Annotated in this window: 107 protein-coding genes (2 of these 107 cut by a window edge); 44 read left to right on the top strand and 63 right to left on the bottom strand. The window is 43.0% G+C overall.

Features of this window, described 5'->3' with window-relative positions:
* From rplB to rpmE, 6 genes are all read right to left on the bottom strand, one after another.
* Positions 1-724: the 5' portion of a 50S ribosomal protein L2 gene (rplB, locus tag KJB35_RS11290; RefSeq protein ID WP_005383168.1), read on the bottom strand. Its footprint begins 101 nt before the window's first position; only the first 724 of its 825 coding nucleotides appear in the window; its start codon is at positions 722-724; its stop codon lies beyond the left edge, outside the window.
* Between the two features lie 15 nt (positions 725-739).
* Entirely contained in the window at positions 740-1,042 is a 303-nt protein-coding gene (rplW, locus tag KJB35_RS11285) for a 50S ribosomal protein L23 (RefSeq protein ID WP_004398471.1), read from the bottom strand.
* On the bottom strand, positions 1,039-1,641 hold the full coding sequence (gene rplD / locus KJB35_RS11280) for a 50S ribosomal protein L4 (RefSeq protein ID WP_005379556.1): 603 nt from the start codon (positions 1,639-1,641) through the stop codon (positions 1,039-1,041). The genes rplW and rplD overlap by 4 nt, the downstream gene beginning before the upstream one ends.
* Positions 1,642-1,658: 17 nt before the next feature.
* Positions 1,659-2,288, bottom strand: a complete 630-nt coding sequence (rplC, locus tag KJB35_RS11275; protein ID WP_005379555.1) for a 50S ribosomal protein L3 — start codon at positions 2,286-2,288, stop codon at positions 1,659-1,661.
* Between the two features lie 14 nt (positions 2,289-2,302).
* Complete coding sequence (gene rpsJ, locus KJB35_RS11270) at positions 2,303-2,614, bottom strand: 30S ribosomal protein S10 (RefSeq protein WP_004410492.1); 312 nt, start codon at positions 2,612-2,614, stop codon at positions 2,303-2,305.
* Between the two features lie 456 nt (positions 2,615-3,070).
* Positions 3,071-3,292 carry a 50S ribosomal protein L31 gene (gene rpmE, locus KJB35_RS11265; protein ID WP_005379546.1) on the bottom strand — a complete coding sequence of 74 codons (222 nt, stop codon included), beginning with the start codon at positions 3,290-3,292 and terminating at the stop codon, positions 3,071-3,073.
* 296 nt (positions 3,293-3,588) lie between these two features.
* Between rpmE and priA the strand changes: the two genes are divergently transcribed.
* The 7 genes from priA (at position 3,589) to rraA (ending at position 12,205) form a co-directional block, all read left to right on the top strand.
* Entirely contained in the window at positions 3,589-5,793 is a 2,205-nt protein-coding gene (gene priA, locus KJB35_RS11260) for a primosomal protein N' (protein WP_085569690.1), read from the top strand.
* A 303-nt stretch (positions 5,794-6,096) separates the two neighbouring features.
* The gene (gene cytR / locus KJB35_RS11255) at positions 6,097-7,125 is read left to right on the top strand and encodes a DNA-binding transcriptional regulator CytR (protein ID WP_254901949.1); all 1,029 of its coding nucleotides are present in this window, start codon (positions 6,097-6,099) and stop codon (positions 7,123-7,125) included.
* A 226-nt stretch (positions 7,126-7,351) separates the two neighbouring features.
* Positions 7,352-7,900: a cell division protein FtsN gene (gene ftsN / locus KJB35_RS11250; RefSeq protein ID WP_047101882.1), complete on the top strand. Its 549-nt coding sequence runs from the start codon at positions 7,352-7,354 to the stop codon at positions 7,898-7,900.
* 115 nt (positions 7,901-8,015) lie between these two features.
* Positions 8,016-8,567, top strand: coding sequence for an ATP-dependent protease subunit HslV (hslV, locus tag KJB35_RS11245; RefSeq protein WP_005383176.1), 552 nt, complete (start codon positions 8,016-8,018; stop codon positions 8,565-8,567).
* Positions 8,568-8,590: 23 nt separating this feature from the next.
* Positions 8,591-9,922 (top strand): HslU--HslV peptidase ATPase subunit, encoded by a 1,332-nt coding sequence (gene hslU, locus KJB35_RS11240; RefSeq protein ID WP_047101881.1) that lies wholly within the window; start codon positions 8,591-8,593, stop codon positions 9,920-9,922.
* A 782-nt stretch (positions 9,923-10,704) separates the two neighbouring features.
* The gene (locus tag KJB35_RS11235; protein WP_047101879.1) at positions 10,705-11,622 is read left to right on the top strand and encodes a 1,4-dihydroxy-2-naphthoate polyprenyltransferase; all 918 of its coding nucleotides are present in this window, start codon (positions 10,705-10,707) and stop codon (positions 11,620-11,622) included.
* 76 nt (positions 11,623-11,698) lie between these two features.
* The gene (rraA, locus tag KJB35_RS11230) at positions 11,699-12,205 is read left to right on the top strand and encodes a ribonuclease E activity regulator RraA (RefSeq protein ID WP_005379537.1); all 507 of its coding nucleotides are present in this window, start codon (positions 11,699-11,701) and stop codon (positions 12,203-12,205) included.
* A 135-nt stretch (positions 12,206-12,340) separates the two neighbouring features.
* Here the strand turns inward: rraA and zapB are convergent, their stop codons facing one another.
* On the bottom strand, positions 12,341-12,583 hold the full coding sequence (gene zapB / locus KJB35_RS11225; RefSeq protein ID WP_005379536.1) for a cell division protein ZapB: 243 nt from the start codon (positions 12,581-12,583) through the stop codon (positions 12,341-12,343).
* Positions 12,584-12,931: 348 nt separating this feature from the next.
* Here zapB and glpX point away from each other — a divergent pair, with 348 nt between their 5' ends.
* From glpX to KJB35_RS11210, 3 genes are all read left to right on the top strand, one after another.
* On the top strand, positions 12,932-13,939 hold the full coding sequence (gene glpX, locus KJB35_RS11220) for a class II fructose-bisphosphatase (RefSeq protein WP_025768348.1): 1,008 nt from the start codon (positions 12,932-12,934) through the stop codon (positions 13,937-13,939).
* 384 nt (positions 13,940-14,323) lie between these two features.
* The gene (locus KJB35_RS11215) at positions 14,324-14,944 is read left to right on the top strand and encodes a metalloregulator ArsR/SmtB family transcription factor (RefSeq protein WP_005379532.1); all 621 of its coding nucleotides are present in this window, start codon (positions 14,324-14,326) and stop codon (positions 14,942-14,944) included.
* 160 nt (positions 14,945-15,104) lie between these two features.
* The gene (locus KJB35_RS11210) at positions 15,105-15,455 is read left to right on the top strand and encodes a DUF3135 domain-containing protein (protein ID WP_047101873.1); all 351 of its coding nucleotides are present in this window, start codon (positions 15,105-15,107) and stop codon (positions 15,453-15,455) included.
* Here the strand turns inward: KJB35_RS11210 and KJB35_RS11205 are convergent.
* The 3 genes from KJB35_RS11205 to KJB35_RS11195 form a co-directional block, all read right to left on the bottom strand.
* Positions 15,449-15,715 (bottom strand): GIY-YIG nuclease family protein, encoded by a 267-nt coding sequence (locus KJB35_RS11205; RefSeq protein WP_373417398.1) that lies wholly within the window; start codon positions 15,713-15,715, stop codon positions 15,449-15,451. The two genes, KJB35_RS11210 and KJB35_RS11205, sit on opposite strands and share 7 nt — an antisense overlap.
* A 1,253-nt stretch (positions 15,716-16,968) precedes the next feature.
* The gene (locus KJB35_RS11200; protein ID WP_213907986.1) at positions 16,969-17,391 is read right to left on the bottom strand and encodes a DUF805 domain-containing protein; all 423 of its coding nucleotides are present in this window, start codon (positions 17,389-17,391) and stop codon (positions 16,969-16,971) included.
* A gap of 162 nt (positions 17,392-17,553) precedes the next feature.
* Complete coding sequence (locus KJB35_RS11195) at positions 17,554-17,901, bottom strand: 5-carboxymethyl-2-hydroxymuconate Delta-isomerase (RefSeq protein WP_017820736.1); 348 nt, start codon at positions 17,899-17,901, stop codon at positions 17,554-17,556.
* A 269-nt stretch (positions 17,902-18,170) separates the two neighbouring features.
* Between KJB35_RS11195 and tpiA the strand changes: the two genes are divergently transcribed.
* Positions 18,171-18,941: a triose-phosphate isomerase gene (gene tpiA, locus KJB35_RS11190; protein WP_005384863.1), complete on the top strand. Its 771-nt coding sequence runs from the start codon at positions 18,171-18,173 to the stop codon at positions 18,939-18,941.
* Between the two features lie 95 nt (positions 18,942-19,036).
* On the opposite strand, the gene KJB35_RS11185 is transcribed toward tpiA, so the two are convergent.
* The 12 genes from KJB35_RS11185 to wecB (KJB35_RS11130) form a co-directional block, all read right to left on the bottom strand.
* Entirely contained in the window at positions 19,037-20,203 is a 1,167-nt protein-coding gene (locus tag KJB35_RS11185) for a nucleotide sugar dehydrogenase (protein WP_054574233.1), read from the bottom strand.
* A 151-nt stretch (positions 20,204-20,354) separates the two neighbouring features.
* Positions 20,355-22,454 carry a YjbH domain-containing protein gene (locus KJB35_RS11180; protein ID WP_213886529.1) on the bottom strand — a complete coding sequence of 700 codons (2,100 nt, stop codon included), beginning with the start codon at positions 22,452-22,454 and terminating at the stop codon, positions 20,355-20,357.
* Between the two features lie 168 nt (positions 22,455-22,622).
* Positions 22,623-24,611 (bottom strand): nucleoside-diphosphate sugar epimerase/dehydratase, encoded by a 1,989-nt coding sequence (locus KJB35_RS11175; protein WP_130544807.1) that lies wholly within the window; start codon positions 24,609-24,611, stop codon positions 22,623-22,625.
* Between the two features lie 275 nt (positions 24,612-24,886).
* Positions 24,887-26,062 carry a DegT/DnrJ/EryC1/StrS aminotransferase family protein gene (locus tag KJB35_RS11170; RefSeq protein WP_213885608.1) on the bottom strand — a complete coding sequence of 392 codons (1,176 nt, stop codon included), beginning with the start codon at positions 26,060-26,062 and terminating at the stop codon, positions 24,887-24,889.
* Positions 26,063-26,095: 33 nt separating this feature from the next.
* Positions 26,096-26,725, bottom strand: coding sequence for an acetyltransferase (locus KJB35_RS11165; protein WP_213885609.1), 630 nt, complete (start codon positions 26,723-26,725; stop codon positions 26,096-26,098).
* Positions 26,718-27,329, bottom strand: a complete 612-nt coding sequence (locus tag KJB35_RS11160) for a sugar transferase (RefSeq protein WP_047103859.1) — start codon at positions 27,327-27,329, stop codon at positions 26,718-26,720. The genes KJB35_RS11165 and KJB35_RS11160 overlap by 8 nt, the downstream gene beginning before the upstream one ends.
* Positions 27,313-28,572, bottom strand: a complete 1,260-nt coding sequence (locus KJB35_RS11155) for a glycosyltransferase family 4 protein (protein WP_213907985.1) — start codon at positions 28,570-28,572, stop codon at positions 27,313-27,315. Before KJB35_RS11155 ends, KJB35_RS11160 begins: the two co-directional genes overlap by 17 nt.
* A 72-nt stretch (positions 28,573-28,644) precedes the next feature.
* The gene (locus KJB35_RS11150; protein ID WP_213907984.1) at positions 28,645-29,799 is read right to left on the bottom strand and encodes an O-antigen ligase; all 1,155 of its coding nucleotides are present in this window, start codon (positions 29,797-29,799) and stop codon (positions 28,645-28,647) included.
* Positions 29,771-30,970 carry a hypothetical protein gene (locus tag KJB35_RS11145; protein ID WP_213907983.1) on the bottom strand — a complete coding sequence of 400 codons (1,200 nt, stop codon included), beginning with the start codon at positions 30,968-30,970 and terminating at the stop codon, positions 29,771-29,773. Before KJB35_RS11145 ends, KJB35_RS11150 begins: the two co-directional genes overlap by 29 nt.
* A complete protein-coding gene (locus KJB35_RS11140; protein ID WP_213907982.1) occupies positions 30,957-32,141 on the bottom strand; it encodes a glycosyltransferase in 1,185 nt (394 codons plus the stop codon). Before KJB35_RS11140 ends, KJB35_RS11145 begins: the two co-directional genes overlap by 14 nt.
* Before the next feature lie 362 nt (positions 32,142-32,503).
* Positions 32,504-33,769, bottom strand: a complete 1,266-nt coding sequence (gene wecC / locus KJB35_RS11135; protein ID WP_213907981.1) for a UDP-N-acetyl-D-mannosamine dehydrogenase — start codon at positions 33,767-33,769, stop codon at positions 32,504-32,506.
* A 20-nt stretch (positions 33,770-33,789) separates the two neighbouring features.
* A complete protein-coding gene (gene wecB / locus KJB35_RS11130; RefSeq protein ID WP_213907980.1) occupies positions 33,790-34,914 on the bottom strand; it encodes a non-hydrolyzing UDP-N-acetylglucosamine 2-epimerase in 1,125 nt (374 codons plus the stop codon).
* A gap of 882 nt (positions 34,915-35,796) precedes the next feature.
* On the opposite strand from wecB (KJB35_RS11130), the gene KJB35_RS11125 reads away from it, so the two are divergent.
* Both KJB35_RS11125 and wecA read left to right on the top strand, forming a co-directional pair.
* Positions 35,797-37,122 (top strand): MBL fold metallo-hydrolase RNA specificity domain-containing protein, encoded by a 1,326-nt coding sequence (locus KJB35_RS11125; RefSeq protein WP_213907979.1) that lies wholly within the window; start codon positions 35,797-35,799, stop codon positions 37,120-37,122.
* A gap of 137 nt (positions 37,123-37,259) precedes the next feature.
* Positions 37,260-38,336, top strand: a complete 1,077-nt coding sequence (wecA, locus tag KJB35_RS11120) for a UDP-N-acetylglucosamine--undecaprenyl-phosphate N-acetylglucosaminephosphotransferase (RefSeq protein ID WP_213885617.1) — start codon at positions 37,260-37,262, stop codon at positions 38,334-38,336.
* Between the two features lie 78 nt (positions 38,337-38,414).
* On the opposite strand, the gene KJB35_RS11115 is transcribed toward wecA, so the two are convergent.
* From KJB35_RS11115 to KJB35_RS11025, 19 genes are all read right to left on the bottom strand, one after another.
* Positions 38,415-39,128 carry a WecB/TagA/CpsF family glycosyltransferase gene (locus KJB35_RS11115; RefSeq protein WP_054574220.1) on the bottom strand — a complete coding sequence of 238 codons (714 nt, stop codon included), beginning with the start codon at positions 39,126-39,128 and terminating at the stop codon, positions 38,415-38,417.
* Entirely contained in the window at positions 39,121-39,666 is a 546-nt protein-coding gene (locus KJB35_RS11110; RefSeq protein ID WP_054574219.1) for a DapH/DapD/GlmU-related protein, read from the bottom strand. The genes KJB35_RS11115 and KJB35_RS11110 overlap by 8 nt, the downstream gene beginning before the upstream one ends.
* 15 nt (positions 39,667-39,681) lie before the next feature.
* On the bottom strand, positions 39,682-40,944 hold the full coding sequence (locus tag KJB35_RS11105) for a hypothetical protein (RefSeq protein ID WP_085569704.1): 1,263 nt from the start codon (positions 40,942-40,944) through the stop codon (positions 39,682-39,684).
* Entirely contained in the window at positions 40,937-41,986 is a 1,050-nt protein-coding gene (locus tag KJB35_RS11100; RefSeq protein WP_238842876.1) for a hypothetical protein, read from the bottom strand. Before KJB35_RS11100 ends, KJB35_RS11105 begins: the two co-directional genes overlap by 8 nt.
* 282 nt (positions 41,987-42,268) lie before the next feature.
* Positions 42,269-43,345, bottom strand: a complete 1,077-nt coding sequence (gene alr / locus KJB35_RS11095; RefSeq protein WP_085569706.1) for an alanine racemase — start codon at positions 43,343-43,345, stop codon at positions 42,269-42,271.
* Between the two features lie 21 nt (positions 43,346-43,366).
* A complete protein-coding gene (locus KJB35_RS11090) occupies positions 43,367-44,725 on the bottom strand; it encodes a polysaccharide biosynthesis C-terminal domain-containing protein (RefSeq protein ID WP_213885618.1) in 1,359 nt (452 codons plus the stop codon).
* Positions 44,726-44,729: 4 nt separating this feature from the next.
* Complete coding sequence (locus KJB35_RS11085; RefSeq protein WP_085569708.1) at positions 44,730-46,403, bottom strand: asparagine synthase-related protein; 1,674 nt, start codon at positions 46,401-46,403, stop codon at positions 44,730-44,732.
* Between the two features lie 72 nt (positions 46,404-46,475).
* A complete protein-coding gene (locus KJB35_RS11080; RefSeq protein ID WP_085569709.1) occupies positions 46,476-47,177 on the bottom strand; it encodes a cytidylyltransferase domain-containing protein in 702 nt (233 codons plus the stop codon).
* Positions 47,177-48,238: a nucleotidyltransferase family protein gene (locus KJB35_RS11075; RefSeq protein WP_054574214.1), complete on the bottom strand. Its 1,062-nt coding sequence runs from the start codon at positions 48,236-48,238 to the stop codon at positions 47,177-47,179. Before KJB35_RS11075 ends, KJB35_RS11080 begins: the two co-directional genes overlap by 1 nt.
* Before the next feature lie 16 nt (positions 48,239-48,254).
* Positions 48,255-48,908: an acetyltransferase gene (locus tag KJB35_RS11070; protein WP_213885619.1), complete on the bottom strand. Its 654-nt coding sequence runs from the start codon at positions 48,906-48,908 to the stop codon at positions 48,255-48,257.
* The gene (gene neuB, locus KJB35_RS11065) at positions 48,901-49,974 is read right to left on the bottom strand and encodes an N-acetylneuraminate synthase (protein ID WP_054574212.1); all 1,074 of its coding nucleotides are present in this window, start codon (positions 49,972-49,974) and stop codon (positions 48,901-48,903) included. The genes KJB35_RS11070 and neuB overlap by 8 nt, the downstream gene beginning before the upstream one ends.
* 7 nt (positions 49,975-49,981) lie before the next feature.
* Positions 49,982-51,175 (bottom strand): UDP-N-acetylglucosamine 2-epimerase, encoded by a 1,194-nt coding sequence (gene neuC / locus KJB35_RS11060; protein ID WP_054574211.1) that lies wholly within the window; start codon positions 51,173-51,175, stop codon positions 49,982-49,984.
* A gap of 17 nt (positions 51,176-51,192) precedes the next feature.
* Positions 51,193-52,344, bottom strand: coding sequence for a LegC family aminotransferase (locus KJB35_RS11055; RefSeq protein ID WP_213907977.1), 1,152 nt, complete (start codon positions 52,342-52,344; stop codon positions 51,193-51,195).
* A gap of 12 nt (positions 52,345-52,356) precedes the next feature.
* The gene (locus KJB35_RS11050) at positions 52,357-53,547 is read right to left on the bottom strand and encodes a UDP-N-acetylglucosamine 4,6-dehydratase (RefSeq protein WP_085569712.1); all 1,191 of its coding nucleotides are present in this window, start codon (positions 53,545-53,547) and stop codon (positions 52,357-52,359) included.
* Complete coding sequence (wecC, locus tag KJB35_RS11045) at positions 53,547-54,812, bottom strand: UDP-N-acetyl-D-mannosamine dehydrogenase (RefSeq protein ID WP_054574208.1); 1,266 nt, start codon at positions 54,810-54,812, stop codon at positions 53,547-53,549. Before wecC (KJB35_RS11045) ends, KJB35_RS11050 begins: the two co-directional genes overlap by 1 nt.
* A 22-nt stretch (positions 54,813-54,834) precedes the next feature.
* Positions 54,835-55,959, bottom strand: coding sequence for a non-hydrolyzing UDP-N-acetylglucosamine 2-epimerase (gene wecB, locus KJB35_RS11040; RefSeq protein ID WP_054574207.1), 1,125 nt, complete (start codon positions 55,957-55,959; stop codon positions 54,835-54,837).
* An 89-nt stretch (positions 55,960-56,048) separates the two neighbouring features.
* The gene (locus KJB35_RS11035; RefSeq protein WP_054574206.1) at positions 56,049-57,038 is read right to left on the bottom strand and encodes a Wzz/FepE/Etk N-terminal domain-containing protein; all 990 of its coding nucleotides are present in this window, start codon (positions 57,036-57,038) and stop codon (positions 56,049-56,051) included.
* Between the two features lie 101 nt (positions 57,039-57,139).
* Positions 57,140-59,908: an SLBB domain-containing protein gene (locus KJB35_RS11030; protein WP_054574205.1), complete on the bottom strand. Its 2,769-nt coding sequence runs from the start codon at positions 59,906-59,908 to the stop codon at positions 57,140-57,142.
* Positions 59,909-59,973: 65 nt separating this feature from the next.
* Positions 59,974-60,492, bottom strand: coding sequence for an outer membrane beta-barrel protein (locus tag KJB35_RS11025; RefSeq protein ID WP_213907976.1), 519 nt, complete (start codon positions 60,490-60,492; stop codon positions 59,974-59,976).
* Positions 60,493-60,895: 403 nt separating this feature from the next.
* On the opposite strand from KJB35_RS11025, the gene KJB35_RS11020 reads away from it, so the two are divergent.
* The 9 genes from KJB35_RS11020 to KJB35_RS10980 all read left to right on the top strand — a co-directional run bounded on the left by KJB35_RS11020 (position 60,896) and on the right by KJB35_RS10980 (position 70,268).
* Entirely contained in the window at positions 60,896-61,117 is a 222-nt protein-coding gene (locus KJB35_RS11020) for a hypothetical protein (protein ID WP_054574203.1), read from the top strand.
* Positions 61,118-61,185: 68 nt separating this feature from the next.
* Entirely contained in the window at positions 61,186-61,866 is a 681-nt protein-coding gene (locus KJB35_RS11015) for a YjbF family lipoprotein (protein WP_054574202.1), read from the top strand.
* Complete coding sequence (locus tag KJB35_RS11010) at positions 61,863-62,618, top strand: capsule biosynthesis GfcC family protein (protein WP_054574201.1); 756 nt, start codon at positions 61,863-61,865, stop codon at positions 62,616-62,618. Before KJB35_RS11015 ends, KJB35_RS11010 begins: the two co-directional genes overlap by 4 nt.
* A complete protein-coding gene (locus KJB35_RS11005) occupies positions 62,618-64,813 on the top strand; it encodes a YjbH domain-containing protein (RefSeq protein ID WP_085569714.1) in 2,196 nt (731 codons plus the stop codon). The genes KJB35_RS11010 and KJB35_RS11005 overlap by 1 nt, the downstream gene beginning before the upstream one ends.
* 148 nt (positions 64,814-64,961) lie before the next feature.
* On the top strand, positions 64,962-65,903 hold the full coding sequence (gene rfaD, locus KJB35_RS11000) for an ADP-glyceromanno-heptose 6-epimerase (protein ID WP_054574199.1): 942 nt from the start codon (positions 64,962-64,964) through the stop codon (positions 65,901-65,903).
* A gap of 126 nt (positions 65,904-66,029) precedes the next feature.
* Positions 66,030-67,019, top strand: coding sequence for a lauroyl-Kdo(2)-lipid IV(A) myristoyltransferase (gene lpxM, locus KJB35_RS10995; protein ID WP_005384797.1), 990 nt, complete (start codon positions 66,030-66,032; stop codon positions 67,017-67,019).
* A complete protein-coding gene (gene waaF, locus KJB35_RS10990) occupies positions 67,016-68,074 on the top strand; it encodes a lipopolysaccharide heptosyltransferase II (protein WP_213907975.1) in 1,059 nt (352 codons plus the stop codon). Before lpxM ends, waaF begins: the two co-directional genes overlap by 4 nt.
* Positions 68,068-69,333 carry a lipid IV(A) 3-deoxy-D-manno-octulosonic acid transferase gene (gene waaA, locus KJB35_RS10985; protein WP_213907974.1) on the top strand — a complete coding sequence of 422 codons (1,266 nt, stop codon included), beginning with the start codon at positions 68,068-68,070 and terminating at the stop codon, positions 69,331-69,333. Before waaF ends, waaA begins: the two co-directional genes overlap by 7 nt.
* Positions 69,333-70,268, top strand: a complete 936-nt coding sequence (locus KJB35_RS10980) for a glycosyltransferase family 52 (RefSeq protein WP_053349735.1) — start codon at positions 69,333-69,335, stop codon at positions 70,266-70,268. The genes waaA and KJB35_RS10980 overlap by 1 nt, the downstream gene beginning before the upstream one ends.
* Positions 70,269-70,479: 211 nt before the next feature.
* On the opposite strand, the gene KJB35_RS10975 is transcribed toward KJB35_RS10980, so the two are convergent.
* From KJB35_RS10975 to KJB35_RS10945, 7 genes are all read right to left on the bottom strand, one after another.
* Entirely contained in the window at positions 70,480-71,598 is a 1,119-nt protein-coding gene (locus KJB35_RS10975; RefSeq protein ID WP_085569716.1) for a hypothetical protein, read from the bottom strand.
* 2 nt (positions 71,599-71,600) lie between these two features.
* Positions 71,601-72,743: a dTDP-4-amino-4,6-dideoxygalactose transaminase gene (gene rffA / locus KJB35_RS10970; protein ID WP_006742520.1), complete on the bottom strand. Its 1,143-nt coding sequence runs from the start codon at positions 72,741-72,743 to the stop codon at positions 71,601-71,603.
* Positions 72,744-72,767: 24 nt separating this feature from the next.
* Entirely contained in the window at positions 72,768-73,661 is an 894-nt protein-coding gene (locus tag KJB35_RS10965; protein ID WP_053349738.1) for a formyltransferase family protein, read from the bottom strand.
* Between the two features lie 41 nt (positions 73,662-73,702).
* Entirely contained in the window at positions 73,703-74,584 is an 882-nt protein-coding gene (rfbA, locus tag KJB35_RS10960) for a glucose-1-phosphate thymidylyltransferase RfbA (RefSeq protein WP_006742522.1), read from the bottom strand.
* The gene (gene rfbB, locus KJB35_RS10955; protein WP_064353534.1) at positions 74,584-75,648 is read right to left on the bottom strand and encodes a dTDP-glucose 4,6-dehydratase; all 1,065 of its coding nucleotides are present in this window, start codon (positions 75,646-75,648) and stop codon (positions 74,584-74,586) included. The genes rfbA and rfbB overlap by 1 nt, the downstream gene beginning before the upstream one ends.
* Positions 75,649-75,792: 144 nt before the next feature.
* On the bottom strand, positions 75,793-76,503 hold the full coding sequence (locus KJB35_RS10950; RefSeq protein WP_182038444.1) for a 3-deoxy-D-manno-octulosonic acid kinase: 711 nt from the start codon (positions 76,501-76,503) through the stop codon (positions 75,793-75,795).
* 11 nt (positions 76,504-76,514) lie between these two features.
* Positions 76,515-76,922 (bottom strand): diacylglycerol kinase, encoded by a 408-nt coding sequence (locus tag KJB35_RS10945; protein ID WP_005395798.1) that lies wholly within the window; start codon positions 76,920-76,922, stop codon positions 76,515-76,517.
* Positions 76,923-77,029: 107 nt separating this feature from the next.
* Between KJB35_RS10945 and KJB35_RS10940 the strand changes: the two genes are divergently transcribed.
* The 5 genes from KJB35_RS10940 to KJB35_RS10920 are packed head-to-tail and all read left to right on the top strand — an operon-like array spanning position 77,030 to position 81,107.
* Positions 77,030-78,085 (top strand): glycosyltransferase family 9 protein, encoded by a 1,056-nt coding sequence (locus KJB35_RS10940; protein WP_213907973.1) that lies wholly within the window; start codon positions 77,030-77,032, stop codon positions 78,083-78,085.
* 35 nt (positions 78,086-78,120) lie between these two features.
* The gene (locus KJB35_RS10935) at positions 78,121-78,888 is read left to right on the top strand and encodes a glycosyltransferase family 2 protein (protein ID WP_047103887.1); all 768 of its coding nucleotides are present in this window, start codon (positions 78,121-78,123) and stop codon (positions 78,886-78,888) included.
* Positions 78,885-79,688 (top strand): glycosyltransferase family 2 protein, encoded by an 804-nt coding sequence (locus KJB35_RS10930; RefSeq protein WP_213907972.1) that lies wholly within the window; start codon positions 78,885-78,887, stop codon positions 79,686-79,688. The genes KJB35_RS10935 and KJB35_RS10930 overlap by 4 nt, the downstream gene beginning before the upstream one ends.
* Entirely contained in the window at positions 79,681-80,166 is a 486-nt protein-coding gene (coaD, locus tag KJB35_RS10925) for a pantetheine-phosphate adenylyltransferase (RefSeq protein ID WP_017449082.1), read from the top strand. Before KJB35_RS10930 ends, coaD begins: the two co-directional genes overlap by 8 nt.
* A complete protein-coding gene (locus KJB35_RS10920) occupies positions 80,163-81,107 on the top strand; it encodes a glycosyl transferase family 90 (protein ID WP_017449081.1) in 945 nt (314 codons plus the stop codon). Before coaD ends, KJB35_RS10920 begins: the two co-directional genes overlap by 4 nt.
* Positions 81,108-81,131: 24 nt before the next feature.
* Here KJB35_RS10920 and KJB35_RS10915 read toward each other — a convergent pair whose 3' ends face one another.
* The 7 genes from KJB35_RS10915 to KJB35_RS10885 form a co-directional block, all read right to left on the bottom strand.
* Entirely contained in the window at positions 81,132-81,830 is a 699-nt protein-coding gene (locus KJB35_RS10915) for a glycosyltransferase family 25 protein (protein ID WP_025555577.1), read from the bottom strand.
* Positions 81,831-81,939: 109 nt separating this feature from the next.
* Positions 81,940-82,749 carry a bifunctional DNA-formamidopyrimidine glycosylase/DNA-(apurinic or apyrimidinic site) lyase gene (mutM, locus tag KJB35_RS10910; RefSeq protein WP_213907971.1) on the bottom strand — a complete coding sequence of 270 codons (810 nt, stop codon included), beginning with the start codon at positions 82,747-82,749 and terminating at the stop codon, positions 81,940-81,942.
* A gap of 102 nt (positions 82,750-82,851) precedes the next feature.
* Entirely contained in the window at positions 82,852-83,328 is a 477-nt protein-coding gene (locus KJB35_RS10905) for a hypothetical protein (protein ID WP_085569736.1), read from the bottom strand.
* 275 nt (positions 83,329-83,603) lie between these two features.
* Positions 83,604-83,774, bottom strand: a complete 171-nt coding sequence (rpmG, locus tag KJB35_RS10900; protein WP_004410866.1) for a 50S ribosomal protein L33 — start codon at positions 83,772-83,774, stop codon at positions 83,604-83,606.
* Between the two features lie 13 nt (positions 83,775-83,787).
* Positions 83,788-84,024, bottom strand: a complete 237-nt coding sequence (rpmB, locus tag KJB35_RS10895) for a 50S ribosomal protein L28 (RefSeq protein ID WP_005384783.1) — start codon at positions 84,022-84,024, stop codon at positions 83,788-83,790.
* 302 nt (positions 84,025-84,326) lie between these two features.
* The gene (gene radC / locus KJB35_RS10890; protein WP_017820707.1) at positions 84,327-85,001 is read right to left on the bottom strand and encodes a DNA repair protein RadC; all 675 of its coding nucleotides are present in this window, start codon (positions 84,999-85,001) and stop codon (positions 84,327-84,329) included.
* Positions 85,002-85,115: 114 nt separating this feature from the next.
* Positions 85,116-86,789: a methyl-accepting chemotaxis protein gene (locus KJB35_RS10885; protein ID WP_054574189.1), complete on the bottom strand. Its 1,674-nt coding sequence runs from the start codon at positions 86,787-86,789 to the stop codon at positions 85,116-85,118.
* Positions 86,790-86,982: 193 nt separating this feature from the next.
* On the opposite strand from KJB35_RS10885, the gene coaBC reads away from it, so the two are divergent.
* From coaBC to KJB35_RS10870, 3 genes are all read left to right on the top strand, one after another.
* Positions 86,983-88,182, top strand: a complete 1,200-nt coding sequence (coaBC, locus tag KJB35_RS10880) for a bifunctional phosphopantothenoylcysteine decarboxylase/phosphopantothenate--cysteine ligase CoaBC (RefSeq protein WP_054574188.1) — start codon at positions 86,983-86,985, stop codon at positions 88,180-88,182.
* 171 nt (positions 88,183-88,353) lie between these two features.
* Complete coding sequence (gene slmA / locus KJB35_RS10875; RefSeq protein WP_005379386.1) at positions 88,354-88,944, top strand: nucleoid occlusion factor SlmA; 591 nt, start codon at positions 88,354-88,356, stop codon at positions 88,942-88,944.
* 6 nt (positions 88,945-88,950) lie between these two features.
* A complete protein-coding gene (locus tag KJB35_RS10870; RefSeq protein WP_025768317.1) occupies positions 88,951-89,901 on the top strand; it encodes a Kdo(2)-lipid IV(A) acyltransferase in 951 nt (316 codons plus the stop codon).
* An 84-nt stretch (positions 89,902-89,985) separates the two neighbouring features.
* Here the strand turns inward: KJB35_RS10870 and pyrE are convergent, their stop codons facing one another.
* Complete coding sequence (gene pyrE / locus KJB35_RS10865; protein WP_104979943.1) at positions 89,986-90,627, bottom strand: orotate phosphoribosyltransferase; 642 nt, start codon at positions 90,625-90,627, stop codon at positions 89,986-89,988.
* 104 nt (positions 90,628-90,731) lie between these two features.
* Complete coding sequence (gene rph / locus KJB35_RS10860; protein WP_031780917.1) at positions 90,732-91,448, bottom strand: ribonuclease PH; 717 nt, start codon at positions 91,446-91,448, stop codon at positions 90,732-90,734.
* A gap of 184 nt (positions 91,449-91,632) precedes the next feature.
* Here rph and KJB35_RS10855 point away from each other — a divergent pair, with 184 nt between their 5' ends.
* Positions 91,633-92,499 (top strand): YicC/YloC family endoribonuclease, encoded by an 867-nt coding sequence (locus KJB35_RS10855; RefSeq protein ID WP_005379378.1) that lies wholly within the window; start codon positions 91,633-91,635, stop codon positions 92,497-92,499.
* Between the two features lie 55 nt (positions 92,500-92,554).
* Here the strand turns inward: KJB35_RS10855 and KJB35_RS10850 are convergent, their stop codons facing one another.
* From KJB35_RS10850 to KJB35_RS10825, 6 genes are all read right to left on the bottom strand, one after another.
* Positions 92,555-92,980, bottom strand: coding sequence for a phosphate-starvation-inducible protein PsiE (locus tag KJB35_RS10850; protein WP_025768316.1), 426 nt, complete (start codon positions 92,978-92,980; stop codon positions 92,555-92,557).
* A 168-nt stretch (positions 92,981-93,148) separates the two neighbouring features.
* Entirely contained in the window at positions 93,149-93,988 is an 840-nt protein-coding gene (locus tag KJB35_RS10845; protein ID WP_005379372.1) for an ABC transporter ATP-binding protein, read from the bottom strand.
* Positions 93,989-94,023: 35 nt separating this feature from the next.
* Positions 94,024-94,881, bottom strand: a complete 858-nt coding sequence (locus tag KJB35_RS10840; protein WP_080960121.1) for an ABC transporter ATP-binding protein — start codon at positions 94,879-94,881, stop codon at positions 94,024-94,026.
* Positions 94,882-94,890: 9 nt separating this feature from the next.
* Positions 94,891-96,717, bottom strand: a complete 1,827-nt coding sequence (locus KJB35_RS10835) for an extracellular solute-binding protein (protein WP_158157112.1) — start codon at positions 96,715-96,717, stop codon at positions 94,891-94,893.
* 37 nt (positions 96,718-96,754) lie between these two features.
* Complete coding sequence (locus tag KJB35_RS10830) at positions 96,755-97,798, bottom strand: ABC transporter permease (RefSeq protein ID WP_005379369.1); 1,044 nt, start codon at positions 97,796-97,798, stop codon at positions 96,755-96,757.
* A gap of 1 nt (position 97,799) precedes the next feature.
* Complete coding sequence (locus KJB35_RS10825) at positions 97,800-98,825, bottom strand: ABC transporter permease subunit (RefSeq protein WP_005384771.1); 1,026 nt, start codon at positions 98,823-98,825, stop codon at positions 97,800-97,802.
* Between the two features lie 820 nt (positions 98,826-99,645).
* Between KJB35_RS10825 and KJB35_RS10820 the strand changes: the two genes are divergently transcribed.
* The 13 genes from KJB35_RS10820 to KJB35_RS10760 all read left to right on the top strand — a co-directional run.
* Positions 99,646-102,246: a TonB-dependent siderophore receptor gene (locus KJB35_RS10820; protein WP_104975749.1), complete on the top strand. Its 2,601-nt coding sequence runs from the start codon at positions 99,646-99,648 to the stop codon at positions 102,244-102,246.
* Positions 102,247-102,311: 65 nt separating this feature from the next.
* Positions 102,312-103,076 carry a DUF3450 domain-containing protein gene (locus tag KJB35_RS10815; RefSeq protein WP_005379365.1) on the top strand — a complete coding sequence of 255 codons (765 nt, stop codon included), beginning with the start codon at positions 102,312-102,314 and terminating at the stop codon, positions 103,074-103,076.
* 3 nt (positions 103,077-103,079) lie between these two features.
* Entirely contained in the window at positions 103,080-104,441 is a 1,362-nt protein-coding gene (locus KJB35_RS10810) for a MotA/TolQ/ExbB proton channel family protein (RefSeq protein ID WP_005384750.1), read from the top strand.
* A 9-nt stretch (positions 104,442-104,450) separates the two neighbouring features.
* Complete coding sequence (locus tag KJB35_RS10805) at positions 104,451-104,978, top strand: MotA/TolQ/ExbB proton channel family protein (protein ID WP_005379363.1); 528 nt, start codon at positions 104,451-104,453, stop codon at positions 104,976-104,978.
* Positions 104,979-105,003: 25 nt separating this feature from the next.
* Positions 105,004-105,411, top strand: a complete 408-nt coding sequence (locus tag KJB35_RS10800; RefSeq protein ID WP_005379359.1) for a biopolymer transporter ExbD — start codon at positions 105,004-105,006, stop codon at positions 105,409-105,411.
* Between the two features lie 4 nt (positions 105,412-105,415).
* Positions 105,416-106,048: an energy transducer TonB gene (locus KJB35_RS10795; protein WP_005379353.1), complete on the top strand. Its 633-nt coding sequence runs from the start codon at positions 105,416-105,418 to the stop codon at positions 106,046-106,048.
* Between the two features lie 9 nt (positions 106,049-106,057).
* Positions 106,058-107,281: a lipopolysaccharide assembly protein LapB gene (locus tag KJB35_RS10790; protein ID WP_005379348.1), complete on the top strand. Its 1,224-nt coding sequence runs from the start codon at positions 106,058-106,060 to the stop codon at positions 107,279-107,281.
* 448 nt (positions 107,282-107,729) lie between these two features.
* A complete protein-coding gene (gene gmk / locus KJB35_RS10785) occupies positions 107,730-108,353 on the top strand; it encodes a guanylate kinase (RefSeq protein ID WP_005379347.1) in 624 nt (207 codons plus the stop codon).
* A gap of 181 nt (positions 108,354-108,534) precedes the next feature.
* Positions 108,535-108,807: a DNA-directed RNA polymerase subunit omega gene (rpoZ, locus tag KJB35_RS10780; RefSeq protein WP_005379346.1), complete on the top strand. Its 273-nt coding sequence runs from the start codon at positions 108,535-108,537 to the stop codon at positions 108,805-108,807.
* Positions 108,808-108,846: 39 nt separating this feature from the next.
* On the top strand, positions 108,847-110,967 hold the full coding sequence (spoT, locus tag KJB35_RS10775; RefSeq protein WP_005379340.1) for a bifunctional GTP diphosphokinase/guanosine-3',5'-bis pyrophosphate 3'-pyrophosphohydrolase: 2,121 nt from the start codon (positions 108,847-108,849) through the stop codon (positions 110,965-110,967).
* Between the two features lie 52 nt (positions 110,968-111,019).
* Positions 111,020-111,703, top strand: coding sequence for a tRNA (guanosine(18)-2'-O)-methyltransferase TrmH (gene trmH, locus KJB35_RS10770; RefSeq protein WP_005379339.1), 684 nt, complete (start codon positions 111,020-111,022; stop codon positions 111,701-111,703).
* Between the two features lie 253 nt (positions 111,704-111,956).
* Complete coding sequence (gene recG, locus KJB35_RS10765) at positions 111,957-114,038, top strand: ATP-dependent DNA helicase RecG (protein WP_169644338.1); 2,082 nt, start codon at positions 111,957-111,959, stop codon at positions 114,036-114,038.
* A gap of 227 nt (positions 114,039-114,265) precedes the next feature.
* Positions 114,266-115,343, top strand: partial view of a uracil-xanthine permease family protein gene (locus tag KJB35_RS10760; protein WP_005379335.1) — the 5' portion only. 311 nt of this gene lie beyond the right edge of the window; the window shows 1,078 of its 1,389 coding nt (coding positions 1-1,078); its start codon is at positions 114,266-114,268; the stop codon falls past the right edge of the window.

Below are 115,343 nucleotides of genomic sequence, written 5' to 3'. Positions count from 1 at the left end.
CACCAGAAGTACGGCCTTCACCACCACCATGTGGGTGGTCAATCGGGTTCATTACAACACCACGAACCGTTGGACGGATACCGCGATGACGTGATGCACCTGCTTTACCAAGTTCACGTAGCATGTGCTCAGAGTTACCAACTTCACCGATTGTTGCACGGCCTTCAGAAAGAACTTTGCGCATCTCGCCAGAACGTAGACGGATAGTTACGTACGCACCGTCGCGAGCAACGATTTGAGCGTAAGCACCAGCCGAACGAGCTAGCTGACCACCTTTACCAGGCTTAAGTTCAACGTTATGTACTGTTGAACCTACTGGGATATTACGCATTGGTAGAGTGTTACCAGCTTTGATTGGTGCATCAACACCAGACTGAATAACATCACCAGCTACAACACCTTTAGGTGCTAGGATGTAGCGACGCTCACCGTCTTTGTAAAGAACTAGAGCAATGTTTGCGCTACGGTTTGGATCGTATTCAAGACGCTCAACTGTCGCTGGAATACCATCTTTAGTACGTTTGAAGTCAACTACACGGTAGTGGTGCTTGTGACCACCGCCGATGTGACGTACTGTGATACGACCCTTGTTGTTACGACCACCGTTCTTAGAGTTTTTCTCTAGAAGAGGTGCGTATGGCTTGCCCTTGTGTAGGTCAGCGTTAACAACTTTAACAACGTGACGACGACCAGGGGAAGTCGGCTTACATTTAACAATAGCCATTTTTAACTACTCCTGTTATTCCGCGCCGCCAACGAAGTCAAGATCTTGACCTTCTTTCAAAGTAACGTACGCTTTCTTAACGTCGCTGCGGCGACCTTGGCGTAGACCTTGACGTTTGGTCTTACCCTTAGTGATAAGAGTATTTACAGACTTAACTTCAACTTCAAATAGCTTTTCTACAGCTGCTTTGATCTCTTTTTTAGTCGCATCTTTAGCTACTTTGAAAACGATAGTGTTCGCTTTCTCAGCTGCCATAGTTGCTTTTTCAGAGATGTGCGGTGCACGTAGAACTTTTAGGATACGCTCTTCAGTGATCATGCTAGCATTTCCTCTACTTGCTTAACTGCTTCTGCAGTCATTACAACTTTGTCAAACGCGATTAGAGATACTGGATCGATACCAGCAACATCACGTGCGTCAACTTTGTATAGGTTACGAGCAGCTAGGAATAGATTCTCATCTACTTCGCTAGTCACGATTAGAGCGTCAGTTAGCTCAAGCTCTTTAAGCTTAGCAACTAGCTCTTTAGTCTTTGGTGCTTCAACTGAGAAGTTATCAACAACGATTAGACGCTCTTGACGAACAAGCTCAGAAAGAATGCTCTTCATAGCACCACGGTACATTTTTTTGTTTACTTTTTGGCTGTGATCTTGTGGTTTCGCAGCAAAAGTAACACCACCTGTACGCCAGATTGGGCTACGGATTGTACCAGCACGCGCACGGCCAGTACCTTTTTGACGCCATGGCTTAGCGCCACCGCCAGAAACTTCTGAACGTGTTTTTTGAGCACGAGTACCTTGACGAGCACCTGCTGCGTACGCAACAACTACTTGGTGTACAAGAGCTTCGTTAAACTCACGTCCGAAAGTAGTTTCGGAAACAGTTAGTGCATCGGCACCTTTAACCATTAGTTCCATTACTTACTCCTGAGACGTTATGCTTTAACAGCTGGTTTAACGATCACGTTGCCGCCAGTTGCGCCTGGGACTGCACCTTTAATAAGAAGCAGGTTGCGCTCAGCGTCAACACGTACGATCTCTAGGTTTTGAGTCGTTACACGCTCAGCACCCATGTGACCTGCCATTTTCTTGCCTTTAAATACGCGACCTGGAGTCTGACATTGACCGATAGAACCAGGAGCACGGTGAGACAATGAGTTACCGTGAGTCATATCTTGAGTACGGAAGTTCCAACGCTTAACAGCGCCTTGGAAACCTTTACCCTTAGATGTACCAGTAACGTCTACTTTCTTAGTTTCGTTGAATAGTTCAACAGTTAGTTCTGAACCAACTTCGAACTCTTCGCCGTTTTCTAAACGGAATTCCCAAAGACCGCGACCAGCTTCAACGCCAGCTTTAGCAAAGTGACCTGCTTCAGCTTTGTTTACACGGTTAGCTTTCTTAGAACCAGCTGTAACCTGGATTGCTGCGTAGCCGTCAGTTTCAAGAGTTTTCACTTGAGAAACACGGTTAGCTTCAACCTCAACAACTGTTACTGGGATAGAAACGCCTTCTTCAGTAAATACGCGGGTCATGCCCACTTTACGACCGATTAGACCAATCATACTTCTAATCTCCCTTAACCTAGGCTAATTTGAACGTCAACGCCCGCAGCAAGGTCTAGACGCATTAGAGCATCAACAGTCTTGTCTGTTGGCTCAACGATGTCGATTAGACGCTTGTGAGTACGGATTTCGTACTGGTCACGTGCTTTCTTGTTAACGTGTGGAGAGATAAGAACTGTGAAACGCTCTTTACGAGTTGGCAGTGGGATTGGACCACGAACCTGTGCGCCAGTGCGCTTAGCTGTTTCAACGATTTCCGCTGTAGAAGCATCGATTAGTTTGTAATCGAAAGCTTTTAGGCGGATACGGATACGTTGGTTCTGCATGAGACAGAGCTCCAAATTTAATAAATTACACAAACAATATCGCCACTCAAACTCGTCGAGACGAGAGAATGCCGATTGATTTATGTGAAACCGTAGCATCCAAGATTAGGACGCATTGTCAGTTAATTTTCGATTAACTATCCCTATATGCCAAAGTCACCTTTGAGGATAGTTTTTCCGAAGAAAAGATAGCTAATTGTATTAACCGCGAACATAAGCTGAGTATACATTACCTCACAAATCCTTAGATTTGCTCGCTCCTCACTGCTCATTGGTTCACAACTGGCTTAACCAGTGCGCTGCATTATACAGATCACACTTTAGGTTGCAAGCGCTGAGTGAAAAATAATCGGGAATATTCCAAACCCCATACATTCCTCTTCGCTTGGTAGCCATTAAAACAAAAAGGACGCCGAAGCGTCCTTTTCTAAACTGTAATCGTAATAGCGGCTGCTATTATTTCTTACCGCTTGATAGTGCACCGAAACGCTTGTTGAAGCGATCAACACGGCCGCCTGTATCAACGATACGTTGCTTACCAGTGTAGAATGGGTGACACTTGTCACATACGTCTAGGTGGATAGACTCTTTACCTAGAGTAGAGTTGAACTCAAAAGAGTTGCCGCAAGAACAAGTCGCTTTTACTGCTTTGTATTCTGGGTGGATACCAGCTTTCATGGGATAACCTCAATAGTAGGCCGTGTCGCTATACGAATCTAAGCCGCACACCACACGCAATTAATAATAAAATGGGATACCGCATCAACTAATTGCCGAAGCCATATCTCAAGGCGCGATATAGTAAAGAATCACATTGCTCGGATCAACACATTTGGCAACTTTTTCGCCACTTTTTTAGCCAGACTAATCATAGAGGCACGATTCACGCTGAATCGCATTGCTTTACTCGAATTTCCATACCGATTTTAATAGACTCTCATTTCCTTTCCCTCTTTTTTAATAGCTAAAAATTTATGCGTCCAACCATTGCTAGAGTGGCATTACCCGTTCCGCTCGACAAACAATTTGATTACGCTATTCCGGGGCACCTGTTTCCGATCATTGGTGGACGCGTTTCCGTACCTTTTGGACGCCAAACGTTAGTTGGCATCGTCACCGCAATGGTTAATCACTCGGACTTTCCCAAAGATCAACTCAAGCCAATCAAAGCAGTTCTTGATTCTCAGCCGATATGGTCTGAAAAGCTTTATTCGTTGCTGACTTGGTGCAGCCAGTTCTACCAATACCCACTTGGAGATACGCTACACAATGCGATGCCAGCAGCTCTACGTAAAGGAAAGCCTGCAGATTTTGCGACGCTACAAGAGTGGCAAATTACCGAATCCGGTAAAGACAAGCTGATGCAAGGGCTTGATCGTCGAGCGGTCAAACAACAGAAGGTCTTGCAAATGTTGGTTAACGGCGCTTTGCCTCACCAGGAATTTGTCGACCAAGAGATAGCCTCAACAGTACTAAAGTCTTTAGAAGAGAAAGGCTGGATTGAACGTATCGAGAAGAAGCCTGTAATCACCCAGTGGGGACAGCACGTTGAATGCGACGTCGAAAAGCCAAAGCTCAACCACGAACAAGCGCTGGCTATTGCGAGTGTAAATAGCCAAACAGGTTTTGCCTCCTATTTATTAGAAGGCGTCACGGGCTCAGGTAAGACAGAAGTGTACCTCAACCTGATCAAGCCGGTCTTAGAGCAAGGGAAACAAGCCTTGGTTTTAGTACCAGAGATTGGCTTAACGCCCCAAACCATCAACCGCTTTAAACGCCGTTTTAATGTGCCAGTTGACGTCATCCACTCCGGGTTAAACGAGACGGAGCGTCTGAATGCGTGGCTTTCTGCACGCGACAAAGCGGCCGGAATCATTATCGGCACACGCTCAGCCCTACTCGCGCCTTTTGCTGATCTCGGGATTATCATTGTGGATGAAGAGCATGACTCCTCTTATAAGCAACAAGACAGCTTGCGTTACCACGCTCGTGATGTTGCTGTAATGCGCGCTCATAAAGAACAAGTTCCGGTTGTTCTGGGCTCAGCCACACCTGCACTGGAGACATTACACAATGCCTTGTCAGGCAAATATCACCATTTAACACTAACCCAACGAGCTGGCTCTGCCGTACCAACCACCAATAAAGTGTTAGATGTAAAAGGTCAGTATTTAGAAAGTGGCTTATCTGCCCAACTGATTGCCGAGATGCGCAAGCATTTAAAAGCGGGCAATCAAGTAATGTTGTTTCTTAACCGTCGAGGCTTTTCGCCCGCTTTGATGTGCCATGAATGCGGTTGGATTGCAGAATGTAAACGCTGTGATGCGTACTATACGTTCCACCATTACAGCAACGAAATACGCTGCCATCACTGCGGCTCACAACAACCGGTGATTCATCAATGTCAGGGGTGTGGTTCAACCCAATTGGTTACCGTCGGCGTAGGAACGGAACAACTCGAACAACAATTGGCTCAGTTATTTCCAGAATACAACGCCATTCGCATCGACAGAGACAGCACACGCCGCAAAGGTAGTTTGGAAGATGCCCTTGAATCGATTCGTAAAGGTGAACATCAAATTCTGATTGGCACCCAAATGCTGGCTAAGGGGCACCATTTTCCAAATGTAACGCTCGTTGCTCTTTTGGATGTTGATGGCTCTCTTTATAGTAGTGACTTCCGCGCTTCCGAGCGACTAGCGCAGTTGTTTATTCAAGTCGCAGGTCGTGCCGGCCGCGCAAGTAAACCTGGCGAGGTTATCCTACAAACCCACCATCCTGAGCACAGCTTGCTGCAGGCCCTACTTCAAAAAGACTATCGCCACTTTGCTATGACTGCTCTGGAAGAACGCAAACTGGCTCAGCTTCCGCCTTATAGTTTCTTGACTCTGTTTAAAGCAGAGGCGAACCAAAGTGAGGTAGTTGAAGACTTCCTGCGTCAGGTTCGCTTTACGTTAGAGTCACACCCTCTGTTCGATGATTCCTGCATGGTGTTAGGCCCAACTCCTTCACCTTTGGCCAAGCGGGCTGGTAAATACCGTTGGCAACTATTACTGCAAACTCAGCATCGTTCATTGATGCAAAAGTTATTAACCAGTGCCAAACCTGCTATTGAGTTGTTGCCAAATGCTAAGAAAGTGCGCTGGAATTTAGACATAGAACCACAAGATCTCAGCTAGCAAACGTTTAACTATGTAATGAATTACCATTTAATGTGACCAGTATCACACCAAGATTACAATTTTTGTTAAACAGACCGTAACTTTCACTTTAGAAATGAATAGACTATCCAAATTAGAAAAGTCTAAAGTGACTTGTTTGCACAGGCTTAGATTAAAACAATGACTATTCCCACAAATTGATATCGCGGTGAAGAATCCATTTTCCCACTCGTTAACACGAACTGAGCGAAGAGCAAACACAGCTCTAACTCGGTTTGATTACTCTGATTTCAAACCGGAATAACGTCATCTTGGCAAAAAATAAATGAGAGGTTAAAAACTATGGCGACAATGAAGGATGTTGCCCAGCTTGCGGGAGTGTCTACGGCTACGGTATCTCGAGCCTTAATGAATCCAGAGAAAGTCTCTTCTTCTACAAGAAAGAGAGTAGAAGATGCCGTACTTGAAGCGGGTTATTCTCCAAACTCATTAGCGCGTAACTTACGTAGAAACGAATCAAAAACCATTGTTACTATCGTTCCCGACATCTGTGATCCTTATTTTTCTGAAATTATTCGCGGTATTGAAGATGCAGCCATGGAACATGGCTATCTAGTCCTGTTGGGTGATAGCGGACAACAGAAGAAACGCGAAAGCTCTTTCGTTAACCTCGTATTTACTAAGCAGGCAGATGGAATGCTACTGCTTGGTACAGATCTACCATTCGATGTCAGTAAGCCAGAGCAAAAGAACTTACCTCCGATGGTAATGGCGTGTGAATTTGCGCCTGAACTCGAGCTTCCGACAGTACATATTGATAACCTGACCTCAGCATTTGAAGCGGTGAATTACCTGACCCAATTAGGTCATAAACGCATTGCTCAAATCTCTGGACCAGATACAGCAATATTGTGTCAATTCCGCCAGCAAGGCTACCAACAAGCCCTGCGCCGTGCCGGCATCAATAAAGATCCGCAATATAGTGTCATTACTGAGTTCTCTTTTGATGGCGGAGCAAAAGCCGTTCGTAAACTGCTCGAATTGCCAGAACCACCAACGGCTATTTTCTGTCACTGTGACACAATGGCCATCGGCGCAATTCAAGAAGCGAAAAAGCTTGGCTTACGAGTACCGCAAGATCTCTCTGTTGTGGGCTTTGATGACATTAACTTCGCTCAGTACTGCGATCCACCGTTGACCACCATCTCTCAACCTCGCTATGAGATTGGTCGACAAGCGATGCTAATGATGCTCGAGATGTTAAAAGGCCACGACGTGCATTCAGGCTCACGTCTGCTTGAAACTAATCTCGTCATTCGTGGAAGTGCAGCGCCACCACAGCGCCCTTAACCTAAAGATTAGGTATTCATCCCCAAAGCGGTGCTAAGGCGCCGCTTTTTTTATTTACCCCTCCTGCTTTTTGTGTATCCCTGAATAAATGTAAGTGAGAACGGAAACACACTCCTACACTCGGGCGTTGTCGCGCTTTAGCTATCAAGATTCTATCAATAGGGTGTTTTCTCAACTCGTTCTGGATTAACATATTTGCAAGAATCCTTGATGACCAGAAATAACCGTGGCAAATAGAGATTATGTAAGACGAGGGCGAGGCGCCCCAAAAAAGTCGACAAAAAAACAGCCGCCGAAAAGAAAAAAACCTTGGCGCAGTGGCCTGCTCGCTATCTTGCTCGTGGGCGGTTTTGGCTATGGTCTTTACCTTTTGAGTAGTGACCCAGAACCTAAACAACCAGTCGTGAAGCAGCCAACAACCACTGTCAGCAAACCAAAGCCGAAAAAAGACTTGCCGCCACCACCAGAAGAAAAATGGGAATATGTTGAGTCACTACCGAAACGTGAAGTTGAAGTTGTGGCCAAAGAAATTGAAGTTTCTAAAATTCCTTACATCATGCAGTGTGGCGCGTACAAAACCCAGGCACAAGCCGAAGAGCGTAAGCTTGCAATCGCGTTCCAAGGGATGTCGAGCAAGATTCGTAAGAAAGAAGGCAGTTCATGGTATCGCGTGGTGCTAGGTCCGTATAAGTTCAAACGTGATGCAGAACGTGACCGTCATAAACTGCAACGCGCGAAAATCGAGCCGTGTGCGATTTGGAAAGAAAATCTTTAAACTCAGGCCCTAGGAGCTAAGATCCTAGGGCCTTTCTTTTTGCCCCCTTGAATCCCCATTTCTCCTCCCCCATATACTGAATTAAATCCAAAGAGAAATAATCAAGAGGTCGACTGTGACTACCATTGTATCTGTACGTCGAAATAATAAAGTCGTCATCGCGGGTGATGGCCAAGTATCTCTAGGCAATACCGTAATGAAAGGTAATGCGCGCAAAGTTCGCCGCCTGTACAACAACCAAGTACTAGCGGGCTTTGCCGGCGGTACTGCGGATGCCTTCACCCTTTTTGAGCGCTTCGAAAGCAAACTGCAAATGCACCAAGGTCACCTAACCAAAGCGGCAGTTGAGCTAGCTAAAGACTGGCGTAGCGATCGTGCTTTGCGCAAGCTCGAAGCCTTACTTGCCGTTGCCGACGAAACCGCATCGTTAATCATTACCGGTAATGGTGATGTCGTACAGCCAGAACATGACCTGATTGCGATTGGCTCTGGTGGTGCTTACGCACAAGCTGCCGCAACCGCCCTACTAGAAAACACAGATCTAGATGCTCGTGAGATCGCGGAAAAAGCTCTCAATATCGCGGGTGATATTTGTGTCTTCACTAACCATCACCACACGGTAGAAGAGCTAGACTCAACAGTAGAGCCTGAAAAACCAACCGCGTAATCGTAACGAAGTAAGGAAAGAATATGTCTGAAATGACGCCTCGCGAAATCGTTCATGAATTGAACCGCCACATTATCGGTCAAGAAAAAGCCAAGCGTTCGGTTGCGATTGCACTTCGTAACCGCTGGCGCCGCATGCAGCTTGAAGAAAGCTTGCGTGCCGAAGTGACGCCAAAAAACATCTTGATGATTGGTCCTACTGGTGTTGGTAAGACTGAAATCGCACGACGCCTCGCAAAACTGGCAAATGCCCCTTTCATCAAAGTTGAAGCGACAAAATTCACCGAAGTGGGTTACGTTGGTAAAGAAGTTGAAACCATCATCCGTGACCTAACAGATGTCGCTGTGAAAATGACGCATCAACAAGCGATGGAGAAAGTGAAATTCCGCGCAGAAGAGCAAGCGGAAGAACGTATTCTTGATGCGCTACTGCCACCAGCACGTGATAGTTGGGGTCAAGCAGAGCAAACGGAAGAGTCTTCTCACACTCGCCAGATCTTCCGTAAGAAACTGCGTGAAGGCCAACTAGACGATAAAGAAATTGAAATCGACGTAGCCGCACCGCAGATGGGCGTAGAGATCATGGCGCCTCCTGGTATGGAAGAGATGACTAACCAGCTGCAAGGCATGTTCCAAAACCTGGCAGGCGACACTAAGAAAAAACGTAAGCTGAAAATCAAAGACGCAATGAAAGCGTTAGCGGAAGAAGAAGCGGCGAAACTGGTAAACCAAGAAGAGCTAAAAGAAGCAGCGATTTTCAACGTTGAAAACAACGGCATCGTATTTATCGATGAGATCGACAAGATCTGTAAACGCGGCGAGAGCTCAGGCCCAGACGTTTCACGCGAAGGTGTTCAGCGCGACCTACTTCCATTGATTGAAGGCAGCACGGTATCAACCAAGCACGGCATGGTAAAAACAGACCACATTCTGTTTGTTGCATCTGGTGCATTCCAAGTGGCAAAACCATCTGACTTGATCCCAGAATTGCAAGGCCGTCTACCAATTCGTGTTGAGCTAGAAGCACTAAGCAGCAACGACTTCAAACGCATTCTGACAGAACCAAAAGCCTCTCTAACAGAGCAGTACGTTGCATTGATGAAAACGGAAGATGTGGACATCGAATTCACAGAAGACGGCATCACGCAAATCGCGGAAGCGGCATGGACGGTCAACGAAAGCACAGAAAACATCGGTGCTCGTCGCTTACACACCGTTATGGAACGCTTAATGGATGAAATCTCTTACGACGCAGCGGAGCAATCTGGCGCTAAATTCGTTATTAATTCCGCTTATGTGAAAGAGCGCCTAGGCGACACGATTGAAGATGAAGATCTAAGCCGCTTTATTCTTTAACCGCAATCTATCCCACCAAAGCCCAGAACCTTGTTTCTGGGCTTTTTGTATAGAATGACGACCACTGTGACAACACCTAAATCAAAAGATCTCGTCATTCTAGCGAGCTCAAGCGAGGCTAAGAATCTGCTAACAGCAGACGCCTATTCTTTCTCTCTCACCTTAACCACTGCACAATCGGATGATGGATTCTGAATCACACTCGTTCCTCGCTGTTCAGAATGACGGTCACTTAGACGACATCTAAATCAAAAGGTCTGGTCATTCTAGCGAGACTAAGAACCTGGTAACAACAGACGCCTATTTTTCCTCTCTCACCTTAATCACCGCACAATCGGACGATAGATTCTGAATCACACTCGTTCCTCGCTGTTCAGAATGACGGTTACTGTGACAACACCTAAATCAAAAAGATCTCGTCATTCTAGCGAGCTTAAGCGAGACTAAGAATCTGCTAACAGCAAACGCCTATTCTTTCTCTCTCACCACAACACTTCACAATCGGATGATAGATTCTGAATCACACTCGTTCCTCGCTGTTCAGAATGACGGTGACTTAGACAACATCTAGATCAAAAGCTCTCGTCATTCTAGCGAGCTTAAGCGAGACTAAGAATCTGCTAACAGCAGACGCCTTTCTTTCCCACTCACCTTCACCACTGCACAACCGGATGATAGATTCTGAATCACCCTTTGACTTCTAGTTGAGTTGTTTTAGGTCAATAGCGTATCTGCCTCTTTGTGCTTATACTGGGCACATTGGTTACTAGCACGAAATTTCCATGAAACAATCTCTACAGATCTGGCTTGAAGCCGCTCGTCCAAAAACATTACCTCTGGCATTAGTCTCTATCTTAACAGGTAGTGTACTCGCCTACTCGGCGGGTCATTTCTCACTGACGATTGCCATCATGGCTTTCGTAACCGCGACATTGCTGCAAATTCTGTCCAACCTGGCAAACGACTATGGCGATGCCGTTCAAGGTACAGATAACGACAAACGCCTCGGCCCATTACGAGCGATGCAGTCAGGCGCGGTAAGTGCGAAACAGATGAAACAGGCGATTATCTTTAACATCGCTCTGACCGCCATTTCAGGCTTGGTGTTAGTTTTCTATTCACTAAGTTCACTGGAAAGTATTGTTACTTTTATCGGGCTGGGAATTCTGGCCATTCTCGCAGCCATTGCTTATACCATGGGTAGCAAACCATACGGTTACGTGGGGCTTGGCGATATTTCAGTTTTCTTGTTTTTTGGTTTACTCGGCGTATCCGGTACTTATTTCTTGCATACTGGTCACGTAGATACCACGCTATTCTTACCTGCTCTAGGCTGCGGTTTACTCGCCGTTGCAGTACTCAACATCAACAATATGCGTGATATCGAGAACGACCGAGAGTGTGGTAAACGCACAGTCGCAGTGCGATTGGGTCAACGCAACGCCAAGCAGTACCACTTTGTTTTACTTGGCGGTGCTATTCTTGCCTTTGCGGCTTACTTGTTAATTCAAGACAAACCCGTTTGGATTAGCTTGCCATTTTTACTTAGTATTTATTTCGTGGCCGATCATGGTAAAGCGGTTTGGCATACACAAAAGCCCGCTCAGATAGCACCAATGATGCCAGTCATCGTGAAATGCTCTTTAGTCACCAACGTTTTGTTTGCAACAATTGTGGTAGCTCAAACTCTAGTAAGTTAAAAAAGGATTGTCATTGCATTGACTTAATGCCTAGATATACTCAAAGACAACCAATTTCTGTTTAGAAAGGTACGCTATGGAATACAATACCTCAGCACTCTGTGATATCTACCTCGATCAGGTAGATGTGGTTGAACCAATGTTCAGTAACTTTGGCGGTCGCGCTTCATTTGCCGGGCAAATCACCACCATCAAGTGTTTTGAAGATAATTCGTTGATCCGCGAGACATTAGAGCAAGATGGACTTGGTCGCGTTTTGTTAATTGACGGTGGCGGTTCCCTACGTAAAGCCCTTATCGATGCAGAAATCGCAACCATTGCGGAAGAAAACGAGTGGGAAGGCATTGTCGTTTACGGTTGTGTTCGTGAAGTCGATGAACTTGAAGATATGAATTTAGGCATTCAAGCCCTCGCTTCTATTCCTGTTGGAGCGACCAGCCAGGGTATTGGTGAATTGGATGTACCAGTCAACTTTGGCGGCGTCAGCTTCTTACCTGAAGATTATATTTATGCTGATAGCACCGGAATTATCCTGTCGCCTGAACCATTGAATATTGATTTAGAGTTGGATGAAGAAGCATAACGAGTCTTAGGCGCCTAAGTTATAGGGTCTTCTCTTGGCTCTTAGCGCCTAGCCTTGTCTTAACATTTTCTACTTCCCTAAAACACAAACACCCGCTTAACGCGGGTGTTTTTAATTTGGAATGAAGAAGCCGAATTATTCCACTTCGTCCATTTTGCCAAGTAGTGCACGAATGCGCTCTTGCCATTGTGCGTGCTCTTGCTGTGCCTGTTGTGCTTTTTGCTCTAGCTCTTCACGTTGAGAGCGAAGCTCGTTCGCTTCTTCCGCAAGTTTAGCTTTATCTTCTTTCAGCTCTTCGACTTCCATCTGAAGAAGAGTGATTGTGTCAACTGCAGTTTGAATTTTAGATTCTAGTTGTTCTAGTACTTCAAAAGACATCTTGGCCTACCTATGTTATTCCGTTGGGACGATGTGCGAGATTGATGCACACCTAACCTATATAAGGTTCATTCTACTCAGCGTCGCGATGAGAAACACTCACTATATTCGATATTTTGCATCATTCGGTCAAAAAATCAGCGCAATCTCACTAAACGCTGACTTTTCTTGTCGCCGAAGCATTTTTGAGCAAGGATTTTGCGTCTCGCTACGCTGAAAATCGCCCTAAGTATTGATCAAATTCAAGTTAGATAAAGTAAAAGCCTCGCAAAAAGGCAAACGTTTACTCGACCTTGTGATAGAATCGCCGCGCAAATTCTTCTTCCCTCTTGCTTACTTGGAGACATCATGAAACGCGATTTAGCAATGGCATTTTCCCGTGTGACTGAAGGTGCAGCTCTGGCTGGTTACAAATGGCTTGGCCGTGGCGATAAAAACGCAGCCGATGGCGCTGCTGTTGAAGTTATGCGCACGCTACTGAACAAAACAGATATCAGTGGTGAAATTGTCATTGGTGAGGGTGAAATCGATGATGCGCCAATGCTGTACATTGGTGAGCAAGTGGGTATTGGTGGTGATGAAGTAGATATTGCAGTCGACCCGATTGAAGGAACGCGTATGACGGCAATGGGACAATCGAACGCACTAGCCGTACTTGCCGCAGGTGAGAAAGGCAGCTTTCTTAAAGCGCCAGATATGTACATGGAAAAACTGGTTGTTGGCCCTGGTGCAAAAGGCGTAATTGACTTAGAAAAGCCGTTAAAAGAAAACCTAGAGAACGTAGCAAAGGCCCTGAACAAGCCACTTGATACCCTAGTCGTTATTACCCTTGCGAAACCTCGCCACGATAACGTTATTGCAGAAATGCAAGCAATGGGCGTGCGTGTCTTTGCGGTGCCTGATGGTGACGTGGCTGCCTCTATTCTGACTTGTATGCCAGACAGTGAAGTGGACATGATGTACTGTATTGGCGGCGCGCCAGAAGGGGTTGTATCAGCAGCGGTAATTCGAGCGCTAGACGGTGACATGCACGGTCGTCTGCTTCCTCGTCACGAAGTAAAAGGCGATACTGAAGAAAACCGCATTTACGGCGCAGATGAACTAAAACGCTGCGATGAAATGGGCGTAAAAGCGAATGTTGTCCTCAAAATGGAAGACATGGCTCGTAGCGACAATGTGGTATTTTCAGCTACAGGCATCACTAAAGGTGACTTGCTGGAAGGTATCTCTCGTCAAGGCAATATGGCGACCACAGAAACGCTGCTCGTGCGCGGTAGATGCCGAACTATTCGCCGCATCAAATCGACTCACTACTTAGATCGTAAAGATCCAGAAGTGCGTGATATTATTCTTTAAGCATTTCTCGAGGCTCTCGCTCAGTCTGAGTTTGAGCCTTTCTTTCCGCACAACGGGCAATAGATTCTGAATCACACTCGTTCCTCGTTGTTCAGAATGACGGTGACTTTAATAAGCTCTAAATCGAAAGAACTCGTCATTCTAGCGAGCCCCAGCGAGACTAAGAATCTGGTAACAGCAAACTCCTATTCTGTCCTGCTCGCCTTAACCGCTGCTCAACCAAAAGATAGATTCTGAATCACCTTATTCCTCGCCGTTCAGAATGACGACATATATTGGCTCATATGAACATAGCCCCTACAAATCCACACTCAAATTAAGTCAACACTTTTCTTTACTAACCCTATCGCGCATAATATGTACTGACGTATAAATGGTGGGTATATGAAGACCGTAGATAGGATATTGCAAATCGTTAAGCGTGATGGCTCCGTCACTGCAAAACAACTCTCTTCTGAGCTAGGTATGACAACCATGGGGGCTCGTCAGCACCTACAAAGTTTAGAAGATGATGGCATTCTTTCTATCCATGACGTAAAAGTGAAAGTTGGTCGCCCTGCTCGTCATTGGTCTCTCACTCAAAAAGGTCATGAGCAATTTGCTGACCGTCACGGTGAGTTGACCATTCAGTTTATAGAAGCTGTCGAACATATCTTTGGCAAAGATGGACTGGAAAAAGTCACATCAGAAAGGGAAAAACTCACGTTACAAAGTTATCGTCAGCATCTTGAGCAATGCGACTCTCTGCAAAGCAAACTAGAAACACTTGTCACATTAAGAGAGCAAGAAGGCTATATGGCCGAGCTCGAGAAAGATGAGAACGGATTCATCTTGATCGAAAATCACTGTCCGATTTGTAAAGCCGCAACTCGCTGCCCAAGCTTGTGCCAGTCAGAATTAAGTGTCTTTCAGTCTTTACTTGGACGTGACACCAAAGTAGAACGTACCGAACACATCATTAGCGGCCAAAGACGCTGCGTTTACCGCATCCAACAACTACAGTAACCACCACAACCAAACATCGACATGCCGCACTTATTCAATCTCAAGCTTGAAAGCTTCTCTTATAAGTGAGACGGCTGAAGAATTCATCCTCTCTCCTCTTTCTAGTGGTATAGGCTTTTAGTAACTAAAGGCAATTTCCATAAGGATTTGGAGAGCATCGATGTCTAATCTACGTCATATCCCGTCCCAAACGCTTCCTCCATTCGATGAAATGGTTCGAATGGCAGAGCGAGACCCAGAAGCTTTTGAGCAATTTCGTCATGAGATGGCGAAAGAGATGATCGAAAGCGCATCAGAAAATATGAAAGAAAGATTGTGGGCTCAACAAAGCCACATTGATAGAGTCATCAGCACGTGTAAAAACCCTCATCACACCAATGTGGTATTGATGAACGAGTTGCAAAAACAGGTCGTAAAGTTCAAAGCAGCGCTAGAAGGGGAAGCGGCACCGACACAAAAAGCGGATGTGGTTAGCTTAAATGCGTTTAAAGATAGGGATGATTTTTACTGATACTCAGTAGATAGATCGAGAAAGTTAGGGTTCGTTTCTCTTACCAAGGCTAACTTCCACTCACGCTTCCACTGCTTGAGCTGCTTTTCTCGGTTTATAGCATTAGCCATATCGTCGAATAACTCAAAGTAAACGAGCTTATGAACGTTGTATTTCTTAGTAAATCCTTCCACTACTCCATTTTTATGTTGCCATATTCTTTGGGGCAGCTGACTGGTAACACCTATGTAGAGAACGGCGTTGTTATTTGACGTTAGGATATAAACGCAAGGTGTCTTATCGATGATTCATTCTCCTTCATTATTCGCTGTTACTTTTCCATTGTAATTCGCAAGCTCAGTCAGTTTATTTCGAACTCGGAGCGCTCTATGCGTAGATTCTGAATCACACTCGTTCCTCGTTGTTCAGAATGACGGTGACTTTAATAAGCTCTATGTCAAAAGCGTTCGTCATGCTAGCGAGCCTTAGCGAGACTAAGAATCGCGTAACAACAAGGCTCCTATTCTTTTGCTCTCACCTTAGCCACTGCTCAACCGGATGATAGATTCTGAACCACACTCGCACCTCTCTGTTCAGAATGACGATGGCTTTCACAACCTCTAAATCAAAAGAATTCGTCATTCTAACGAGTCTCGGCAAGGCTAAGAACCTGCCAACAGTAAACTCCTATTCTTTCCCGCTCAGCTTAACCACTGCTCAACCGGACGATAGATTCTGAATCACGCTCGTCCCTCGCAGTTCAGAATGACGATGGCTTTAACAGTTTCTCAATCAAAGAGTTCGTCATTCTAGCGAGCCTTAGCGAAACTAAGAATCTGGTAACAGCAAGCTCCTATTCTTTCCCGCTCAGCTTAACCACTGCTCAACCGGACGATAGATTCTGAATCACGCTCGTCCCTCGTAGTTCAGAATGACGGTGAGTTTGACAGCCTCTAAATCAAAAGAGTTCGTCATTCTAGCGAGCCTTAGCGAGACTAAGGATCTGGTAACAGCAAACTCCTACTCTTTCACACTCAGCTTAGCCACTGCTCAACCGGATGATAGATTCTGAATCACCTCGTTCCTCGCTGTTCAGAATGACGGTGGCTTTAACAGCCTCTACATCAAAAGAGTTCGTCATGCTAGCGAGCCTCAGCGAAACTAAGAATCTGGTATCAGCAAGCTCCTACTCTTTCACACTCAGCTTAACCACTGCTCAACCGGACGATAGATTCTGGATCACGCTCATTCCTCGCTGCTCAGAATGATGATGGCTTTAACAGTCTCTATATCAAAAGAGTTTGTCATTCTAGCTAGCCTTAACGAGACTAAGAATCTAGTAACAGCAAGCTCCTATTCTTTCCCGCTCACCTAAACCACCGTACAATCGGATGATAGATTCTGAATCACACTCGTTCCTCGCTGTTCAGAATGACAGTGGCTTTAACAGTCTCTAAATCAAAAGAGTTTGTCATTCTAGCGAGCCTTAGCGCGACTAAGAATCTACTTTCAGCACGCACGATACTTGAAGCAATTACTCCGGCTCAGGGCCATATTGGTTTGGTCCTGATGTTCCCTTTAAGAAACCACATTCAATTAGAATCCATAAACCACAAATCAGAGAAATGGAAGCAACGAACATCTGTGGGGTCGACGGCTCTTGCGCGGCAGGGCTGGTCATTGGCGTGGCAATTCGTCCGATAATCAACGGAATATTCAGAGCTAGCCAATAGATCGATTTGTTGCGGTCGTGCCAACGCTTGGTGGTGATCGCCAAATCAGGGATCAACAGAACCACCAAGAAAATAGGAAGAAGCACATAGGAGAGAGTAGGAAGCTGTTGGCTGATACCGGCACCAAAGCCTAGAATGGACACATAGTAAATAACGTTCCAAATCCAGTAGGTTTTACGGTTTATACGTCCTTGAAAAGAAAACAGTAACTCTTTAGTCGACATCAAATTTTACCCCAAAGTAGAAAGGTTATAGATTAGCCGAGTCGATATAGTTTGGAAAGGACACCGATAGCTTGGGTGCCCACAACGACCTTACAACAAGCAGAGCCGGGCTGAGAATTCGTAACAATAACCCCTCGCTATTCTCGGGCAATTCAGCGCAACCTAGTTCACTACCTTTTGGAAGCTATCTATATCCATATCTCGGATATTGACCGTTAAACTGTGCACGTGACTAGCTTGCTCTTGAAGTGTCGCCATCAAGGCTCGTGACAGTTCTCGCTTTTGTTCTTGGGAGCGACCAGATAACAAATCAAAGTTGATATGGATAAAGTCGAGGCTATCACCCTCCTCTCCTATTAACCAATTGTGGCACCGGAGCGTTCTAGATTTCACTGACGCGAGTTCAAAAAGGCCACTTTCTAACGCCGTTTTATGTAAATCCTCCAGCAACCCCTGAACATTGACGCGTTCTTCCACCGAGTTTGAATACTCTAAAACGAGATTTGGCATTTTGATTCCTTTCTACAACAATTAATTCCAGCGCGTAGTAATACCAATCTCAGCAGCAATTTCCGAGGAATGAACTATCATTCTGTCTACGCGATCACCAATCGGTTGCTTTTGACAAAAATAACAGGATCGATGCTTGGTCGAATCAACAAAGAAAGCCGGACAAGACATGACGCCAATCATGATCTGTTCACATTATTCTGTTATATTCCTACGTAGATTTTTTACATTAATTGACTATTTACATTAAAGATAAGGGAGATATTCCTATGCGTCGTCCTGTAGTGATGGGTAACTGGAAACTAAACGGCAGCAAAGCAATGGTAACTGAGCTGCTAACTGGTCTTAACGCTGAACTTGAAGGCGTTGAAGGTGTTGACGTAGCAGTCGCTCCACCAGCACTTTACATCGACCTAGCAGAGCGCGTAATCGCTGAAGGCGGTAACAAGATCATCCTGGGTGCTCAAAACACTGACCTAAACAACAGCGGTGCGTTCACTGGCGATATGTCTCCAGAAATGCTGAAAGATTTCGGTGCTACTCACATCATCATCGGTCACTCAGAGCGTCGTGAATACCACAACGAATCTGACGAGTTCATCGCTAAGAAATTCAATTTCCTAAAAGAAAACGGTCTAACACCTGTTTTCTGTATCGGTGAATCTGAAGCGCAAAACGAAGCTGGCGAAACTGAAGCAGTATGTGCACGTCAAATCAACGCAGTTATCGACACTTACGGTGTTGAAGCTCTAAACGGCGCAATCATCGCTTACGAACCAATCTGGGCTATCGGTACTGGTAAAGCAGCAACTGCTGAAGATGCACAACGCATCCACGCTTCTATCCGCGCACTAATCGCAGCGAAAGACGAAGCAGTTGCAGCACAAGTAATCATCCAATACGGTGGCTCTGTTAAACCAGAAAACGCTGAAGCTTACTTCTCACAACCAGACATCGACGGCGCTCTAGTTGGCGGTGCTTCTCTAGACGCGAAAAGCTTCGCAGCAATCGCTAAAGCAGCGGCTAAAGCAAAAGCTTAATCTCGTTTTTACTGAGAGTAAAAATAACAAAGGGATGCATCATGCATCCCTTTTTGTTTGTGTATTAGATTACACACGATCATCTTAACTAAAGTCTAATCACTACCAAATAGGTCTCGCGTGTACACCTTATCAGCCACATCAGTAAGTTCTTCAACCATACGGTTAGAGACAATCACATCGGCGCTTTGTTTAAACTCATTCAGGTCGTTGATTACACGTGAGTTAAAGAACTCGTCTTCCTGAAGTACTGGTTCATACACCACCACTTCAATACCCTTTGCCTTGATACGCTTCATAATACCTTGAATAGACGAAGCGCGGAAATTATCTGAGCCAGCTTTCATTATCAAACGGTATATCCCAACCACTTTAGGTTCTCGTTTGAGAATAGACTCAGCAATAAAGTCTTTACGAGTTCGATTGGCTTCCACTATGGCCCCAATAATACTGTTTGGGACATCTTGATAGTTTGCACGAAGTTGCTTGGTATCTTTTGGTAAACAATAACCACCATATCCAAATGAAGGATTGTTGTAGTGGTTACCAATACGGGGGTCCAAACCAACACCTTCGATAATTTGGCGAGAATCAAGATTATGCGTCTCAGCGTAAGAATCTAACTCATTGAAATAAGCTACGCGCATTGCAAGGTAAGTATTTGAGAACAACTTAACCGCTTCAGCTTCTGTAGAATCAGTAAACAAAACTGGGATGTCTTCTTTTACCGCCCCTTCAACTAGAAGATTGGCGAATGTCTCAGCACGTGAACTGCGCTCACCAACAATGATGCGAGATGGGTGGAGGTTATCGTAAAGTGCTTTGCCTTCGCGAAGAAACTCTGGCGAGAAAACAATATTTTCACAACCTAACTCTTGCTTAATGCGTGCAGTATAACCCACAGGCACTGTAGACTTAATTACCATTACAGCATTTGGATTAATCGCCATTACATCTTTTATCACCGCTTCGACGGAAGCCGTATTAAAGTAATTGGTTTGTGGGTCATAATCCGTTGGCGTTGCTATAACAACAAAATCAGCACCTTTATAGGCGAGCTCTTTGTCCGTGGTAGCAGTAAAGTCTAGTTCTCGATTAGACAGAAAATCTTCAATTTCTTTATCCACAATGGGTGAACACTTGTTGTTAAGCAACTCAACTTTTTTTTCTACAATATCAAGTGCAACAACTTGGTGGTTTTGGGCTAACAACATCGCATTAGAGAGCCCGACATACCCCGTACCGGCAACCGCTATTTTCATTCCAATACCCTAATCTTTAGTTCTTATATCAGAATATCAATAGTTTTAATTTTTGGATAGTGAAACAATATTGTGCAACCTAAGCTTCATACATTAGAAAATAAAAAAGCGGCACATTGGCCGCTTTTATACATTGTACTGTTCTATGGGTTTAGTCTAACTGAGTTGATAAGTAACGCAGGTAGGCGTTACGTAAGCGAATCTTATTCTCTTCAAAGTAATCGCTACCATAACGACCACGGTTGAAGTAACGACGTAGCATGCTGTTGTCCATGATAAGCTCATCACCTTGTCCATCACTTAAGAAATTGACGTCATTGCCTACTCGCGTCATCACATTAAAGTCATAAGCTTCGTTACCTCGAACCTGCAATAAGCTAGGAGACATATCACGCCAAGGTGTTAGTGGTAGCTTGACTGACACAGCGACAAACTGCTCTTCATCAGTATCTTTGTACTTAGTAACCTGATAAGTAGCAGAAACCTCAATATCCTCAAACCAATGCGATGTTGTTAGCTTAGCACCAACATCCCCCCGCCAAAACTCACCCGCTGTCGCGTTAAACTGCCAATCCCATTCGGGCATTGAAAAAGTATAGCGAGCTAGCGAAGTTTGACGATCGAGAGTTTCATAGCCATTTTCATCTTTCTCATCGACGTGCTGGAAGTAGCTCATTTCCAAACTCAAAGCGTGCGCACCAGACTGAGAAAACCATGTAGACTCACTTCTCGCGCCAATATAATCTGTTTTCGCCAGACCGACGGATACTTGGTTCGCAATATCGACATAAGGTAAACGGAAGAATTGGTGCAACATTGCGCGTTCGATATCATTTTCGTAAGCACTATCCTCAAAGTATCCCCATTTTTCATAATCGTCAGTTTCCGCTAACGGCAAAATATGGCGAACATCGACAGCCGCGCCAGACCAAAGGTAGGTATATAAGTTACTCGACATCGCAAAAGAGTAGTCATAAACACCAAACTCGGTCGCAACGGCATGACGAACCATTGGTGAAAAGACAAGTTGAGAGTCTAGTGCGCCGCTATTTACGCGCTCTGTTTTCCAGTTAACCAACTCAAGTTTTTCGGCTAAATCTCGTGTCGTGAACTTAATATCCTCGCACGCAGCAGAACCATTGATAAAACTCTGATAGCACGTTGAATTCGCTTGCACACTAACAACGGGCTTTTGGTTTGCGAGCATAAATAGCTCAATACGCTCTGAATCACCACCCACTTCTGATACCGCGTTTTGACCGAGGTGGCTAGAGATGATCCCCATAGCAACACCTAAACCATCTACTTGGTTATGGTTATAACGACGGTTTTCTAGCGCCACTACTGTTGTTTGATTCAGCAAACCGATTTGAATATTCACAAAGCCTTCATTACGAAGCGCGCTCACTAAAGCAGAGATAGAAGCCTCTTTAGCTTTATTCTGCTCCAAAGACAGCTTTTCCATTAACGTGAGATTATTGCGCGAGTAATCGCGAGAACGTGTATACCCAGTAACTAGAGGTACTGAAAGTGCCGCGTTCCAAATATTTTGTTCATCAGTATTGTGGCCAGAGTAGAGCTGATAACTGAGCGAGGCTGTCACATCATAAGGCAATGTGCCTTGTGGGGTAAAAAGCTTAACCGAAGAGTTAAACTCCACAGCATCGTATTCTCCGCTAACCTGCAAAAAGCTCAATGGTTGATATTCAATACCACCGAATGGGCCATCCATCACACCTAATTCGATATCAGAAAGCCCATAACCTGCAGAAACGCGAACCGGAGCAAAGTCGAACGAGTAATCTGCAACCGCATATTTCGTACTGAACTGATTGGCTGAGCCACCTAAGTCCTGAATACCTAGAGCAAAGTCGAGATTCTCCGATCCCCAAAAGTTAGGGACCTGATACTTGAAAGACATAGATAAATCACGGGTATCACCACAATCGTAAAAACAATTTGAAGTATAGTCATCCGTTACAATTCTTCCGTGAGCTTCCAAGCCATCAAACATACCGAACGAGAATTTTAGAGAATCTAAATCTTGAACTGCCGTCCTAAATGGTAAGCCTTGAGCGTACGTAAAAGAAAAATCGCCGTAATTTAAAGACTGTGCATTGGGCGTAAAAGTCAATCCGGTAAAGCTTTGGTTCGAAGGTAGCGTCGCCAACTCCTGAGCGGTAAGAGAAGTACTTACCAATAGCGGCAGCGATAATGCTGCTATCCCTGTTTTTATCGTTTTCTGTGCCATCAGTTTTAGCCACTGTTAATGTATTGAATACAGAAAAAGGCACTCAGAAGTGCCTTTTTGAGATTACGACATGTTCACGTTACGCTCGTAGTAAACAAACCACCACTGCGAGCACCAAGACAACATATCTTATTAATTTTTCTATTATTTACCAACCAGACAAAAGCATCAAGTTTCACTTGCATTACTTTGCTTTGGTTCAAAAGTATATAACTCCGCAGTGCGAGTATTTTGCTTCCATACGAGATCTTCAATGCCGTCCACCGGATTAAAGCCTGTAGGAGCATCGAGTAACAAGCGACGAATCACTTCGTGTTGGAAGTTGTGACAGGCGACATCGAGCTTGTCGATTAAGATTTCATACTCTTTTAGTGGTAGGTAACTTTCTTGCGCTGTCATAATACGTGCGTGTGCCGTTTCGGAAACATTGTCATCTCCAATCAACAGCTCTTCATATAACTTCTCTCCCGGTCTCAAACCTGTGAAGAGAATCTCTATATCGCCATGAGGATTGTTTTCATCTTTAACTTCAAGCCCTGACAGGTAAACCAAGTTCTTCGCTAGATCGACAATCTTAACGGGCTCCCCCATATCGAGAACAAATACATCGCCACCTTTACCCATCGCCCCAGCTTGAATAACCAACTGGGCCGCTTCTGGAATTGTCATAAAGTATCGAGTAATGTCTTTGTGGGTGACCGTAATAGGTTCTCGCTTCTCAATCTGTTTTTTGAATACAGGAATTACCGAGCCAGACGAACCCAAAACATTACCAAAGCGCACCATACAGAAACGCGTACCCAGATTAGGGTTGCTCTCACGAATTCGGTTTTGTTGCTCCGCCAACGCCTGTAGGCCTAACTCAGCCATACGTTTAGTCGCACCCATCACGTTCGTTGGTCTAACAGCCTTATCAGTAGAAATAAGAACAAAATTCTTCACACCTGCATCAATCGCCGCTTGCGCTGTATAGTAAGTACCAAACACATTGTTTCTTACACCTTCAACAACGTTGTACTCCACCAGCGGAACATGTTTGTACGCCGCAGCATGGTAAACCGTGTCCACTTCAAAGGCTTTCATGGTAGTTTCTAAGCGATTTTGTCTCTGCACAGAGCCAACCAATGGAACGACGACAATGCTCAGATTGTTAGCTTTAATGATTTGACTCAATTCACTGTGCACCTGATACAACGCAAATTCAGACAGTTCAAATAAGATCAATGATTTTGGCGAGTAGTTTAAAATCTGACGACATAACTCAGAGCCAATTGAACCACCAGCTCCCGTCACCATCACTACTTGATTCTTGATGTTCGCTTCCATTAATACTTGTTGCGGCTGAACAGGGTCTCGACCTAACAAATCACCAATCGGAACCTCTTTCAGTTCATCAATTTTCGCCTTACCCGTAAGGATATCTTTCATATCTGGAACGGTTTGGATTTCAACGGGCAGTTTAGAAATTCTATCTAAGACTTCCTTACGGCGTTTGTTTGAAGCGCTAGGAATAGCAAGTAAGATTTTTTTTACTTCATACTTTCTAATCGCCTTCATCGCGTTATCCGCTGTATAGACTCGGTAACCCATTAGCATTGTGTTTTGAAGCGTTTTGTCTTCGTCGACAAAGCCAATAACTCGGTAGGTTTCTGATTGTCGCAGCGCAAACGCAAGCTCACGACCGGCACTACCCGCACCATAAATAAGAACTGGCGCTCCAGCTTTGTGTACCGATTGAGCAACCAAGCTCCTTACCAGCAGACGGCTAGTCCCTACCCCGATCGCAAGAAAAGCGGCATAAATAAAAGGAATCGAGCGTGGTAGTTGGGCATCAAATGCAAAAGCAAAACTGGCCACACAAAGCGCAGATAGAATCGTACCCAACCCGACGACTGCCAGAACATGAAAGCCTAAATAGCGTAGCACCGCTCGGTAGAGGCCAAACGAGACAAAAACAGCAAGCGTACACACAATGGTTGCCAACAGTACATAGTTACTGCTTGTATCTGGAAGTGGGCGGAATTCACCAATGCGAGACCAATAAGCAAACATAAAAGCAGCAGAGATAATAAAGAAATCCACTCCGATACTAATAAGGCGCTTTTGATATCTCGGTAAAGACCAAATGACGTTAAGTTTGGAATTATTTTCAATCATGACAGTATGTAAGCCTCATTACCCCAAGTTTATTTTTAGAGTTTGGTGGTAATGCTAGTTAATATTATGAGATAGCCTGAGCAAAGATTATACAACCTGATGATTATGTATAGAACCATTAATTGCATATTCTCTCACTGCATCGCATCTTTTAAGCAATCTGCGTAGCAGACATTTTACATTTTCATCAAGTGGTGGGACGCTGTTACAGGAAAACATAAATAACGACATATTAAAGCACTATTATTTATGCGTCCCACTTAGACTGAACTGGTTTACTTCTGCGCTTCTAACAACACTTCACGGATCACACCGCACGTTTTAGCGACTTCTTCTGACGATAATGTTGGATGAACCAAAAACATTAAACTGGTTTCACCTAACAGCACTGCATTCGGCAAACGTTTTTCTGGTCGCCATGGCGTATTATCAAATGCTTTTTCTAAATACACCTCAGAGCAGCTACCTTGATAAGCCGGAACACCACGTTCCACAATGGCTTCCACAATGCGATCTCTCGTCCAGCCCTCTGCCAAATGTTTAGGCTCAACAAAAAGGTAATGTTTGTATTCAGCGTGCTGCGAATGCTCAGGCACGTGAACGCGTCGAACGATATTGAGATCTGCAACAGCCTCATCGATTTGTGCCGCATTGGCTTGGCGTTTTGCCGTCCACTCTGACATGCGAGTCAATTGAATACGACCAACCACAGCTTGTAGCTCAGTCATACGCCAGTTGGTTCCAAAGCTGTCGTGCAACCAGCGAAAGCCTGGTGGATGCTGACGGTTATAAATCGCGTCATAGTTTTTACCATGATCTTTGTAAGACCACATTTTTGACCACAAATCTTTATCATTCGTGGTCACCATGCCGCCTTCACCGCCTGTCGTCATGATCTTATCTTGACAGAATGACCAAGCACCAATGTGACCAATTGTGCCGACACTGCGGCCTTTATATTTCGCGCCATGTGCTTGAGCACAATCTTCAATAACATAAAAACCATGTCTTTCTGCAAGCGCCATGATGGCATCCATTTCTGCCGGCATACCAGCCAAATGAACAACGATGACCGCTTTAGTCTTAGGAGTTAGGACCGCTTCAATCGACGCTGCCGTAATGGCTTGGCTATTGAGCTCCACATCCGCGAACACAGGGTTGGCGCCAGCCGTAACAATAGAAGACGCAGAAGCCAGAAACGTTCTAGGCGTCGTAATAACCTCGTCCCCTTCACCAATCGCTAACGCTTTAAGCGCGACATCAAGTGCAAGGGTACCATTGCTTAGTGCAACAGCATGATCACATCCAACCCAAGCTGCGAATTCTTTTTCGAACTCACGGCACTCACTACCTGTCCAGTAGTTTACTTTGTTTGACAGTAGTACACGACTAACTGCGTCGGCTTCTTCTTGAGTAAAAGAAGGCCATGGAGAAAATGGAGTATTAAGCACGATGTCACCTAAATAAAAATTATTCTGAGAATGTTATTTTGAGTTTACGAGCTGTGCAGGCGTACCCACAACAGTTTGTAAGTCTGGTACATGGTTCAGGACAGTCGCGCCGGCTCCTACCATTACGCCCGTACCAATGGAAATAAGTTGTTTAACTTGGCTTCCGATACCGAGCCAGCTACCCTCACCGATGGTCACTCCACCAGCAATATTGCAACCAGGACTAACGTGCACACCATCAGCCAAACTGCAATCATGGTCTATAGTTGCAGCCGTGTTAATAATGCATGCTTTACCAACTTTGACAAAAGGATTGATGACAGCACCAGCCATGACCACCGTACCTTTATCAAGCTGACTATGCCGACTAATTGTGGCCCTAGGGTGCTCTAGTACAGAGAACTTAGCGCCAGCTGTACTGAGCTGATTCTGCTTTTCTAACCTGATTTTATTATTGCCGATTGCTATCACCGTTAGATCAAACTGCGCCGCTATCTTTAACAAGGTTTCGGAATTCCCTTTGACTGGCCAATGCTCCACATTTTGCAACCCTGGCCAGCGATCATCAAAAAACTCAATGTTTGTATAACCATTTAGCTCCGCAATTTCAGCAACGACTTTCCCGTGACCACTAGCGCCTAAAATTGCGCAAGTTCTATTCATGGACTTCGCTCTGCTTTGATTGACCAGTAAAAGGTTCTATCGTGACATGGCCATCTGCCGATATTCCTTCCTTCACAAACACTTTTTTAACGGTTAGGAACAGAATTTTGATATCTAGCCATAGGTTACGATTATCGACATACCAGACATCGAGCTTAAACTTATCTTCCCAACTAATCGCATTACGCCCATTAATTTGAGCCCAGCCCGTTACGCCAGGCCTGACTTCGTGACGTCTTGCTTGCTCTTTACTATAAAGCGGTAAGTACTGCATTAATAAAGGACGTGGCCCCACTAAGCTCATCTCACCCTTTAACACGTTCCACAATTCTGGAAGTTCATCGAGACTTGAATTTCTCAATTTGTCTCCGAACGGAGTCATTCGCTCGGAATCAGGAAGTGGATTTCCTTGTGAATCGACTGCATCTTTCATGGTACGGAACTTAACCATTTCAAATGGTTTGCCATGCAAACCAGGACGTGTTTGACGAAACAACACGGGCGAGCCTAAGTTCTTGCGTATTTTCCAAGCTACGAGCGCGATAATTGGTGAAAGTAAAATAAGGGCAAATAAAGAAGCCGTGAAATCAAATGATCTTTTCATTATTTACCTCTGCAGATTTCACATCTGATTGAGCCGTTCCTACTACCCACTGAACCCATTTATCAGCTAACAACTGACGGTCAAACTGACTTTCAGCAAGCTGTCGAGCGGATGCCCCCATGTTAACAAGCGCCTCTCGATTATCTGCCGCCTGCTCTAAGGCATTTGCAAACGCCTGCGGATTTTCCGGAGCCACAGTAAAGCCACACTGAGATTCTTCTATCATCCCTGCTAGCCAACCTGGGTAGTTATTAATCACAGGGAGGCCCGCAGAAATATAATCGAAAAATTTATTCGGAGATGTTCCGTAATAAAAAGCAGGGATATTTGCCAACACTTGCATTCCAACATCAGCGCTTGCCATCAAACCCGCCAACTTCTGCTTATTTACAGGAGGGTGAAATACAACGTTATTCAGCTGCATCTCTTTAGCTTTCGCCTCCAATTGTGGTTTTAGCTTACCTTGCCCCACCAAAACTAACTTAATATCGTTTCGGCCACGGCTTTGTAACTCTGTCGCTGCATCTAAGACAGCATCCAAACCGTTCGCCATACCATGAGTGCCAGTGAAAACCGCCATCAAATCTTCTTGCGCGACACCTTCTGGTCGCCATGGCTCGCTTGGTTGAGTAAAGATGGAGAGATCACAGCCATTGGGCACCATCGCGATTTTGTCTTTAGGTACTCCACGCTTCTTGATTCCCTCGACAATGCCAGGAGAAAGGCCAATACAGCGATTCGCACTGCGATAAGACGCCCATTCTAATAGAGACATCAAACCCAAAATGATAGGGTTTGTAATTACCCCCATTTCTTTTGGTAGTTCAGGCCACAAATCCCTTACTTCAAAAACAAAAGGCTTTCCACGTAACCAACGTGCAAAAATACCTGGAATACCCGCTGTTAATGGTGTTGTTGTCGCAAACAATACATCGTATTTCTCTGTAAAAGCTAAGCCGATACTTTTTAGGGCAAACTTAACAAAAGTCATGCTTCTTTTAAGAAAGCCATCTGAGTTGGAATACGCCAAATCAAACTCAATGATGCGGATACCATCGACGACGCCCTCACGTTTGCCACCAATAAACTCTGACTCTAACCCTGTCTCTCCTCCACCATATGTGCCACATACCATAGTGACATTATGCCCATGGTGAATTAGGCGCTTTGACATCTCGTAGGAACGTATTCCTGTGGAACCTTTAGGTGTTGAAAAGTGCTGGTGAAAATAAAGAATATTCATATATAAACTCAAAAACAAATAACCTCTAAACGTTATAAAGGTGGTTAATAATAAAAACAGAGCACACCAGAATCACTGAGATGAAATTAAATCGAGTCTAGCTAATAAAAATGGTGTAAAGAAAATCATTCTATTATCATAGGCATCACCAGAGATCATCGAATTCAAAAAAACAATCAAAAATAAGACCACGAAAATAAACTTCATTCTAAGCAATGAAAAGAGACTTATACAGATGAAAAAAAACACAATTAAAAGAGACAACCATCCACTCTCAAGCAGAAGTTCAACAAAAAGATTGTGCGGATAGTCAAACTTAACCTCACCGGAAGAAAGATACCCATAAGTTCCCCATCCTGAACCCATATAGGCATAACTTCCGGCCAACTCAATTGCCTTTTCAATATATGTAAACCTTGCACTTACACTCTCTCCACCGCCATCATCTGATAGAACTAAAAGTCTATAGTAAATATTGCTGCTAAGAAAAAAATCAATCATATAAAGGGATAAAAAAAACAGCAAAATATAAGTTATAAACTTATTTTTCCCTTTGTACACAAATATCAAATAGTATATTAAAAATAAAATATATAGAATTAACGTTGCTCGAGTAGAAGTTGCAATCAAACCCGATCCAACCATACAAAACAATAGCACGTGTTTTAAATAACTCACACTTTTAGATATCGTGGTATCAATAATTATATATAAAATCAAAGAATAAAGGAAAACTCTTGCCGTTGTTATTGAACCTGCACCTGCGATTCCGACACGTTTTCCACTAGAAAATAAAAAATAACAAAAAGCTAGAAATCCCAAAGCATAAAAGACATAGCTCAAAATAACAAACTCTCGTCTGGACATTAATTGTATGCAGAAAATAAACACAATTATAGAGAATAACTTCAAAGTCTTATCTAAATATACAAGTTGAAAGTCAAGATAAAAATAACCGGGAATTCCCAACAAAAAAACAATAAAAAACAACGCCAATAAGAACAAAAACGTAGGCTCTATTTTTATTTCCCTAACGCTTCTATCTATCATTTTAGTCAAGATTAATGACAAGGAAAAGAAAATAACAAAAATCGAATCAAAGAAAGAGTAATCGGCATGATGTAAATTCAACACGCCCTTACGTCCTAAAAACAAGAAGTTAACCACTAGGACGACAAGAGAAATAGAAAAAAATAAGCTAAATGATTTTTGGTTGTAACTTTTCATTAGCACCAGCCAGTAGAATAAAAATAATTAATTTAAAATATGCCGAAATTATTGCTCCTACTAAGCCAAATTCACTAATAAGACACATTGATACTGGTATACCAAAAGCAATACATAAAACAATAACAATCACATTAGTTCTATCTCTAACCTCTCTCTTAAACAAGTCCACAAAAAAATTATTAACAGCCTTCAAAAGTATCATAGGACTACACAAAAGAGAGATTAAGATAACATTTTTTGCATTCGGATAACTCAAACCCAGAGATGAAAAATGAACTATAGCAAGAGATAAAACTAGAACACTAGCCATCCCAAAAAACAAAACGATTGGTATCTTTGCATAATTTAATATATTCAACTTACTTTCAGTTTTAAAGCTCGATATAAGATTATACTGAGATTGAAAACTCAAAAAAACAAAGAAAACATCTAAAATTCTCATTGAGAGGAAGTAGTTAGAAAAATCCGAACTGGAGTAACTTGCAAATATATACTGTTCTAACCTTGCATATATTCCAATCAGAACTACTTGAATTGAAAGTAAAAAACTTGACCTATAGAAAGTGAACAATTCATTAACTGATACATTTACATTATTGATCATGCCAGAGAAAATATAAAGTGAAGAAATAAAAGCCACACCAGAGCAATAGCACAGCATTTCCTCAATAGAAATCAAACCAAAATAGCATAAAACAATAAATAAAAAACTAGAAAAAGCAATAAATAAAGAAAATATAGCCAATCTATTTTTTTTGCTTTTATATAGCATCACGCGCTCAGCACAAATAACCAGGGAGTAAGTATAATTAAATACTAACACTACTATATACAGCCTTAGGAATTCACTCCCCAAAAAAGCAAGAAAAAAAAGTAACAAAGAAAAGTTTACGGTTATTGCTATAACTGAACATTTAATGTTTCCTATCAAACCTGCTTTATCTGTCCTAATTAACTCATCATGAAAACCGCACGAAATCAAAGTCAAATACAAATAACCGGCAGTCCAAGCCATCAAGAAAGCGTCATGATAGTCACTACTATACGACTCACCGAGAGTATAAGTAACTAATGGTATTACTAGTCGCACGCTTACTGAAAAAACCTTTATTGCTAGATAAATATTACGCTCACTTAAAAAATCAACTCCAGCTCTATTTACAATCATAAACAGCCTTTAAATGAGAAAAGTAATTATCATCAGACAAATGTAAACTTAAGTTAAGTAGAACTTTATTCCATTCTACTTCATTATATTCACTAAATGATTTTTCGATCGCCCTATGCAAATCCTGGCTTGATGAACAGTCAAAGACATTACCAACCCCGGCTTTATCTACAATTTCATGTAGAGCACCTCGATTTGAAACTACTGGAATACAAAAATTAAATATTGCCTCAGCTACTACCAGTCCAAATGTTTCATCCCATATCGAGGGTACAACAATAACATTTGAATTTAACAATATTCTTTTCACTCTACCCTTATCGCAAAACCCAAAGTCAGTAAAGTCAATCCCATGCTCCTCAAGCATAGATATTATTGAATTTTTTTCAGGTCCATCTCCGATAAGATTAACTTTCACATTCTTGTAGTAATTTTTATTGCTTATAATCTCGTCACAAAAATCATAAACTCCTTTTTCTTCAACAAATCTACCAAGAAATACAATTTCATTTTTTAAAAATTCTATACTTTGTGGGTTGACCTGTGACTTCTCATTAGAAAAATTAACCGGATTATTTGCTACCACAATATTTTCAATATTGTTACTTTTAAAAACATTAGCAGAGAAAGTACTTGGTGTTAACACACTAACCATGTCACCAAGTAAAGCCAATCTCAAATTAACACTATACATCCATTTTACAAGCTTAATTCCTATTTTCTTCTCTTCGCATCCAGATGAGAAATAGGACATATTTAGACTAGAGAAACTACAGCGATCGCATGGTTTTCTAGCCTTATAGTGATATCTTTTCTGGCTTGGACAGATCATTGCATAGTTATGAGCAGTAAATACTACTCTTATATTTTTCTGTAACCAACCTATTAAGAGTAAAAAAGGAAATAAAATACCAAGAGTTAAACCACCATGAAAGTGAAAAATATCAACTTGATTTTTTTTAATGTATATAAAAGTTCGTATTATATTAGATATACCAAAGATAGACCTTTTCAAAACCAAATCAGAATCAACGTCTAGCGATCCATTTAGAGAAATAAAGTCTCCTTTTTCTTTTAGCAGTTCACAAGTATTCTTAAATACACTTTGAGCGCCGCCTCCAAATTTTGAGGGGTAAACATTTAGAACTGTCTTCTTTCCTGAATTCTGCATCTTATTAGCCAAAACCTAACTTTGTTGTGCCCGTATATCATAAACTCTGACCACACAAGGACTAGCGAAAAATAACAGGGATTCCTATAGCTTTTCGCTGCTTCCTTTCTAAACCTTCTCTGCAGGCTTTTAATTAGTTAACATATTTATTGCATTGAAAAACCATCCAAACACCACACTCAACATTCAGAGGATGCCGGTATGCAGCTTCCGAGATTACACGACAGCCTCTTCATATTAAGCTCAACTAACTTAAGAGATCCCCCGACACATTCATGGCTTTTCCTAGCTTTAATATAGCTAACTGATTAAGAGTGTTGATGATCGTCAGCTTGTCTGTTTATCTTTGATATTATTAATATTTACCATATACCTTTCGTATCAATAACAATACTCGTTCTCACAATGTTATGTTTAAATTCTTTATGATCAACCAACAAAACTTGAATATCCGCTTCTTTCGGTGCGACTTCAAAGTCCATTAGTTCAACATGTTTAAGTTTTTCCGGAATTGCATCAATGTTTGGTTCTACTGCAATAACACGACCTGCATGCATTTCGGCAATTTTTTGTGTGATAGCCATTGCAGGGCTTTCACGCAAATCATCAATATCAGGTTTAAAGGCCAAACCGTAACAAGCAACCGTCACCTCGCGGGCTGTTTTATCTGGGTTTGCTTGTAAAAACTCGGCAATTGCCAGTTTTACTTTATTAATTACCCACTCCGGTTTGCCGTCATTCACTTTACGTGCCGTGTGGATAATTTGTGCTTCTTCTGGTGTTTTTGACACAATGAACCAAGGATCAACCGCAATACAGTGGCCACCTACACCAGGTCCTGGCTGAAGGATGTTTACGCGAGGGTGGCGGTTCGCCAATGCGATCAATTCCCATACATTGATGTCTAGCTTGTCGCAAATGATTGAAAGTTCGTTAGCAAAAGCGATTTGAACATCACGCGAGCTGTTTTCTGTCAGTTTTGCCATTTCCGCTGTGCGCGCATTTGTCACGACACAATCACCTTGCACAAAAGTACGGTATAACTCCACTGAGCGCTCAGAGCAGCGAGTAGACATACCACCAATAACGCGGTCATTTTCTACCAACTCACGAACAACGTGGCCAGGCAATACACGCTCCGGACAGTGAGCGATATTAACATCCGCTTGTTCACCATGCGTTTGTGGGAAAGTCAGATCACCACGAGCTTCAGCTAGCCAAGCGGCCATTTGCTCTGTGGCCCCCACTGGTGACGTAGATTCAAGAATAACGAGGTCACCTTTTTTAAGAACTGGTGCAATGGCTTTACTTGCCGCCTCAATGTAAGACAAATCAGGCGCTGGTACTTCACCTTCTTTACATGGCAAAAATGGCGTTGGAACCGCAATTAAGAATGCATCTGCCGGCTCTGGCGCTGTGGTTGCTTTCAAGTAACCTTCAGACACGGCTGCATTTACGATCATATCGAGATCCGGTTCAACAATATGGATTTTTCCTTGGTTGATGGTATCAACTGCGTGCTGGTTTACATCAACACCTACTACCTTTTTCTTACGTGATGCAAACATGGCTGCGGTTGGCAAGCCGATGTAACCTAAGCCAATAACTGAAATTGTTTCAAAAGACATAATTTTTCCTAACTAAATGATTATTTTGCTAATTCTTCTAAAATACGCTGACACGCTAGACCATCACCATAAGGGTTGTGTGCAAAGCTCATCGCTTGGTAAGCCTCTTTGTCATTCAGTAATACATCTAAACCAGTGACAATCTTATCTACATCTGTACCCACTAGCTTTACTGTGCCCGCGGCAACGGCTTCTGGTCTTTCTGTTGTGTCACGCATAACTAATACAGGTTTGCCTAGGGAAGGAGCTTCTTCTTGGATGCCGCCAGAGTCGGTAAGAATGATATGTGCTCGACTCATTAGGTAGATAAATGGCAGATATTGTTGAGGCTCGATAAGATGCACATTATCGACGTTTGACAGAATGCGATTTACTGGTTCTCTTACATTCGGGTTTAGGTGTACTGGGTATAAGATCTGTGCTTCAGGATGGTCTTGCGCGGTTTTAGCTAAAGCTTCACAAATGCGTTCAAAACCGCCACCAAAACTTTCGCGACGGTGACCAGTAACCAAAATCAGTTTTTTGTTTTCATCAAGCATTGGAAACTGGCTTGCCAATTGTTGGTTAAGCGCGCTGTCGTTATCAATTTTGTCTTTAACCATCAATAGAGCATCGATAACGGTATTACCTGTGATGCTGATATTGTCTGAATTGATGTTTTCTTGTAGCAGATTGTGTTGCGAGGTTTCTGTAGGAGCAAAGTGATAGGTAGTTAACGCACCAGTTAGTTTTCGGTTTGCCTCTTCTGGCCATGGCGAGTAAATATTGCCAGTGCGCAGACCTGCCTCTACATGGCCCACAGCAATTTGCTCATAGTAAGCTGCAAGGCTTGCAGCAAAGGTAGTTGCAGTATCACCGTGTACAAGCACTACATCTGGCTTAAATTCCTGAAGTACTGGTTTAAGTTCCAGTAAGATACGTGCGGTTACATCATTGAGAGATTGACCCACTTTCATCAGGTTAAGATCGTAATCAGGCTTAATTTCAAATAACTCTAAAACCTGATCCAGCATTTCTCGATGTTGAGCGGTAACGCAGCACTTCGCGTCAAATCGCTCATCATTTGCAAGCGCATGAACTAGAGGAGCCATTTTTATGGCTTCTGGACGTGTACCGAATACGGTGAGAATTTTCTTTTTAGACATTGTAAATAACCTAGGCCAAAGAATAGGACGTTGATGTGAATAATCGCGAGTGATGGATACAACACTTCTTCTTACATTAAAAAGCAAAAAAGCATTGTTTCCGGACAGCACAATAACCCCAGAGGAAAAGACACGAACGAATGCGCCACAAGTGCGCAAGCGATACCTTTGGGAAACATAAATCTAGGTAGATAATTTAGGCGGGTCAGTCATTTTCGCAAAGAAGAAGCTCTTGTGAAGACTGTGGTTGATAGGTATTGGTTGATAAACCTGATGCCTAGCTATTATCTTTTTAAAACAGTGTTCATTACTGTTTTGTCCTCCTCTGACGTAACAGGAGGTGCTTTAAGTGTTTGTTTGAAGTCTCTATTTTACTTATAGAGCCTTGCCAGAAATGCAACAGTGTGCTTAATTGTATTTATTGTCTGGCGACATTTTTATGTCACTCGGAGAACTTTTTTTGCTTTTTGGCACGCTACCGCCCTTAGGTCTGGCTCCTAAAGGCAATGCATTTGTTTTTTTATCATTTGTGCTCAAGGCAAAGGATTGTATAGCAAACAGGTTGCAACGAAAAGCACAACGCTGACAAAAAAATGGCTTTCTTATGACAACTGGCCAAAATGCAAACTGTCAGTTTGACAAGAAGATCGTAAATTCTGCCTACCTAAAACGCGTTTTATAATACGCATTTATTCATTTTTATTTATTACAAAATGCAAAAAGTTGACTATGTGGAATATGCATCACAATTTAGTGCAACTAAAAATACCATTTGACACTCTCCTAGCATTTTGACTCCTACTTTTGTGTTTATCTGGCTGGTTGCCTCTCCCTCTTCTTTCTTGAATTCATTACATTGATGCTCATGAAAAGGAGATCGTTATGAAAGTACTTCATCATGGTGGGAAGAATACGGTGACAGGCTCTTGTCATGAACTGCAACTCGAGCACGGGAGCATTTTGATCGACTGCGGGTTATTTCAGGGTAAGGATGCATTGGTAGGCCGTCATGACCGTTCGATGGCGATAGAATTTTCCTTAGCCAAGGTAAAAGCACTGGTGCTGACCCATGCTCATATTGACCACATAGGCCGATTACCGTGGTTACTCGCTACGGGTTTTAAAGGTAAAATCTACTGCACACAAGCTACTGCTGAGTTGGTCCCTCTTATGCTAGAGGATGGATTAAAGCTACAACTGGGTTTAGGCAAGCATCAAAGACAGCACATCTTAAATCTAATTAAGCAGCGATTGGTGCCGTGCCAGTACAACACATGGCTTCCTCTTAAGGGGTTGGCTTATTTACGCTTTCAACCTGCGGGCCATATTTTAGGCTCTGCTTATTTGGAATTTAAACTCTCAAATAATGACGTAATTGTATTCTCTGGCGATCTCGGCCCAAGTGATACGCCTTTACTCCCTGATCCTAAGCCGCCAGAAAAAGCGGACTATTTGTTTATTGAATCGACCTATGGTGATAAGCATCATGAAAGTGTGAAAAGTAGAAGTGCTCGGCTGCTTTCTATTGTCGAACATGCACTGGAAGATGGTGGTGTGATTGTTATTCCTGCTTTTAGTGTAGGTAGAACACAAGAACTGTTATTCGATATTGAACAGCTTTTGTACCAGGAGTCTTTACATGGAGCCCTACCGATTATTCTTGATTCGCCTTTAGCACGGAAGGTGACAAAAACTTATCGGCGCTTTAAAAAGCTTTGGGGTAAAGAAGCGAAGCAGCGTTTGGAGCAGCAACGTCACCCTTTAGCGTTTGAACAATGTATTACGATTGAGACTCATGCTGAACATATGAGATTGGTGAATCGTCTGGCGAGCACGTCTGAACCAGCTATTGTGGTTGCGGCTTCTGGGATGTGCGAAGGTGGTCGAGTGGTAAATTATCTTAATGCGTTGTTACCCGATAGCCGTAATGATGTGCTGTTTGCTGGTTATCAAGCTGAGGGAACGCTAGGGAGAGAAATTCAAGAAGGGGCGAGTGAAGTTGATATCGAAGGAAAGAAAATTAAAGTGAAAGCTCAAATACATACGATGTCTGGCTATTCTGCTCATGCAGATCAATCTGATCTAATTCGATTTGTAGAAGGAATTAATCCGCCGCCAAAAGAAGTGCATTTGATTCATGGTGAAAGAATGGCAAAAGCGGAGCTGTATCAACATTTTGCCAGGAAAAAAACGAACATTGTGCTTTAATTTACTGATAAGTAAATCAGGAGAAATAGTGTAAAAGTAACGTTTTGCTACCATTTCGTTGCTTATTTTCTCCTTGAGATAGTTACCTTGTCGGTTAAAATAGCCGTCGAATAATTACAATGGCAGTTGGCACTATTATGTTTCTGGAACTTCTATTTATCTTCTTTTCTTCGTTTGCCACTTTGTTTCTCATGCGTAAGGTTGCTAAGTCGGTTGGCTTAGTCGATAAACCAAACGAAAGGAAGTTACATGAAGGTGCTGTTCCACTTATCGGTGGGATTTCTATCTGCATTGTTCTTATCCAGTTTCTCACCTTTAAACCACAAGTTATCGAATACAGTTGGCTGTATGTATGTTCTATCGCACTCTTAACGCTTATCGGAGCCATCGACGACAAGGTCGACTTGAGTTTCAAGATACGCATGGGGGTTCAGGCTGGCTTGTCTTTAGTGATGATTCATATTGCCGGTATTGAACTGCACAGTTTAGGAAACATGTTCGGTTTTGGTGAAATCAACTTAGGTTGGACTGGCATTGTGATTACAGTGTTAGCGGTGATAGGTGCAATCAATGCTTTTAATATGGTAGACGGCATTGATGGTCTTCTGGGTGGGCTTTCTATTGTAACCTTTGGCGCTCTTGCCTATTTATTGAGGGTAGACGCCCAACACGGCTTAGCTTACCTCTGTGTGGTAATTATTGTTGCCATGCTGCCGTATATTTTCATGAACTTGGGTATTTTAGGGCGCGCTCGAAAAGTATTTATGGGTGACGCAGGCAGCATGATGATTGGCTTTACAGTTATTTGGCTGTTGCTCGGTGTCAGCCAAGCAGAAAGCAAACCTTTGATGCGTCCAGTAACAGCATTGTGGTTAATTGCGGTTCCGTTGATGGACATGGCGGCCATCATGATTCGCCGCGTTCGCCGCGGGGATTCGCCATTCAAACCTGACAGAGAACACTTGCATCATATTTTCCAACGTATGGGTTTAAGCTCGAAACAAACTCTTGTTGTGATTTGCCTGATTGCATCTGCATATGCGGCATTTGGTATCTATGGTGAATTGACCGGTCTATCTGAAGCTATCATGTTCTATACCTTCATCGCCTGTTTTGTGGCTTATTGCTTTATTCTGTCTTACGTTTGGCGCATCACCAGTTATGTGCGTAGCAAGCTGGGAAAGCCTGAAACAGTTACGGTTTCAAATAGCTAACTCTTTGTAATATAATTTGAAATCAAAAAAATGCCCGCAACACCGTGGGCATTTTTCTATTTATACAAGAAAGTAAAATTAAGCTTTCTTTGTCACCACTAGAGACAAGTATTTAACAAGCTTAATTTGACGTGTAATTCTTGTCGGTTGGCATATTAAACGGTAAAACCACTCAAGGTTGTACTTCTGAGCCCATTGAGGAGCACGTTTCACTCGATCCGTGAACACATCGTAAGTACCGCCTACCCCCATGTAGAAGGCATCTGGATAAACTTCACGACATTTGTTAATAAAATTCTCTTGTCTAGGAGAGCCAAGTGCCACCGTTATGACTTTCGCTTTGCTTTCCTTAATTCTGTTTATAAGCTCCGCTTCATCTTTAAAATAGCCATCGCAAGCATCAACGACATTAACATTAAGTTCTTGTTTTAACTTATCAACGGTCTGTTGGTTAACCTCTGGTTTAGCGCCAACGATAAATACTGGCACACTCAGCGGTGCAGACCCTTTCATTAGCTCCAACCATAAGTCACAACCAGGAATTCTCGCACTTGGGCAGCCGCGCCTGGACATGACCAAAGAAACCCCAGCCCCATCTGGATAACGAATGCTCGCAGACTCTAGGATTCTCTTTACATCAGCCTGTTCATAGCTTGATACGATTTTTTCAGCATTCACGGCAACAGCAAAGCCACTAACAACATTTCCCTGATGTAAGATAGAGTCAACAGCGTGATCCATACTGTCGAATGCAGAGATATCTAGCCCACCAATTTTGCATGTTTTATTCATTTTCGCACTTCTTTTCTGTTTCTTGGGCACTTCTATATTTAATTACTTTTGCTGGTACACCACCAACAATTGCATAACTTGGGACGTCTTTTGTCACCAGCGAGCACGCACCAACAATTGCACCCTTCCCAATAGTAATGCCATGCTTTATAACAACATTTCTACCGATCCAAACATCATCCTCAATAACTGGCGGAAGGCCAAACACATCTTCTTGATCAACCATCGGAATATCTAATCTTTCATAACTATGCGTGCTGGAAAGAATTGCTACGTTTGGCGCAATCATTACATTGTTGCCTATTGTGGCACTTTGAATGAAGACATTCTCGTTGATGCGGACGTTATGACCGATTTTTAACTCAGAAGCGTTAGAGATGTAAATTCTATTCTCTAATCGGTTTTTTGGATGTGCCGTTACAACTTTTAATACTCGAGTCAAGTACCAGCAACGAAGTTTACTAAACAGTGGCAAGTATCTTGAGTTAGGTAAGTTGTAGAAAAATAAATAATAAATTACGAGCTTTAACTTTTTCATAGAAGTACTTTGGCACTATATGTCCATAATTTGGGATGCTTTAGTAATGAAGATTATATTTTCGTCCTCACCACCTTCTTTCATTAAGTTGTTTTCCACGACATCAAGTACGTAAGTTCTCCCAAGAAGCTCTAAAGCTTCAAAGTGACAAGAGGAGAATATTGAGAAGTGAGCTTTAGATGCACCAATTAAAGTAAGCGTATCTTGGTAGGCATCTCGGTCGATTACTTTGAATTTTTCGTTTTGTACTAGCGCAGAGAGTTGAGTATGGTTTTGATGCTCACGCGGATGAGGTCGATAAACTACGGTATAGTTTGGGAATTGTTCGATTAAACTTGCAACAAAGTCAGCAACTTCCGTATAGCAAATGCCTTGTCCTGTAAAAATGAAGAACTTGTCATTCCCTACTTGGTTGAACACCTCTTTCTTCACTTCGTCACAAGCTTGGGGTAACGCCCCCTCGACTTCTATTCCATGTTCAGGAACGAAGTTAGCTTGGCGCATTTTCATTTGCCAATAACTTGAATAAAGCTTCAGACGGGTTGGCAACATGCTACTGCGCCAAAGTTCTTCACCAACATAGTGATACGAAGGGTGGTAAGGCGCTAGTAAGCCGTGTTGGTATTCTAGGGTCTTAATGCCGAGTCCGTTTGCTGCACTCACAATGGCTGGTTTTGTATATGCAGAGACGATTTCTACGTTTTGAACGCCTAACCATTTTAAGAGCTTCGTATACGCAGCTTTCTTACTTTCGTAATCTAGTAAAAAGGCTTCTACTGTCTGTTTGGAAACGCCATATTCTTGATTCAATAAGGCGAAGAATTCCTCTGAGAGCTCAGGAGTTCGTGCACGCCCACCAAAACGTTTAATGAACACGACTAGCAGTTTTATGATCAGGTTTTCAAAGATGACACCACGCTTGAAGCACGTCAGGAGCTTTACACCTTCAAAATTTGAGCAATGATACAAAGTACAAAGTTTTTTCTGCTTTTCAGGTGAAACAAATTCATCATAAATCACGCCCTCATTTATTGAAACTCGGGAGAATGCACCAAAGTAAGCCGTGGCCTTTTTATTGAATCTCGCCCTAAATAAGTTGCAGAAGCTAAAAATCAGAGAAAGCAGCAATGAGATATATGACTTTGATTTAAACTCCATATCCTCCACCCCTTTAGACAGAGTGATATGGCGAGTCATTTGGTATTTGAGTAGAGGCCAAACCTCAGCTTCGTTGCTAAGGTTGTTTTCAAGAATATGTGTTTCTACGACTTTATGCATTTGTTCGCTTCCGACTATGAACAAAGATAGCGTTGTTCGACGTCAATATCCCTAGTAAAAAGAAAAGCAATAATCCTATCATATTCCCCATAATGGGTACCATCGAGCCAATCCCAACAAGCATCAAAAATCCATTAATACGAATCAACCTAACATGGACAACCTGGTCAACATAGCCATCTTTTTCAGCAAAAAAAGGCTGAAAGATAAACCACATAACAAATATTATTCCAAGGCCATACTCAGCAATCAGTGAAACAAAGAACAGATCAAAAATCGGCCCTTCGATCTGACTTCCATAACCAATAATTGCCCTATCTACGTTAAAAAAGGTATACACATCTGTGTACATCTTGGACATGACGGTTCCATATGTCCCCGGGCCAGCACCAAATGGGAAGTTATACTCGAATATCTCCATCGCATAATAAAAGATCTTATAACGGACATAGTTTTCGTTGAAGTTCTCAAGAACAGAGTCACCAATTAATACCCAAAGTCCTCCTAAGATTATTGGAGTAGAAAGAACGAGAAATATCGAACCTATCAATCTTATTATCCCCTTATTTTTGTACATTACGGTAATGCCATATGCAACTAAGAGAATTAAAAGCTCTTTCCTAGAAAATGTTAGAAATAATAAAAAAAAGGAAAAAAAGAGTAGAGACCAGTAAAGCTTAGGTTTATAAATAAAATATCTTTTTGAATCATCATTGTATTTAAATGACAATAACAAAATACTGTATAAGAGAAGAAACCCAGAGTATAAAACACGAGATCCGAAAAAAGATCCCGGTGTAATCCCCATAATCCCACGACCATCTTTTGCCAATGTATATAATATATTAGGAACTAAATAATCAGAAACAACAAACAAAGAAGAGAACAATAAAATATACGTAAGTGCTTTCGTAAACTTAGCCAATAACATTGGTCTATCTGTATTTAAAGCATAAGCCATAACAAAGAAAACAAATACAAACTTCAAAGTCAAGAACGTTTGTAAAATATTTATTACAGGAATACCACTTCTAAAAACCATGAAAGCCGAATACGTAAAAAGTATAAATGAGAGAAAAAGAAAGCTCTTCTTAACTGGTTTATATATAATACAGATAAAGAATGCGACAATACAAATCAGTATGTATATATGATTAAAGTATGCTAAAGCTCCTAAGTTTAATATATTTTGTCGAGATATAAAAAACAAAATCATCGTCGCCAATAATAGGTATAGATAACCTTTAGATGTAAATATCATATTGATACCAAATATAAAACCTGACTATCTCTGGACGTAATATTACTACCAAAGCTTGACCATTTAGTTACTAGAATAACGACGACTTACACGCTTAGAAACACCCGTTAGAAGCTCATAAGGAATAACTCCAGCACATTTCGCAATGTGTTCTATTGGTAGAGAGTCACCCCATAGGGTCACTTCATCTCCCACTTTGACGGCAGAATTATTCCCAATATCGACACTGATTAAGTCCATAGAAACCCGCCCAACAAGGGGGTATTCAACCCCATTGATCAGCACTGGCGTTCCATTTTTTGCACTTCTAGGGTAACCATCCGCATACCCAACCCCAATCACCGCTAAATTGGTGTCTCGCTCAGAAACCCAAACACCATCATAACCTACAGGTTCACCTTTAGAATGGCGACGCACCGAGGTAACATAGGCCTTTAAAGATTGAGATGTGCGCAGCCCTAAGTCTGGACCTATTTTATCGCACAAAGGGGATAGGCCATATAGTGAAAGACCGACTCTAGCATAGCTTTGACCATTGAAGTAACCTTGTAAAAGCCCTGCAGAGTTTGTAATTGAGGTTCTCACATTTAGGTTAGACGTAGTACTTTCAAAACTGTCTAACTGGAAAAGACTTCGCTCAGAATCATTGTCAGCAGAAGAGTAATGACTCAAGATCCCTTTTACCGTGATATTTGGCATAGATTTTAGAGCTTCAAGAGTACGATCAAGCTCATCAGCATGTAGCCCCAAACGATGCATACCGCTGTCAAACTTAATCCAACATTGCAACTCGGTTTCTGTAGAAAGCGTTCTCAAAATATCAAGTTGACTCTCGGAGTGGACTACAACTATAAGCTCATGCTCAATAGCCTGCATTAGATCATCGTATGTATTAACACCAGAGAAAACTAAAATATTTTTTTTTACACCTGAGCTCTTTAAAGCTAGCCCCTCAGATAGGCGAGCGACAGCAAAAGTGCTAATAGAGTCAATAGCTTGACAAACTTCTAATGCACCATGTCCATAAGCATCTGCTTTTATTACACCAATAAGCTCACATTTAGCATCTGTTTTTGCACTTAGAACTTTCGCGTTATGTTTAATCGATTCTAAATCAATTAATAGGTAGGGCTCAGCCACTATTATTTACCTTCTTCCTTACTAAAATATTGCTAGATGCGTGTTTAGGTACACCACAATCGCAGCCGTCATGCATGCACTAAGAAGAAAAGCAATGCTTTCTTTTAAAAGGTAGTGCTGTTTTACTTTAGTATTAACCAGAGCATAAAGTATAAACGCGGCAAAAATACAGCTTAACATTGTCGACGATGCGGAACCTAAAATACCATATCTTAGTGTTAAAAAATAACTTAATGGAATATTTACTAACGTAGCAAATAGAAAACCAAACATTTTGTATTTTGCAGTTTTTTCTTCCAGAGAAAGAACATTAGTATAAAGTATATACAATGTATTAAACAAAAAGCTTAAGCTAAGAACTACAAATACATCATAACTAAATTCTATTTTATCACTATATATAATTTTAAAAATAAACGGCAATAAAAAAATACAAGACAAAAAAACCAAATAGTTAGTTATCAAGAGACTCTTTGTATTTTTACTCATTTTTTCTAAAGAAAGGTATCCATATTGTGAGTATAATTTTAATAACTTAGGCATATATGCTTTGTTCATCGCAAGTATCACAATTTGAATTGCACCCGCTAGTAAAAATATAGACGTATAATTTGCCAACTCTTTTACTGCTAATAAGGAAGTAATATATGCTTTATCCACCATGGAGTTAACAACAGAAAAAACACTCACAGGTAAAATTATTGCAGAGTACTTTACTATTCTAAAATAAGACTTTTTATCAAAGGAAAGTACTTCTTTAAAGAATTCAGTTAACTTAAAAAACCTAGAAACAATAATAAATACAAACACTATATTTAGAACTAGTATAGAGTTTAAATATGAATCAGAACTTTTAAAAACATATATCGATGTAAGACCAACAATAAACTTCATTGCAAAGTAAAAGATAAACCAGAAGAAATATTTGGTCTTATCAAAACTTAAGCGACAAGATAATAAATACAAGTTAACAAAATATTCTAAGAATACTATCCAGAACATTTTTGTCATTTGATACTTTAAAGAAACTATATTGAATAAGAGATAATCATCAATGAATGATAATAATATAGTAACTAAAGTAAATAAAACAAATCCCGTACCCGCAACATGAATACTATTTATAAACAATCTTTTTTTATTTTTTCCTAATTCTTGATTGTAGAAAATAGAATAAGCAGATTCGCTTGATAGGCTTACCATAGGTACTAAAGCGGTAAGTAAAGCTAAGAAAAGTGTTAATTTACCATACTCTTGAATACTCAACAAATGAGATGCAGAGGGCATTAACAAAAACTGCATGCCTTTTACTAAAATATCAGCCAATAGATAGATTACTACTGGCTTCAACAATAGTAATTTAATACTATTAAAATTCATAACATTATATCTTTGACAAAATATTTTGCATTTTTAAGATATTTTGTTGAAGTGCAGGATGAACCCTATGATCTCCATAATCGAAACTCAAACCTAATTCAGTTTGAATCGATTTAGTATCACTATCCAACCGAGTCTTCAATTGTTTAAACTCATTAGATTTAACCCAATTTTCATAATTCATTACACCGCTTCCCCTAATAACGAAGTTACCCATCGCTAATAGTTTTCTTGAAACCGTCGTTATTGGGTTCGGTTTACCAGATAGAGTAGGCTTGAAGTCTTGACCTTGAATTGCAGACAACTCTGGTAATCTTTTAGCAATAAACTCTTGGAATAGTTGTCTATTGAGCAATTCGTCTTCATTAAATTGCTGGACAGTATCTAAGAAGAATGGAGTATAAATACTGTAAGAGTCTTTTTGGCCTAAAAAGCTTTCAAAAGCACCTTTGGCATTATTTCTTCCAAGGCCAAAAATCGCATAGTTCATCAACTTCTCTGAGTTAGAGAGAGTATCAAGTTTAGCATAAAATGCTTCTATATCAGCAACACACTCGTCTAACTCACTCTTTGTAAAGAAATCACCAAACCCAGACATATTCAGTTTTGGTTTAAAGTTTAAAGACAAACCTGTAAACGAGTTAATTGCTTTCTTTACTTTGGCTGCTTTTGGCTTTGTACTTAGCAAAGATTGGTACAATAATGTGTGGTCAAGAAGCGTGCTGTGTTTAATTGAACTGTAAAGTGGAGATGCACCAATGACAAAGCCGCTAGCACCAGTAATTAAAACATTTGATTTTAACTCGCGAACATCAACAATCTTAAAAATTTGAGAACCAACTTCAGGAGCAAGGTTTGATTCCATATCTAGCTGTGTTTTAAGAGGTATCGAGTTATATTCTAATGTACGTCGCTCCAATCCAAAATGTTCTGCAATTTTATTTGCGCTGTTAAAATCATTAGATAGAAACAACTTTCTTGGTCTTTCCAAACCGATAGTAAAGCCTTCTATCTGCATTTCATTTTTTTGGGCGTAATAAGGAATTATACGAGAATCAAGTCCACCACTAATACCTACAGCAAAACTCGCTTCATTAGGATTAAGTGCTTTAACTGTACCAAGTGCGTTGGTAAAAGTTTCATCAATTAAATCAAGCTTGTCATCATATGACAGTTGGTTATCAAGATAACTAAACCGCCAGTATCGTTCCGATAATACAGATTCCTTTTCCAATTCTATTTTTAGGATAGTAGCTGCAGGTACGGTCTTTACACCCTTGATAATAGTACGCTCATTCAAACCAGTAAAAAACACGACTTGTTGTTTAATTGCTGTGACATCAAGATCATCTACGCCAAACGATAAGGCTTCTTTTATCTCCCAGAAATCATCTGAAATTGTAAGTAAACCTTTACTTATATGGTAAAATATATTTTGTTTACCCGGACGATCAGAGACAATTCTTATTTGTCCGGTGGTAGGGTCTAGAACAACAATAGTAAAGTTGCCAATTAATTTCGCCAAATAACTTCTATTGTTATCAAGTATAGCCTTAATGACTTCATTTTCATTTTCTAAGTATAAGCTACCAAATACGTGATAATAAAATAATTTATTATCAAACTGAATGTCTTTGTTCAGACCAGTCTGCGAAGTTTTGTTTATTTTTATTAGCATTTAAATTTCCAACTAATCAACTACGAATAACTTTATAGTTGATTCTATTCCCATGTATTAATTCAAAAATATTTAATTTAATTTATCCATATTCTCGAGCATAACCTCTGCGATATGAAAATCCACAATAGTATCTATATCAACTGATCTTTCAATGGGCATCCTATGCGCTTTTACTTTATCAGAGTAGAAGATCCCTTTATTTTCAACAAAACTATCTACCTTGAAAGCATAAATGGATCCGTTTAGGCGATAATATTCAGGCAAGTCTTGCGAACGTTTTCCTACGACAGATTCTGGGAAAAAGTGCCCCATTGTCTTGTCCTCAGGTAAGGTGTTTGCCCATAGAGGGCTATGTTCACATGGACAGACAGACACAACACCTTCCGTCTTCTCGTCAAATGACGCAAGTAATTGATCAATATCCTCTGTGCTTCTCAGAGGAGAAGTTGGCTGTAGTAGTACAATATAGCCGAAGCTTTCGTCGATTTGCTCAAGTACATGTAAGATCACACCATTGGTACTAGCAGTGTCACCTGCAAGCTCTTGCGGTCTTAAAAAAGGCACTTCTCCATCATATCTTCGTGCAACTTCCGCAATATCTTCACAATCCGTGCTAATAATAACTCGGTCTATGTACCTTGATTTTTTTGCCGCTTCAATTGACCATGCTATTAATGGTTTGCCACCTAACTGTTTTATATTTTTTCCCGGTAGTCGCTTGCTGCCCCCCCTGGCAGGGATTACAGCAATTACTTTTTTACCATCTAACATTACTCTAGCCCCAGAGACAGTATATCCATCTGCGCACGGTTAAAGTCATCCATACGGCCAATATCAAGCCAATATTCGTGAATTGGGAACATCAATACTTTTTGTCTCTCTTCCATGTGTTGCTCGAGCAACGTAGGCATGTCGATTTTCTGATTCTTTTCTACTGATTGAATCACTCGAGGAGACAAAACATAGATACCAGCGTTAACAAAAAAGCGTTGAACTGGTTTTTCAACCATGCTGGTAATTTGATTACCGTCCCCATTAATAACACCATAAGGAATTTGGTAGTCGTACTCTCGAACACACATTGTTGCATCTGCATCATTTTCCATATGGAAATTTAACAAGCGCTGGAAGTCTACTTTGGTCAACACATCGCCATTGATCATAATTAAAGGTAGATCTCTTGGCATATCTTCAGGTAGTAAGCCGAGAGCACCACCGGTACCCAAAGGAGTCTCTTCGTGTACATATGAAATGCTAACCCCCAAATCAGTACCATCACCAAAGTGTTGGTGAATTTGTTCTGGCATGTAGTGCGTTGAGATGTAAAAGTTGCTAAAACCAGCTTTGATAAAACTCTTGATTACAGTTTCTAGAATAGGTTTATCACCAACTTTTAACATTGGTTTAGGGCAGTTGTCCGTCAGCGGTCGTAAGCGAGTACCAAAACCACCAGCCATAATGAATACTGGGTTCTGATATTTATCTTTACTCAGCGCACTGTGAAGAGTTTCCAAACCTACGACTTTGTTGTCTTGGTCAAGTAACGGAACCGATAGAATTTGCTTTTTTTCCATTAACTCTACAAGATGCTCTTTTGATGCGCCTTGCTCTGCGGTAATTGGCTCAGAATTCATTACCTTGGCAACCGAGTCGGTTAACACCAGATCATTTAATAAGCCACGTCGAATATCACCATCAGTAATCATGCCTAGAAGCTTTTTATCTTGATCAACAACCACAGCGACACGCAATGCTTCGCTGTTGATGATTTCTAATGCCTGCTTGATTGTGCTTGATTCTGATATCAGCGTTTTTTGCCAACAATGACTCATATTCTACCTTTGTTTTCTAAGAATTTGTTTTAATTACTGCTCTAGCAGGATATGCAATGGTATTTTCTTCTAAAGACTTAGTGAGACTAGCACCAGCCCCCACGATAGCGCCACTGCCAATAGATATCCCTTGGGTAACCGTTGAACCAGCTCCAACATAGACACTTTCTTTTGTCTCGACTTGACCACACAACGTTGCTTTAGGAGCAATATGGTTATAAGCACCTATTTTACAATCGTGCTCAACCAAGGCACCCGTGTTGATTATACTATGGCTCCCCACTGTAGCCCCAGTCTGAATCATCGCCATAGGTAAAATCTGAGCACCAATTTCAATTTTAGAAAAAGGTGAAACGAATGCACTGTCAGCGATGACCGTCTCAAACTGATAACCTAATGAGAGAAAGTATTCATTAATTTTTTTCTTAAAGCCGGATTTGGGCATCATTCCAATACCGTTGACCAAAAGAATCTTGTCTTTGTCAAACCTCAGAATATCTTTGTCCTTTTCAAGGATGGAAATTCCTTTAAATACAGAACGTTGACTGACATCTTCAGGGCTTATCACGGCAAGTATGTCTCTTCCCTGCGTAAGCAGTATTTCAGCAAGAACGGAGGCATGACCACCTCCACCAATCATTACAATAGGAAGATTCACCTCATCACTCAATGATCAACTCTCCTGCTTTGTATCCTTTGGTTGCTTTAGTGCCAAGAAGTTCCCAATAGCGATAAGGGGACAAACCAATGCCTGGACGCTTAATTGTGAGGTTAGATTCTGTTAACGCTTCGCCCTTTTCAATATCCTTTGCTGCTACTAAGCTTTTGCGTGCTACGGATTTGTTTTTCACTTCAGAAACTGTAGGAGTTTTTACTCTAGAGCCTAATGCAATCTCAATCTGACGGATGGCTTTTACCATTGCCTCTAGCTCTTGTGGCTCTAGAGAGGCTTTGTGATCTGGACCTTCCATGTTTTTATCTAACGTAAAATGCTTCTCTATAAGAACAGCACCGCGAGCAACAGCCGCAATTGGAATCGTAATTCCTTCACTATGGTCCGAATAGCCTGCCGCCAAGTCAAATGCTCGCCCTAGCGTATCCATTGCTCTTAGGTTGATTTCTTCCATTGGAGCGGGATATTCCGTCGTACAATGAAGAATTGTTACTTTCTCTTTTAGCGCTTTTTGACCAGCTTCTGATGCATAAGCTTCTTGGAAACCTAGCATCGAAGGTTCTGCTTTTTCATCTGTTGTATAACCGAAAGCAATCACTCCAAGAGCTGTCTCAATTTCGGAAAGTGTTGCCATACCTGTTGATACAATAAGATCACAACCAGTACGAGCATGAGCCAATACAAGAGGAGCGTTCGTTAACTCACCGGAAGGCAACTTCAAGCGCGTTAAACCAAGATCATTGACTAAGAAATCTAAACTTTCTAAATCGAAAGCTGTTGATAGAAACTCAATACCAAGCGAACCACAGTATTTGACGAGATCATGGTGGGTCTCGTACGACAGTTCTAAACGGCTTAACATCGCTAACTGAGACTCTTGCTTTTGAGTATTTGTTACTTGATATTCAGCTTGCTTAGCCTCTTCGGTAACTAGGTTTTTTGCTTTAAAAGTTTGGAACTTTACTATATCCGCTCCAGCTTTGTGAGCAGCATCGACCAACGAAAATGCTAGTTCTTCTTGACCGTTATGGTTTACACCCGCTTCGGCAATAATCAAAGTCATTATTGTCTCACTCTACTTTCTTGTTTAAGTCAGGTTCAATGTTTACATCATAAAAAGACTTACAAGGATCAAAATCCAGTCCTTTAATCATCTCTATGACTTGTTTGCTACTATCACCTTGCCCGTAGGGGTTAGCAATATTTTCATCTTCAGCTTTATACTTTCGGCTCACAGCGAGGCCAATCGCGTTACTGATGGATTCTTTCATAGCAGTGGTGTTTAAAACACTTTTTGCGGCCAAGCGTCCTTTTTGTCTAGCCCCTATATTCACTGTAGGGACATCAAAAGCTGGTACTTCAATAATACCACTCGACGAATTACCAATAACTGCAGCCGCATGCTTTACCGAGCTCAAATAACGCACTTGCCCTAGTGATGGGATTGCCAAGACACGTTTTGGTTGACTTGCCGCATAATCTTCTAGCATTGGGATAATGCGTCGACCACCGTCATCTGCGTTAGGGTAAGTTAATATAACTTGATGATCAGGGTATTCATCCAATGCGTCTAAAAGCGATTGAAAGCTTTCCTCTGGAGATTCATCACCCAGAGTAACAGGATGATAAGTAACAACAAAATAAGGTTTTGTGAGCTCAAAACTTAGTGATTCACTCAACTCAGAAACCGTCATAAAAGACGCTCGGTTTAGGTGGTCTAAGCCAATTGCACCAATATTTCTTACACGGGCTGGTGATTCACCAAGTTGAATCACTCGGTTTCGGTATTCGTCTGTCGATGTACCATGTAGGTAACTCAACTTGGTAATCGCATGACGAATTGCATCGTCATAAGCACCTTCTGTTATTTCACCACCATGAAGATGAATGATCGGAATACGAAGTATCATAGCCGTTTGCGCAGCAGCGAGCGCCTCAAAGCGATCCCCAAGAATGACAAGAACATCTGGCGCTAGTCGCGACAAGGCATCGGCAAACCCTAAGACACCCAACCCCATACTTTTCGCTGTACCTACAGCGGAATCAGAAGACAACAAAATCTCTATTTTCTCATCGATATTGAAGCCATCTTTTTCAATTTGTTTGTAAGTATCACCGAATTCCGGTGATAGGTGCATACCAGAAACAAGCAATTGAAGTGTTAGGTCAGGATCGCTTTGTATGTCCTTTAAAAGCCAAAAGAGCAGACCATACTCTGCTCTTGTACCAGTAAAGACCGCAACCTTTTTATGTGTCTGCGTCATGTATGTATTAAACCTACTTAGCCTTTGATTTCCACTGGGGTACTTGGAAGATTGATTAGGTGCGCCTCAATAAACTCTGAGTAAGTTAGATCACCACGTATTGCATTCTCAAACATGGGTAATCTGTGCATGAGCTGCCAAATCGGTCGAGTCATCACGCCTGAACCATTTGTGCCTTTAAGTACCTCTTCGCGACTTTCTTTATCCGGACAAATGATTGCATTTAACCAATAGTTTGACTTCGCATACCCAGGCTCAGTGACAAAGTTAAAATCTGTACCTTTGAAGAAGTTTTTATAGCGTTCTGCAAGCAATCTCTTTTGCTTCAAATACTGCTCGATAACTTCCATCTGTGCACATCCCAGAGCAGCATTCAGGTTAGGCATGCGGTAGTTAAAGCCAGGTTCATCATGGAAGAACTCATACGGATGAGGAACTTTTGCTGTCGTCGTGACATGCTTAGTACGCGCACCTAATCCTTGAGTCTTACATAACACCATGCCACCACCGCCTGTGGTGATGATCTTGTTGCCATTGAAGCTGACAGCACCAAAATCACCAATAGTACCGGTGTGTTTGCCCTTATAGAACGAGCCTAGGCTTTCTGCGGCATCTTCAACCAACGTGATGTTCCATTTCAAGCAAACGGCAACCAGTTCATCAAGCTCTACAGGGTGACCAAACGTGTGCATTGGTACAACGGCTTTGATTCTTCTACCTGTTTTTTTATGAATACACCCCGTGTCTGTGACTTCAGCATTCTCTTCTAAAAATGCATCCACAGCCTTAGGACAGAGCCCCAAACTCACCGGTGAAACATCAACAAAAACCGGCTCAGCTCCCATATGATAAAGAGCATTACAGGTCGCAACGAACGTCAGTGCTTGCGTGATGACCAGATCGCCTCTTTGAACATCAGCCATGTACAATGCCGCATGCAATGCTGCTGTTCCATTCACAGTCGCTACAGCTTTAGTCGTACCGGTGTAAGCTTCAATTTTTCTCTCAAAATCATCAACAAACTTACCGACGCTAGAAACAAATGTACTTTCAATCGTTTCTATTACGTACGCTTTTTCGTTGCCATCAAACGTTGGTGCATGTAAGGGAATAAATTCGTCTGTTTTGTAAGTATCTCTCACAAATTCAACAATAGATGTCGCTTTCATCGAATGCTCCACTTACATCTTGCTATCGAGGTATTTACCCGTTTCTTTGTGCCCAAAATCAGGGATCATGGTAAAGAACAGTTTCACAATCTGCTCTTTAGTCCAAGCTCGCTCACCTTTCATCTCAGAGATGCTGCTTTCAAACAAAGTAAGAAGCTCTTGCTCATAAAGAGGTTCATTTTTGATGATGCCCAGATTTTCGAATCGAGACATATCTAGCTCTTCTTTATCTGTGAAAAACTCTTCAAAATCTTTCTCGCCAGTAGTATCACTCGTCGTGAACAAGCATGGCCATTTCCCTTGCTCTGGAAGCGTATGTGCAAGTTGGCGAGCTTCTTCTTCTGTTTCACATAGGTGGGGTTCAAAACCAAGTTGCTCTAGGTATTTCACCGCAATATCTGCAAACGAAATAAGGTGCAGAGCTTCACTCAGTTTCGGGAAGAAAATGTCACGATTTTCACCAAAGACACAAGACATTAAACATAGTTCACCCGACTCTTGAGGAGTAACAAAATAACGCTTGATGTCGTTTGGTGCCACGATAGGTTGGCGCTTTTGGATACGTTGGTTAAATCCGTGTAGCAGCGAACCATCAGAGAATGCAACATTTGCAAAGCGAGCTGTTGAGATTGCCATTTGCTCACTTTTACGCATTAGGAACATTTCCATAATACGTTTTGACGCACCCATCATATTGACAGGGTTTGCAGCTTTGTCAGTTGAAACACAGAAGTACTTTTTCGCACCCGCATTAATAGACTGTTGGATCGTTTTATCGGTATTAAAAACGTTTACATCAATCATACGCATCAATGTATAAGGATCTTTTTCGCTTCTAACATGCTTAAGCGCAGATAGGTTCAACACATAATCAAACTTACCATCGGCTTCAATGAATGCATCGTACTCTAAAGAACCAATGTCCAGAGCAAATGTTTGGAAGTCACCATCAATATAACCAAATGAGCTACGGATATCTCGAACAAGCTCCACCATATTGTTTTCGCTAATATCAACAACATGTAGCTTCTTAGGATTACGTTTGAAGATTTCTTTAGTTACAGCTTGTCCAATTGAGCCTGCACCACCCAAAACAAGGAAACTTGACTCGGAAACAATGCGTGACAGTTCTACTTCATGGTTTTCAATATCTTTTGTGAATAAGGCTTCGGTACGACCGATTAAAGGCAAAATAGCGTTCATTACCAAATCCCCTTGGTGTCTACTAAGTATGGTGAGTCTATTGACTCAACTTTAAATTCTTTATGGTCAACAAGCATTACATGAATATCTGCCGTCGACTTTGCAGCGTCAAAGCCCTGAAGTTCAACTTGCTCCAATGAACTTGGTAACTGATGAATATTAGGTTCAACTGCAATTACATTCCCCGCATGGAAAGAAGCAATTTCTTTTACAATCTGCATTGCAGGGCTTTCACGTAAGTCATCGATGTCAGGCTTAAAAGCTAAGCCGTAGCAAGCGATTGTAACGTCTTTGGCTGTTTTATCAGCATGCTCTTGCAGAAAGTCTGCAAGAGCCATTTTAGTTTTACCTACAACCCAACTAGGCTTGCTGTCGTTAACTTTACGTGCGGTATGAATAATCTGAGCTTCTTCCGGAGTTTTTGAAACGATAAACCAAGGGTCAACGGCGATACAATGTCCCCCCACCCCCGGGCCAGGTTGAAGTATGTTCACGCGTGGATGACGGTTTGCTAATGCAATTAGCTCCCAGACATTGATATCTAACTTATCACAGATAACAGAAAGCTCATTTGCAAATGCAATTTGAACGTCACGAGAGCTGTTTTCGGTCAACTTTGCCATTTCAGCAGTGCGCGCATTAGTGATAACACATTCACCTTGAACAAATGTTTGGTACAACTCAACAGATCGCTGCGAACATTTGGGTGTTAGGCCGCCAATTACACGGTCATTTTCAACCAATTCTCGAACGACATGACCTGGCAACACACGCTCTGGGCAATGCGCAATGTTAATGTCAGCGTTTTCGCCATGAGTTTGAGGAAAAGTAAGGTCTGAACGTGCTTGAGATAACCAATCAGCCATCTGTTCCGTAGCTCCCACTGGTGAAGTCGATTCTAATATAACTAGATCTCCTTTCTTTAGGACAGGCGCAATTGCTTTACTCGCTGCTTCAATGTAAGAAAGGTCAGGTGCTGGAACGTCACCCTCTTTACAAGGTAAGAAGGGAGTTGGAACAGCAATAAGAAATGCATCTGCAGCTTCTGGAGTTGTTACTGCTTTTAGGTAGCCTTCTTTGACAGCGGCATTTACGATCATATCGAGCTCAGGCTCAACGATATGAATTTTACCTTGATTGATAGTGTCTACAGCATGTTGGTTAACATCAACACCAACAACCTTTTTCTTGCGTGATGCGAACATTGCTGCTGTTGGCAGACCAATGTAGCCCAACCCCACAACTGATACTGTTTCAAAAGACATATATACTTCTCGTTAAATTAAATTATTTTGCTAAAACATCTAGAATTCGTTGACATGCTTTTCCATCACCGTAAGGGTTATGTGCGAAGCTCATTTCCTTATACGCTTGCTCGTCTTGAAGCAAAGTTGTTAAACCCGTAACGATTCGATCTACATTGGTACCAACCAATTTGACCGTGCCTGCCTCTACAGCTTCTGGGCGCTCTGTTGTATCTCTCATCACTAATACGGGCTTACCTAAAGAAGGCGCTTCTTCTTGAATACCGCCCGAGTCGGTTAGAATAATATGAGATCTATTCATTAAGTAAATGAATGGTAAGTACTGTTGAGGCTCAATCAGATGTATATTGCTTATTCCCGCAAGAATTCGGTTTACAGGTTCACGTACATTAGGATTCAAGTGCATTGGATAAACGATTTGAGCTTCTGGGTGCTTTTGCGCAGTGTAGGCTAGCGCCTCACAAATACGCTCAAAACCACCACCAAAGCTTTCTCTTCTGTGTCCTGTAACGAGTACTAACTTTTTATCTTCACGGAGAAATGGGAATTGTTCAGACAGGCTATGTTGAAGAGTCTCATCATGATCGATTTTTTCTTTGATCAACAAAAGAGCATCAATAACAGTGTTACCCGTCACCGAGATACTCTCTTTCTTAAAGTTTTCTTTCAACAAGTTGTTTTGTGAGGTCTCTGTAGGCGCAAAGTGATATTGCGTAAGCGCCCCCGTTAACTTTCTATTTGCTTCTTCTGGCCATGGTGAGTAGATATTTCCGGTTCTTAAACCTGCCTCTACATGACCAACAGGAACTTGCTCGTAGTACGCTGCTAGACTAGCAGCAAACGTTGTTGCTGTATCGCCATGTACTAAAACTACATCAGGTTTAAACTCTTGTAATACTGATTTGAGCTCTAACAAGATTCGTGCGGTCACATCATTTAAAGATTGCCCTGCTTTCATCAAATTTAGGTCATAATCTGGCTTAATTTCAAATAGTTCAAGCACCTGGTCTAGCATCTCTCGATGTTGAGCTGTTACACAGCATTTTGCTTCAAATCGTTCATCAGAAGATAAAGCGTGAACCAAAGGGGCCATCTTTATTGCTTCTGGTCGGGTACCAAATACCGTAAGTACTCTTTTCTTTGTCATCATTACTGACCTAATGTAAAACTTGAATAATAATTTTCATGGGCACGTGAATATTGTTCACGTCCCCTTTAAGTTGTATTTTTCTGCGCTTAACTCAGCGATGTTTCACTAGACTCCAATCGGTCTCTTTTTTTTAAAACGAAGCGGATTAGTACAATCATAATACCAAAAACAGCGCCAAGCAGCGTCCCTGCAATACAGATAAGAGCTCTCTTAGGCGAAGCTTTTTCTTCTGGAACCACCGCAGGATCGATTACTTTAAATACGAATTCTTCTTGAGCTTCTGCAAGCATTAAGTTCTTCGTTTGCTCTTCAATTAGCTTATAAAAGGCTGACTGCATATCAGCAACCGCTGTTTTCTGAAGCTGTTTACTCAAATAAGTTAGGTTTTTATTAGTATCTTGAATTGTACGCTCACGCATTACTTGATTAATATCTTCAATCAGCCAATTCACCCACTGCTGAGCTACATACGGTGAATAGTGGCTCACAGATAGCCTAAATAGTCCAGATTCTTTATCAGGCTCAATACTCAAAACATCTGTGACGAATAAGCGGTAGGCTTCTTGAGCTGTAGGCTCTGCACCTCTTAGGCCTTGAGGCTTTCTCAACCAAACTTGCTTATCTTTATCGTAAAGTTCATCGTCTAATATCAATTTGTTTCCCCCAATATCCCAACCTTTACTACCCATGAGAGGCACTAGAATGTCATGCTTCTGTACAAAGGATTCAATAAATTGACGAGACTTTATGACTTGAATAGCTAAATCAGTTTGGTTGCTCTGGCTTGGTAAACTAACTCCTGCAAGTGATGCCAATCCACCTAGCTGGCCAGAAACTGCCGCTAATCCACTAGCATTAGAGTTTTGAGCTGGGGATAGAAGAGCATCAGCCCTGTAGATGTTCGGCTTTGACAACGCAAATGCCACAGCAACAGAGGCAAAAATGACCGTAGTAAGAATAATGACCCACTTCCCTCGCCAAAATGCAGAAAGTAGTTCACGTAGATCTATTTCATCTTCGGCAGGAACATGTGTATAAGGATATGGGGGCAGGTTTGGGTATTGCTCAGATTTCATTTCACTTTATCCCAGTCAATTAGCTTCTTGCTTATTGATTAAATACAGATTTATACAAACTATATACGCGAGCCAAGGTTACCCTAGACTCGCGTATGTTGTTATTGCAATGCGTTAATTGCCACACCAGTTTGATATAGGATCTGCGTTGCTGCAGTCCATGTACTCAAGGCATCACGGTAATCGGTATCGATTGGAACTACAATTGTATCACCGGCTTTTAACCCTTCTTTATTGTTTCCGAACCAATAGCCTGATGAAGGCTTGTAAACAGAACCATCCGCACGTACTACAAAAATGCGATCTTCATCCGCTTGCTTTTTAGCGCCTCCGGCTTTGTTCAGATAATCATCGACGTCAAGTTTGTTGTCTAACAAGTAGGTAATTGGAACCTGAACTTCACCCATTATTGATACAGTGTTTCGGAAAGTCGGAACAAAGAGGAAGTCACCGTCCTCGAGCATAAAGTCTGCTGAGCGCTCCCCCTTCAAGATACGATTTAACTGCACAACCATACGACCAAGAGCTTTGCTGCGACTTGCTTCCTCAACAAATGCTAGTGTTTTTTCTGGATCTGAAATTACAGAACCTATATTACTATCGGCTCGGAACGTCTTCTTCGCTGTTTCTTTTCGCATATCTGCGGCGTATTGGTTTAAAAGCTTCTGCTCTTGTAAACGCAATGCTTCACGAGTAAATATTGCACCTTGAGGGTGTGCAAATTCGGTCAATCCTCCTGCACGCTCCAAAAGCTCACTCAATGTCTCCCCCTGACGGGTCGTGTAAGTTCCTGGGAAGCGAACTTCACCTTGTAAAGTGACTGTGCTTTGTAGCTTCACATTTGGCTTTTCGAGGATGTTCAAACGATCTCGACCTACGATAATTGCATCGTCTGAAGCATTGCCTTGGATTGCTTTACGCAAATCAATACGTTCAACATCAATGTATGCACGTTCATCTGCACTGTTAATCGCGGTTCGTGCTAGTTCTGCATTGATTGTGAATGCGTTGTAAGTCAAACCACCAGCAGCTTCAATCAGCGTTGATACCGTCATTCTTGGTGTAATTGGGTACCGACCTGGGTGCTTCACTTCACCAAATACTTCAGCAATTTGAGGGGCTAAACCTAAACGAGACTGTTGTTGGAGCTGCAGCAATACGGGGGCAAGTAAAGTGCGACGAGTATTCTGCTTCAGCTTTTCAAAGTCTTCCTCTGTAATCTCTTTACCGCGGAAAATGATTTTTCTTTCTTCTTTTTCTTGCTGGTTCCAGCCAACATGATTCTGTTGGTTATTAAAATTAGTTTGTTGCTGATTATTGCTAGTCATCGCATTGTTGCCTGCGATTACCGAACCTGCTGGGTTATTAACCATTGCAACCGACGAGCTCATCTGTTGCTGTTCTTTCTGTTGCTCCATCTCCGCTTGTTTTTGGGCTTGCTCGAGTGTTTTAGCTTTTGTAATTTCTTCATCGTTAGCGAGTGTATCTAAATCTTCGTTATTGAAACGGTTGAAGACTAGAACTCGGTCACGAGAACGCAGAGACATATTGTCTTTGCTGTTAGGAGATAAAATCGCATTCGCGAGATTGATCTGAAATACTTCGATATCACGTTGAGTATTTACTTCTCGAACAACAACGGCGTAGTTAACATCAGCAGTCGCATTGAATGCGGAGTCAACAGATTTAAACAAATCAGCGATACGTAGATTTTGATGCCACTCTACATACCCAGGGTGTCTGACATCCCCTTCAATTTGAACATATCGAGTAAGCTCTTCGCTTTTTTTCAAGACTTTAATAGCATCGCCATTTTTTACTTTGCTTTGCTTATCTTGACTCTTACTAAAATCGAGAGTGACCGCTTCACGAGTCCCATGCGTTGCATAACGTTTGATTTCTAACTGTTCTTTATACGCATTGGCAGTAAAACCACCTGCTATTTGAATAAGTTGTTGGTAAGTTTCACCCGGCTTAACCTCGTAGATTGCAGGACGGTTAATCTCGCCTTCTATAGACACAGTCTCTTTAACAGAGCCGATTAAAACAACATCATCTGGAAGTAAGCGCACATCATCACTCGCATCACCTTTTAGTAACAGATCATACATGTCCAACTTACGAATAATTTTTCCGTCACGTTTTAGCTGAATATCACGTAGTGCCCCACTTTCACCAAAGCCACCGCTGTAGTAGATAGCCTGTGATATTGTCGTTAATGCGCTAACCGTGTACGCGCCTGGCTTATATGCATCCCCCATGACAAATACTTGCATGGTGCGTAATTCACCTAATGAGATATCACTACGAACACCTATCATTTGCTCTTTTACACGTTGTGTTAGAGAGTCTCTAACATCGGAAAAGTGCATACCGGCAACATTTAAAGGCCCAAGAGAAGGAAAGTTGATTATTCCTGCGCGATTTACACGTAAGCGATGTGTTTCGTTCTCCTTACCAAACAACTGCACGATGATTTCATCACCTGCACCTACAGTGTAATTCGCTGGAACTGGAACATCACTGATCGGAGCAAAGGTGCTTGGAGAGCCGGCAAAGAGTTCAAGACCAAAGCGTTGTAATTCATCATCCTCTTTCTTGGCATCCCACATTTTTTCTAGTTCAGTAGAACTCGCCCCACTTGATTGAGGCCGAGGTTGCATGACTTGCGGATTTGAGTATGACGTAGACTGGGAGGATGAACCAGAAGGGATACTAAAGCCATACTTACTCGCCAGTGCTTGCTGCTGGTCTGCCGGTAAGTTCTGAAACATTTTTATTTGTTCTGGAGTAGGTGTTTGCGCAGTCGAGTAAGACGCAAACATGCTTGCCAAGACACAAACGGCAATGGAGAGATATCCTTTAAACATGATATGCCACTATAATAATTGAATAAAAGGCCCTAAAGCTCAAATTTGAGCTTTAGGTATTTAAATTAGAATCTGTGCTGGAAACCCAGTGTAATCGAGTTAAGCCGAACTTGATCTTCTGAAACGTTATCAACGAACTCAAACACAACTGCGTTCTGCTTGTTCAAAGCGTAATGCATACCTAACCCAAAACTGAATCCTTGCTCTTTGTAAGAGCCTACATTTTGTAGGTCAAGTTGAACGCTCGAGTACCCTACTAAACCGTAAAGTGCAACTCGCTCTGAAACAGGCATGTTTAGCTTAAAAAATCCACTTATCGCACTATCAACAGCAAGCCCACTGTCACGTTGAACTGATGTCCCATAACGTCCTTCGAGACCAATGTAGTCATTAAAAAAGTACCCAGCTTGCGCACTAAGAAGGAAAGGACTCCCCTCTTTTACGGACTCAGAAGACGAGCTTTTCAATTCTGCATTTGAGTAGCTCACTAACGCACCAGCATAAAAATCGGCTGACGCTGAAAAAGAACTCAGGCTTAAGCCCAGTACACTAAGTATTCCTAAACAATGCTGCTTTCTTATCACGTAAAAGTTCCTAGTACTGGTAGTAATATGGCCTGTCAAAGCAACGTTAAGTTTGCTATGCAGGTGATTAAACACTGAAGAATTGCCACGCTACCGCCCTGAGGCATTTAGCGTAAGCCGCTGTATCGCTTTCTATAAGATATGAGTAAAAGCGGCCTATCACTCCAAACCCCTAATACTGGAGAAAATAGGCCGACAAATTATGCACTTTTGATAGTTTATCAGCAAGCAAGCGAACAAGATAACGGCGCAATGTCACGCTGGTGTTAGAAATGAGATAGAAAACCAAGGCAAGATAAGAAACTATTTACATGCTAAGGCTTTTTTATCTAAAATGTAGTTTGGAGCGTTTTTTATGCTACCAAACATCGATGTTTTTATACCGGATATACAAGGATTAATAATGAAGAATACAGCTCTAGCTATTCTTATGGCTCTAAGCGCATCAACTGCATTTGCAGCAGAAGAAGCAGGTTCGACAAGTGCAGCTTCTGCATCTGCAACAGGCACAACAGCTGTAGCAGTAGGTGCAGCGGCAGCAGTAACTGTAGTAGCAGTTGCAGCTTCAGATAGCGACTCAACATCTACTTCAACATCTACTTCTACTTCTACTTCTACAAACTAATTTCGTTTTGTAGATAGAAGATAATCGCCCTGAATGACTCAGGGCGATTTTATTTGTAAGAGGGAATAATGAATATCTTCCGAACGTCTAAATGGATACGCCCACTTCTCACTCTTCCGCTATTCGCCTTACTCTTTGGTTGTACACAAAAGTTCAATGATGTATCAGCCACAGTCCAAGAAGCGTACGGTAACTACATCGATGTAGAGATGACCCCAGAAGAAATAAATGCCGTTCCTTATGCCAGTGCCTATTTAAAACTTGGGAATCAAAAACAGGTATTTGTTGTTTTAGCTTTTGCAGAGCGAAATCCTCTCAATGGAAAAATACAACTGAAATGGGTAAGTGCTGACAAAGCTATGATCGTTACGGAGAATGGCCATATAGTCAAAACGATAGGTCTACAGAATGGGGACTTAGCCGGTGTTTACGGTGATGTGCCAGATTTTTCTTTAGATTCAACCTCTGTCAACTACGCACTCTCATACGATTGGGCAACACAATACCGTTATGGTTTCCCAGCAAATATAACGCGTTCTTACTCAGGCCAAGAAACGTTAACAACTCCTATTTCCAGTACCATGACCAACGTATATAAAGAAGCCGTTGATTTTAGTAGCCTTTCTCAATCGGTCGAAAACTATTATTGGATAGATGAGCAAGGTCAGGTTATCAAAACCTTACAATACTTAGGTCCGAATATGATTCCGGTTGAGTTAACCATTTTGAAGGGATATAGCAAATCATGAGCAAGCGACTACTAACGTTACTAGGTTTGGTCATGCCACTTTTGAGCATACATAGCTTCGCTCAAACAGAAACCTCTACTATACAGCAATTAAATGTTGAGTTACTGGAAGTAGGCAAACAGCTACAATTCCAGGGGCCTGCTCGTTTAGAAAGCGTCTTAACACTTGCTAAAGAGCAAAGCGTCTCACTGCAATATTCTCTTGGTACAACTTTGTTTGATAAATCGGAACGCGCCGAAAAAAACGCTACCGCTTTAAAGAACTCAGTACTCAATCAAATGATTCAACACAACTTGGTTGCACATCCATTCTACAAATTCATTCAGAAGCAAAGCTTTGCACCACGCTTACTGTCTGCGATCGATGTTGATAAAGTTCGACTAAATAAATTCGACAACCCACTGTTGCGCGGCAATTACGTGCTCGCAAGCCCTCTGCGCGAAGAAAAAGTGTACTTCCTGGGAAACGTAAATAGCGTGTATTCCATTACGGAGCAGGCAGGCATCCCTTTGCAGAGGCAAATAGAGAATTTGAAAAGTAACATTGGTACGTTATCAACACCACCAGTGTTGATCTACCCAGATGGTCATGTAGTTAAGCCGCATCACGGAGCCTGGTTAACAACACAATATTACTTACCACCTCTGACCTTGGTATATGTACCTTTTGGTGATCTTGAACGGTCTGAAATGGATCAAGATATTATCCTCCTACTCACTCAACTGATACCAAATGCTACAAAGAGACCGTAATGATGCCAATTAGAAAAAGCTTAACCCTTTATTTAATGGGCCCAGCATTGGTTTGGGCTCAAGAGATGCCGTTTGAGGCTCCTCCTTTACGACCATCCCAAACAGACTTCGGTGGCGTTGGTTTAATGCAAATGCCAACCGGACGTATGGCCCCTGAAGGGGAATTCAACTTTTCTGTTACAGGGAGTGATGAGTACCTCTTTTACAATGCTACGGTACAGGTAATGCCCTGGGCTGAAGCGACTATTAGATATACAATTGTCGATGGACTTCCATACTGTACTGATCCACGATTTTGTGGGGATAACGAATACACAGATAAAGGTATTGATTTTAAATTTAGGCTTCTAGAAGAAAGTCAATATGTACCTGAAGTGTCCTTTGGTGTTAGAGATTTTGCAGGTACTGGCCTTTTTGACTCTGAGTATTTTGCAGCAACCAAACAGTACGCCAACAGAAGTTTAGGGACATTTGATTTTACGATCGGTATAGGTTGGGGCTCTTTAGGTACTAGAGGAAACATTACCAATCCAGCATGTAAAATCTCTGATCGATTTTGTTCTCGTCCAGGTGATTATCAACTAACAGGTGGCACAACAAACACTGACCGTTTTTTCAAAGGCCCGGCAGCCCTCTTTGGGGGTATTGAATATCAGACTTTACATGCACCGCTACGCTTTAAAATAGAGTATGACAGTAATGACTACAGCGAAGACTTTCCTGTTGTTCAAGGCGGTATCGACATGACACCACACACACCATGGAACTTTGGTGTGCTCTACCGTCTAGGAATGGCCGATTTTCGTTTAAGTTATGAACGCGGAGACACTTTGGTCGCAGGTTTAACGCTCAACACTAACTTCAATGACATGCCATCATTCTGGCGAGATGAGCCTACACCAGAAGTCGAAGATAACCAACCAGAAGAACTGTCTGATGTTGACTGGGAACGTGTAACGGAAGATTTAGACAAAATTGCGGGTTACCAAAACACACGCATTTATGTTGATGACAACACCGTAACTGTCGTTGGTGAACAGAAGAAATATCGTGACCGTACAGAGGCACATGAAAAAGCGGCGGCTGTACTTCATAATGAAATGCCTGACGATATTGATACCTATGCTATCAACGAACGTAGCCGAGGCTTAGTCGGCGAACAAACGATTATTTCCAAGGAGAAATATCGCGACTTTGCCCAAGTTAATTACATCAATCCCAAAATAGAAGACGCAACCGAAAAAGCTAGCAATAAGCCAAGTGGAGAATCTGTCTATGATGGTTTTGAGCGTTTTGATTGGGGCTTTGCACCTAAACTTGTTCAAACTCTAGGTAACGCAGAAGACTTCTATCTCTTTAGTGTAGGGCTAAGCGGTAATGCCTCATACTGGCTGACGGACAATCTTGAAATTGGCGGTTCGTTATACTGGGATTGGTATAACAACTACGATAAGTTTAATTATGTCACTCCACCCGATGGTACTACCGTTCCCCGGGTTCGCACCATGTTCCGTGCTTACCAAAATGAACACGCTGTGACCATGTCAAACCTACAGTTGACTTGGTTCCAAGAGTATTCCGATACCATGGATCAACAATTCTACGCGGGTTATCTGGAGAGCATGTTTGCTGGAGTCGGTACCGAGTTTCTTTACCGTCCACAAGGAGCTAACTGGGCGATTGGCGCTGACGTCAACGTAATTTCTCAACGTGATCCACAAAGTTACTTCGGTGTTTACGATGAGAAATGGCAAAACGTGCCAGAATATGGACGTCCGTTCCAAGTTATTGATAAAGGCTTCACTGGTTTTGTATCTGGTTACTACTACCCTCAATGGGAATTCCTACAAGATTTGATGATCCAAGTCGATGTTGGTCAGTTCCTAGCTGGTGATGTTGGTACACAAATCAATGTTTCTAAGCAGTTCAAGAGTGGCGTAATTGCTGGTGCCTTTGCGTCATTTACAGACTTGTCTGCGGATGAATTTGGTGAAGGTAGCTTTACCAAAGGTTTCTACTTGTCGATTCCATTTGACATCATGACCGTTAAGCCAAGCAACAATCGTGCGAACTTTAGTTGGCAGCCTCTTACTCGTGACGGAGGACAGAAACTCGGACGTAAATACAGCTTGATTGAGTTGACCGACGAGCGAAATCCTTGGTATCAAAGGCCTAACCGTTCGGATGTGGAATAATAAAGTAATCAAGGGAGCTGCGGCTCCCTTTTTCATATCTAGATACTGAGTCATAGAAGACTCAAACCTATCTTCCTGCTTCCAATAGCGCTACTTTTCGTTTCTTGCTAGAATTCCTGAGAAAATTTTAATCTATGGTGGAAGTTCTATGATCATCGTAACTGGTGGCGCTGGCATGATCGGCAGCAACATTGTTAAAGCACTAAACGAAGCTGGTATTAACGATATCCTGGTTGTCGACAACCTAAAAAATGGCAAAAAGTTTAAGAACTTAGTTGATCTGGACATCACAGATTACATGGATCGTGACGACTTTCTGACCCAAATTATGGCGGGCGATGATTTTGGTCCGATTGAGGCAATTTTCCACGAAGGTGCTTGCTCTGCAACGACTGAGTGGGATGGTAAGTACATGATGCTAAACAATTACGAGTACTCTAAAGAGCTGCTGCATTACTGTTTAGATCGCGAGATTCCATTCCTATACGCTTCTTCCGCAGCCACTTACGGTGATACAGAGACTTTCGTTGAAGAACGCGAATACGAAGGCGCACTGAATGTATACGGTTACTCGAAACAGCAGTTTGATAACTACGTTCGTCGCCTATGGCAAGACGCTGAAGAGCATGGTGAGACCCTTTCTCAAATCACCGGCTTCCGCTACTTCAACGTATATGGCCCACGTGAAGACCACAAAGGTAGCATGGCATCAGTTGCGTTCCATCTAAACAACCAACTTAACGCAGGTGAAAATCCTAAATTGTTCGCGGGCAGCGAATCATTCAAACGCGACTTCGTTTACGTTGGTGATGTATGTAAAGTAAACCTGTGGTTCTTAGAAAACGGCGTATCAGGTATTTTTAACTGTGGTACTGGCCGTGCTGAATCTTTTGAAGAGGTAGCAAAAGCAGTTATCAAGTATCATGGCAAAGGCCAAATTGAAACCATCCCATTCCCTGAGCACCTAAAAGGCGCTTACCAAGAATTCACACAAGCGGATCTGACCAAACTGCGCACCGCAGGTTGTGATGTTGAATTCAAGACAGTTGCAGAAGGCGTTGCCGAATACTTGACTATCCAAAACAGTTAAGCGCCACAAGGTGGTAGAACCATAACCTGCCACCTTTACTCAAGTGCAATAGCCTGTATCATTCCTAACTATCTTTTTCTCATTTGAACCACTTCGCCCGCACACGAATAGGTAACTAGACACGCCATGACCATAAAACGTGATGACTTCGACCCTAAAGCATATAACCCTGAGTTTAAGCGCCACTTTCTGTCGCCTAAGTACTGGGGCACGTGGTTAGGTGTTATCTTATTTTTACCGTTATCATTAATGCCACTGGGTTTACAAAAGTGGTTGGCGAAAACCATAGCCAAAAAACTGTCTAAATCCCACAAAGGTCCAGCTCATCGAGCGAGGGTTAACTTTGAGCTGTGTTTTCCGGAAAAATCATTCCAAGAACGTGAAGCTTTGATAGAAAAAACACTCTACACAGCGGCCATGTTCTTTTTTCGCTTCGGGTTACTAAGTTTACGCTCACCAAAATGGCTTCAGAACCGTTGCCAAATTCGCGGCCTAGACATTTTACGACAGCACATTGATAGCAACGAAAATGTAATTTTAATGGTTCCCCACTCTTGGGCTATTGATGTGCCTGCTATCTTGCTCGCTTCAATGGGAATGCCGGTTTCTGCAATGGCGAAGAAACAAAAGAATGATGTTGCTGACTGGCTGATGCACAAGCAAAGAGTTCAATATGGTGGTCGTGTTTATGAACGCTCAGGTGGCATTAAGCCTTTTCTGAAGTCTATTCGAGATGGCTATGTAGGGTATTATCTACCCGACCAAGATCACGGCCCAGAGCATAGTGTGTTTGTAGATTTTTTTGCAACACGTAAAGCAACGCTACCTGGTTTAGGCAAAATTGCGAAACTATCACGCTCAAAAGTACTGCCTCTATTTGCGTCGATGAACACTGAAGATGGTACGTTTGACATTGAGATTTTACCAGCGTTTGAGCTGGATAAAGGCGAAGAGCAAGACGCTCGTACCTGTAATGAAGCCATTGAATATTTTGTCGGTGATAAACCCGAACAATATATGTGGGTACTACAGTTGCTGCACTCTCAAGAAGACGGCAATAACTATTACAATATCTTCAAGCCTAGATATGATACTGATTGGCAAGTAAATAAATGAAAAAGATTTTAATTATTGGCCCTGCGTGGGTCGGCGATATGGTAATGTCGCAATCGTTATATATCGTATTAAAGCAACGCCATCCAGATAGCCAAATTGACGTTATCGCTCCAGGATGGTGTAAACCGATTCTTGAGCGTATGCCAGAAATCCACCAAGCGATTGAAATGCCTATCGGTCATGGTGAGTTTAACTTATTAGGCCGCAGGGAAATTGGTAAATCGATACGTGAAAAGCAATATGACCACGCCTATATATTGCCTAAGTCAGCGAAATCAGCACTGATCCCATGGTTTGCCAACATTCCTCTTCGTACTGGCTGGAAGGGAGAAATGCGCTATGGTTTATTGAACGACTTACGCCCTAACATGAAGTCTTTTCAGTACATGGTAGAGCGCTATGTAGCGTTAGCTTATCCAAAAGCAGAAATGGTGGATTCTAACTCTCTCGGCGGGCTTGAAACCTTGCCTCGCCCACGCCTTGCAATCAACGCGGCAGAGCAACAAGCCACGATCAAAAAGTTCAACTTAGCCCAAGACCAACCAATTATCGGACTGTGCCCAGGAGCAGAGTTTGGTCCCGCCAAAAAATGGCCCGAAACACACTACGCTGAAGTTGCGACGCAAATGGCTCGATCTGGGCATCAAATCTGGTTGTTTGGTTCTCAAAAGGACTTGGAGACTTGTAACAATATTCGCGCACTTGTTCCGACGCAATTCCATGAGCACATTCATGTTCTGGCAGGCCAAACCAGCTTAATTGAAGCAGTCGACTTACTTGCTGCATGTAAGACTGTTGTCGCGAATGACTCAGGCTTAATGCATGTGGCAGCTGCGGTTGGTTGTAATGTTGTTGCCGTGTATGGCTCAACTTCACCGAAGTACACCCCCCCACTCGCAGAAAAAGTGGAGATTGTTGATACCGATATTGATTGTCGCCCTTGTTTCCAGCGTGAATGTCAATACAAACACCTCAAGTGCTTGACAGAACTTTCGCCTAAGCAAGTGCTAGATAGCATCCAAAAATTTGACGCCATTACGATAAGCTCATGTTAGTTCGTATTGTTTATACCTTACTACTCGCCCTAGCGTCACCGCTACTTTTATTTGGTTTGTACAAGAGCAAACCAAATAAGCCTAAGTTCGGCTCTCGCTGGAAAGAGCACTTTGGTATCACTCCCAAGCTAAAAAGCAACGACAAACCTATTTGGATACATGCCGTATCTGTTGGTGAAAGCATAGCAGCAACACCTTTAATTAAAGCCCTTAAGGAACAAAACCCCGAACAATCTATTCTAGTTACAACAACAACAAGTACGGGAGCTGAACAGATTGCTAAGTTGGGTGATTTAATTGAACACCGCTATATGCCAATTGACTTTGGGTTCGCTATCAAAGGTTTTCTTAAAGCAGTGCAGCCAAAACAGATGTTGATCATTGAGACTGAGCTGTGGCCAAACACGCTTCACAATGTTCACAAAGCGGGTATCCCTATAACTGTCGTGAATGCGCGCCTATCTGAAAAATCGTGTCAGAACTACGCCAAAATACAGCGGCTTTTTAACGAGCTTCATCCATGCCTAACTCAAGTACTCTGCCAAACGGATTCAGATGCAGAGCGCTTCGAACGCTTAGGCGTTGAGAAAAAGAAACTATCCGTTACTGGCTCGATTAAGTTCGATATTCAAATATCAGAGCAAGTGAAACAGCAAGGACAGCAGCTTCGAGCCCAACTTGGAAACGATCGTCCGATTTGGATTGCAGCTAGCACCCACAAAGGCGAGGACGAACAGGTATTAGATGCACATAGGCAAGTTTTAAAATCTCATCCAAATGCATTACTTATTTTAGTTCCTCGCCATCCAGAACGATTTGATGATGTGTTTACGCTTTGCCAACAGCAAGGCTTTAACACTGTGCGTCGTACTTCAACGCATGCAGTCGAGATAAATACTCAAGTATATCTCGGTGATACTATGGGTGAGATGCTAACTTTGATAGGCGCAGCGGATATCTGCTTTATGGGCGGTAGCCTAGTTGGAGATAAGGTTGGAGGGCACAATGTATTAGAACCCGCAGCACTGGGAGTTCCTGTAATCACGGGACCTAGTTATTACAACTTTACAGAAATCGTTAATATTCTTAAAAAACATTCGTTCTGTGATGTCATTAAAGAAAAAAATGAAATTCACACATTGATAGAGAAACAGTTTTCATCTAGTGTAAATTCTAAAAAATCAGACAGTGAAAGATTTATCACTAATTATAAAAACATTGTAAATAAAATAGTAACAGTAATCTTTGAGAAAAAATAGTGAAAAGCATTATTACATATAAGAGGATTCAATCTAATTATGAGAACGTATGTTACGTAAACTCAATTTTTGCACTTTTTTTATACTTATATATTAATAAAGGCAGCCATAATACACTGTTCATTAGTCATGTAGATTTCCAAGGCCTGTTAGCGAATAGTAAATTAGACAATGTAGTTATTATAAACACTAAACTTAATAAAAATTGGGACTCATTGCTTTACAAATTTGGAGTTCTAAAATATGACATCACGACTCTAGTTAAAAATAAAAAATTCTTTGGTCATGACCATCTCACTTATGCATTTCTATTTGATTTATCTCACGGTTCAGTACTAGAAGATGGCGCCGGAAACTATAATGGCCCAATATCATTCAAAAAAAGAGTAAAACGCGCTTTAAAAGGCAGAGTTATTTCTCCTTTAGGCTATAGTAATAAAATAACCAGTGTTTACTTATCTAAGCCAGAGCTTGTGGACTCTCAATTACAAAACAAAGCAAAAGCATTCGATGTAGTTGAAATGTTGGACTACACAAGAAGTTTTGGTTTAAAAATGATACTAACACATAACTTCGAATCTCTTAGTGGAAAAAACATCTTATTTACTCAACCTATCAGCGATCTAGTAACGGAAGATGGAAAAATAGAGCTGTACAAAGAAATTTATGAGAAATATAACATTACAGTAATAAAGCCACACCCTCGTGAATGTACAGATTATACTGAGCACTTTTCTTGTTTAGTTATAGATAAGTTCATACCAGCTGAAGTTATTATTTCCCCGAATGATAAGAACGTTCACCTTTATACTTTGAACTCAACCTCCGTACTAAACCTAAAAGAAGTCAATGACAATATACAGGTTGATTTACTTGCACTGGATCTACACGATTTCCTTACACAGTGGAAAAAAGAAAAAAAGAAAAAATATTAAAAATATTATGTCATATAATGCGTTGTTACAAGGCATTATATGGCATAAGTAAATAACAAACTTGAGTGTTATCGTAGTTCTTGAGAATCAAGAATGTAGCGCTCCAAAGTAGTCTCACCTAAAATAAAACTTAGAGATTACTTTGTAGAACGACCTCATAATACCAATTACCGACAAACAATATCTCTCATATCTCAGCTGTATTGATGCTCTAAATATACAGTTTAGATAGCTCTTTAAGCGAGCGCCGCTCTTCTGCATTTATTTTAGAGGCATTAGCGCTAATATCAATATATTTACCTAAACTGCTCGCTAGTTCATCAAATGTAGAAAAACTACAGAGTTCAACATTTTGTGCATCTTTAAAAAACAGTTCATTGTGGCTTCCTTTCGCCACATAAACCTTACCTTGCCCCCACTTCATCAGTTGACGGGCGGTACTAGCTCCGCCTCTAGGTTGAAGCACAAGATGGGTGCACGACATCACAACAGCCGTGTAAGCTAGTGGGGGAAGTGAAGTTATGACAGACACATCGACTGTTTGCTTCTTTATCTTTTGCAAATAGGTTAAATAAAGATCTAAAAGAAGACGTTTTCGCCACTGCTTTACAGGCCACATCACAACAAACTTGTATTCCGTGTGCACTCCAGCTTTTATGAATGCACGCAACATCGCTTTAATGTTTTGATATTTAAATGCATTAGGTTTAGTACCTAAAAGGATACTTTTTTTCTTATTTTTTTCGTCTGCATAAACAGAAATCGCCAGAGTCTCAGCAGATTTAGTGGGTAATGTGTCGAAGACAACACTAGAATCAACAAGACAAAAATCACACCTTTCTAATACTTGGCTCAACTTCTCACGAAACGCACTATTTAAAGCAATAAACTGCTCTTGTTGACTTAAAACCCAAAGATCATTCTCTGTAATGTTAAGCTTAACATCTGCAACTAAGCGTCCATGTTTATCTTTGCACCAAAGCCATCTGTCAACCTCATCATCCGTGATAAACATATAACACTTGCTCTTCATTTGTGGACTAAGCTCGAGAATCTCTCGAATTTGAGCAGAGTTAAGTGCACTCAGAGAGAAATAAGTTATCGTTGAAGCGTTCAAAAAAATAGAGTTGTTCACCTTCTCGTAAGAAAAGTAAGTGACTCCATCAATTTTCTTAGGGTACTGAGATTCAATATCACTACATCCGAAAATGACGACACCTAACGTCTCGTGATTAATGCTAGCTTTCTCTATTAAGGCATCAATAAACAGAGGGGAAAAGTAGTCTGTGCTAGACACTAAAAAAATATGTTTAATCTCGTTGCTTTGCATTTTTACAATTCCATGCGCCCTAAAACATTTTTTATAGCATTAATAACATAAGACTGCTCACTATCACTCATATTGAAGTACAGTGGTAGTCTTACCAAGCGCTCACTTTCTTGTGTCGTATATATATCACTACCGACAAACCGACCAAACTGTTGGCCAGCTGGTGAGCTATGCAATGGAATATAGTGAAACGCAGAAACTATGCCCTCTTCACGAAGCATTTCAATAAACTGGCTTCTCAATTCCAGATTTTCCAGTTTCAAGTAGAACATATGCGCATTATGCTGACATTCAAAAGGAACAGTTGGCACTTCTATATTGTGTTTTGCGGCAAGAGGCGTAAGCTCATCTAGATATTTTCGCCAAATTTGTAGCCGTCTTTGGTTAATCCCTTCAGCTTCTTCAAGCTGTCCCCAAAGATATGCTGCTTGTATCTCACTTGGAAGCAAACTACTACCAAGATCAACCCAAGTATATTTGTCTACCATGCCACGGAAGAACAAGCTTCGGTTCGTCCCCTTCTCTCTGACAATTTCTGCACGCTCAACAAAAGATTGGTCATTAATAAGAAGTAGTCCACCTTCACCACCGGACGTATAATTTTTCGTCTCATGAAAACTATATGCACCTAGATGGCCAATTGCCCCCAACGCTTTTCCTTTGTAAGTAGACATCACACCTTGAGCTGCATCTTCAATAACAATGAGTTTATACTTCTCTGCAATACTCATGATCGTGTCCATCTCACAAGCAACACCAGCATAATGTACAGGTACAATAGCAACCGTTTTTTCAGTGATTGCAGCCTCAATTTTGGTTTCATCAATGTTCATCGTATCTGGACGAATATCAACAAACACCACTTTTGCACCACGCAGTACAAATGCATTCGCAGTGCTAACAAAAGTGTAGCTTGGCATAATCACTTCATCACCAGGCTGAATATCGATCAGTAAAGCGGCGAGTTCAAGCGCATGGGTACATGAAGGCGTTAACAAAGTCTTAATACAGCTCGCTCTGTTTTCAAACCAACTCTCGCATCGTTCAGAAAGTGGCCCATCTCCCGAGAGTTTACTTCCTTGGATAGCTTGCTCAATAAAGCTAAGCTCTTTACCTACAACTGGGGGCTTATTAAATGGAATCATTAATCTATCTCTCTGGGGTTACAATCAATAGAATTTCATTCTAAATTTATTGATCGGCAAGAAATCTCGAGCTTGGTTTTCTTCCTTCACTACTGCTTTGGTGATTTTCAACAAGCCTTTACCACAAATTACAACGGGGCAGCCATTTTCAACAAATATCACTTTACCAACATGCCTATGCTCACAAACCACATCCTGTACTACTTCAGCATCCAAGACCACCACTTTATTCTCATCAACATTAGTAATAGCTCCAGAATATGGGTACCCTACAGAATCAATAAATCGTTTAATGTATGTAGAACTTTGATTCCAATCGATCTCATAATCAGATTCGTCTCGCCATATTGAATATGTCGCTAATGACTCATCTTGTTGTGAGGATTTTATTTCTCTTCCGGAATGTAAACTATTAAATATCAAATCTGCCAGTTTTATATAATTGAGGTTATTCACTTCAATTGCATCAGATAATTTCATTGGATAGTCAATAAATGAAGCAGCTTGTGCAATAATATCACCTTTATCATACTCATCTGAACCAAATAGAGCTGTAACACCAATTTCATGCTCACCATTAATTAAACTATTCACTAGCGGAGCAAAGCCTCTATATCGAGGTAAAATAGAGTCATGGAAAACAATTAACTTGCTATCTTCGATACTTCTAATCATCCAGCGCCATGACACTGCTAACACATAGGATTCTTGAGGTATTGTGTAAGTGTCATTATGATAATAATACTGAACACCGTTGTTGATAGCTAATTGTCTCAAATTTTCACTATAATCATCTTTAATATTTTTATCTTTTCCTATAACAAGGAAATCAACAATTTCTCGATATTTTTCAAATAAAAGGGTAGCAACTTCATACCCTTTTTTAGTCATCGCATGTAATACTATTTTTTTACACATAACAATACCTGAAGCTTGGACTCGTTTTGGGTAATCTCTATTTAGCTTGATGAGCAATCATCACAAATAATTTTATTTAAGTATTGTCCATAGTCATTTTTTAACATTGGTTGAGCAAATTGGATAACTTGAGAAGTAGATAACCACCCATTGCGCCACGCAATCTCTTCTAAACAGGCAACTTTAAGACCTTGAACATTTTCAATGGTTTGAACAAACGAAGAGGCTTCATGCAGGCTTTCATGTGTTCCAGTATCTAACCAAGCAAAGCCGCGCCCTAGTAATTGAACATTCAGGTCACCTTGCTCAAGGTACATTTGGTTTAGCGTCGAAATCTCTAACTCACCACGAGATGAAGGTTTGACTTTTTTTGCCAATTCGACGACTCGGTTATCATAAAAATACAGCCCAGTGACAGCATAATTGGATTTAGGCTTTACTGGTTTTTCTTCAATCGAAATCGCCTGCATATTGGCATCAAATTCTACAACGCCAAATCGCTCTGGATCTTTAACCTGATAACCGAATACCGTCGCACCACGGCTCTTCATCGCAGCTTGCTGAAGAATAGGAGTGAACCCTTGCCCATAAAAGATGTTGTCACCCAGCACCAAACATACTGAGTCATCGCCAATGAATTCTTCACCAATGATGAAGGCTTGAGCTAAGCCGTCTGGACTTGGTTGAATCGCGTATTGCAACTCAATGCCAAACTCTGAGCCATCACCCAATAGGCGCTGAAATCCTTCCTGGTCTTCTGGCGTGGTGATGATCAAGATTTCACGAATGCCAGCAAGCATAAGTACCGACAACGGATAGTAAATCATTGGTTTGTCATAAACCGGCAGTAACTGCTTAGAGACACCACGTGTAATAGGGTAAAGTCGAGTGCCCGAGCCGCCTGCTAAAATAATGCCTTTCATTATTCGCCCGCTCCTAATCGCTCAAGACTGTATGAACCATCAAGCACACGTTGCCACCATTGTGGGTTGTTTAGGTACCATTCCACGGTTTTGCGAATGCCGCTTTCAAAGGTTTCCTCTGGCGTCCAGCCAAGCTCTTGAGCGATCTTGGTGGCATCAATTGCGTAGCGCACATCATGACCTGGGCGATCTTTGACATAAGTGATCAAAGACTCATAAGACTCTATCCCGGCAGGTTTGTTTGGTCGCAGCTCTTCAAGCAAAGCACAAATGGTTTTCACCACTTCGATGTTGGCTTTTTCGTTATGGCCACCAATGTTGTAGGTTTCACCTACTTCACCTTCGTTGACCACTTTGTAAAGCGCGCGAGCATGGTCTTCCACAAACAGCCAATCTCGGATTTGCATACCATCGCCATACACAGGCAACGGCTTGCCGTCGAGGGCATTTAAAATCATCAGAGGGATCAACTTCTCTGGGAAGTGGTACGGGCCATAGTTGTTGGAGCAATTCGTGATAAGTGTTGGTAAGCCATAAGTCCGTTGCCAAGCGCGAACCAGGTGATCGCTCGAAGCTTTAGATGCAGAATATGGGCTGCTCGGCGCGTATGAGGTGGTTTCGGTGAACAAATCATCCGTTCCCTCTAGATCGCCATACACTTCATCCGTAGAAATATGATGAAAACGGAATGCCGATTGGCGCGCTTCATCTAAGCCCGACCAATATTGACGAGCCGCTTCAAGCAAATGGTAAGTGCCCATCACGTTAGTCTCAATAAAAGCAGCAGGACCATCAATAGAGCGATCGACATGAGACTCGGCGGCCAAATGCATCACCCTATCGGGTTGATGCTCTGAAAATACGCGATCTAGTTCAGCTCGGTCACAGATATCTACTTGCTCAAAATAGTAACGTTCACTCTCTGAGACATCAACCAGTGATTCTAGATTCCCTGCGTAGGTCAGTTTATCTAAATTGATAACGGTATCTTGGGTGTCACGAATGATATGTCGGACAACAGCTGACCCAATGAAGCCTGCTCCACCGGTTACTAATATTTTCATTACAAATGTTACCTACGTTAATTTTTGTGCCATCAGATACACATGAATACTTTATGATTATTGTAGTTTATAGACTCACTCGAGCATCGTTAGACTCAAGAAGGTTTACTTAGAGCAATCAATATAAAATGATAAAAAACTCAATTAAGATTGAGAAGCATAACCGTCCTGAAAATGTTCAAAATCGGATTCTTGCCAAATAATCTGTCGCTTTAAACGCTCTTTATTAAATGAGCGCAGAAGTCTATTTAGATTTTGATGCTTCCAGTCACCAGAAGTTTCAAAACGACACTTATCAAAATCGATAATCCATACCTTATCTTTGTCGTCGATCAAGATATTGTGGATATTCAAATCGGTATGGTTAACGCCAACCTGATGCATCTTGGCAATTTCTTGCCCTATTTTCTGATACATTTCTACCGATAAAGACTGTTCTTGCAAGATACTAACCAGATCTCTGGCGTTTGGGATTCGCTCACTTAATAAATCAGCTTGATAGAAGAATCCTGACTTTACGGCTCTTGCTGCAATAGGACGAGGAACGTGCACCCCAGCCTCAATTAGCGCCAACAAAAGCTGAAACTCTTGCGCACAACGGGTGTTATCCCAGCCAGAGAACCAATAATGATCGTTAACTAACTTCCCAAACAAACCGCCACGACGGTAATGACGTAGTGCCGCTTGCATGTTCTCTAGTTGGATAAACCATGTCGTGCCTCGCCCCGTCGCACTGCCAACCACCTTGTCGGAGGACTGCCAGTATTCCGCATCAAATATCGGTTGGCTAGGGTCTGTAATGATCTCGTCATCAAACCAGATCACTTGGTTGTTGTTTTTATACTGTTGAGTCATACGCTCACCCTCTAGCCTAAATACCGGCTGGCTAATATATACAACCAAGTAAATGCAGCAAACGCCAAAGCAACCATAACGGCAGCAGAGCCTATATCTTTAGCTCGACCACTGAGTTCATGCCGTTCAATACCGATACGATCAACCACTGCCTCAATCGCTGAGTTTACAAGCTCTACAATCAAGACTAATACCACGACCCCGATCATTAAGATACGCTCAACCATGCCGACATCCACTAGCCAAGCCAAAATCACGGCGATACTCAACAGAGCCAACTCTTGTCGAATGGCAGCTTCATGCTTAAAAGCCGCTTTTAATCCTTGGATCGAATAACCCGTCGCTTTAACGATGCGCTTTAGTCCGGTATTACCCGGCTTGCCAGATTCTTGCGATTGATGTGGTGTTGTCTTTGACATTGCAGAACACTTATCGGTACTTAGCTATATTCGAGCCGTGTATTTTACATTTATTGGGGATGTCTGCATAATTTACCTGCCTCTATTCATCGAATCAGACAATAATTATGTTCACTTCTGCCCCATCGTCACTATGCGTCTTGCGCTTGTCCGCTATCGGAGACGTTTGCAATACTATCGCCACCATTCAAGCTATTCAGAAACACTGGCCTTCGACCCAGATTACCTGGATAACGGGTAAACTTGAAGCCCAGTTATTAGCCGCCATCGATGGTGTAGAAGTGATTGTTTTTGATAAAAAAGCGGGACTTGATGGCTACAAATCACTTTGGCGACAGCTGAAAGGCAGAGAGTTTGATGCGCTATTGCATATGCAGTACGCAATTCGAGCGAGTGTCGCAACGTTGGGCATTAAAGCAAAATACAAACTTGGTTTCTCTTCTGATAGAAGCCAGGACTTTCAAACACTATTTACCAATGTCAAAGTGCCTTCCCCGCAATCTCTGCATGTCGCAGATGGCTTAATGGCCTTTGCCCATCAAATTGGGGTACCAAAGGCAGAACTAGACTGGGTACTTTCTTATTCAGACCACGATCAAACTTGGGCAGAGTCTCATATTTCTCGTAGTAAACCTAACCTGCTGATTGTGCCTGGTGCGAGCAAAGCTTATAAAAACTGGAACGCGGAAGGTTATGTAGATGTGATTCATCACGCCAGAGCAAAAGGCTGGAACGTGATTCTGGCAGGCAGCCCTGCTCAGGTAGAATTGGATCTGGCAGAAGCCATTCAATCTCGCTTGGAAGAACCGTGTCTAAATTTAGTTGGACAAAGTTCAATTCTGCAAATGCTTGCGTTAATAGATAAGGTTGAAATGGTCATCGCCCCCGATACCGGACCAGCACACATGGCGAATGCCATGAAAACGCCAATCATCGGGCTCTATGCACACCATAATCCGCTGCGAGTGGGACCTTACCGTTATCTAAAATACGTTGTCTCAGTGTATGAAGAAACGATCTTTGCGGAAACAGGTAAAAACAGTCACGAGTTAAGCTGGCGAACTCGCGCTAAAGATGAAACGGCAATGAACCGCATTACCAGCACTCAAGTAATGAGCATGTTCGATCAAGTCTTAGAAGATTTGTATCCTCAATACCAGTAAACTTACTGTCTTGATTTGTTAAGAAGGAAATGACCTTGTCCAAACCAACCTTAGCCGTTGCCTTAATTGTAAAAAATGAAGAGAAGCACTTACAAGCTTGTCTAGACACAGTAAAAGATTGGGTCGATGAGATTGTCCTTCTAGACTCGGGCAGCACTGATCGCACTGAAGAAATCGCCCGACAATACACAGATAAGTTTTACACCAACCTAGATTGGCCAGGATTCGGTAAACAGCGCCAACTGGCGCAGCAATACGTTACGGCAGACTACGTTTTGTGGCTTGATGCGGACGAACAAGTCACTCCAGAGCTAAAAGAAAGTATCTTACACGCGGTATCAGCCAATAAGCCGAACGTTTTATACAAACTTAATCGACTAAGCTCAGCGTTTGGTAAGTTCATCTACCATTCTGGTTGGTCTCCAGACTGGATTGTGCGCTTATATCGCACCGAATATACACAATATAATGATTCGCTCGTTCATGAAAAAGTTGATGAGAAAAACTATCAAACTGAAAAACTGGATGGTCGACTGCATCACTACACTTACGAGCACCTTCATCATTACATCAATAAAACCACTGGCTACCTTAAGGCCTGGACGGATGAACGTGAAGGTAAAAAGAAAGCGGGTTTAACGACCGCTATCGTTCACGCTCTTGCTAGCTTTTTGAAGATGTATGTTCTCAAACGAGGCTTCCTTGATGGCAAGCATGGCTTCATTCTAGCTTGGCTAAGCATGCACTCTACTTTTGTAAAATATATCGATCTCTACTTACGTGAACAGGCAAGAAAATCATGAAAACGACTTTAATTATCACCACTTACAACTGGAAAGAGGCATTAAAAGCGGTGTTAGAAAGCGTGAAACGTCAAACCGTTTTGCCTGACGAAGTAATTGTTGCAGATGACGGTTCTCGAGACGATACCAAAGCAATGATCAACCAACTGCGTGACGGCTTTCCAGTACCACTTATTCATAGCTGGCACGAAGATAATGGCTTTCAACTTTCAATGAGCCGCAACCGTGCGATCGCAAAAGCATCAGGTGACTACCTCATCATGATTGATGGCGACATGGTGTTGTCTCAAACGTTTATTGAATCACATAAGCAAGTCGCAAAGCCAAATTGGTTTGTGCAGGGTGGACGCGTGTTAACGGATGAAAACTGCAGCAAGGCCATCATGGAAAACGGCTTAGTGCCTTCTATCTTCAGCAAAGGCATTCGCAATCGTAAAAACTGCATCACCAACGCTTTACTATCGAAATGGTTCTCTTACGAGCGCAATAACGATAAAGCCACTCGCGGTTGCAACATGGCGTTTTGGCGACAAGATGTCATCGAGGTGAATGGCTTCAACCAAGATTTTGTTGGATGGGGACGCGAAGACAGCGAGTTTGTTCATCGCATGTTGAATGCGGGTAAGTCACGTCTTTACCTAAAATTCGCAGGTGTAGGCTACCACTTGTACCACGTAGAAAACTCTCGTGCGTCACTCGGACAAAATGACGAGATTTTAGAGAACACCATTAAAAACAAGCTTAAACGCTGTGAGAATGGTGTTGACCTGTTTATTTCAGAGGATTGCAGCTATGAATAAAAAGGTGATCTATCCTGGAACTTTTGATCCAATTACTAATGGCCATCTAGATTTAATCGAACGTACAGCAAAAATGTTCGACTCAGTAACAATTGGAGTTGCAGCTAGCCCTTCGAAAAACACCATGTTCTCGTTGGATGAGCGTGTAGACCTGGTCCACCAATGCTGTCAACACTTAAGCAATGTCAACGTTGTCGGCTTTAGTGGTTTACTTGTGGATTTCGCCAAAGAACAACAAGCCTCGATCCTAATCAGAGGGCTTCGCACAACAATGGACTTTGAGTACGAGTTTGGTTTGACGAGCATGTACCGTAAGTTACTACCCGGACTAGAAAGTATTTTTCTTACCCCTTCTGAAGAGTTCGCGTTCTTGTCCTCAACAATAGTAAGAGAAGTAGCGATTCATGGCGGAAATGTCGCCCAATTCGTTCCGAATCCTGTAAACACAGCCATCTTAGAAAAACTACGTTCAGCATGAAAAAGTTAAAGTATTACTTATCTAACGGAATACTCGCTTATTTACCTTCTTTTTTGTTTCGTTATTCCGCAAAAAAACTGTTAGCACGGGCTCCAAGCTATGATGAAGAGTACTTGCGTGAACGAGTTAATTACTACAATAAACATACAACGAGCTTCGAACTGACTCCTCCAGATCTTACGAAAGTAAAAGACTTTAAAAAAACGGGCGGCAGCGCTTATTACTATGATCTGTTGAAGGTTATTAAATGCTTCCCTAAAAAGGCCGTCTTCAAATATGTCAATGGCGATGTCATTGATGTACCAAACGAGCCGAGTTTTTTAAAAAGTCGACCTATTGAAGGAGAGAACACTAACTCGGTCCTACTAAAGCTAAACGCCGTTAGACACTACTTTTTTGTGGATAAAGACAAGCCGTACCAAACTAAAAAAGACATGATTGTATGGCGTGGGACGGGATTTCGACCAAATCGAAGAAAACTACTTTCTCGTCATTTCCATAATCCTCGCTGCAACATCGGTCGAGTGGATACGCAGGATAAAGATCCAGAACAACTGAGCTACGTGACCCCTTCAATGAGTATCTCAGAACAACTTGAGTACAAATTCATTCTGAGCTTGGAGGGAATGGACGTCGCAACCAATCTTAAGTGGATCATGTCCTCCAATTCTTTGTGCTTTACCCCTAAACTGCGCTACGAAACATGGTTTATGGAAGGGAAATTAAAAGCGGGTGTGCACTTTGTTCAAGTCAAAGATGATTTTTCTGACCTAGATGAAAAAATGGACTACTACTTGGAACACCCTGACAAGGCAGAAGAAATTATACAGAATGCTCATCAGTGGGTTGAGCAATTTAAAGATACTAAAAGAGAAAGGTTAATTTCTCTATTAGTCGCAGAGAAGTATTTTAATCTCGCAGAAACAAGAAGGGTTACCTAAATCTATTAGGTAACCCTGAAACAACTAGTAATCGTACTTAACTTTATTGATAACACGCTGAATCATATTAAGGGGATTAAAAGTCTTTTTCCCCTTACGTTTATTAGCAATGCTAGTCAGGTTGTCTTCTCTTTTCGCTACCACTATTGGGCTGATGTAACCATAACAACCACTTAATTTTGGAATCGATAACCACTTGTCAATTGGCACCGCATAAGCCGTTTTTTTCATGCTGCTTAATAGATCTCTAGCTCTTAATGGTGTAATGCCATAGCACACGGTTGGAAACGGCTTCTTTTCTTTTACATCTGATATTTTAAACGGTTTTTCTGGGTCTAAAATGTAGCAGAAGTTAGTAAAGTTCACTAAGCCACAACTTTGGATATAAGCTAGTACGTCATCAGCAAGTAACCTTGATGCTTCACCGATGAACTCAATATTGTCTTCAATAACAATCGCAGGCGTTCCTGACGCAACAATCAATTCCCATGCTTGAGAGTGTGTCTTAAAGCAACCAATCTCTCCAGCCATGATCGCTTTTTGGCGAAACTTATGAGAGTAACTTTCATACTCTTTCTCTAGCTTAAGAAGATCATCATAAGAATCTGAGTAAACAAATTCAAAATCGATACCCTTTAGGTAATTTTGAATGCGATTTACTCGCTCTTCATTTCCAGTTGTAATAACAAACACTTTCAATGGTGTATTACTGCTTAGTTCCACCGTTAAACCCTCAGCTGATTTAGTGCAGCTCAGTATAGTATCTACCCCAATAATTATTAGCAAGGATACTCATTGTTGAGCGAGAGCTATCAATAACTCTGCAAGCCTATTACTTCTGACACTCACTACAAAAGAAGGTATTACGCTGGCCAATCTTTAGCTCTTGAAGTCGTTCGCCGCACTCTGGGCATGACTCTCCGGCTTTTCCGTAAACCAATAACTCTTGTGCAAAGTAACCCGGCTTTCCATCGGCTTGCGCAAAATCTTTCAGGGTAGTCCCACCTTGCGTAATGGCAATCTCAAGTGTCATTTTGATATTTTCAACAAGTAACCTCCACTCTTGAGAAGTCAACTTACCTGCGGGCCTTGAAGGGTGAATTCGAGATTTAAACAACGACTCATTCGCGTAGATGTTCCCAACACCAACCACGACTTTGTTGTCCATGATGAACTGCTTGACAGCGACACGCTTATTTTTAGCTTTCTCCGCTACATATTCCGCATTGAACTCTTCAGTTAAAGGCTCAGGCCCCATGTTTGCTAGCACAGCATGTGACTCGCCAGGAGCACACCACAGCCATGCCCCAAAACGACGCGGATCGTTATAACGCAGTATTTTTCCACTGCTTAGTTTGAGATCCACATGATCGTGCTTTGTTGGCGGAAAGTCGGCATCTAGGACACGTAAAGACCCAGACATGCCCAAGTGAACAATGGCTGTACCTGTGTTTGTCTCGATCAGTAAGTATTTCGCACGACGGCTAATCGCACGGATCACCTGCCCTTCCAATTTTTTAAGCTCTGTAGGAATATCCCAGCGCAATTTAGGCGTTCGAAAAGTAAACGACTGGATCGTTTGTCCAACCATGTGGGGGCTAATCCCCATACGGCTGACTTCAACTTCTGGCAACTCAGGCATTAGATTCTCCAATTCACCGGCTAATAGTTCTCGCTGCTAGCATAATCGAAAAGAAAAACGATAAATAGGGAAGCTTATTAGGGGTATAGACGCAAAAAGGCTTTACTCTGGCATAAGGTAGTTTTCATCAACGGAGATAGCGACCCATTTGTCTTGCCAGGTTTTAAATAGCCAAAAATCAGGTAAACGAAAGAAAGTCACCCGCTGCGGCTCTTCGAGAGCCTGATACCAGACTTCTACCGTTTCAGGTACCGCTAGGTTAGGTTTTAAATGGTCGTACTGTTCTGAGGTAAGCTCGGTCCCTTCCAATGATTGCCAGCGTGATACAAGTTCACTGATCGGTGCATCAACTTTGATGTTGGATTGCCACCGTCCATCATGCAGCTCGAACTCCCAGCCACTATAGTACAAAGACTCCACCGTATAGTCGGAGCGAAGTACATTTGGGTAAGGGTCTGCTTGGGCTGTTAATAGGTAAGTTTTGATCCACATCGGCGCATTTAAGATCACTATAAACGCGATAATGCCCAGAATAAGAATATTGTTCCATCGGCGGCGACGAGCCGGACTCACACGCATAACCATCTCTACTCTCTTATAGTTATGAGTAAATTACCAAAGAGTATTGAGGTTGACTAGAACAATGGTGTGCAAGTATGTAGAGAAGCGGTGACCAAGCGGTATAGGACGATAAATTAAAAATTCGAGTATAGAGTCGGACCAATAAAATGACGTTAGCAGTACTTTATAATCCGATGACGTACTGAACACTTTTCTTCAGCATTTTTATTCAGGTAATAAAAAACCCAACTCGAAAGTTGGGTTTTTCAATTCATCAAAGAGACTGAAACCAATTATTTGATTTTTGCTTCTTTGTACATAACGTGCTGGCGAACTACTGGATCAAACTTTTTGATCTCAAATTTGCCTGGCATGTTACGCTTGTTCTTATCAGTTGTGTAGAAGTGGCCTGTACCTGCAGAAGATACTAGACGGATTTTCTCACGAACGCCTTTCTTTGCCATTGCTTATTTCCTCTTAAACGTTTTCGCCACGTGCACGCATGTCTGCAAGAACAGTATCAATACCTTTCTTGTCGATGATGCGCATACCTTTAGCAGATAGACGTAGTTTAACAAAACGTTTTTCGCTCTCTACCCAGAAACGATGAGTTTGTAGGTTCGGCAGAAAACGACGCTTAGTAGCATTTCGTGCGTGTGAACGGTTGTTACCCGTTACTGGACGCTTACCAGTTACTTGGCATACTCGTGACATGAATGTCTTCTCCAAAATCGTTTCAGCTCGATATCAACCTTGGTGGCCGAACCTCTCTATCTCTCGAAAAGAAGTTAGAGGTTAAGAACCGCTATGGAAAATCCATACAAGGCTATCAAAGGTCGCGCATTATACTAACTTGATATGCATTGCTCAAGACCCGAACAGATCCTTTTTACAGGTTTTCGTGATCTTTTTTTAGACAGCAGATTTTTTTAGCAGTCCAAGCTGAATTCAGTTAAAAATTTAGTGGCGTGGATGATAGCAGATTTTTAGCAACTAACAACCTAAAAAACGCACAGTTATATCCAGCCTCTTTCAGCAAAAGAGACACTTTCCCCATCTCCGATGACGAAATGGTCCAAAATACGAATATCCACCAATGCTAATGCGTCGATGAGACGCCTTGTAATCCTTCTGTCAGCTTGGCTCGGCTCAGCAACCCCTGAAGGATGATTGTGCGCCAAAATCAAAGCCGCCGCGTTATGATGCAGAGCACGCTTAACAACTTCTCTCGGATACACCGACGCTGCATCCAACGTTCCTTCAAATAAAATTTCATCTTTTATCACTCGGTGCTGGTTATCGAGAAAAAGAATATAAAAAGCCTCTCTTTGCCGATCCCTCAAAATAGAAGACAGATATAACTTAGTTTGGTCGGGGCTGGTTAAGGCATCACCACGCTTTAGCGTCTCCGCCAAGTAACGTTGTGTCATTTCTAGTACAGCTTGCAGTTGAACATACTTGGCTTGCCCTAATCCTTTGTGACGACAAAACTCTTCTTCTGATGCTGAAAATAGTTGTCTGAGCGAACCAAAGTCTTGAATAAGGAAGTCTGCAAGCTCAATCACGTTCATTCCGCGGGTGCCTGTGCGCAAGAAGATGGCCAGTAGCTCAGCATCGGTCAAAGCTTGCGGCCCTCGTTGCAGTAGCTTCTCTCTGGGCATGGACTCATTTGGCAAAGCTTTCAGTATCATCTGATGTCTCTTTATATGGAAAGTGTCCCTATTCCACAAAACAAAAAGCGAAAGTCGAGTATGACTTTCGCTTTCTTCGTACTATCAGTGTTTTCCATGCAACTTAACAGTTCATCAGAGTTTAAAGTTGCCAACCAAGCCGTGAATTTCTGTTCCAGACTGTGATAGCTGCGTGCTGATTGACTCGGCATGCTGCAACGTCTCATTAATGTTGTTCACGATCTGTTGAATAGCCACTAAGTTTTGGTTGATGTCTTCTGCAACCGCGCTTTGTTCTTCTGCGGCAGACGCGGTTTGAATACCCATATCTCGAATTGTTCCGATAGAATGATGAACACCAGAAAGAGATTGCTGAATGAGCGCAGATTCTTCCGCCGTTTTGACACCTCGTTTTTGGCTCACCGACATCGTACTGACCGCTCTTGATACACCATTTTGTAGCTGCTTGAGCATGTCGCCAATTTCATGAGTACTATTTTGCGTACGACTGGCTAACGAGCGCACTTCATCCGCAACGACGGCAAACCCTCGACCTTGCTCACCGGCTCTAGCCGCTTCAATCGCCGCATTTAGGGCCAACAAATTCGTTTGCTCGGCTATCTCGCCAATCACATCCAGCACTTTGGTTATTTTTTCGGTCTGTAAACTCAACTCAGAAATTGCATCTGACGTGCTGTCTATCTCCGTCACGAGTTCGGTAATGCCTTCTATTGCTTGCTCGACCTCATGCTGAGCGGCGGTGACTTGACTGTTGGCATCGTCAATTGCCTGCGCGGTCGCATTAGTATTGCTGGCTACTTCTTTGGCAGTCATGCTCATTTGCGTCACTGCCGTCACGACTTTGTCCGTCTCTAAACAGTGATCCTGCATTTGACCGCTCGCTTGGCTGGTCTGAGTGTTCAGGCTTTGAGAAACGGTCTGTACTGTCGTCGCAGAGCGATGAATGTCCTGCATCAGTGGGTGCAGCTTATCCATAAACTCATTAAACGCGGCCGCCACTTCACCGACTTCATCCTGACTTTCGACTTTTAAACGAGCCGTTAAGTCACCGCCGCCTGCGGCAACATCTTTTAATGAAGCCGCGACATGTTGTAATGGCTGAATGCCTTTAGACACCACGATACTGGTGAGAACACTGGTAATGATCAATCCAATAACGGAAATCAACACGGCAGATAATGTATGCTCTTTTAGCTCTTGAGTCTTTAACTCTCTGTGCATCGCAACTTGCTGGTCGATGTCATCAATATAAACGCCAGTACCTAAAACCCAGTCCCATTTCGATAGATATTCTGCATAGCCCAACTTAGGCGCTTGTGCGTCAATGGTCGGTTTGTGCCACGAGAAATAGAGGAACCCATCCCCTTTTTGAGAAGCGTCAATCAAGCCCGCAATAACTGCGACCCCATTTTCATCTTTTAAGTCGTAAAGGTTTTTACCCTCTAATGCAGGTTTGATGGCGTGCAACGTATTCACACCTTGAGAGTCGTAGGCAAAAAAGTAACCATCGCTTTCAAAGCGCATGGCTTTCAGAATTTCTTTTGCTGCCTCTTTATTACTTCCATTTACATCCGCGTCGTATAACGGTCTTATCGCCGTCACGCCCATCATCATATAGGCTTGTAACTCTTTCTTTTTCGTTTCGATGAGCTCTTGCCTGTCTCTTGCTAACTCCGCTTCCAAACTTTTACTGCTGTTGATGTAATACACCACTGAGATCAACGTAGTGATCAACAGCAGCGGAATTAGGGTTATCAGCAGCAATTTGTTTCGACTTTTCAACACCATGGTTTCCACTACCTCTTTTTCTTTTCAGACTTGCAAACTCCGCGCAACTTGTCTGTGAGGTAGGCGAGAATTTTCCCTTCCTCGGTCAGATTAATACTCTGGAGTTTGATGTGAATTATCTTCTCGTTATATATGCTCGGGCGGTCAGACTTTGAATTGTGTTAAAATCCGGTCATCAAATTGGAGATCTCACATGCAAACACTAGCAGGAAAGAAAATTCTACTCGGCATCAGTGGCGGTATTGCCGCGTATAAATGTGCGGAGCTAACCCGTCGCCTCATAGAGAGAGGAGCGCAAGTTCAAGTTGTAATGACGAAAGCCGCAAAAGAGTTCATTACCCCTTTAACCATGCAAGCCGTTTCGGGCCGTCCTGTCTCGGACAGTTTACTAGACCCAGCAGCGGAAGCCTCTATGGGCCATATTGAATTGGCCAAATGGGCAGATTTAGTGCTATTAGCGCCCGCGACCGCGGACTTAATCGCGCGCATGTCCGCAGGCATGGGGAACGATTTACTTACTACGCTCGTGCTCGCGACGGATTCCCCTGTTGCTGTTTCTCCGGCGATGAATCAACAGATGTATCGCAATATCGCAACCCAAGAGAACATCGCTACGTTAGCGCGTCGTGGTATGCACATCTGGGGCCCTGCGGCAGGAGAGCAAGCCTGTGGTGATGTAGGACCAGGTCGAATGCTGGAACCAATGCAGCTAGTAGAGCTATGTGAACAGTTCTTTCAACCAAAATTGCTAGAAGGTAGGTCGATACTCATTACCGCCGGACCAACTCGCGAAGCGATTGATCCAGTGCGTTACATTACGAACCATAGCTCCGGGAAAATGGGCTATGCATTGGCGAGCGCCGCAGCGCAGATGGGAGCAAAAGTCACCCTCGTGAGCGGTCCTGTCAGTTTAAATACGCCCGTAGGTGTTGAGCGCATAAATGTTTCCAGTGCACAAGAGATGCACGAAGCCGTTATGACACATGCAAACCAGCATGATGCCTTTATTAGCTGCGCTGCCGTTGCCGACTACCGCCCACAAACGATCGCGTCTCAAAAGTTGAAAAAGACAGAAGACAACGACGAAATGGTCATTAATATGGTTAAAAATCCTGATATTGTTGCATCTGTGGCAGCAATGACGGAGAAGCGTCCGTTTACCGTCGGTTTTGCGGCTGAAACCAATGATGTAGAGACCTATGCTCGAGGCAAGTTAACAAAGAAAAACCTCGATATGATCTGTGCAAACGACGTTTCGGTTGCAGGGCAAGGATTTAACAGCAACGACAACGCAATTACCCTTTACTGGCCTGAAGGTGAACTTGCGCTCGCTTTGGAATCAAAAGAAGCATTGAGCTTTAAAATTCTCGAAAAAATGCATCAATTGATGTAACTAACGTTTGAAAACCCTGCCAATTTTTTACAAAAGCTGGCATAAATTTGGTACAAAAATGACAACTAAGGGTGTTAAATCTCCCATTCCACCCTTAGTGGTCTAGTTTGAGGCGAAATAGCGTCTTATAATCCCCTCCGCTCAACTTTGTATTTTGAAAGGAAGTAACTAATGGCCGGCAGTAAAAAATCCAACCGTCGTGAAGAAATCTTACAAGCATTGGCAGAAATGCTTGAATCAACAGATGGCGCTTCACGCATTACTACGGCAAAACTGGCCAAGCAAGTCGGCGTTTCAGAAGCCGCGCTGTATCGTCATTTCCCAAGTAAAGCGCGCATGTTCGAAGGGTTGATTGAGTTCATTGAAGAAGCCTTGATGACACGTATCAACCGTATTCTAGACGACGAAAAAGATACACTAGAGCGTATTCGTATGGTGATGCACCTTATTTTGGCGTTCTCTGAACGTAACCCAGGTCTGACACGCATTTTGTCGGGTCATGCTCTAATGTTTGAAAATGAACGTCTACGTGAACGCATCAATCAACTCTTTGAGCGTATAGAAACACAATTGCGCCAAATCCTGCGTGAACGTAAGATTCGTGAAGGGAAGTCTTTCCCTGTCGAAGAGCGCATCCTAGCCGCGCAAATTCTGGGACAAGTTGAGGGGAGCCTAAACCGCTTTGTGCGTAGCGACTTTAAATACCAGCCGACTGCAAACTTTGACGAGTACTGGGCGCTTTTGAGTGCACAAATAAAGTAAAAGACTATGAGTAAAGACAAATACACGCAGCCCGAGTTTTCTCTTTCACTTCTTCACCCTCGTAACTGGGGCGTATGGCTTGGTTTTGGTCTGTTGGCCATCCTCGTCAATATTCTTCCTTATCGGCTGCTGCTTTCATTAGGTCGTTCACTCGGCAAACTTGGCATGCGCTACGGTAAAAAGCGTGTCCACGTTGCTCAGCGTAACTTAGAATTGGCCTTTCCAGACAAAACACCTGAAGAGATTCAACATATTGTTGAAGAGAACTTCAAAAATACCGGTATGGCACTGATAGAAACCGGAATCACTTGGTTCTGGCCGACTTGGCGCTTTAAAAACCTGATCGTCGAGAAAGATCTCGGCGCACTGCGTGAAAAAGCCAAAGAAGGTAAAGGCGTCCTACTTTGTTGTGTCCATGCTCTTAATCTAGAGATCACTGCGCGTGCTTTCGCCGTGTTAGGCGTGGCCGGGTACGGTGCGTTTCGTCCGCATAATAATCCTGCTTATAACTTTATCCAGTATTGGGGACGGACACATAACGGCAATAAACTGATTGATCGTAAAGATGTAAAAAAGATGATTCGTGTTTTACGCAGCGGTGAGCGTCTGTTCTATTTACCGGATCACGATTACGGTCGCAAAAAATCAGTATTTGTGCCCTTCTTTGCCGTAGACGATGCGTGTACGACAACAGGCACGAGCATTCTGGCGTATACCTCAAAATGTGCGATCATCCCAGGCTCAGGATTTCGCAATGACGAAGGAAAATACGACATCATCGCCGATAACTGCATTGAAGCCGATTATCCACAAAAAGACGAAGTCGCCGCTGCCGCTTATATGAACAAGTATGTGGAAAAAGTCATTCTACGCGCTCCAGAGCAATGGATGTGGCTCCATAAACGCTATAAAACCATGCAAGATGAGCATGTCGAGAAAGGCATTCGCTATAAGTAAGTGGTCAAGGCGATGAATCCAAAAACAAAAAAGGGCAGATGAATATCCATCTGCCCTTTTTACTTTTTCAGAAAAAGTAACCAATTAAATGCCGTATTCTGCGCGGTACGCTTTGACTGCTTCTAGATGCTCTTTGTCTGTGCCTTTCTCTTCAAGGAAAGTCACAAGGTCAGTCAGGCTAATGATTGAGATGATTGCACAACCAAAGTCACGCTCCACTTCTTGAATCGCAGACAACTCACCTTTGCCTTTTTCTTGGCGGTCAATCGCAACCAACACACCAGCAAGGTCTGCGCCATTTGCTTGAATGATTTCCATCGATTCACGAATCGCAGTACCTGCTGTGATTACGTCATCTACTAGCATGATACGACCTTCAAGCGCAGAGCCTACAAGGTTACCGCCTTCGCCGTGATCTTTCGCTTCTTTACGGTTGAAGCAGTAAGGCGTGTCGATATCGTGGTGATCCGCCAGCGCGACTGCTGTTGTCGTCGCGATTGGGATACCTTTGTACGCCGGGCCAAACAGCACATCAAACTCAATGCCAGAATCAGCAAGCGCTGCTGCGTAAAAACGACCAAGACGCGCTAGGTCACGACCAGTATTGAAAAGACCAGCGTTAAAGAAGTACGGGCTTTTACGGCCAGATTTCAAAGTAAACTCACCAAACTTAAGAACTTCTTTCTCAAGTGCAAACTCAATAAATTCACGCTGGTATGCTTTCATTATTTTCTCTCTATGTCCTTGGTTTCTTGTGTCTCTTCTCGACAATCATTCATTTCTCTATTGTCGAGATAAAAAAATAGCCCCCATAATGGGAGCTATCTAAATCAATTGGCTAACGCCGCCTTCTGCGCTGCGACAATTTCCGTAATGCCGACTTTCGCCGACTCGAGCAATGCCATCAGCTGTTCGTGACTGAACGGTTCACCTTCTGCGGTGCCCTGAATTTCAATCATCTTGCCTTCTTCGGTCATTACTACGTTCATGTCTGTGTCTGCCGCTGAATCTTCAACGTATTCAAGATCACACAATACTTCGTCGCCTAGTAAGCCGACAGAAACTGCCGCTACGTGGCCTTTCATTGGGTTTGCTTTTAGCTTGCCGCTATCTACTAGGTGTTGGAACGCATCGGCCATTGCAACACTTGCGCCGCTGATAGATGCAGTGCGAGTGCCGCCGTCTGCTTGGATAACGTCACAGTCAACGGTGATCATGAACTCACCCATGGCTTTTAGATCGACAACAGCACGTAGGCTTCGCGCGATAAGACGCTGAATTTCCATCGTACGGCCGCCTTGTTTGCCACTTGCCGCCTCACGACGAGTACGAGAATGTGTTGCTCGAGGTAGCATGCCGTATTCAGCTGTAACCCAGCCTTTACCTTGACCTTTTAGCCAACGTGGCACAGATTCTTCGACGGTCGCATTACACAACACTTTGGTGTTACCGAACTCAACTAGCACTGACCCTTCAGCGTAAGCTGTGTAGTTACGAGTAATTTTGATAGGGCGAACTTGATCCGCCTTGCGATCGTTTGGACGCATGGGCATCTACCTTAAATATGAGGAGAAGACGATTTGGTTGGGCGAAGATTATAACGGAATCGATTCCGGATTCATAGGTTACGCCGCTGGCACAACATAAACAATCCATACATCCCGCGCACCTATCGACGCAGCATGATACACTCTTGAAGTAATTTTCAAAAAATGAAGACAGGAAAATTCGATGATTTACAGTATGACAGCGTATGCACGCAAAGAAGTAAAAGGCGATTGGGGCTCTGCGGTATGGGAAATCCGCAGCGTGAACCAGCGTTATTTAGAAACATACTTCCGCATGCCAGAACAATTTCGCGGGTTAGAGCCCGTTTTACGTGAGCGCTTTCGTAAGCGCTTAGCGCGAGGCAAAGTAGAATGTAATCTGCGTTTTGAAGCAAACCCTGCCGCAAAAGGTGAGCTTAGCATCAATGAAGCGCTTGCTAGCCAGGTAATTAAAGCCGCTGAACAAGTCATGCACATGACTGGTGAACTGAGCCGAATCAATCCATTTCAAGTCATGCAATGGCCGGGGGTAATGGAAACGCCAGAGCAAGACATGGATGCGGTAAATAAAGTGCTACTAGAAGCATTTGATGGCGCAATGGATGAATTTATTGAAGCGCGCGCTCGTGAAGGCGAGAACATGAAGGCGCTGATTGAGCAACGCCTAGAAGCGATCACATCAGAAGTTGTGAAAGTGCGCGCACGCATGCCAGAAATACTAGAGTGGCAACGTGAACGACTATTCTCGAAGTTCGAAGACGCTAAAGTGGAACTGGATCCATCTCGTATCGAGCAAGAGCTTATCCTTCTGGCACAGAAATCAGACGTAGCAGAAGAGCTAGACCGTCTTGATTCTCACGTAAAAGAAACCACAAACATTCTGAAAAAAGGTGGCGCAGTGGGTCGTCGTCTAGATTTCATGATGCAAGAGTTCAACCGTGAATCGAACACGCTAGCGTCGAAATCCATCAGCACCGACATCACCGCATCGGGCGTTGAACTGAAAGTTCTAATTGAACAGATGCGTGAGCAGATCCAAAACATTGAATGATCTAAAAGTCATCGAGTATTGAAACAAAAAAGCCCCGCTAATACGGGGCTTTCTTTTATTCGTCTTTTTCCAAGGTACTGTTATCAACGTAGGGCCAATAATGGTGTCCAATTCTGATCAGCAAAGTAGCCGCAGCCAAAATAAACGCAGCCAGAGATAACCACACAACCAAAACTGCATCCAGCTCTTTCATTCCGAGTGTGATGTAGCGGGCGATGGCCATCATCGCGATGTAGATAGGATAGCGTACCGGAATTTTACCGTTCATCACGAACTGCTGCACCATGGCGAGCACTTCCAGATAGATAAACATCAACAGAATATCCGTGAGTAAGACACGCTTCTCTACAAATACGTGCACAAACTCTTGCATCATGGCGTACAACGTCGCCAAGGTAATAGAGACTAATAACACCGCCTCCAAAATATGGAAGATTTTCAGGAAAGGTCGACTAAAGGATTTCGGTAAATTCGACGGCATGGTCCATTATCCAAACAAAGAAAATAGGCCTTGAGTTTAGCATGCAACGATCTTCAATCAATCAGAATAAACATCAGTGCAAATCGACTCCAAGTCCTGGCATTTGCTTATAAAAACGCTCCGCTTATTTGGCGGAGCGCTTTTGTGTTATAGGACCTGTGGCATCACTTACGCCACTTGCTGCTTTTTTTCAGCTACGCGCTTTTTCTTCCGATATTTAGGGTGAGTGATCGGAATCGCAGATAGGAGTTTTTTGGTGTATTCGTTTTGCGGGTTTGCATAAATTTCTTTAGCACTGCCTGCTTCTACCACTTTACCAAAATACATCACGGCAACTTTGTCAGAAACATGTTTCACCACCGAGAGATCGTGAGAGATAAATATGATCGCCAAATTCATTTCTTGTTGCAGTTGTAGCAATAGGTTCAAGATTTGCGCCTGTACCGACACATCTAACGCAGATACCGATTCATCACAAATCAGTAGTTTAGGCTTCAATGCAATCGCGCGAGCAATACCGATACGCTGCCGTTGTCCGCCTGAAAATTCATGTGGATAACGGTTTACTGCCGTTTCTGGTAATCCCACTTTGATTAAAAGCTCTTTTACCCATTGTTTACGCTCTGTTGGCGTGCCAATTTTATGAATAACAAACGGTTCTTCCAGAATCATACCGATGGTATGACGCTGATTGAGTGACTCCATTGGGTCTTGAAAGACGATTTGCATGTCTTTACGCAGCGAGCGCATCTCTTTAACAGACAATTTAGTGATGTCTTTACCTTCAAAGAAAATCTTACCTTCTGTTGGCTCGTATAACTTTAAGATCGTGCGACCAAGGGTGCTTTTACCACAACCTGACTCACCAACTAGCCCCAGTGTTTCACCTTCAGAAACAGACAGTGAAACCCCGTCTACCGCTTTGATGGTGTAGCCTTTCTTGAACAGCCCTTTACCAGAAACAAAGTGCTGCTTAAGATTTTCAATTCTTAATACTTCTTTTGCCATAACATCCTCTTTTATGACTGGTTCACTTTGCCCAGTTAACTGGCAAACATACTGGCATCAATAGGCTTGATATCGATCATCTGCTTCGGCTCATTATCTAAGCTCGGCATCAACCCCATCAAACGCTCTGTGTATGGGTGCTGCGGGTTATCAAACAACTCAAAAATTTCTGCTTTTTCGACAATACGTCCGCCATACATCACGGCAACATCATCACACACTTCTGCCACAACCCCGAGATCGTGAGTGATGAAGATCATCGCCATGCCCGTTTCTTCCTGAAGCTCGTTCATCAGTTCAAGGATAGACGCCTGAACCGTAACATCCAACGCTGTAGTCGGTTCATCACAAATCAGAATATCCGGCTTACAGGCCAATGCCATCGCGATCATGACACGCTGGCGCATACCACCAGATAGGTTATGGGGATACTCATTCAATCGCTTCTCTGGCATTGGAATTTTTACTTTTGCCAGCATCTCAATCGCGTACGCCTCCCGCTCCTTTTTGTCGAGCTCAGGTCGATGGAGCTCAAGCACTTCACATATTTGACGACCAATGGTGTGCACTGGGTTGAGCGCAGTCATCGGGTCTTGGAAGATGATCGAAATGCGATCGCCACGCATGGCGTACATCTCTTCCGCAGGCAAATCAACTAGGTTGGTGCCGCGATAATTCACTTCACCTTTAATGATGTTGCCATATGGCTTAGGTAATAGCCCCATGATCGACATTGAGGTTACGCTCTTACCACTACCTGACTCTCCCACCAGGCCGAGTGTACGTCCAGCTCGCACATCAAAGTTCACACCATGCAGAACCTTCACTGGCCCATCATCGGTGGTAAATTCAACTTCGAGATCTTTAACACTTAGGATTACATCGTTTTCCATAACCAATCCTTACAGCTTATAAGTGTCATCTACGACAACGACAGGTTCAAAAGCTTTGTCTGACTTCATCGCTTGTTTCGTTTCTTTTTTGATATCACTATCAATCCAGTAAGTGCCATCGCCTATGATTGCACCACTGAACAGCGCCTCTGTCATGCGATTCATTGGCTTATCTGGAAACTTTAACCAGCGCCAGTGACCATAGCGGACATAAGGAACCATGTAGCCTGGGACGATAACGTGAGCATCAATGATGTCACGCTGAATCTCATGACCTAGCTGGATCTTTTTATCCATATCCATGCCAAAACGATACTCGATGATCTTTTCATCCAGTTCAGGCGTGCTGTAGTTTGTGAAAGAGTTAGTTTGCGGCTTGTTCGCATTGACTGAATGGAAGTACTCCCAATACGTTGGGATCTCAGACGTACCCATATCTAAGAAAGCCAAATCGTGCTTTTTCTCACGTACGTATTTGAACATAGATGAGCCATCAACTAACTTGAGCTCAATATCCAGCCCTGCTAGCTTGGCTTGCTCACGCAAAAATGCAATACGAGGAGTATGAACAGGTGTTCCGTAGGTCAGCTCGAAGCTTAAGCGCTCACCTTTATCATTGACACGAATACCATCAGAACCAATTTTGTTAAAGCCTGCGGCTTCGAATGCCTCGGCCGCTTTTGCGGGATCAAACTTCGGTGCCTTAGCATCTGGTAGGGTGTATTTACCATGACCATAACCGGTCGGGTTCGGTTTACGGGAGTAGTCGCCACGCATGACATTCTCTATCATGCCATCAAAGTCAATCGCGTAAGTAATGCCCTTGCGAATGTTTAAATCATCCAGCAAAGGCATCGCGGTGTTCATCCATACACCACCAGCCCCAACTGGAAATTGGTTGTAACCCCAGAACTTGTGAATGTATCCCTTTTGGTAAGGTTCCGTATTCGATTTATCATGCCATAAGCTTGGTAAAACAAGACCAAATGCATCCAGCTTCCCTTTCTCAAAGTGCTTCATCGCGATATCACTGTCGCGAATCACTGTGATGCGGATTTTGTCGACATTATAGCGATGTTGATAATACTTATTGCTGTAACCCCACCAGTCTTCACCGACATGTTTGAAGGTCACACTTTTACCTTTTTTAATGTCATCTAGGTAGTATGCACTGGTCGTTGGTTCACTTTTAAAATTGTAGTAGCGGACAAAGTTGTCATGTATACCGTCACCATTTTCATCTTTTGAAGGGTTAGCATAAAAATGTGCGGGACGTGGGCGCAGAGCCCCCATTCGTAACAGCAATTCTTCCGGATTGAACTCTTTCGCCGCCTTAACAGCAAACGTGTGAGTGTCGTACTTGATAACATCCGCAATCGTTTTGTTGTAGTAATCGTTGTACCAAGGTTCCAAGATATCTTTGGAACGATAAAACTTCAGCATGAACACGAAATCGTCGGCAGTCACAGGTTTGCCGTCCGACCATTTGGCTTCAGGGTTGAGTTTGAAATAGACCGTTTTGTTGTCACCTGCTAACGCCCACTCGTTAGCAAGCTCAGGGATGAACTCTAAAGTATCTGGGTGGCGGACCACCAAGCCTGGTGTTTCATCTAAGATAAAAGAACGTAGCCCTGCATTAGCGTCTGGACCAACACTACGTAACGTCTGTGGGAAACTTGACATAAAGGTGCGATAAGTCCCTCCACGTTTCGCTTCTGGCGAACCATATTGAGGCTCATCCCAGTTTGTTTGCCAGTTTAAGTCAGTCGGAAGCGTTGCTGACATTGCACCAAAACTCAGGGCGCTCAGCGTGGACGCTAAAAATAATTTCTTCATAAAACTTCCCTTTTTATGTTTTGCTCACAATGCTCGCTTAAACATAGCGTGTGAATTTTTTCGGGTCGAAAGCCGCTCGAATGGCTTCACCAATAAAGGTCACCATTACCAGAACCAGAACAATAGAAGTCACTACTGACGCAACAATCCATGGCGAATCTAAGTTTGACTTACCTTGTTGCAGTAGTTCACCCCAACTTGGCGTTGGTGGCATCAAGCCTAATCCTAGGTAATCGAGAGCAGTCAGTGCTGTGATGTTAGCTGCAATAGTGAAAGGCGCTAGGGTTACAATCATCACCATCGTATTTGGCAAGATGTGATTAAACAAGATACGTCCGGTCGATGCCCCTAAAGCACGAGCCGCCATTACATATTCTCGTGCCGCTTCTTTATAGGTCATGGTCCGCATGTACCATGTCATCCCCATCCAAGTGAAAAGCACGTTAATAGCGACAAAGAGAGCGAACGTCGGCTGAACGATTGAGACAAGAATCATAATGACGTACAAAAACGGGACCATTGACCAGATTTCGATAAGTCGCTGTACAAACAAGTCAAATTTACCGCCCCAAAAACCCATAGCACAACCGACTGCAGTACCGATCGCGTAGGAAATGGCCATCGTAAGCAACGCAAATCCCATCGCCGTTCTGAATCCGTAGACGAGTCGCGCCAAAATATCGCGACCTATCACATCTGTACCTAAATAATGCTTATTTTCGGCACTAGGCGCTGTTGGCGGGAAATCACCACTAAAATCTTGTTCGTATGGGTTCCACGGCACAAGCGGCAAAATAACAAAGTTGTCGCCCCCTTCAGCCTCAAACGCTTTTTGCAGTACACGATAATCGGCTTCACTGGATGACTCTTGGCCGAATTCGCTACCTAAACGTACGTCACTGACAACAGGAAAATAGTAGCTACCATCGTACTTGACGACTAGCGCTTTACTGTTGATCAAAAGTTCGGCGAATAGAGAAAGGATCAACATGATAGAAAGAGCAACAAACGACCAATAGCCTCGTTTGATCTCTTTAAAGTGACGAATTTTCTTTTGAGTTAATGGACTAACTTTAATCATGTTACGCTCCAAACTTCACACGTGGGTCGACTAAAGCAACACAAATATCTGAAATGATGTTACCAATGAGCAGTAACAACGCATTAATGGCGACAATACCCATAACAACAGGGTAATCACGCTCCATGATTGATTCGTAACCCAATAAGCCAATGCCATCAATATTGAAGATAACTTCAATCAGGAAGGCACCGGTCATGAAGAACAACAAAGAGTTACCAAAGTGACTCGCGATCGGAATTAAGCTGTTACGCAACGCGTGCTTACGAACTGCTTTTTTGAAAGGTAATCCTTTCGCAATTGCGGTGCGGATGTAATCTGAGGAAAGGTTTTCCATCAGGTTATTTTTCATTGTCATCGTCAGCGTGGCAAAATCACCAATGAGGTAACAGATCAAAGGCAACACCGCATGCCACATAATGTCTTTAGCGCGTTCAAAGAAGGTTTCGTAATCGTCGAAGTCATCGCCGACAAAGCCTCCCATCGGAAACCATTCCAAGTGATAACTAAATAACGTGATCAGCAATACACCCACCACATAACCTGGTAGCGCGTAGCCTACGAAAATGAGTACTGAAGAGGCGGAATCAAACACAGAACCGTGCTTGAGCGCCTTATAGTAACCAAGAGGAATCGAGATAAAATAACTAATAAAGAAGGTCATGCCGCCATAAAACAACGACACTGGCAAACGCTCTGCGATCATATCCGAGACAGGCTCGTAGTAACGCGTCGACTCGCCAAGATCTAGCATTACCAAACGACTTAACCACTCGACGTACGCTTCCGTTACAGGTTTATCCAGGCCATAAAACGCATTCAGCTCCGCGATTTGATCGTCAGAAAGGGCCGTATTACCACCCGCAGACGTCATTGATGCGGCGCCGTCCCCCTGAGACTGCATTTGTGACAACATGCGTTCAACAGGTCCGCCAGGCACGAAACGAGTGATAGCAAAGATGAGAATAGTTATCCCGAGAAACGTTGGGATAACCAACGCCAAACGGCGTAAAAAGTACGACAGCATATACAACTTGCTCCTTGTCTACTGTCCAGTTCAAACGGAGTGAAAGAGGATATTTTCCGCCCAAAATGGTGCATATTTATCTCGTAGTAACTAAAACTGTTGAAGCACACTCCCTGCGCCTCAAGAGCTAGACTTTTCTACTACTGCAATAATTTCAGCGTCATATTTATCTTGAATCCACATCAGCTTCAAGTGTTTGAAACCAAAACATGACAAACTTCCTTCGATGTCGAAAAACAGAAATGTTTTTGTAAAAAATTATAAAAAACCACAAAAATAATTCATACAGAATATCAATCTAGGCTGTTTAGAGCCAAAAACCTACATAAAAACGCACCCTACACACATAAATAGACACATAATCCAAGGTTATATTTGACCTAAAAATACGAGTGAGCCCTTTAACCGCAATGGGTATCATATTTTGATACCACCTAATAAGTTCGAGCTAACAAAGTATGGATTCGATATAAAACTCATCTCAGAACAATTCACTGGGAAAATATCTTTTTCCAGATTCAATTACCCACTAAAAAACCATAGGCAAGATAAGTCATTAAAGTTTATAAGAAACACAAAATACGGTGTTTTATTGAAATTTAATATCGATTCATAAACTTTATTCGGTTTTTTATTCCGCCTTTTTAACAAAGCCCAGTTATTCACATCTTTTTTACATTTAAGCATCCCCGTTTACCACTGGTTTGACTTCCTTTTTTCATCTCGGTTATACATTGGCCGAACGTTAACGAAATATTAACGTCACATTTGGCCGCTATGCGGCCAGACATAGGAAATAATAATAATCGGAGCAACAAGGATGTATAAAAACACAACCGCTTTATCTGTTGCGATAAGCCTTGCTTTGGGGACAGCAGCAGTTGCAGCCCCAGCAACAGCACTGGCAGAAGAGCAGCAAGTTGAAAAACTTCAAAAGATGAAAGTTACTGGTTCGCGTATCTCCACGACGGATATGGAAGGTCCTTCACCAGTTACTGTTATTAATAGTAAAGACATTGAGTCTAAAGGCTTTAACAGCGCGCAAGACGTATTGAACAGTTTGACCCAAAACACAGGTGGTGTAATGGCTCAAACAGACTCTTTCTCGTTTACACCAGCAGCGCAGTCAGTCAACTTACGTGGCCTTGGCGCGTCACGCACATTGATTCTTATTGATGGCCGTCGTCTTCCTCAATACCCGCTAGCACAAGATGGTACATCTAACTTCCAAGATATCGGCCAAATCCCTGTCGCCGCTATTGAGCGTGTTGAAGTAATGACCGACTCAGGTTCTGCTATCTACGGCTCCGACGCAATCGGTGGTGTCGTAAACTTCATTTTAAAGAAAGACTTTGATGGCGTTTCTGTAAAAGTACGCGCGGGTGACGCGACGGATGGTGGTTACCAAAATGGTCGTTTAGACGTTGTAGCTGGCAAAAACTTTGACGACAAACGTATTCTCTTCGTTGGCCAATTTGCGGGCAACGAAATGCTAAAGCAATCTGACCGAGATGATTGGGCTGGCGATGACGGTTCTAGCCGTTCTCAGCTAAGTGGCTACTCTAGCTACGGTGCAAACTTTGAAGGCGCCAACGGAACACTTCTAACACCAGCTGATGCAGGTTCTTCATGTAAAGAAGTCGTTGGTGATGCCGCGATTGAACGAGCGGATGGAAAGTGTGGTGTTAACCGCTCTGCGTACCGAACATTAAAACCAGAAAACAAACAAGTAGACCTACTTTTACGTGGTGAAATGGACATTAACGACAATGTCACTGCCATGGCAGAAGCCCGTTTTGGCTACAAGTCTACAGAATCTGAATTCGAACCTAACCCTTACAGCGTAGAAGTTGATGCCACTCACTTCCGCGGCGAAGGCGAATACACTCGCCGTATGGTCGAATTTGGACCACGCGAAAGTAACACTGAAGCCGATTCTTTTGGCTTAACCTTAGGCTTGAACGGCCTGCTTGCTGATACGTATGATTGGGACCTATCCGCTGGTTACTCTGAGCAAAGCGTTGAAACAAGCAACCCAGCAATCTTCCTAACTCTCGACCAAGCTGTACAAAATGGTGATGTCGATCTTCTAGGGCCTATCTCTCAAGACGTTGTAGACAAATACAGCGGCACTTCAAGCAAAGAAGCTTACTCAAAGCTTTACTCTGTTAACGGCTCACTGGCTGGTGATTTGGTTGAACTTCCTGCAGGTATGTCTGGCTTTGCTGTTTATGGTGAATGGAACCGTACTGACTACAATGAGACGATTGATGCTACAACAGCAGCTGGTGGTTTCTCTGGTCTAGGTGGAACGTCAGGCGGCGGTGACCGTGATCAGATTGGTCTTGGTGTTGAAGCTCTTATTCCTATCATTGAAGATTTAGAAATGACTGTCGCTGGTCGTTACGACCACTACTTCGACGACTCGGCAACTGGTGGCGCATTCACTCCTAAAGTAGCCCTAGCATACCGTCCTACTGACACCCTATTGCTACGTGGTAGCTACGGTCTAGGCTTCCGAGCTCCAGACTTGAAGCGACTATTTGGTGATCAAACTCGAGGCTTTGGTTCTGGCTTTGACCCAGAGCTTTGTACCAATGCTGGTGGTAGCGGCCCACAAGATAAAGATAAGTACCCAGAGTGTGATACTCAGTACTTCGATACGCTTAATGGCCCTAACTCAGAGCTGAAAGAAGAAACAAGTACAAACATTAACTTGGGCCTAGCGTGGGAGCCTGTTGATGATCTTGGTGTAACCGTTGACTGGTACCACATCAAGATGGAAGACGTCGTAACAGCACCAACTTACCAAGACGTAATTAACGATCCAGGTAAATACCCAGGTACTGAAGTCGTTCGTAACCCAGATGGCACCATCAAGTCGGTATCCTATGGTCCAGTGAACCAGTCGTATGAAGAGCGTTCTGGTATTGACCTAGCGATCAAATACGCATACGACACTAATGAGTTCGGCTCATTTAACACGCGTGTTGCTGTAACGAAGATCTTGATTGCTGAATATCAAGAAAACGACAGCGAGCCTGTAACGGATGAAAGAGATTTCATGCCTGAATACACCGCAACGTTAAATCTTGGCTGGGCATATGAAGATGTCGCTATCAACCTATTTGGTAAATACCGCGACCGTATGTGTTCAAGCTACGCAAACCGTTACTACTTTGATGACTGTGATTCTGCTAAAAAAGCGGGTTACAAAGCAGAAATCGCTAGTATGACAACGTGGAACCTAACGGCTTCTTACCAATTCAACGAGAGTGGTCGTGTAACTCTTGGTGCTATCAACATGTTTGACAAAGTACCGCCTGCAGATCCTCTAAGCGATACCTCTCCATTCTATGCAACTGGGTATGACGATCCAATCGGACGTCAGCTATACGTCGAGGCATCATACGACTTCTAAAAAATATTTGGCGCGGGTTTTCCGCGCCCTTTTCGACTGACTAAAACACTGACAAGGATGCAACCATGAAATTCAAGGAATTTGGTCTCAGTGCCATAGCTGCAGCATTGCTTACTATCAGTAGTAGCTCTATAGCGGCCAACTCTGGTGCTGTCGTTTCCACACAAGCAAAAGCAAATCAATCTTCAGAAGCTTCGCAACAAAAAATCGACAATTATGCCGAAAGTACTGAAGGCATGTTGGCAGAATACAAAGGCTTACTACGTCAAATCGACAGCATGAAAGTCTACAACGAGCAAATTAACCGTATGGTTCAATCACAGCAAGGTGAATTGGACTCATTAAATAACCAAATTGCTCAGATCGATCAAACGGCAACAGAAGTAGTGCCACTAACACTTAAAATGATCGATGCACTCGATGAGTTTGTGACTCTCGATCTGCCTTTCCAGAAAAAAGAACGTAATAAACGTGTCCAAGAATTGCGTCGTCTCATGGATCGCGCCGACGTAACAACTTCTGAGAAATTCCGTAAAGTGATGGAAGCCTACCAAATTGAAGAAGGCTTCTCTCGCTCAATTGAATCTTACAAAGCTAGCCTAGATAGAAATGGGGAAACCGTGACTTACGATTTCCTACGTATTGGTCGCACGGCGCTTTTATTCCAATCTCCAGACGGTGGTGAGACAGGTATGTGGAACCAACAAACACGTCAATGGGAAACATTACCGGAAAGCTACCGCATAGCGGTACAGCAAGGCCTTCGTATCGCGAAGAAGCAAGCGCCACCAGCGCTAATCAAATTGCCTGTATATGCTGGGGAGGAATAAGAGATGAAAGGATTCAAAACTCTAGCCGCTGGTCTACTAGCGAGCTTATTTATGGTTTCAGGCGTACAAGCAGAAACGCCTAAAAACCTATCTGAACTACTCAAAAACGTAAAATCAGAAAGCATCGTTGAGTCAAAAGAGAACAAAGCCCGTGAAGCTGAGTTCAAGAACAACCGAGATAAGCAAGCAGCATTATTGCAACAGGCTCGTGAAGAGCTAGCTTCACAGCAAGCACTGGGCGATCAACTTAAAGCGACATTTGATGAAAACGATAAGCAGCTGACTGAACTAACAGAAACCTTACGTGTTCGCTCTGGTACTTTGGGCGAAATGTTTGGTGTGGTCCGCCAATATGCGGGCGAGTTTAAAGGCTTATTTGCAGCCTCTCAAAACGCAGTTCAGTTCCCAGAGCGTGACGCTCTACTAACGAAACTGGCTGAAAGTAAAGAACTGCCATCAACACAAGAGCTAGAAGCATTCTGGCATACCATTCTTCAACAAGTGGTTGCCTCAGGCGAGACAGCAACAACCCAAGCAACGGTTGTTTATGGCGAAGGTAAAGAAGCGGTTCGCGATGTTACTCTTGTCGGTGAATTTAACGCGATTGCCGATGGTAAGTACGTTACTTATGTACCTCAAACAGGTAAGTTCGAAGAACTCTCTCGACAGCCTCGCACCAATATTACACGTCATGTTGCGGGCTTTGAGTCAGCGTCAAACAGCTATGAGCCACTGTTTATTGACCCATCCCGTGGTGTAATTCTGTCTCTACTTGTACAAAGCCCTACCGTTCAAGAACGTATTGATCAAGGTGGCATTGTAGGTTACGTCATCCTTGGTATGGGTGCAGTTGGCGCTATCATTGCTCTAGTTTGCTTCCTACGCCTTCAAGTGATTGGCGGTAAAATGCGTAAGCAAGCGAAATCAGAAACCGTGATTCCTGGTAACCCTCTGGGTGAAGTTATCCAGGCTTACCAAGAGCACAAAGGTGACAACCTTGAAGATCTTGAAGCGAAACTGGACGAAATCATCCTACGTAACGCGCCGAGCATTGAACGCTTCATCAGTTCAATCAAGCTATTTGCTTCTGTAGCACCTCTACTTGGTCTACTGGGTACGGTAATGGGCATGATCGGCACATTCCAAGCCATTACTCTGTTCGGTACCGGCGATCCTAAACTGATGGCTGGCGGTATTTCTGAAGCTCTTGTTACAACCATGTTAGGTCTGGTTGTCGCAATTCCATTACTGTTCCTTTACACCATCGTACACAGTAAAGGTCGTCGTTTGGTTCAAACTCTTGAAGAACAGAGTGCAGGCTTCATCGCTCGCTATCAGGAAAAACTACATAAAGCCGAAAGCTAAGGAGGCGTTATGTGGTGGTTAGTTGGAGAACTTGAATCAATTAGGCGCTTCTTGGGAATGGGTGGCGATGTACTCGTCGCCATCTTCATCCTCAGCTTTATGCTGTGGGCAGTATTGTTAGAACGTTGGTTCTATTTTGCTGCCGTCGCTCCAAAAGCCATGAAAAAAGCCGTTGGCTCATGGCAGGGGCGATCAGAGCACCAGAGCTGGAACGCTAAGATGATCCGACAAGAAATTGTTTCTCGTCAGGACATTGAGAATAAAAAGGGCCTGCCAATCGTGAAAGTGTTGATTGCGCTTTGTCCCTTACTGGGTTTGCTCGGCACCGTTGTTGGCATGATCCAAGTATTCGACATCTTAGCGGTAACAGGAACAGGAAGCCCTCGAGCAATGGCCTCGGGGATCTCAAAGGCAACAATCCCAACGTTAGCCGGGATGGTGGCTTCTCTATCAGGACTGTTCTTTAGTTCACGTCTTGATCATTTAGCCAAAGTCACAACGCAAAAGCTGGAAGATAAGCTAAAGCATATTGCCTGAGTAAATGGAATTAGAGGTATAGGTCATGAAAAGACGCTATAGCAGTGATAGCAGTGATGAAACCGCTATCGATATGACACCGATGCTCGACATCGTATTCATCATGTTGATCTTCTTTATCGTAACAACATCGTTCGTAAAAGAAGCTGGTCTAGAAGTAAACCGCCCGACGGCAAGCTCTGCGCAAACCGTGAAAAAAGGTAACATCATGGTCGCAGTTGGTGCGGCGGGTGATGTTTGGGTTGATAAACGCCGCATCGAAGTGGACGCGGTTCGCGCGAATATTGAACGTCTTCGTGCAGAAAGCCCTGATGGCGCAGTTGTTATCCAAGCCGACACAGAAGCAAATGCTGGCGTAGTCGTGAAGGTTATGGACCAGATCAAAATGGCAGGTGTAGAAAGCATCTCCATTGCCGCAACCAATAAGGATTAAGCTTATGCGGTATCTGGCCTCAATTGCACTGGCGCTCATTGTCTCCCTCGGGTTGTTCTGGGGGATGGACAAGCTAGTAAACAAAGAGCGCCACGAGTTAGTGTCGAATGATGACCTGCGTATGGTCGAGTTTATTCGCATTAAACCAGACGAAAAAATACAGGAGAAAAAACGCGAACTTCCAAAGCCACCACCGCCTAAGCGTCCGCCGCCGCCGCCAGAAATGAAAGTGACAGCGACAGTAAAACCGGTGATGGAGCAGACCCCAATGGATATGCCAAAGCTTGACCTACCCGTAAATGTTACAGGTGGTTCGGTGCTTGGACATTATAGCCAGGGTGGAGGTGCGCAACTCGCGGGTAGCGGAGGTCCAACACCTCTAGCGACATTCCAACCTCAAATGCCTAGGAAGGCTGCGAAAGCAGGAATAGAAAAAGGGGTCGTCTTATTAGAGTTTACTGTCAACGCACGTGGTGCCGTAGAGGACATCAAAGTTCTTAAAGAGCAACCACGACGCTTAGGCCTCGGTCGAGCGGCAAGAAAAACAGTCTCTAAATGGACATTTAAACCAAAATTGGTTGACGGGAAACCTGTTAGCTCGCGCCTATCGCAAGAAATAGAGTTCTCAACCAATTAAGGAGTCACGATGAAAAGTTTATGGAAAAGCAAAGTGGCTTCTTTAATTCTCTTCGCAGGAGTGGCAATGGCCGCTCCTACGATGGCAAAAGAAGCTCCTCAGTTATCAGATCGGACATTTCGAACCGTTAACAAAGTGCAAGAGTTGATCGCAACTGAAAAATATTCAGCAGCGAAAGAAAAACTAGCAAGCGCTTTAGAAAGCACAAGTTCGAAAAAATACGACCGAGCAGTTTTACTTCAGCAGACTGGCTTTTTGTATTCGCTACAAGACAATTATGTGCAAGCAGCAAAATACTTTGCCGAAGCATTACAGCTCGACGCACTTCCCGTTCCTGTTGCTCAACAAGTTCGCTACAGCTTGGCTCAGCTTTACCTAGCTGAAGAAAAGTATACGTTGTCTGTAAAAACGATGAAGGAATGGTTCAAGGTTGCAGAAACAACCAAAGAGAAGCCTCAAGCTCATGCTTATATCACGTTAGCGAGCGCTTATGTTCAGTTGGAAGATTACAAAAATGCAATCCCGCCAACCAAAAAAGCCATCGCGATGAGCAAGAGCCCAAGTGAGTCTTGGTACTTAATTCTCGTTGCATCTCACTACGAGTTAGGCCAGCTGAAAAGCGTTGCCAGTGTACTCAAAACTCTGACTTCAAAGTACCCTCAGAAAAAGCGTTACTGGATGCAACTTTCTGGTGTCTACATGGAGCTAGGTCAAGAGCGCAACTCTCTAGCCACCCTAGAAATGGTTTACAAAATGGGGAAACTAGAAGGAGAGAAGGAATATTTACGCTTTGTAAACTTCTTGGCTTATCAAGGTATTCCATATAAAGCAGCCAAAACTCTTGAAAAGGAAATGGCAGCTGGAAACATTGAAAAGACGAAGGAAAACTATGACCGCCTAGCCAGCTTCTGGCAGCAAGCTAAAGAGCTAGATAAATCAATTCTCGCTTATAAAAAGTCATATAACCTCGCTCCTTCTGCTAAAACGCAAATTCAGATTGCTCGCTTAATGATACAAGACAAGCAGTATTCTGAAGCAACTCGTTTTGTAGAAAGCGCGGCATCCAGTGCCTCTAAAGAGCAAAAGGCAGAACTTGAATACATTCGCGGGATGGCCTATTTCGAGCTTAAGCAGCCACAAAAGGCCTTGCAGGCGATGAAAGGCGCTGCTCAATCGCCAAAATTCAGGTCAACCGTTAGCCCTTGGATAAATTTCCTAGAGTCTCAAGGATAATTCGAAGATTAAGTGTGAGTCAGTCGCACGCCTGGGGAAGTGAAAGCTTCCCCTTTTTTCCGTTTTATCTTTATTAACCCCTATTTTTAACCAGAGTCACTCACGCAAGCCAAATCGGGACTCTAAACCTAAAGTCAGCACACTAAACGGTTGTAGAAATGGTTTTAATAACAGAGTGCGCGGATGGTAAGTCCTGTATCACGCTCCTTCTTCGCTGTTTAGGAACACTCTGGCGTAAGTAACTATTTCATCTGAGACGATCACAGACAGAAAGATCAACTGGTAACAAAATAGAGATCATGATACTCTTCGCCTCCATTTTTCTGGCGTGATTATCACCAATACCCACCCCTTTGGTGGTTGATTTCTCAATGCCAGTGCTATCGTTATAAGAATGTCGAACTTTCCTTCGGCACTCAATCAATCCAATCAAAAGTGGAACAGTACAATGGGCAAAGGTACTCTCTATATCGTATCTGCACCTAGCGGCGCAGGTAAATCTAGCTTGATCTCAGCGATGTTGGAACGCAACCCAACCTACGCAATGAAAGTGTCTGTGTCTCACACCACGCGCAACATGCGACCTGGTGAAGAAAATGGTGTCCACTACCATTTTGTAGCGAAAGATGAGTTTGAAGCCCTGATCGCTAAAGGTGACTTCCTAGAATACGCAGAAGTGTTTGGTAATTATTACGGCACATCTCGTGTATGGATTGAAGAAACACTAAATAAAGGTATCGACGTTTTTCTAGATATCGACTGGCAAGGCGCACGCCAAATCCGTGAACAAATGCCAGAAGCCAAAAGCATCTTCATCCTGCCACCATCAAACGGTGAGTTAGAGCGTCGCTTGAACACTCGTGGTCAAGATAGCGATGAAGTGATCGCAAAGCGTATGGCTGAAGCCAAGTCGGAAATCTCTCATTACAACGAGTACGACTACGTGATCGTAAACGACGATTTTGATACCGCTTTGATGGATTTTAAAGCTATCTTGCGTGCTGAAAGATTGAAGGAAGAAAAGCAAGCTGCTAAATATAAAGGTATGCTTGACGCGTTGTTAGCAGAGTAACTTCAAAAAAGTCACGCTGTAAAACATAAAGAATTTCCCGTTTTTTGCCCAGTGCGAAAAACACAATAAACTACCTGAGAAAGTCCACAAACGGTGGCTTGTCTAATTGCTAGTAAATAAAGTAGTTAGGTTGTATACTTTCTCGTCATTCTAAAATTTTAGTTAACTATTTGGAGTCCTCATGGCACGCGTAACTGTTCAAGACGCTGTTGAAAAAGTTGGCAACCGTTTCGACCTAGTACTGATTGCGGCTCGCCGCGCTCGTCAAATGCAAACTGGCGGTAAAGATGCACTAGTGCCAGAAGAGAACGATAAGCCAACGGTTATCGCTCTACGCGAAATCGAAGAAGGTTTAATTACTAAAGAAGTTCTAGACGCTCGTGAACGTCAAGAACAGCAAGAGCAAGAAGCGGCAGAGCTAGCGGCAGTAAGCAGCATCGCTCACAACCGTTAATTCTGACTTTAGAATTCAACAACCTCCCGGGCCTATAATTTGTATCTATTCGATAGCCTCAAAGACGTTGCCCAAGAATACCTAACAGAGCCTCAGATTGAGGCTCTGCGTCAATCTTATGTGGTAGCGAGAGATGCCCATGAAGGGCAAACCCGCTCTAGCGGTGAACCATACATCATCCACCCTGTCGCAGTGGCTCGTATCTTGGCCGAAATGCGCCTTGATATCGAAACCCTCCAAGCTGCTTTGCTGCATGACGTCATTGAAGACTGTGATGTAACTAAAGAAGATCTCGAAGAGAAATTCGGCAACACTGTCGCAGAATTGGTTGATGGTGTATCTAAACTGGACAAACTCAAATTCCGCGATAGGAAAGAGGCTCAGGCTGAGAACTTTCGTAAGATGGTTCTGGCCATGGTGCAAGATATCCGCGTCATTCTGATCAAACTGGCTGACCGCACGCACAACATGCGTACGCTTGGCGCGCTTCGACCAGATAAAAAGCGTCGTATTGCTCGTGAAACGTTAGAAATTTACGCGCCCCTCGCTCATCGTCTTGGTATTCACAATATCAAAACTGAACTCGAAGAGTTGGGCTTTGAGGCGCTATATCCCAACCGCTACCGCGTACTGAAAGAAGTGGTTAAAGCCGCACGTGGTAATCGTAAAGAGATGATCCAACGCATTCACAGCGAAATAGAAGGCCGTCTGCAAGATTTTGGCTTGAATGCTCGCGTCGTTGGTCGTGAGAAAAACCTGTTCTCTATCTACAACAAGATGAAAACCAAAGAACAGCGCTTTCACACCATCATGGATATCTATGCGTTCCGAGTCGTTGTTGATACCGCTGATACTTGTTATCGCGTTTTAGGCCAAGTACACAGCTTGTATAAGCCACGTCCTGGTCGCATGAAAGATTATATCGCGGTACCAAAGGCGAACGGCTACCAATCGCTACACACTTCCATGGTTGGTCCACACGGCGTACCTGTTGAAGTTCAGATCCGTACTGAAGATATGGATCAAATGGCGGACAAAGGTGTCGCGGCACACTGGTCTTACAAAGACAAAGGCGACAAGTCTGGCACCACTGCGCAAGTAAAAGCTCAGCGTTGGATGCAAAGCCTGTTAGAGCTACAACAAAGCGCGGGTAACTCATTCGAATTCATTGAAAACGTAAAATCCGATCTTTTCCCAGATGAGATTTACGTCTTCACACCAAAAGGTCGTATCGTTGAATTACCTTTAGGCGCAACGGCTGTCGACTTTGCCTATGCCGTACATACCGATGTAGGCAACTCTTGTGTTGGTGCTCGTGTTGATCGTAACCCTTACCCATTGAGTAAGGCATTGAAAAACGGTCAGACAGTGGAAATTATCAGTGCCCCTGGTGCGCGTCCGAATGCGGCATGGCTAAACTATGTCGTGACTTCTCGTGCCCGCACTAAGATTCGACAAGTACTGAAAACGATGCGTCGTGAAGAGTCGATTACTTTAGGTCGTCGCCTACTTAATCACGCACTTGGCCGTCACTCGATTGATTCAATTTATCCAGAAAATATCCAAGAAGTCTTGAATGATCTTCGCCTAGAAAGCATCGATGATTTATTGGCTGCTATTGGATTGGGTGAGTTGATGAGCATTGTGATCGCACGTCGTCTCCTTGGTGACACCGAAGAGCTCACGACAACAAGTTCAATCCCAACGGACTCGAAGAAGAAGCTTCCGATTCGTGGCGCAGAAGGCTTATTGCTGACGTTTGCAAATTGTTGTCATCCTATCCCAGATGATCACATTATTGCTCACGTATCGCCTGGTCGTGGTTTGGTTGTTCACCGAGAAACATGTCCGAACGTTCGTGGTTATCAGAAAGAGCCAGACCGTTATATGGCTGTCGCTTGGTCTGAAGACTACGATAAAGAGTTCATTGCTGAACTTAAAGTCGACATGCTTAACAACCAAGGTGCTCTTGCAGAACTGACCAACGTGATCTCGAAAACAGGATCAAACATTCATGGCCTTTCAACGGAAGAACGTGATGGTCGTTTATACACTGTGACTGTGCTGTTGACGACGAAAGATCGTGTCCACCTTGCTGGTATCATGCGTAAGATTAAGGCAATGCCTCAAGCAACCCGAGTCAGACGCAGAAAGAACTAACCTCTATCGCCACCTACTCTGTTAGGTGGCGATTTTTTATACCTCAATAAATATGAACCTAGAACGTTACAACCGTATTCACCAAGTCCTAAAAACTCGCCAAACTGATCTGACACTTTGTCTCGAAGAAGTACATAAGCCAAACAACGTCTCTGCTGTGATCCGCACCGCTGACGCGACAGGCTTACACAAAGTTCACGCAATTTGGCCAGACAAAATGCGTACGCTGAGCCATACCTCAGCTGGCGCGCGTAACTGGGTTGAAGTGGATACTCACGATTCGATTGAAACTGCGATTACCGAACTCAAAGCGCAAGGTATGCAGGTTTTGGTGACCAATCTTTCGGACACCGCCGTCGATTTTCGCGAGATCGACTACACCAGACCAACGGCAATCATTTTAGGCAGTGAAAAAGTTGGCGCTTCGGAGCAAGCCAAACAGCTTGCCGAACAAGACATTATTATCCCAATGGTGGGCATGGTGCAGTCACTAAACGTATCGGTTGCCAGTGCCGTAATTTTGTATGAAGCGCAACGTCAACGTGAAGCCGCAGGCATGTACGACCGAGAAGAAAGCGCTCTGCCTAAAGAGACAATCAACCGTATTCTCTTTGAACGTGGTCACCCAGTGCTGGCAAAGGTCGCGAAACGAAAAGGGCTCGTTTACCCACCACTCGATGAAGAAGGTCAAATCATCGCCGATGACGCGTGGTGGCAAGAGATGCAAAGCAAGTAACAGACTTTCGTCATCCTGAACGGCGGCGAAGGAGCGTGGTTCAGGATCTAATTCTCAAATATACAGATGCTGATAGTGTTAACTTCAGCGACATACTTGTTGGAAATAGAATCCTGATGTCGCTAAAGCTCCTCGGAATGATAGGTGATCAGTCAAATCATGACACTAACTAAAGCATGACTATTTTTTCCTGTACAAAAACACAGCTCCATGGTTAACATACTGCTATGTTAACCATTTTCTTGAGCCCTCTATGTCCGCCCAAATGTTATCTGCCGTCCCATTAACCTCCCTTTCTGGAGTTGGCGCGAAAGTCGCAGAAAAACTCGCCAAAGTTGGCTTACATAGCGTTCAAGATTTGCTGTTTCACCTTCCGTTACGCTACGAAGATCGTACTCGTATTTACCCTATTGCCAAACTGCATGCTGGCCTTTGGGCAGCCGTGCAAGGTAAGGTCATGGCAGTCGACACTATCTTCGGTAAGCGCAAAATGCTAACGGTAAAAATCAGCGACGGTAATGGCACTATCACGCTGCGCTTTTTCAACTTTACCGCAGCCATGAAGAACAATTTCACGCAAGGTAAGTTAGTACATGCTTACGGTGAAATTAAGCGCGGTGGCGTGGGCTTGGAAATTGTTCACCCTGACTACAAGTTTTACGTCAGCGAGCAAAAGCCCGATGTAGAACAGAGCTTAACCCCTGTTTATCCCACCACCGATGGTTTACGCCAAATCACATTACGCAACCTTACCGAACAAGCTTTAGCCCTGCTTGATAAAACCGCAGTGCAGGAATTACTTCCAGCGGGGTTGTATGACCATCAAATCACGATGTCGCAAGCGCTGCACACCATTCATCGCCCACCACCAACCATTAATTTAGATGAGTTTGACGAAGGCAAACATCCTGCCCAAATCCGCTTGATCATGGAAGAATTGCTCGCACAAAACTTATCGATGCTAGCGGTGCGTAGCAAAGGTCAGAAGGATTCAGCGCTACCTCTCGGTCCTTGTAATAAACTAAAAACGCAGCTTTTAGCCCAACTGCCTTTCTCTCCTACAAACGCTCAAACCCGAGTAGTACAAGAGATTGAAGCCGATCTAGAAAAACCGCACCCAATGATGCGATTAGTGCAAGGCGATGTTGGTTCGGGGAAAACGTTGGTTGCCGCTTTGGCCGCTGTTAGAGCCATTGAGCATGGCCATCAGGTGGCACTCATGGCGCCAACCGAACTATTGGCCGAGCAACACGCTATCAACTTCGCAAACTGGTTTGAAACAATGGGCATTCAAGTCGGTTGGTTAGCGGGCAAACTCAAAGGTAAGGCAAAGGAAGCCGAGCTGGCTCGTATTGCCAGTGGTGAAGCGCAAATGGTAGTGGGTACTCACGCGCTATTCCAAGAGCACGTTGAATTTCATCACCTTGCTTTGGTCATCATTGATGAACAGCACCGCTTCGGTGTCCATCAGCGATTAGAATTGCGTGAAAAAGGCGCAAAACAAGGCGCCTATCCACATCAGCTCATCATGACAGCAACGCCGATTCCGCGAACGTTAGCCATGACTGCTTATGCTGACTTAGAAACGTCGGTGATTGATGAGTTACCGCCAGGTCGAACACCAATCCAGACTGTCGCGATTCCAGATACCAAACGCAATGATATCGTCGAACGTGTCCGAAATGCCTGCTTAAACGAAGGCAAGCAGGCATATTGGGTGTGTACCCTGATTGATGAGTCGGAAGTATTAGAAGCGCAAGCCGCGGCAGATACCGCAGAAGAGCTTCAACGTAAGCTACCGGACGTAAAAATTGGTCTAGTACACGGACGAATGAAGCCGGCAGAGAAACAAGCGGTGATGCAAGATTTCAAAGACAATAAACTGCATTTGCTGGTCGCAACGACAGTGATTGAAGTTGGTGTGGATGTGCCAAACTCTAGCTTGATGATCATAGAAAACCCTGAACGTCTTGGTTTGGCACAATTACACCAGTTAAGAGGTCGCGTGGGCCGAGGTTCCGTTGCTAGCCATTGTGTGCTGCTGTACCACTCTCCGCTGTCAAAAACCGCGCAAAAACGTCTCGGAGTACTACGTGAAAGTAACGATGGCTTCGTCATTGCGCAGAAAGACCTAGAAATTCGCGGCCCTGGAGAACTATTGGGTACAAAGCAGACAGGTCTTGCTGATTTCAAAATCGCAGACTTAGTTCGAGATCAACGCCTGATTCCCGAAGTTCAGCGTATTGCGCGTCATATTCATGACAATTACCCGACTAACGCAACAGCGATTATCGATCGCTGGTTGGGTGAGCGGGATATTTACTCCAAAGCGTAATGATTGAAAGCGAGCCAAATGGCTCGTTTTTTAATACGCCAAAAGCAAACGTTTGCTTTTTGAGAAAATCTCTCTATAATCGCGCACAAATTTTTAAGTGTGTTAGATCACACTCCACCAACCTGAGTTGACTCTGATTAACAGCAATCACAGGTAACGACGTCAACTCCACCCTGCTCTCCCATTCAGCGAGAACTAGGGAAATATTGCGACTAGCGAGACAAACAATGACAACTTCAAACCGATCTTCGGAACTGGTCTATCAACTCAACGATCGACCACCTTTGCCTCAAACCATTTTTGCCGCACTTCAGCACTTATTGGCGATGTTCGTCGCGGTTATCACTCCGTCACTGATCATCTGTCAGTCTTTGGGTGTACCAGCAGACCAAACGAATACCATCATCAGCATGTCTTTGTTTGCGTCAGGCGTGTCTTCGTTTATTCAAATTCGCACCGTTGGCCCAATTGGCTCTGGTTTGCTCTCTGTTCAAGGCACCAGCTTTAACTTTTTAGGTCCTATTATTGGTGCAGGCCTATCGCTGAAAGCCGGTGGAGCAGACATCAGTACCATGATGGCTGCCATTTTTGGTACGATTTTAGTCGCATCATTTGCAGAAATTTTCCTATCTCGCGTATTGGAGCATGCCCGCCGAATCATCACTCCGCTCGTTTCAGGCATCGTCGTCACTCTTATCGGTCTCACACTGATTCAAGTCGGCTTAGTATCAATGGGCGGTGGCTACGCAGCATTAAATGAAGGAACCTTCGGCAGCTTAGACAAACTTGCTCTGGCTGGAACCGTACTTGGATTAATTGTGATTTTAAACCGCTCGAAAAACCCATACATCCGTGTGGCTTCAATCGTGATTGCGATGCTAGTGGGCTACATCATGGCGTATTTTATGGGGATGGTAGATACTTCTCAGCTAGGCGCAACCGAGATCGTAGCACTGCCCGTACCAATGCAATATGGCTTATCGTTTGACTGGTCTCTGTTCATTCCGCTGGTACTGATTTTCTTTATTACCGCACTAGAGGCCATCGGTGATATTACCGCAACATCTGAAGTGTCTGGTGAGCCAGTAAAAGGCCCAGTGTACATGAAACGCATTAAGGGCGGTGTGTTAGCAGACGGCTTAAACTCTGCAATCGCAGCCGTTTTCAACAGCTTCCCGAACTCAACGTTTAGCCAGAATAACGGCATCATCATGCTAACAGGAGTCGCGAGCCGCTACGTGGGTTACTTTATTTCAGGCATGTTAGTGATTCTTGGCTTGTTTCCTGGCGTCGCTAGCTTTGTTC

The organism is Vibrio sp. D431a (genome assembly GCF_030248655.1).
In the GTDB taxonomy this organism is placed as follows: Bacteria; Pseudomonadota; Gammaproteobacteria; order Enterobacterales; family Vibrionaceae; genus Vibrio; species Vibrio alginolyticus.
The sequence above is the reverse complement of the archived record's forward strand: the minus strand, read 5'-3'. Positions and strand labels throughout refer to the sequence as shown.

Bases quoted from the DNA above. Each gene is read 5' to 3' on its own strand.
- rplW (WP_004398471.1), bottom strand. From the start codon at position 1,042: ATGATCACTGAAGAGCGTATCCTAAAAGTTCTACGTGCACCGCACATC.
- rplD (WP_005379556.1), bottom strand. From the start codon at position 1,641: ATGGAACTAATGGTTAAAGGTGCCGATGCACTAACTGTTTCCGAAACT.
- rplC (WP_005379555.1), bottom strand. From the start codon at position 2,288: ATGATTGGTCTAATCGGTCGTAAAGTGGGCATGACCCGCGTATTTACT.
- rpsJ (WP_004410492.1), bottom strand. From the start codon at position 2,614: ATGCAGAACCAACGTATCCGTATCCGCCTAAAAGCTTTCGATTACAAA.
- rpmE (WP_005379546.1), bottom strand. From the start codon at position 3,292: ATGAAAGCTGGTATCCACCCAGAATACAAAGCAGTAAAAGCGACTTGT.
- priA (WP_085569690.1), top strand. From the start codon at position 3,589: ATGCGTCCAACCATTGCTAGAGTGGCATTACCCGTTCCGCTCGACAAA.
- hslU (WP_047101881.1), top strand. From the start codon at position 8,591: ATGTCTGAAATGACGCCTCGCGAAATCGTTCATGAATTGAACCGCCAC.
- KJB35_RS11235 (WP_047101879.1), top strand. From the start codon at position 10,705: ATGAAACAATCTCTACAGATCTGGCTTGAAGCCGCTCGTCCAAAAACA.
- rraA (WP_005379537.1), top strand. From the start codon at position 11,699: ATGGAATACAATACCTCAGCACTCTGTGATATCTACCTCGATCAGGTA.
- zapB (WP_005379536.1), bottom strand. From the start codon at position 12,583: ATGTCTTTTGAAGTACTAGAACAACTAGAATCTAAAATTCAAACTGCA.
- glpX (WP_025768348.1), top strand. From the start codon at position 12,932: ATGAAACGCGATTTAGCAATGGCATTTTCCCGTGTGACTGAAGGTGCA.
- KJB35_RS11215 (WP_005379532.1), top strand. From the start codon at position 14,324: ATGAAGACCGTAGATAGGATATTGCAAATCGTTAAGCGTGATGGCTCC.
- KJB35_RS11210 (WP_047101873.1), top strand. From the start codon at position 15,105: ATGTCTAATCTACGTCATATCCCGTCCCAAACGCTTCCTCCATTCGAT.
- KJB35_RS11200 (WP_213907986.1), bottom strand. From the start codon at position 17,391: ATGTCGACTAAAGAGTTACTGTTTTCTTTTCAAGGACGTATAAACCGT.
- KJB35_RS11195 (WP_017820736.1), bottom strand. From the start codon at position 17,901: ATGCCAAATCTCGTTTTAGAGTATTCAAACTCGGTGGAAGAACGCGTC.
- tpiA (WP_005384863.1), top strand. From the start codon at position 18,171: ATGCGTCGTCCTGTAGTGATGGGTAACTGGAAACTAAACGGCAGCAAA.
- KJB35_RS11185 (WP_054574233.1), bottom strand. From the start codon at position 20,203: ATGAAAATAGCGGTTGCCGGTACGGGGTATGTCGGGCTCTCTAATGCG.
- KJB35_RS11180 (WP_213886529.1), bottom strand. From the start codon at position 22,454: ATGGCACAGAAAACGATAAAAACAGGGATAGCAGCATTATCGCTGCCG.
- KJB35_RS11175 (WP_130544807.1), bottom strand. From the start codon at position 24,611: ATGATTGAAAATAATTCCAAACTTAACGTCATTTGGTCTTTACCGAGA.
- KJB35_RS11165 (WP_213885609.1), bottom strand. From the start codon at position 26,725: ATGAATAGAACTTGCGCAATTTTAGGCGCTAGTGGTCACGGGAAAGTC.
- KJB35_RS11160 (WP_047103859.1), bottom strand. From the start codon at position 27,329: ATGAAAAGATCATTTGATTTCACGGCTTCTTTATTTGCCCTTATTTTA.
- KJB35_RS11155 (WP_213907985.1), bottom strand. From the start codon at position 28,572: ATGAATATTCTTTATTTTCACCAGCACTTTTCAACACCTAAAGGTTCC.
- KJB35_RS11150 (WP_213907984.1), bottom strand. From the start codon at position 29,799: ATGAAAAGTTACAACCAAAAATCATTTAGCTTATTTTTTTCTATTTCT.
- KJB35_RS11145 (WP_213907983.1), bottom strand. From the start codon at position 30,970: ATGATTGTAAATAGAGCTGGAGTTGATTTTTTAAGTGAGCGTAATATT.
- KJB35_RS11140 (WP_213907982.1), bottom strand. From the start codon at position 32,141: ATGCAGAATTCAGGAAAGAAGACAGTTCTAAATGTTTACCCCTCAAAA.
- wecC (WP_213907981.1), bottom strand. From the start codon at position 33,769: ATGTCTTTTGAAACAATTTCAGTTATTGGCTTAGGTTACATCGGCTTG.
- wecB (WP_213907980.1), bottom strand. From the start codon at position 34,914: ATGTCTAAAAAGAAAATTCTCACCGTATTCGGTACACGTCCAGAAGCC.
- KJB35_RS11125 (WP_213907979.1), top strand. From the start codon at position 35,797: ATGAAAGTACTTCATCATGGTGGGAAGAATACGGTGACAGGCTCTTGT.
- wecA (WP_213885617.1), top strand. From the start codon at position 37,260: ATGTTTCTGGAACTTCTATTTATCTTCTTTTCTTCGTTTGCCACTTTG.
- KJB35_RS11115 (WP_054574220.1), bottom strand. From the start codon at position 39,128: ATGAATAAAACATGCAAAATTGGTGGGCTAGATATCTCTGCATTCGAC.
- KJB35_RS11110 (WP_054574219.1), bottom strand. From the start codon at position 39,666: ATGAAAAAGTTAAAGCTCGTAATTTATTATTTATTTTTCTACAACTTA.
- KJB35_RS11105 (WP_085569704.1), bottom strand. From the start codon at position 40,944: ATGCATAAAGTCGTAGAAACACATATTCTTGAAAACAACCTTAGCAAC.
- KJB35_RS11100 (WP_238842876.1), bottom strand. From the start codon at position 41,986: ATGGTTTTTAGAAGTGGTATTCCTGTAATAAATATTTTACAAACGTTC.
- KJB35_RS11090 (WP_213885618.1), bottom strand. From the start codon at position 44,725: ATGAATTTTAATAGTATTAAATTACTATTGTTGAAGCCAGTAGTAATC.
- KJB35_RS11085 (WP_085569708.1), bottom strand. From the start codon at position 46,403: ATGCTAATAAAAATAAACAAAACTTCGCAGACTGGTCTGAACAAAGAC.
- KJB35_RS11080 (WP_085569709.1), bottom strand. From the start codon at position 47,177: ATGTTAGATGGTAAAAAAGTAATTGCTGTAATCCCTGCCAGGGGGGGC.
- KJB35_RS11075 (WP_054574214.1), bottom strand. From the start codon at position 48,238: ATGAGTCATTGTTGGCAAAAAACGCTGATATCAGAATCAAGCACAATC.
- neuB (WP_054574212.1), bottom strand. From the start codon at position 49,974: ATGACTTTGATTATTGCCGAAGCGGGTGTAAACCATAACGGTCAAGAA.
- neuC (WP_054574211.1), bottom strand. From the start codon at position 51,175: ATGACGCAGACACATAAAAAGGTTGCGGTCTTTACTGGTACAAGAGCA.
- KJB35_RS11055 (WP_213907977.1), bottom strand. From the start codon at position 52,344: ATGAAAGCGACATCTATTGTTGAATTTGTGAGAGATACTTACAAAACA.
- KJB35_RS11050 (WP_085569712.1), bottom strand. From the start codon at position 53,547: ATGAACGCTATTTTGCCTTTAATCGGTCGTACCGAAGCCTTATTCACA.
- wecC (WP_054574208.1), bottom strand. From the start codon at position 54,812: ATGTCTTTTGAAACAGTATCAGTTGTGGGGTTGGGCTACATTGGTCTG.
- wecB (WP_054574207.1), bottom strand. From the start codon at position 55,959: ATGACAAAGAAAAGAGTACTTACGGTATTTGGTACCCGACCAGAAGCA.
- KJB35_RS11035 (WP_054574206.1), bottom strand. From the start codon at position 57,038: ATGAAATCTGAGCAATACCCAAACCTGCCCCCATATCCTTATACACAT.
- KJB35_RS11030 (WP_054574205.1), bottom strand. From the start codon at position 59,908: ATGTTTAAAGGATATCTCTCCATTGCCGTTTGTGTCTTGGCAAGCATG.
- KJB35_RS11020 (WP_054574203.1), top strand. From the start codon at position 60,896: ATGAAGAATACAGCTCTAGCTATTCTTATGGCTCTAAGCGCATCAACT.
- KJB35_RS11015 (WP_054574202.1), top strand. From the start codon at position 61,186: ATGAATATCTTCCGAACGTCTAAATGGATACGCCCACTTCTCACTCTT.
- KJB35_RS11010 (WP_054574201.1), top strand. From the start codon at position 61,863: ATGAGCAAGCGACTACTAACGTTACTAGGTTTGGTCATGCCACTTTTG.
- KJB35_RS11005 (WP_085569714.1), top strand. From the start codon at position 62,618: ATGATGCCAATTAGAAAAAGCTTAACCCTTTATTTAATGGGCCCAGCA.
- rfaD (WP_054574199.1), top strand. From the start codon at position 64,962: ATGATCATCGTAACTGGTGGCGCTGGCATGATCGGCAGCAACATTGTT.
- lpxM (WP_005384797.1), top strand. From the start codon at position 66,030: ATGACCATAAAACGTGATGACTTCGACCCTAAAGCATATAACCCTGAG.
- waaF (WP_213907975.1), top strand. From the start codon at position 67,016: ATGAAAAAGATTTTAATTATTGGCCCTGCGTGGGTCGGCGATATGGTA.
- waaA (WP_213907974.1), top strand. From the start codon at position 68,068: ATGTTAGTTCGTATTGTTTATACCTTACTACTCGCCCTAGCGTCACCG.
- KJB35_RS10975 (WP_085569716.1), bottom strand. From the start codon at position 71,598: ATGCAAAGCAACGAGATTAAACATATTTTTTTAGTGTCTAGCACAGAC.
- rffA (WP_006742520.1), bottom strand. From the start codon at position 72,743: ATGATTCCATTTAATAAGCCCCCAGTTGTAGGTAAAGAGCTTAGCTTT.
- KJB35_RS10965 (WP_053349738.1), bottom strand. From the start codon at position 73,661: ATGTGTAAAAAAATAGTATTACATGCGATGACTAAAAAAGGGTATGAA.
- rfbA (WP_006742522.1), bottom strand. From the start codon at position 74,584: ATGAAAGGCATTATTTTAGCAGGCGGCTCGGGCACTCGACTTTACCCT.
- rfbB (WP_064353534.1), bottom strand. From the start codon at position 75,648: ATGAAAATATTAGTAACCGGTGGAGCAGGCTTCATTGGGTCAGCTGTT.
- KJB35_RS10950 (WP_182038444.1), bottom strand. From the start codon at position 76,503: ATGACTCAACAGTATAAAAACAACAACCAAGTGATCTGGTTTGATGAC.
- KJB35_RS10945 (WP_005395798.1), bottom strand. From the start codon at position 76,922: ATGTCAAAGACAACACCACATCAATCGCAAGAATCTGGCAAGCCGGGT.
- KJB35_RS10940 (WP_213907973.1), top strand. From the start codon at position 77,030: ATGTTCACTTCTGCCCCATCGTCACTATGCGTCTTGCGCTTGTCCGCT.
- KJB35_RS10930 (WP_213907972.1), top strand. From the start codon at position 78,885: ATGAAAACGACTTTAATTATCACCACTTACAACTGGAAAGAGGCATTA.
- coaD (WP_017449082.1), top strand. From the start codon at position 79,681: ATGAATAAAAAGGTGATCTATCCTGGAACTTTTGATCCAATTACTAAT.
- KJB35_RS10920 (WP_017449081.1), top strand. From the start codon at position 80,163: ATGAAAAAGTTAAAGTATTACTTATCTAACGGAATACTCGCTTATTTA.
- mutM (WP_213907971.1), bottom strand. From the start codon at position 82,749: ATGCCTGAGTTGCCAGAAGTTGAAGTCAGCCGTATGGGGATTAGCCCC.
- KJB35_RS10905 (WP_085569736.1), bottom strand. From the start codon at position 83,328: ATGCGTGTGAGTCCGGCTCGTCGCCGCCGATGGAACAATATTCTTATT.
- rpmG (WP_004410866.1), bottom strand. From the start codon at position 83,774: ATGGCAAAGAAAGGCGTTCGTGAGAAAATCCGTCTAGTATCTTCTGCA.
- rpmB (WP_005384783.1), bottom strand. From the start codon at position 84,024: ATGTCACGAGTATGCCAAGTAACTGGTAAGCGTCCAGTAACGGGTAAC.
- radC (WP_017820707.1), bottom strand. From the start codon at position 85,001: ATGATACTGAAAGCTTTGCCAAATGAGTCCATGCCCAGAGAGAAGCTA.
- KJB35_RS10885 (WP_054574189.1), bottom strand. From the start codon at position 86,789: ATGGTGTTGAAAAGTCGAAACAAATTGCTGCTGATAACCCTAATTCCG.
- coaBC (WP_054574188.1), top strand. From the start codon at position 86,983: ATGCAAACACTAGCAGGAAAGAAAATTCTACTCGGCATCAGTGGCGGT.
- slmA (WP_005379386.1), top strand. From the start codon at position 88,354: ATGGCCGGCAGTAAAAAATCCAACCGTCGTGAAGAAATCTTACAAGCA.
- KJB35_RS10870 (WP_025768317.1), top strand. From the start codon at position 88,951: ATGAGTAAAGACAAATACACGCAGCCCGAGTTTTCTCTTTCACTTCTT.
- pyrE (WP_104979943.1), bottom strand. From the start codon at position 90,627: ATGAAAGCATACCAGCGTGAATTTATTGAGTTTGCACTTGAGAAAGAA.
- rph (WP_031780917.1), bottom strand. From the start codon at position 91,448: ATGCGTCCAAACGATCGCAAGGCGGATCAAGTTCGCCCTATCAAAATT.
- KJB35_RS10855 (WP_005379378.1), top strand. From the start codon at position 91,633: ATGATTTACAGTATGACAGCGTATGCACGCAAAGAAGTAAAAGGCGAT.
- KJB35_RS10850 (WP_025768316.1), bottom strand. From the start codon at position 92,980: ATGCCGTCGAATTTACCGAAATCCTTTAGTCGACCTTTCCTGAAAATC.
- KJB35_RS10845 (WP_005379372.1), bottom strand. From the start codon at position 93,988: ATGGCAAAAGAAGTATTAAGAATTGAAAATCTTAAGCAGCACTTTGTT.
- KJB35_RS10840 (WP_080960121.1), bottom strand. From the start codon at position 94,881: ATGGAAAACGATGTAATCCTAAGTGTTAAAGATCTCGAAGTTGAATTT.
- KJB35_RS10835 (WP_158157112.1), bottom strand. From the start codon at position 96,717: ATGAAGAAATTATTTTTAGCGTCCACGCTGAGCGCCCTGAGTTTTGGT.
- KJB35_RS10830 (WP_005379369.1), bottom strand. From the start codon at position 97,798: ATGATTAAAGTTAGTCCATTAACTCAAAAGAAAATTCGTCACTTTAAA.
- KJB35_RS10825 (WP_005384771.1), bottom strand. From the start codon at position 98,825: ATGCTGTCGTACTTTTTACGCCGTTTGGCGTTGGTTATCCCAACGTTT.
- KJB35_RS10820 (WP_104975749.1), top strand. From the start codon at position 99,646: ATGTATAAAAACACAACCGCTTTATCTGTTGCGATAAGCCTTGCTTTG.
- KJB35_RS10815 (WP_005379365.1), top strand. From the start codon at position 102,312: ATGAAATTCAAGGAATTTGGTCTCAGTGCCATAGCTGCAGCATTGCTT.
- KJB35_RS10810 (WP_005384750.1), top strand. From the start codon at position 103,080: ATGAAAGGATTCAAAACTCTAGCCGCTGGTCTACTAGCGAGCTTATTT.
- KJB35_RS10805 (WP_005379363.1), top strand. From the start codon at position 104,451: ATGTGGTGGTTAGTTGGAGAACTTGAATCAATTAGGCGCTTCTTGGGA.
- KJB35_RS10800 (WP_005379359.1), top strand. From the start codon at position 105,004: ATGAAAAGACGCTATAGCAGTGATAGCAGTGATGAAACCGCTATCGAT.
- KJB35_RS10795 (WP_005379353.1), top strand. From the start codon at position 105,416: ATGCGGTATCTGGCCTCAATTGCACTGGCGCTCATTGTCTCCCTCGGG.
- KJB35_RS10790 (WP_005379348.1), top strand. From the start codon at position 106,058: ATGAAAAGTTTATGGAAAAGCAAAGTGGCTTCTTTAATTCTCTTCGCA.
- gmk (WP_005379347.1), top strand. From the start codon at position 107,730: ATGGGCAAAGGTACTCTCTATATCGTATCTGCACCTAGCGGCGCAGGT.
- rpoZ (WP_005379346.1), top strand. From the start codon at position 108,535: ATGGCACGCGTAACTGTTCAAGACGCTGTTGAAAAAGTTGGCAACCGT.
- trmH (WP_005379339.1), top strand. From the start codon at position 111,020: ATGAACCTAGAACGTTACAACCGTATTCACCAAGTCCTAAAAACTCGC.
- recG (WP_169644338.1), top strand. From the start codon at position 111,957: ATGTCCGCCCAAATGTTATCTGCCGTCCCATTAACCTCCCTTTCTGGA.